This is a genomic window from Streptomyces sp. NPDC012794, assembly GCF_042901085.1.
Lineage (GTDB): Bacteria > Actinomycetota > Actinomycetes > Streptomycetales > Streptomycetaceae > Streptomyces.
In genome coordinates this window covers 13,254-126,029 of record NZ_JBIBCI010000003.1, presented here as the reverse complement: position 1 = coordinate 126,029, position 112,776 = coordinate 13,254, and the positions used below count along the sequence as shown (strand labels likewise).

Sequence of the window (112,776 nt, the reverse complement as noted above, 5' to 3'; positions counted from 1 at the left end):
TGCCCGACAGTTGCGCACGGGCGGCGGCCAGTATGGTGGACGGGCCGCCGAGCTGCCCGCGCACGGAATGACGGGCGGCGGAGCCAACCGGGAGAACCTGCCTTGAGTCGTGAAACCGACAGTTCGTCCCCCGGGCCCCAAGGGCACGGTGGAGCCGCCTACCCCTCGGGTACGCCGCCGTATGGAACCGGCCAGTATCCGTCCGTGCCACCCGGTCCCGGCGCCGCGACCGCCCCGGAGGAGAACCCTGTGACCTCGAACCCGTCCACGCCCGACACCGACGGGCCGAAGACAGAGACCCACCTGACGACCCGGATCCGCATCAACATCCCCGGTTCCCGGCCGATCCCGCCCGTGGTCGTACGCAAACCCGTCAAGGACGGCGGCCAGGACGCGTCCCCGGCCGCCGCCGGGCCGGACCGGGCCGAGACCCCGCGCACGCCCGAGCGCCGCCCCGCCGCGCAGGCACGGCCCGCGGCGCCGGCTCCCGCGCTCCCCACGGCCGCGGCCCCGGCCCGCGGGCAGTCCGCCCCCGCACCCGAGCCCGCCCCCGCGCCCGCAGAGGAGCCGGCCAGCGGCTGGTTCGCCCCGCGCAAGGCGGCGACGCCCCCGCCGGCGGCGACGCCCGCGCCCGAGGCGGCCCCCGCCCCCGCCCCTGCGCCCGGCGCTCCCGGCTCGCACGCGCCCGGTGCTCCCGGCGCGGGCTACGGCTCCGCCGCGCCCACCGGCACCGGTGCGGGCTTCGCGCCCCCGGCCGACCCCGGGCGCCCGCAGCCCCCGGCCGCGTACGGCAGCGGAGCCGGCTTCGCACCGGCCCCCGCCGTCGGCGGCCCCGGAGCCGGCGCGCCCCAGGGGTACGCCGGGTACGACAACGGCCCCGTCACGGAGGCCTTCCCCGCCTTCGCGGAGCCGGCCGGGCCGACCGGTGGACCCGCGCTGGGCACCGCACCCTTCGGCGCCGAGGAGACCCCGAGCTGGCCCGGCCCCGAGGTCTTCGCCGCCCCGGCCGCCGCGGCCCCCGCCCCCGCCCCCACCCCGGTCCCCGCGCCCGGCCCCGCCGCCCCGCCGCCCGGCCCGCAGCCACCGCGCCAGACCCGGCAGGCGCCCGCGCCGGCCGGCAAGTCCGGCAAGGGCACACCGGCCGGCAAGCCCGCCAAGAAGGGCCGCTCCAAGCTGGTCCTGCTGGGCGGCGGCATCGTCGTCCTCGCGGGCGTGGCCTACGGCGCCGGTCTGCTGATGAACCACTCCGACGTCCCCAAGGGCACCACCGTCCTCGGCGTCGACATCAGCGGCACCCGTGACGACGCCGTCGCCAAGCTCCAGACCGCCTTCGGCAAGCGCGCCGCCGCCCCGCTCCAGCTCAGCGTCGGCGGCAAGACGGTCGAGCTGAAGCCCGAGAAGGCCGGCCTGACCCTCGACAGCCAGACCACCGTCCGCAACGCCACCGGCAGCGACTACAACCCCGTGACCGTCATCGGCTCGCTCTTCGGGGTCGAACGCACGGCCACCGCCGTCATGCCGGTCGACGAGGAGAAGCTGCGGGTCTCCCTCCAGGAGCTGGCCGGCACCGCCGGATCGGCCTCCGAGGCCACCATCAAGTTCGAGACCGGCAAGGCCGTCGCCGTCCCCGGCAAGGCCGGCGACGGCCTCGACGTCGACGGCTCCGTCGACAAGGTCACCAAGGCCTTCCGGGAGCTCGTCGCCAACGGCAAGGCCCCCACCGTCGAACTCCCCGTCGCCAAGAAGGAACCCACGGTCACCCAGACCGAACTGGACCGGGCCATGAAGGAGTTCGCGGAACCCGCCATGTCCGGCAACGCCACGGTCAAGGCGGGCACCAAGTCCATCGCCTTCGGCGCCAAGTCCCTGCCGAAGATCCTCAGCATGTCGGCCGTGGACGGACGCCTCGTCGAGAAGTACGACCTGGAAGCCCTGAAGGCGACCTACGGGAACACCTTCGACGGCATCCTGATCACCCGGGGCACCGGCGCCAAGACTCCCGTGACCCCGCAGGACGTCGCGGGCGCCCTCGGCCGGGCCCTGATCGGCAAGACCCCCGCCGAGCGGACCGTCACCATCGACACCAACCCGAGCTGACCGGCCCGCCCGACCGGGCCCCCGCACGGCCCCCACGCGAAGCCCCCTCCCGCCCCGGGAAGGGGCTTCGCGGCCTTCCGGCACCCCGCCCGACCAGGCCCGTCACCTCCACCGCATGACATCCGTCATGCGGGAGTCACGACGGGCGACACTGCCGCGCCCACCCCCGTACGGGCGAACCTTGAGCCATGACGACGACAGCGGCACATCCCGCCGCCCCGGGCCCCGCGGGCGGATCCGGCGAGACCGGCATCGTGGTGAGCTTCCGGGACGTGACCAAGAGCTACGGCCGGGTCCGGGCGGTCGACGGCCTCTCCCTCACACTCCACCCGGGGGAGACCGTCGCGCTCCTCGGCCCCAACGGCGCGGGCAAGTCCTCCACCCTCGACCTCCTCCTCGGCTTGCGCCCCGCCGACTCCGGCACCGTCCGCCTCTTCGGCACCACCCCCCGCGAGGCCATCGCCGCCGGCCGGGTCGGCGTCATGCTCCAGAGCGGCGGCCTCATGGAGGACGTGACCGTACGCGAACTCGTGTCCCTCGGCTGCGCCCTGCACCCCCGCCCGTACCCGGTGGACGAGGTGCTCTCCCGCGCCGGCATCGAGGACATCGCCGGCCGCGTGGTCAACAAGCTCTCCGGCGGTCAGGAGCAGCGCGTGCGCTTCGCGCTCGCCACCTCCGGCCACCACGACCTGATCGTCCTCGACGAGCCGACCACCGGCATGGACGTCACCTCACGCCAGGCCTTCTGGGCCACCATGCGGGAACAGGCCGCCCAGGGCCGCACCGTCCTGTTCGCCACCCACTACCTGGAGGAGGCGGACGCGATCGCCGACCGCGTCCTGGTCCTCAACAAGGGCCGGCTCCTCGCCGACGGCACCGCCGCCGAGATCAAGGCCAGGGCCGGTGCCCGCAAGGTCGCCTTCGACCTCGACGGCGGGATCGACGAGAGGCTGCTGCGCGCGCTGCCCGGCCTGACCTCCTTCGACCTGACCGGCTCGACCGTACGGCTCCAGTCGCGCGACGCCGACGCCACCGTGCACGCCGTGTACACGCTGGGGCTCCGCCCCCGCAACCTGGAGGTCGCCGGCCTCGGCCTGGAACAGGCCTTCATCGCCCTCACCGAGGCCGAGGAGGCCACCCGATGACGCACTCGGTCAACACCGGCACCCTGCGGCTGGTCGAGCTGGAGATCTCCCGCGCCCTGCGCAACAAGAAGTACCTGTTCTTCACCGTCGTGTACCCGGCCGCGCTCTTCCTGATGCTCGGCGGCACCCTGGACGGCACGACGAAGGTCATGGGCACCGAACTGGCCATGCCCGCCTTCTACATGGTCGCCATGGCCTCCTTCGGTGCGCTGACCGCCGTCCTGATGGGCAACAGCGAGCGCATCGCCAGGGAACGGGAGAAGGGCTGGGTGCGCCAGCTGCGGCTGACCGCCCTGCCCGGACACGGCTACGTCCTCGCCAAGACCGCCAGCGCGGGCGTCCTGTCGCTGCCCTCCATCCTGGTCGTCTTCGCCGTCGCCGCGGCGGCCAAGGGCGTACGGTTCGACGCCTGGCAGTGGTTCGCCCTCACCGGTGCGATCTGGGCCGGCAGCCTGGTCTTCGCCGCCCTCGGCGTGGCCATCGGATACCTGGCGACCGGGGACAACGTCCGCCCCATCACCATGCTGTTCTACTTCGGCCTCTCCATCCTCGGCGGGCTGTGGATGCCCACCGCGAACTTCCCCGCGTGGCTCCGCGACATCTGCGAGTGGCTGCCGACCCACGCGTACGCCGGTCTCGGCCAGGCCATCGAGCTCGGGGGCGCGCCGCACGCCGAGGACGTGGCGATCCTCGCCGTGTACTTCGTACTGTTCACCGGTGCGGCCGCCTGGCTGTACCGCAAGGACTCGCTGAAGGCTTGAGGCAGTGACGCTGACACAGGAGGCCGACGGGCCGCACCGGATCGGCCGGGCACCGCAGACCACCACCCACAAGGTGGTGAAGAGCCTGTGGATCGGCATCTGGCTCTTCTACCTCAGCGCCCCCGTCACCGACCTGATCAGCGGCGGGCACGGCACCTGGGCCCGGCTGCTCGGCGGCCTGGGCCTGCTGGCCTTCACCTCCTGGTACCTGGTGCTGGTCTTCCGCACCGCCAGGTCGATGCCGGTGCCCAGGGTCCTGCTCTCCCTGGCGGTGCTCGCCGCGCAGGCCTCCGTGCTGTCGCTGACCCTGGGCCGCGAATGGCTGGTGCTCTTCGTGTACGTGTCCATCTCCTCCGGTGCCGCCCTGCCGGGGGAGGTCTCCCGCTGGACCGTGCCGGGCGCGACCGCCCTGCTGACGCTGGTGGCCTTCGCGGTGCCGGGCGGCACCCAGTACCTGGCCGGGCTGCTGATCCCGGCCCTGATGGGCGGCTTCGCGATGGTCGGGGTCCGGGCGATGATCCGGACGACCGTGGAACTGCGCGAGGCCCGTGCGACGGTGGCCCAGCTCGCGGCCAACGAGGAGCGCCTGCGGATGGCCCGGGACCTCCACGACCTGCTGGGCCACTCGCTGTCGCTGATCACGCTCAAGAGCGAGCTGGCCGGCCGGATGCTGCCCGGACAGCCCGAGCGGGCCGCCCAGCAGGTGGCGGACATCGAGCGGGTCAGCCGGCAGGCGCTGGTCGACGTACGGGAGGCCGTCAGCGGATACCGGCGGCCGACGCTGCCCGGCGAACTCGCCGGCGCGCGCACGGCGCTGGCCGCCGCGGGCGTGGCGGCGGACCTCCCGGCCGGCTTCGAGGACGTCCCGCTCCCGGACGAGGCGGAGTCCGCCCTGGCGTGGTCGCTGCGTGAGGCGGTGACGAACGTGGTCCGGCACAGCGGGGGCCGGCGGTGCACGGTCACCCTGACCACCCAGCAGACCCTGGCGGGCCCGGTCGTGGAGCTGACGGTGTCCGACGACGGCACGGGCGGCCCCGCCGTCCCCGGCAACGGCCTGACCGGCCTGACCGAACGTCTGGAGGCGGTCGGCGGCAGCCTGTCGGCGGGCCCGGCGGGCAGGACCGGCTTCCGCCTGCTGGCGCGGGTCCCCCTAGGATCCGGGTCATGAGCGAACCAGGCGCCGCCCCCATCCGGATCCTGCTGGCCGAGGACCAGTCGATGGTGCGGGAAGCCCTCGCGGCCCTCCTCGGGCTGGAGCCCGACATCGAGGTGCTGGCCCAGGCCGCCCGTGGCGACGATGTGCTGGAGGCGGCCCGGGCCCATGACGTGAACGTCGCGCTGCTGGACATCGAGATGCCGGGAATGACGGGCATCGAGGCGGCCGCGCAGCTGCGGGCCGCCCTCCCCGACCTCAAGATCGTCATCCTGACCACCTTCGGCCGCCCCGGCTACCTCCGGGGCGCGATGGAGGCGGGCGCCTCGGCATTCCTGGTCAAGGACGCCCCGGCGGCCCAGCTCGCCGACGCGGTACGCAGGGTCCTGAGGGGGGAGCGGGTCATTGACCCCACCCTCGCGGCGGCGGCCCTGGCGGAGGGGGCGAACCCGCTGACGGACCGCGAGCGGGAGGTCCTGCGGGCGGCGGAATCCGGCGCGACCAACGCCGAACTGGCGGCCGGCCTCGGCCTCTCCCAGGGCACGGTCCGCAACTACCTCTCGACGGCCATCCAGAAGCTCGCCGCCCGCAATCGCGCCGAAGCGGTCCGCGTGGCCCGGGAGAAGGGCTGGCTGTAGGCCTGTCCCGCTCCCACGCGCCACGGCCCGCGCGGCCTCCCGGCGCCGGCCCGGACGTCAGTTCAGCAGCGCGCGGGCGGCGACGGCCTCGCCGCGGATGCGGGCGGCGGTGGCGGCGTCCACCGCGTCCATGACCTCCGCGTACGCCTCCAGTTCGGCCGCGCCCTCGCGGAACGCGCCCCGTTCCACCAGCAGCCGCGCCCGCTCGTACCGCAGCGACGCCGGGTGGGAGGGCAGCAGCAGCGACAGGTCCAGGGCCCACAGCGCGACCCCCGACTGCTCCGGGCGGGAGGAGGCCCAGGCGCGGATGTTGTTCAGGATCCGCAGCACGATGTCCAGGGTCCGGGCCGGGGTCTTGGGGGAGGAGGCCAGCTCCGCCGGGCCCGCGCCCAGCGAGGCGCCGCCGGCGAAGGGGTCCACCACCACCGAGTCCTCCGGGTCCCCGAAGCCCACCACGAAGTGCCCCGGCAGCCCCAGCCCGTACACCGGCGCGCCCGCCCGCCGGGCCACCTCCAGCCACACCACCGAGAGCAGGATCGGCAGGCCCCGCCTGCGCCGCAGCACCTCGTGCAGGAGGGAGGACGACAGCCGGTCGTAGTCGTTCGGGGTGCCGTGGAAGCCCAGCCGGCCCCCCAGCAGCTCCGTCACCGCCGAGGCCCACGCCCGCGCGTCCCGCAGCCCGTACGGCAGCATCCCCGCGAGCCGGTCGAGCTCGATCTCGGCCTCGTCCATGGCCCGTTCGTCCAGCTCCGGGTCCGCCTCCGCGGCCAGCAGCAGGCACATCCGGGCCAGGTCGGGCCGCTCCGAGCGGGCCTCCTCCGCGAAGAGTTCCCGGGTGTTCACCGCGCCGCCCGGAAGTGGTGGTAGGCGTGGTGCGCGGCGAAGCCCATCCCGTCGTACAAGGCCCGCGCCGGCGGGTTGTCCGTCTCCACCTGCAGCCACGCCGCGGACGCGCCCTCCTCCAGGGCCCGCCGGGCCAGCGCCGTCATCACCGCCGTCGCGAGCCCCCGGCGCCGCTCCTCCGGAGCGACGGTGACGGCCGCGAAACCGGCCCAGCGGCCGTCCACCACGCACCGCCCGATGGCCCGGCCGCCGCCCAGGGAGGCGAACCACACCGACGGGCCCCCGACCAGCACCCGCCGGGCCGGCTCCGGGTCCCGGACCTTGCCGTAGCGCTCCAGCCACCGCTCGTCCGGCTCGCGCGTGAGCCGGACGTCCGCCACGTCCGCGTCGGCGTCGGCGACCGGGGCCAGCGCCCCGACGCGCACCTCCGCGGAGACCTCCTTCACCCAGCCGTGCCGCTCCAGCTCCGCGCAGAGCAGCTCCTGCGTCCCGGCGGCACCGGTCGCGGCCTGCACATACGCCGGAAGGTTGCGCTCCGCGTACCAGGCGGTCACCCGCGCGAGTGCTTCCCCGACGGGTATCCCGGGGTCGCCGAGCGCCAGCACGGAGTTGGCCCGCCGGGTGAACCCGGCGGCGGCCCGCAGCGTCCACTCGCCGAGCCGCTCGCTCTCCAGCGGCTGCCAGGCCCGCGCCGTGACCCGTGCCAGCTCCTCGAAGGAGGCGGCGGGACCCCTGCGGCGGGCCGGCGCCGGAGGCACCACCTTGCCCGCCACCAGCGACGATTCCGCGATGTGGACGGACACGCCGTCCTTGCGTGTGATCGTCAGCACACCCCCGGTCCAGGATGTGAGAACCCCGACCGCGTCCGCGAACGACGGGGTGGCGCTCCCCCCGTCCTCCACCCGTCGTACAGAGACTCGTTTACCCACGTCAGCGGGGGTAATACGGATCTCCAGCAGTCCACCGGCAGTGATTTCCACAGCTCTGTCCGCCCCTCCTGTTCGGATCGTGCCCGGGAACGGAGATACTAGGTGCGGGCATCGACGACGCCGCGCTCCCGCGCGAATGGAAAGCCCTACCGAGGAGGAACGAGAGCGTGACCTACGTCATCGCGGAGCCTTGTGTCGACGTCAAGGACAAGGCATGCATCGAAGAGTGCCCCGTCGACTGCATCTACGAGGGCCAGCGGTCCTTGTACATCCACCCGGACGAGTGCGTCGACTGCGGCGCGTGTGAGCCGGTCTGCCCGGTCGAGGCCATCTTCTACGAGGACGACACCCCGGAGGAGTGGAAGGACTACTACAAGGCGAACGTGGAGTTCTTCGACGAGCTCGGTTCGCCCGGTGGCGCCTCCAAGCTCGGCCTGATCGAGCGCGACCACCCCTTCGTCGCGGCGCTGCCCGCCGACATCAACGCCGGCGAGCACTGACCGTTCCACGGCAGACGCGCCTCTCGGTCCCGTACGGCCCCGTTGCCGCGCGGGACCGAGCCGTTTCCCCGTACGACACAGCCCCCGCAGCAGCCCAGAGAGAGCAGAGAGCACCGTGGCCGCAGTTTCCGACCGTCTTCCCGCCTTTCCCTGGGACAAGCTGGAGCCGTACAAGGCCACGGCGGCGGCCCACGCTGACGGCATCGTCGACCTGTCGGTCGGCACCCCCGTGGACCCGGTGCCCGACCTGATCCAGCGCGCCCTGGTCGCCGCCGCGGACTCCCCGGGCTACCCGACGGTGTGGGGGACGCCCGCGCTGCGCGACGCGATCACCGGCTGGCTCCGGGGCCGGCTCGGCGCGAGCGCCGCCGGACACCGCAACGTCCTGCCGGTGGTCGGCTCCAAGGAACTGGTGGCCTGGCTGCCGACCCAGCTGGGTCTCGGCGCCGGCGACAAGGTGGCCTACCCGCGGCTCGCGTACCCGACGTACGAGGTCGGCGCGCGGCTGTGCGGCGCCGAGGCCGTCGTGTACGACGACCCCATGGAGCTGGACCCCGCGGGCGTGAAGCTGCTGTGGCTCAACTCCCCGTCCAACCCCACCGGGAAGGTCATCCCGAAGGAGGACCTGGTCCGGATCGTCGCCTGGGCGCGCGAGCACGGCATCCTGATCTTCAGCGACGAGTGCTACCTGGAGCTGGGCTGGGAGGCCGAGCCCGTCTCCGTCCTCCACGACGACGTGTGCGGGGGGTCCTACGAGGGCCTCGTGGCGGTGCACTCCCTCTCCAAGCGGTCCAACCTGGCGGGCTACCGGGCCGCGTTCATCGCCGGTGACGCGGCCGTGCTCGGGGAGCTGCTGGAGATCCGCAAGCACGGCGGCATGATGACCCCCGCCCCGGTGCAGGCGGCCACGGTGGCGGCCCTCGGCGACGACGCCCACGTCGAGGAACAGCGCGCCCGCTACGCCGCCCGCCGCGAGGCACTGCGCACGGCCCTGGAGGCGCACGGCTTCCGCATCGAGCACAGCGAGGCCAGCCTCTACCTGTGGGCGACCCGTGACGAGCCCTGCTGGGACACCGTCGCGCACCTCGCCGGACTCGGCATCCTGGTCGCGCCGGGCGACTTCTACGGCGAGGCGGGCGCGAAGTTCGTCCGCGTCGCCTTCACGGCCACCGACGAACGGGTCGCGGCCGCGGTCAAGCGCCTCGGCTGAGCCGAGGGCTCGCGTACGACGCCCCGAGGGGGCCGGGAGCGGCTGCTCCCGGCCCCCTCGGGCGTTTCCGCGTCCAGCGGTTGGTTCAGCCGCCCAGCGGCAGGCCGCCCAGGGGCAGCTGGCCCACCGGCAGCTGGCCGGCGACCGGCAGGCCGCCCAGCGTCTGGCCGGCCGCGCCCGCGCCGCCGACGACCTCGGAGGCGGGACCGGCGACGGGGGCGGCGGCCGGGAGGGCCTCGGTGGCGGTGTGCGCGGCGTCGGTGGCCGCGCCGGTGTCGGGGGCGGTGAGCGTGTTCAGCTTCGGCAGGGACTCCAGGCCCACGGCGTCGGCCGCGCTGGCGGCGCCTGCCGCACCGACCACGGGAGCGGTACCGGCTGCGAGGAGAAGCGCGGCGCGGGCGATCCGACGGGTCAGGGGGAGGGTCATGATGCTCCTAAGCGGTAGCGGCTGAGTACGCCGTGTACAACCGCTCCGGGGGTGGGGGGAGTTGCGGACCAGCCGGGTAAAGGATCGGTAACGCATCGTTTAATCGGCTTCCGTGACAAGAGCACCGGACCCCCGCCGACCTGCGCTTCTGTCCGCCTTCCGGGGGTATGGCCCGAACGCGTGGACGCCCCTCCCGGGTGACGGCCCGTACGCCTGACCGTGCCGCCGGCGCGTCGTGCCGGGCCGCCCGCGCGCCGGGGGCGCACGCCGGCCGGGCCGGCCGCTGAGCGGCCGGCGAGCGGGCGGCCCGGGGTGCCGGCGGTCAGCGGGCCGTGGCGGGGGCCACGAAGATCCGTACCTCGCCCGGAGCCGCGTCGTGCGGGTCCCCGGCGCCGCCCTTGCGGCCGCCGCCGCCCTCACCCCGCCACGCCCCGCCGTCCCGGCCGGCCACCCACGAGGAGCCGTCGTACGAGACCCTGGCGATGCCCAGTTCCTTCGACCGGGCCACCGCCCAGTGGGCCATCGCCCGGCCCCGCCGCGCCTCCGCCGGGCCGCCGCCCTCCTTGAGCCGCAGCCCCACCTCGGGCTCCGGGACCGCCCCGCCCGGCGCCGACCGCCCCGCCGGAGCGCCCGCCCGGCCCGCACCCAGCGCGTCCCGCGCGGCGGGGCCGAAGGCCCGCGTCAGCTCCGCCCGCACCTTCTCCGGATCGCCCGCCGAGGGCGCCGGGCCCGAGCAGGCCAGGGAGGCCGGCACGCCGTTCTCGCCGAAGGCGGCCGTCAGCACCGCCGCGTCCGGCTCGTGCTTCGCGTACGCCTGCGGAAAACCGCTGAGCTGCACCTTCTGCGCGGCCACCGTCAGCGGCAGCCGGGTGTAGCCCTTGATCTCCGCGAGCCGGTCGTAGAAGATCCCCGCCGAGTACACCGGGTCCATGATCTGCTCCGGGGTGCCCCACCCCTGCGAGGGCCGCTGCTGGAAGAGCCCCAGCGAATCACGGTCGCCGTGGTCGAGGTTGCGCAGCGCCGACTCCTGCATCGCCGTCGCCAGCGCGATGGTCACCGCCCGGTCCGGGAGCCCCTTGGAGATCCCGACGGCGGCTATCGTCGCCGCGTTCGCCGCCTGCTCGTGGGTCATCTCGTACGTCTGGACGGTCCCCGCGCCCGCGGAGCCGGCCCCCGTCGCCGTGGCCGTGCAGTAGGAGGCGCCGTTGTTGGAGTCGCGCTGGACGGCGAAGTACCCGATCACCCCGAGCAGGACGACCAGGCCCACGGCCTTGCGGAACGGCCGGCGGGAACGGGAGCGGGAGCGATCGGTCTCGGACACGCGGCCCACCGTACTTGAGGCCGATTAACCGTCCACCGGCCGGACGCTCCCGCTTCCCGCCCATCCCGGGGCGTTAGGGTCAGTTCCATGTCCGAATCCGAGCTGGACCTCACCCTGGACGCTGCCGAGCTGACCGCCCGGCTCGTCGACATCCCCTCCGTGAGCGGCGACGAGAAGGTGCTCGCCGACCTCGTGGAAGAAGCGCTGCGCGCCCTCCCGCACCTCACCGTCGACCGCCTCGGCAACAACGTGGTGGCCCGTACGCACCTCGGCCGCGCCGAGCGCGTCGTCCTGGCCGGCCACCTCGACACCGTGCCGATCGCCGACAACGTCCCGTCCCGCCTGGACGAGAACGACGTGCTGTGGGGCTGCGGCACGACGGACATGAAGTCCGGGGTGGCCGTGCAGCTGAGGATCGCCGCGACGGTCCCCGAACCCAACCGCGACCTCACCTTCGTCTTCTACGACCAGGAGGAGGTCGCCGCCGACCTCAACGGCCTCGGCAAGGTCGCGGCCGCCCACCCCGACTGGCTGACCGGAGACTTCGCCGTACTGCTGGAACCCTCCAACGCCGAGGTCGAGGGCGGCTGCCAGGGCACCCTGCGGGTGCTGCTGCGCACCAAGGGCGAGCGCGCCCACTCCGCGCGCAGCTGGATGGGCTCCAACGCCATCCACACCGCGAGCCCGATCCTCGCCAAGCTGGCCGCGTACGAGCCCCGCAAGCCGGTCATCGACGGCCTGGAGTACCACGAGGGCCTCAACGCGGTCCGCATCGAGGGCGGCGTCGCCAACAACGTCATCCCGGACTCCTGCACCGTGACCGTGAACTTCCGCTACGCCCCCGACCGCAGCGAGGCCGACGCGCTGGCCCACGTACGGGAGGTCTTCGCGGACTGCGACATCGCCGAGTTCGTGGTCGACGACTCCTCCGGCGGCGCCCTGCCGGGCCTCTCCCACCCGGCCGCGGCGGCCTTCATGGAGGCGGTCGGCGGCCGGCCGATGCCCAAGTTCGGCTGGACGGACGTCTCCCGCTTCAGCGCGCTCGGCGTGCCGGCGGTCAACTACGGGCCGGGCGACGCGCTGCTGGCCCACAAGGTCGACGAACGCGTCGAGACGAAGGCGATCCTGCACTGCGAGGAACGACTCCGCGCCTGGCTGACCTCGTAAATTCCCCCTCCCGTCACTTTTGTGCGCCTAACCTGATCCAACGATCAGCTGGAGGGAGCACATCATGGGCAACCACGGCAGTGCCGAGGGGTCCGCTCGTCGGCCCGAGGAGCAGCAGCTCGGGCCGGTGCTGCGCAGACGCGGCCAGGTGCAGGCGGGCAGCACGACGGACCAGAGGCTGCTGGACTCGGCCGGACCCTCCGAGTGGGTGCACACCGATCCCTGGCGGGTCCTGCGCATCCAGTCGGAGTTCATCGAGGGCTTCGGCACCCTGGCGGAGCTGCCGCCCGCGATCAGCGTGTTCGGCTCGGCGCGCACGCCGGCGGACTCGCCGGAGTACGAGGCGGGCGTACGGATCGGCAGCGCGCTCGTCGAGGCCGGCTTCGCGGTGATCACCGGCGGCGGTCCGGGCGCCATGGAGGCCGCCAACAAGGGCGCCCGCGAGGCGAACGGCATCTCCGTCGGCCTGGGCATCGAGCTCCCCTTCGAGCAGGGGCTGAACCAGCACGTGGACCTCGGGCTGAACTTCCGGTACTTCTTCGTCCGCAAGACGATGTTCGTGAAGTACAGCCAGGGCTTCGTGGTGCTGCCGGGCGGGCTGGGCACCCTGGACGAGATGTTCGAGGCGCTGACCCTGGTGCAGACGCAGAAGATCACCAGGTTCCCCATCGTGCTCTTCGGCACGGAGTACTGGGGCGGTCTGGTCGACTGGCTGCGCAACACGGTCATCGCCCAGGGCAAGGCCTCGGAGAAGGACCTCTACCTCTTCCACGTCACCGACGACGTGGAAGAGGCCATCGCGCTGGTGACGAAGGAAGTCGGCAAGTAGGGACGGCGGGCCGCGCCGCCCCGGCGCCGCGGCCCGGCCTCCCCCAGGGGCGTCAGGCTGCCGACGGGGGGTCAGGCGAGTCCGCGGCGGGCGACGGCCGGCGGCCGGTGGCCCTGGATCGAGCGGACCATGTCGAGCACCTGCCGGGTCTCCGCGACCTCGTGGACGCGGTAGACCTGCGCGCCGAGCCAGGCCGAGACGGCGGTGGTCGCCAGGGTGCCCAGCAGGCGCTCCTTGACCGGCTTGTCGAGGGTCTCGCCGACGAAGTCCTTGTTGGACAGGGAGACCAGCACCGGCCAACCGGTTTCGGTCATCTCCGCGAGGCGGCGGGTGGCCTCCAGTGAATGCCGGGTGTTCTTCCCGAAGTCGTGCCCCGGGTCGATCATGATGGACTCCCGGGGCACCCCGAGGGCCTCGGCCCGCTCCGCGAGCCCGACCGTGACGCGCAGGATGTCCTCCATCACGTCCTCGTACGAGGTCCGGTGCGGCCGCGTGCGCGGCTCAACCCCGCCCGCGTGGGTGCAGACGATGCCCGCGCCGTAGCGCGCCGCGACCTCCGCCAGCCGGGGGTCCACCCCGCCCCACGCGTCGTTCAGCACGTCCGCGCCGGCCTCGCAGACCGCCTCGCCGACCTCGTGCCGCCAGGTGTCCACGCTGATCACCACGTCCGGGTGGCGGCGGCGCACCTCCGCCACGAAGCCGACCGTGCGCCGGGCCTCCTCCGCCGCGTCCACGTGCTCGCCGGGCCCCGCCTTGACCCCGCCGATGTCGATGATCGCCGCGCCCTCGGCGACGGCCCGCTCCACCCGCTCCAGGGCCGGCTCGTCGCGGAAGGTCGCGCCCTGGTCGTAGAAGGAGTCCGGGGTGCGGTTCACGATGGCCATGATCACCGGCTCGTGGGTGTCGAACTCGCGCGTGCCCAGTCGCAGCATCCTGCTCTTTCCTCCTTCGGCGACCCTCGCGCCTCGTCTGCGACCTTAACCTGGTGGCCGGAGTCTCTCAGGGGAGTTGATCGTGTTCTGGTTCTTGCTGATCGCGCTGGTCGTGGTCGTGGCCGCGGTCACCCTCGCGGTGGTCGGCGCGGGCGCGGAAGCCGTGCTGCCCGAGGCCGAGCCGGACCGGGTGGCCGACGCGCTCCCGGAGAGCCGGCCGGTCGTACGGGCGGACATCGACGCCCTGCGCCTGCCGGTCGCGCCGCGCGGCTACCGGATGGCCGAGGTGGACGACGTACTGGACCGGCTCGCGGCCGAGCTGGCCGAGCGGGACGCGCGGATCGCGGAGCTGACGGCGTCGCGCGCCCAGGCCCCGGCGGACCGGGTCGACCTCACGAAGGACGAGCGGTGAGCGGCGCCGGGCCGCTGGCGGGCCCGGACGGCGGTCTGCGCTGTCCGTGGGGGCTGTCCACGGAGGACTACGTCCGCTATCACGACACCGAATGGGGCAGGCCCGTCCACGGGGACGACGCGCTCTACGAGCGGCTGTGCCTGGAGGCCTTCCAGTCCGGGCTGTCGTGGCTGACGATCCTGCGCCGGCGCGAGGGCTTCCGCAAGGCGTTCTCGGACTTCCGGATCGCCGCGGTCGCGGCGTTCGGCCCGGCCGACGCGGAGCGGCTGATGGGCGACGAGGGGATCATCCGCAACCGGGCCAAGATCGAGGCCACCCTCGCCAACGCGAAGGTGCTGGCCGGCTGGGACGCGGGGGAGCTGGACCGGCTGATCTGGTCGCACGCCCCCGAGGAGCCGGGCCGGGCCCCGAGGAGCACCGCCGACGTGCCGGCGGTGACCCCGGAGTCCACGGCCCTGGCCAAGGCCCTCAAGAAGGCGGGCATCCGCTTCGTCGGGCCGACCACGGCCTACGCCCTGATGCAGGCGTGCGGCCTGGTCAACGACCACCTGGAGGGGTGCGTCTCCCGCGAGGGCTGAGGCGTCAGCGGCCGAGGTACCGAGGCGGCTGCTTCGAGAGGAAGGCCTCGACGGCGATGGAGTGGTCCTCCGAGGCGCCCGCCCGGGTCTGGAGGACGTCCTCGCGCTCCAGGGCCTCCGGGAGGGAGTGCGAGGCCCCGTAGGCCAGGGACTCCTTCAGGGCCGCGTAGGCCACCGTGGGGCCCGCGGCGAGGGCGCGGGCGACCGCCTCGGCCTCGGCGTGCAGGGACTCGGCGGGGACCAGACGGTTCGCGATGCCCAGGTCGTAGGCCTCCTGCGCCTTGACGGAGCGGGGGAAGAGCAGCAGGTCGCAGGCGCGGGAGGCGCCGATCAGGCGGGGCAGCGTCCAGGACACCCCGGAGTCGGCGGTCAGCGCGACCCCGGCGAAGGAGGTGTTGAAGGACGCCGTGTCCGCGACGACGCGGTAGTCGGCCGCGAGCGCGAAGCCGAAGCCGGCCCCCGCGGCGACGCCGTTGACCCCGGCCACGACGGGCTTGGGCATCTCCGTCAGGGCCCGCACGATCGGGTTGTAGTGCTCGGAGACGGTGCTCATCGTGAGCTTCGAGCCGCTCTCGCGGTCCGCCGCCAGGTTCCCGATGTGCTCCTTGAGGTCCTGGCCCACGCAGAAGGCCCGGTTCCCGGCGGCGGTGAGCAGCACCGCCCGTACGGCGGTGTCGGCGGCCGCCGCCCGGACGGCGTCGCGCAGGGCGACCTTGGCCTCCGTGTTCATGGCGTTCATCGCGTCGGGCCGGTTGATCGTGACGGTCGCGAGTCCGTCGGTGACTTCGTAGAGCACGCTGTCGGCCATGGTCGGGGGTCCCCCTTCGTCGCGGGCTTGGCTACCGGCCGGTACCGGCCGGTGCAAGGGCCAGCATGGCGGACGGGACCGGGGGTGGTCATGTGATGTGCGTCAAACAAAGCGGAGCCCCATCCCTGGGGGCAGCGGCGAAGTATCGCAGGCGGATCCCCGAAATGAGTGGTTTTGGCCGAGCGCGTTGCGCAAGCGTTCCCGTCCGATGTTGGTCATCGGGTCCTGACATGCGGGATAATGGCTGGGAAGCAATGTGTTCGATGCCGGGTACTAGGCGCCTGAACGGGGCCGTCGGCTGACGATGAGCTGGTTTCAGGAAGGGGAACGAGCATGGCGGCCATGAAGCCGCGGACGGGCGACGGCCCGCTCGAGGTCACCAAGGAGGGGCGAGGCATCGTCATGCGCGTACCGCTCGAAGGCGGTGGTCGGCTCGTCGTCGAGCTGACCCCGGACGAGGCGGACGCCCTGGGTGACGCCCTGAAGAAGGTCGTCGGCTGAGCCTCGGCACCACCAGATCTTGACACCGCCCCCGTCGCTCAGCGGCGGGGGCGGTGTTGCGTTCCCCCGGGCCGGTCCAGGGGCCGCCCGGTGCCCGCGGGGCGGTCGGAGGGTCAGCGGCGGACCGCGCAGAGGAGCCCGTCGCCCACCGGGAGCAGGGCCGCCTCCAGGGCCGGGCTCTCCCGGACGCTGCGCAGCAGCTCGCGCACCCGGATGACCTCCACCGGCTGCGCGGCGGAGTCGACGGTGCGCCCGTCGGCGAAGACCCCCTCGAAGCACACCAGCCCGCCCGGCCTCAGCAGACGCAACGATTCCGCGAGGTAGTCGAGGGACTCGGCCGGGTCGCCGTCGCAGAAGACCAGGTCGTACCCGCCGTCGGCGAGCCGGGGCAGGACGTCCAGGGCGCGGCCCGGGATGAAGCGGGCCCGGTTGCCCGCGAAGCCGGCGGCGCGGAAGGCCTGGCGGGCGAAGGCCTGCCGGTCGGCCTCCGGGTCCACGGTGGTCAGGACCCCGTCCGGCCGCATCCCGTGCAGCAGGTGGATCCCCGAGACGCCGGTGCCCGTACCGATCTCGGCGACGGCCTTGGCGTCGGCGGTGGCGGCGAGCAGACGCAGCGCGGCCCCGGTGCCCGGGGACACGGACCGCAGGCCCGCTTCCCTGGACCGGTCTCGGGCCCATCGCAGAGCGTCGTCCTCGGCGACGAACGCGTCGGCGAACGCCCAGCTCGTCTGCCGGTTGCCGCTAATGACCCTCTCCTGTCCCCATAGTTGGCGCAACGGTGACTGTATCCGCTGGCGTCGGGAACCCGCAGATGGGACCGGGCGTTGGGAGGGTGAGAGGCGGGATAGAGGGGACGGCTGTGGGCAGATCGGCGGTCCGGACCCCGAGGCTCGTGCAAAGTTAGTGCAAAAACGCTTATCCAGAGCTGACGGGAGGGGTGGCTATGGTAGGGGCTCCACTGGACACCACCAGAGCCGACAGGGGAGGTGCGGCTGCGCTTGTGGATCGTGGAGGCGTTCTGAGACGTCTCTTCTGGTCGGCGGGTGAGCCGAAATCCGTGACCTACACTGCTGACCGCTTCCACACCGCCCACACCGCGACCACCGCGACCTTCGCCGCCGATGCGGGCTCCCAGGCGTGGACCCCTCCCACCTGGGAGGAGATCGTCAGCACGCACAGCGCGCGGGTCTACCGCCTCGCCTACCGCCTGACGGGCAACCAACACGACGCCGAGGACCTGACCCAGGAAGTCTTCGTCCGCGTCTTCCGCTCGCTGTCCACGTACACGCCCGGCACCTTCGAGGGCTGGCTGCACCGCATCACCACCAACCTGTTCCTGGACATGGTGCGCCGCAAGCAGCGCATCCGCTTCGACGCGCTGGGCGACGACGCCGCCGAGCGGCTGCCGAGCCGTGAGCCGTCCCCCCAGCAGGTGCTCCACGACACCCACTTCGACGCCGACGTGCAGCAGGCGCTGGACACCCTCGCGCCCGAGTTCCGTGCCGCCGTGGTGCTCTGCGACATCGAGGGCCTGTCCTACGAGGAGATCGCCGCCACGCTCGGGGTGAAGCTCGGCACGGTCCGCAGCCGGATCCACCGGGGCCGCTCGCACCTGCGCAAGGCGCTCAAGCACCGCTCTCCCGAGGCCCGTGCCGAGCAGCGCGCGCTGGCGGGTGTGTCGGTGGGCGCGCCGGGTGCCGGCGGAGAGGGCGGACCCGAGTGAGCGGAGCCAGTCCCTCCCCCGCCGAACAGCACCTGGGCGACCGGCTCGCCGCCCTCGTGGACGGGGAGCTGAAGCACGACGCGCGCGAGCGGGTGCTGGCGCACCTGGCGACCTGCGCCAAGTGCAAGGCCGAGGCCGACGCGCAGCGCCGGCTGAAGACCCTGTTCGTGGAGAGCGCCCCGCCGCCGCTGTCCGCCGGGCTGCTGGCCCGGCTCCAGGGGCTGCCGGGAGCGGGCCCCGAGGGGCCCGCCGGGCCGGGCGGCGGACCGGGGGCTCCGCTCGTGCCCCCGCCTCCCGGTATCGACCCCTTCTCCGCGTTCGGGTACTCCGCCCCGGCCGCCCCGCGCGAGGGTTTCCGTATCCACGAGGTGGGCCGGCCCAGACGCCGCTTCGCCTTCGTGGCGGCGGGAGCCGTGTCGCTGGCCGCGCTCGCGCTCGGCGGCTCGCTGCCGCTGGACGGGCTGGAGCCGAAGGCCCGGGGCGAGGCACCCGCGACCCGGCCCGGACCCTCCGTGCCGCTGACCGACGCCTTCGTCCGTGACCGCGTCCCCACCCCCGTGGTGCCGACCGGCCCGGTGCCGGCGGGGCAGCTGCCCTCGGTGGCCCCCTCGGTCCCGGTGACGGCCGAGCCGGTGTCGCTCAGCCGCTGACCCGGGCCCCCCGGGGGGCCCCGGCACCTGGTTGAATCTGCGGCACACGCGCCGCCCCGCGGTGCGCCAGGCCCGCGGGGGAGTGCCCATGTCCGACAGTCAGCAGAACGGTCCGGCTCCGGCGTGGTGGAGCCGGCCCACGGACGCCCCGGAGCCCGGACCGCGGGCGGACCCCGCCGGGGCCCCGCCCGTTCCCGCCTCCGAGCCCGGTCCGGCCGCCGCTCCCGCGACCGGGCCCGGCCCCCGCTACGACCCCTGGGCCGCCGCCCCGCTCCAGGTCGTCGACCGCGGCGGGACGCGCCGCGCCCCCGGGCTGTGGACGCTGACCCTGCTCGGTACCGTCATCGCCCTCCTCGCGGGGTGCGCGGGCGGCTACCTCGGCATCCTCGCCGAGCGGCGCACCGCCACCCGGCTGGAGCTCCCGCAGGCCGCCGCCGACGACGACAAGGGCAGGGCCCCCGGCAGCGTGGCCGGCATCGCGGCCGCCGCACTGCCCGGCGTGGTCACCCTGCACGTCAGCGGGGGCGGCGGCAGCGGCACCGGAACCGGCTTCGTCCTCGACGGGCAGGGCCACATCCTGACGAACAACCACGTCGTCGCCGGCGCCCGGGACATCACGGTCACCTTCAGCACCGGTGAGAGCGTCCCCGCCGAGCCGGTCGGCCACGACAGCGGCTACGACCTGGCCGTGGTCAAGGTCAGCGGTGTCCGCGGCCTGCGCCCCCTGGCCCTCGGCAACTCCGAGAACGTCCGCGTCGGCGACCCGGTGGTGGCCATCGGCGCCCCCTTCGACCTCTCCAACACCGTCACCTCGGGCATCATCAGCGCCACCGGCCGCCCCATCACCGCGGGCGGCGGCAAGGGCGACGGCAGCGACATCAGCTACGTCGACGCCCTCCAGACCGACGCCCCCATCAACCCCGGCAACTCCGGCGGCCCCCTCCTCGACTCCCGCGCCCACGTGATCGGCATCAACAGCGCCATCCGCGGCGCCGACAAGGGCGAGGACGGCGACGACCCCACCCGCCAGAGCGGCAGCATCGGCCTCGGCTTCGCCATCCCCGTCAACCAGGGCAAGCGGGTCGCCGAGGAGCTCATCCGCACCGGCCGCGCCACCCACCCCGTCATCGGCGTCAACCTGGACATGGAGTACAAGGGCGACGGAGCCCGGGTCGACGCCAAGGGCGAGGACGGCAAGCCCTCCGTGGTGGCCGACGGGCCGGGCGCCCGCGCCGGGATCAGGCCCGGCGACGTGATCACCAAGGTGGACGGCGTACGCGTACACGGCGGCGACGAGCTGATCATCAAGATCAGGGCGCACCGGCCCGGCGACCGCCTCGGCCTGACCGTGCTGCGCGACGGCCGGGAGCGCACCCTGACCGTGGTCCTCGGCTCGGCGAGCGGCTCCTGAGACGCCCCCGGGGCGCTGGCGGGCGGCGCGGTCCACCACACGAATACCGGATGACGCCCGGGTGAATCCGCGAACGGTCCCGCACCGGCGTAGGGGTGCGCAAGAAACGCCGGGTACCGTTGACCGGGCCGGATGTGGAGAGAGCCGAGGAGCGGCAAGGTGTTCAACGACATAGGCGCACTCGAGCTGGTCACCATCGTGGTGCTCGCCATCCTCGTCTTCGGCCCGGACAAGCTGCCGAAGGTGATCCAGGACGTCTCGGGCTTCATCAGGAAGATCCGCGCGTTCTCGGACAGCGCCAAGCAGGACATCCGCTCCGAACTGGGCCCGGAGTTCAAGGACTTCGAGTTCGAGGACCTGAACCCGAAGACCTTCATCCGCAAGCAGCTCAACGAGAACGAGGACCTCCGGGAACTGCGCACCAGCTTCGACCTCCGCAAGGAACTGAACGAGGTCACCGACGCGGTCAACGGCCGCGAGGCCGACGAGCCCCGGGCCGCCGCCGCGCCGGCCGCCGGCACCGGCCCTGACCTGCTGAAGAAGCCCGCGCCCCCCGCCCAGGACGCGCGCACCCCCTTTGACGCCGACGCCACCTGAGCCGCGGCCTGCCCGTCGATCCGGGGCCGGATGGCTATCCTCCATCTGTCCGGACCCGGGCCGCCCGCGGAGGGGGGCACCCCAGCGCAGCGAGGGCCGTTCCGGACCCCACGGAACGAGAGGCCACTCATGGAGACGACGAGCAGTAGCCGCGTAGGCACGCAGCCCGCCGAAGCCCCCGAAGACGCACCGCCCGCGCTGACCGAGCCCGCGGAACACCCCGGCCAGGCCGCCCCCGGCCGGCCCCCCGAGGCCGCCGCACCAGTCCCGGCGGCCCGCCGGGCGGCGGCGGGCTACCTGAACGCGGCGTTCCCCTGGTACGGGCTGGACGGGGCCTTCACCGGCGCCCGCTGGCTCATGCAGGTCGGCACCGGAGCCGACGGCACCGTGGAGCACGGCTCCACCGGCCACGGCGACGAACCGTCCGCCCGCGGCGAGATCGCCACCGGCGAGAAGGACCGCTTCGCGGTGGTGGTCACGGTCGCCAGCAACCCCCTGCGCCGCAGCGGCGACGGCACCGGCGTCCTGGAGGCCACCTCGGTCTCCTCGGCGGCCTGGCTCGCCGGCTCGGGGCTGCTCGCCTACAGCTGGCCGCCGCAGATGGACCACACCCGGCGCGACGACTGGCTGGACCAGCAGACCGAGGCCGCCTGGGAACTCGCCGACGACCTCACCGGGCCGGACTGGTCGACGCTGTCGCTGCCGGTGGACGGCGAACCGACGCCGTTCCACTACCGCGAGTCGGAATTCGGGTGGGTGCTCGCCGGATCCACCCGGAACGGGGTCCACCTCGGGGCGTACGGGCGGGGGATGAGCGCCTACGGGCTGGGCTTCTGCGCGATCGCCGACCTCGGGGCGTACGAGTAGACCCGGCGCGCGGACCGGGTACGCGAAAGGGCACCGCCTTGCGGGCGGTGCCCTCGACGCGGGCCGGGCGCGACTCCGGCGACAGGCCTCAGAACTTGTTGCGCGGGGTGATCCCCAGGGACATGCCCGACAGGCCCCGCGCGCGGCCGCCCAGCTTGCCCGCGATCGTGCGCAGGGCCGCACCCGCCGGGGAGTCCGGGTCGGACAGGACGACCGGCTTGCCGTCGTCGCCGCCCTCGCGCAGCCGCACGTCGATCGGGATCGTGCCGAGCACGGGAACCGTCGAGCCGACCGTCCTCGTCAGACCGTCGGCGACCTTCTGACCGCCGCCCGAACCGAACACGTCCACCATCTCGTCGCAGTGCGGGCACGGCAGGCCCGACATGTTCTCGACGACGCCGACGATCTTCTGGTGCGTCTGCACCGCGATCGAACCCGCCCGCTCCGCGACCTCGGCGGCCGCCTGCTGCGGGGTCGTCACGACGAGGATCTCGGCGTTCGGCACCAGCTGCGCCACGGAGATCGCGATGTCGCCGGTGCCCGGCGGCAGGTCCAGCAGCAGCACGTCCAGGTCGCCCCAGAACACGTCCGCCAGGAACTGCTGGAGGGCTCGGTGCAGCATCGGGCCGCGCCACACCACGGGGGTGTTGCCCGGGGTGAACATGCCGATGGAGATGACCTTCACACCGTTGGCGGACGGCGGCATGATCATGTTCTCGACCTGGGTGGGCTTGCCCTCCACGCCGAGCATCCGCGGCACGCTGTGCCCGTAGATGTCGGCGTCGACCACGCCGACCTTCAGACCGTCGGCCGCCATCGCCGCGGCCAGATTGACCGTCACGGAGGACTTGCCCACGCCGCCCTTGCCGGAGGCGACCGCGTAGACACGGGTCAGCGAACCGGGCTTGGCGAAGGGCACCTCCCGCTCGGCGGTACCGCCGCGCAGCGTGGCCGCCAGCTCCTTGCGCTGCTCGTCGCTCATCACGTCCAGGGAGACGGCGACGGAGGTGACGCCCGCGACCTTCTCCACGGCCTCGGTCACGTTCTTCGTGATGGTCTCGCGCATGGGACAGCCCGACACCGTGAGGTAGACCGTGACGGCGACGGCGCCGCCCTCACCGATCTCCACCGATTTGACCATGCCGAGCTCGGTGATCGGCCGGTGGATCTCGGGGTCGTTGACCGTCGCCAGCGCGTCCAGGATCGCGTCCTGCTCCGGCACGGCGGCGGAGGGTGTCTCGGTAGCCATGTCCCCGATGGTACGGCTCGGCGGCAGGGCTCAGGTAAGCCGATCAGCGGTCGTCTTCGTCACTTTCCCCGGGGAATAGACGCCGCTCGTCCATCTCCTTGATCAGGTCCTGGAACTCCGACCTGATCCAGTCCCGGGTGGCGACCTCGCCCAGGCCCATCCGCAGCGCCGCGATCTCCCGCGTCAGGTACTCCGTGTCCGCGATGGAGCGCTCGTTCTGCTTGCGGTCCTGCTCCAGGTTGACCCGGTCCCGGTCGTCCTGCCGGTTCTGCGCGAGCAGGATCAGCGGGGCCGCGTACGAGGCCTGGAGGGACAGCATCAGCGTCAGGAAGATGAAGGGGTACTCGTCCCAGCGCATGTCCTTCGGCGCGAAGATGTTCCACAGCACCCACACCACGATGACCAGGGTCATCCAGACGATGAACCGGCCCGTGCCGAGGAACCGCGCCACCCGCTCCGACAGCCGCCCGAAGGCCTCCGGGTCGTACTCCGGCAGCAGCCTGCGGCGCGCCGCACGCGGCTGGTCGAGCCGTACGCGCGAACGCGTCAGCGCGCTCGCCCCGGCCGGCGCCGCGCTCCTCGCGCGTTCGCCGGAACGTTCCGTCCGATCCTGGCGCAACCGCTCCGCGGCCTCCTCCAGCCGCTCCGAGAGCCCCTCCCGGGCATGCTCGCGCCGCTCCCGGCGCCGCTCCCGCGCCGCATCGCCACGCCCGCGCTCAGTGCCCACGCAGGGCCTCCTCGGAGTGGAAGTCCGTCTCCCGCCAGTCGTCGGGCAGCAGGTGGTCCAGTACGTCGTCGACGGTGACCGCCCCCAGCAGGGAGCCGCTCTCGTCGACGACGGGCGCCGCGACCATGTTGTACGCGGCCAGGTAGCTCGTCACCGCCGGCAGCGAGGCGTCCGGGCGCAGCGGCGGCAGGTCCGCGTCCACGAGGGAGCTGACGAGGGTGAACGGGGGGTCGCGCAGCAGCCGCTGGAAGTGCACCGTCCCCAGGTACTTGCCCGTCGGCGTCTCGTCCGGCGGCCGGCAGACGTAGACCTGCGCCGCCAGCGCCGGCGACAGGTCCGACTTGCGCACGCGGGCCAGCGCGTCCGCGACCGTCGCGTCCGGGCGCAGCACGATCGGCTCGGTCGTCATCAGACCGCCCGCCGTGTTCTCCTCGTACGACAGCAGCCGGCGCACGTCGGCCGCGTCGTCCGGCTGCATCAGCGTCAGCAGCCGCTCCTTCTCCTCCTCCGGCAGCTCCGAGAGCAGGTCGGCCGCGTCGTCCGGATCCATGGCCTCCAGGACGTCGGCGGCGCGCTCCTCCTTCAGCTTGCCGAGGATCTCCACCTGGTCGTCCTCGGGCAGCTCCTCCAGGACGTCCGCGAGCCGGTCGTCGTCGAGCGCGTTGGCCACCTCGGCGCGCCGCTTCGGCGTCAGGTGGTGCAGGACGTTCGCCAGGTCCGCCGGACGCATCTGCTCGAAGGTCGCGACCAGGTTCTCGGCACCCTGGCCCTCCTCCTCCAGGGAGAAGCCGGTGACCGCCGACCACTCCACGGTCAGCGTCTCGCCGCGCCGGCGCAGCGCGCCGCCCTTGCCCTTGCGTACGAAGATCCGGTCGATCTCCCAGTCGCGGCGCGCCGGCAGCTGCTGGATGGCCACGTCCAGGACGGTGGCCTCCTCGCCCGTGGCGACCAGCGTCACCCGGCGGTCCAGCAGTTCGCCGAGGACCAGCCGCTCGGTGGGGCGCTGCTCGAAGCGCCGCATGTTGACGACACCGGTGGTGATGACCTGGCCGGACTCCACACCCGTCACCCGGGTCATCGGCAGGAAGATCCGGCGCCGGCTGAGCACCTCGACCACCAGGCCCAGCAGCCGGGGCGGGCGGCCGCCGACCCGCAGCATCGCGACGATGTCGCGGACACGGCCGACCTGGTCGCCGTTGGGGTCGAAGACGGGCACACCCGACAGATGCGAGACGAAGATCCGCGGGGCGCCTGCAGCCATCCGTGCGCCTCCTAGAGCGTCCATCAACAGTCGTGCCGAGCCTCAGGCTAGCCCGTGCCGGGGGAAGGCGTCCTGGTGGGGCCGCCCGGCCGGGGTCCCGCCGGGGTGTCCGGGGGCCCGGCGGGACCGCGCCCCGGGGCGGGTACGCTGCCTGCTGCCCGCAGACCCCCGACGAGAGGCACCCGCCCGTGACCGCCTACACCTCCGCCGTACGGTTGCGCCGGGCCGCCTTCATCGGTGCCCTGTGCGCGGGCCTCACCGTCGCCGGGACGGGCTGCGCGGAGAAGCCGGACCCGGACAAGGGGACGAACGGGGTCGGCAAGCTCGCCCCCGAAAAGATCGAGGGCCAGGCGAAGGCCGCCGCGACCGCCGCGAACTCGGTCCACCTCTCGGGCACCCTCGTCACCGGCGGCAAGACCTTCACCCTCGACATGCGGCTGAAGGCGGACGGCGGATCCGGCGAGGTGAAGTCGGCCGAGGACACCTTCCAGCTGCTGCGGGTCGGCGAGCAGCTGTACCTGAAGGCCAGCGCGGCCTTCTGGGGGAAATCCGACTCGGCGGGCAAGCTCGGCGACAAGTACGTGAAGGTGCCCGAAGGGGACCCCTCGTACAAGCAGTTCCGCGGCTTCACCGACATGCACGTCCTGCTGGACGGGCTGCTGGGTCTCCAGGGCAAGCTCAGCAAGGGCGCCTACACCACGGTCGGGCACACCCGCGCCGTCCCCGTCTCGGCGGACGCCGGCAAGGGCGGCAAGCTGTCGGTGTCCCTGGAGGGGACCCCGTACCCGCTGCTGATGGAGCGCGCGGGCGGCGCCGGCCGGGTGGAGCTCTCCGAGTGGGGCAAGCCCTTCCCGCTGGAGGCGCCCGCCCAGGACCAGACCGTGGACTACGGCAGCCAGCTGCCCACCACCAAGGACGGCAAGGGCACCGCCCCCACCGCCTCCCCGGCCCCCTCGAAGTCGGGCCAGGGCTCCGACCCCACCCGCTAGCGGGCGGCCCTCTTCCGCTTCAGCAGCAGCTTCGGCAGGCCCGCGGGCACCGGCCCGCGGGTGACGGCCGGGGAGCCCAGCGGCCGGGCGGCCAGCGAGCCGGCGGGCAGCCGGTCGGCCACCGCCACCGGCTCCAGGCGCAGCAGTCGGCACTCGCGCGCCCAGCGCCGCGTCATCTCCTCCGAGTCGGGCGCGTTCAGCCGCTTCCCCTTGAGCTCGGCGACGGCGGCCTCCCAGGACTCGCTGCCGGGTACGAGCTCCCGTACGGCCGCGGTCCAGGCCACGAGCCGGCCGCCCTTGTCCTTGCTGCGTACGGTCACCTCGGCCGAGGCGCCGTCGGTGAGCCCGGGGAACGGCTGCTCGCCGGGCCCGTCGCCGAGCACGTGCGCGGCGCCGTCCACCCAGGCGTGCCACAGGGCCCGGTCGGCACCGGTGCCGCGGACCCAGATCAGGCCGGACTTCTTGGAGGCCTCCTCGACGAGGGCCAGGTCGAGCGCGCTGAGAGTCATGCGCACAGGGTAGGCGGTGGCCACCCGGCCGGTGAGACCGGCGGCACCCGGAGTTCTACAGCCAGCCGTTGCGGCGCAGGGTCCGGTGGATGGCGAAGCAGCTGCCCACGATGGCGGCCATCACCAGGGGATAGCCGTAGCGCCAGCGCAGCTCCGGCATGTGCTCGAAGTTCATCCCGTACACGCCGCAGATCATCGTCGGCACGGCGATGATCGCCGCCCAGGAGGTGATCTTGCGCATGTCCTCGTTCTGCGCGACCGAGGCCTGGGCGAGGTTCGCCTGGAGGATGGAGTTCAGCAGCTCGTCGAAGCCGATGACCTGCTCGTGCACCCGCGCGAGGTGGTCGGCCACGTCCCGGAAGTACTTCTGGATGTCGGGGTCCACCAGCCGCATGGGCCGCTCGCTGAGCAGCTCCATCGGGCGCAGCAGCGGCGAGACCGCCCGCTTGAACTCCAGCACCTCGCGCTTGAGCTGGTAGATGCGGCCCGCGTCACCGCCCCGGGCGACCCCCTTGGCGGGAGCGGCGAAGACCGCGCTCTCCACCTCGTCGATGTCGTCCTGCACGGCCGCCGCGACCGCGATGTACCCGTCGACCACGTGGTCGGCGATGGAGTGCAGCACGGCCGAGGGGCCCCGCGAGAGCAGCTCCGGGTCGTCCTGGAGGCGGTGGCGCAGGCTCCGCAGGGAACCCTGCCCGCCGTGCCGGACGGTGATGACGAAGTCGGGGCCGGTGAAGCACATCACCTCACCCGTCTCCACCACCTCGCTGGTGGCGGTGAGTTCGGCGTGCTCCACGTAGTGGATGGTCTTGAAGACGGTGAAGAGGGTTTCGTCGTAGCGCTCCAGCTTCGGCCGCTGGTGGGCGTGCACCGCGTCCTCCACGGCGAGCGGGTGCAGGCCGAAGGTGGCGGCGATCCCGGCGAACTCGTCGTGGGTGGGCTCGTGCAGACCGATCCAGGCGAAGCCCCCGTCCTCACGCACCCGCCGCAGGGCCTCACGGGGCGTCAGGCAGTCCCCCTGCGCCCGCCGGCCGTCGCGGTAGACGGCGCAGTCGACCACCGCGCTGCTGGCGGAGGGGTCGCGGGTGGTGTCGTAGCCGGGCTGTACGGGGGTGGGCTTGCGCAGTGCCGGACGGACGGCGGCACGGAGGTAGGGCAGCATCGACATGGCAGGCTCCTTCTCGCGCACGGCTGCGGACCGTACGGGTGGGAGGCCCTCTGCGGACCGGGAGCGGGCAGCCGGGACCGACGGAGGGAAACAGGACGGGAGGACAAAGTTCTGCCGTCGCTCTTCTGCTGATCAGAAGATCAAAGGTGGCTGGAGCCGCCCTTGAAGGACGCCGAAGAGCGATTGGTACTGCACGATCGACTTCGGTCCATCGCAGCCCCACCTCCTCCGGCCGGTCCCCCGTGAGGGACGTCCTGTCGCCGGGGCCCTGAAACAACTCTTCTGAGTGCGGCCCCGACCAGCTGTCAACACTATCAGCCGACGGATGGTCAAGACCCGCCCTTTACCCGGCGGATACGAGTTCTATGCTCGCTGCATGGCAGAAATTCTGGCCCTCGTCGAAGCCCGGCTGCGCAGCACGCTCGGCGAACCCGACGCCCGCGCCTCCGTCACCTTCCTTGGCACCGACCGCATCGAGGTCCTCCGCTTCACCGGGGGCGACCTCGTCCGGTACGCGACCCTCGGCATGTCCGCCCACCCGATGTCCGACCCCACCGCCGTCGTCGCCGACCCGGAGCGCGGCCCGCGCGCCGAACTGGTACTGACCGTACGCGCGGGCCTCGCGCCCACCGACAAACTGCTGCGGCCGCTGGCGGTGCTGGCGGCCTCCCCGATGGTCGAGGGGCTGGTCGTGGCCCCCGGCGCCTCCCTCGACGTCGGCGAACCGCTGTGGGACGGGGCGCCGTTCAGCTCCGTCCTCGTCGCCGAGCCCGGCGGACTGGTCGAGGACCTGGAACTCGACGCGCCCATGGACCCCGTCCGCTTCCTCCCCCTCCTCCCCATGACGGCGAACGAGGCCGCCTGGAAGCGGGTGCACGGAGCCGCCGCGCTCCAGGAGCGCTGGCTCGCGCGCGGCACGGATCTGCGGGACCCTCTGCGTACGGCCGTCGCACTGGACTGAGCCCGGACGGGTGACCGCGTCTTGACGAGGCCCCGGGCGGGGAGGAGCGTGCTTCTTATGAGGGGCGAACCGAGTTGCCCGAAGTGCGGTGGCCGGGTCCGTGCGCCCGGCCTCTTCTCCGACTCGTGGCAGTGCGCGGTGCACGGCGCCGTCCACCCGCTACAGCCTGTGATCCCGCCCAGCGTCGAGGGGCTGGAGGTGGTCGTCAACCGGGCGAACGTGCCCGTGTGGATGCCGTGGCCGCTGCCGGTCGGCTGGCTGTTCACCGGCGTCGCGAGCGCGGGTGACGACCGCAGCGGCGGCCGCGCCACCGCCGTGGCCTGCACCGGCCCCGGGCCGCTCGGCGGCCTCGGGGAGCTGGTCCTGATCGCGGAGGAGCTGGGCGTCGGCCTCGGCTCCCGCTTCGCCGGCATCGACGCCCCCGACCCGGGGCCGTACATCGACGTGTCCTCCCCGCCGCACGCCAAGGTCGTCGCCGCCGGCCGGCCGACACCGCTGTGGCACCTCAACGGCGCCCCCGACGACCGCGCCGTCTTCGCGGGGGAGGCGCGCGGGCTGTGGCTGTGGGCCATCGTCTGGCCGGAGCAGACGGGCCTCCTGATGTACGACGAGCTGGTACTGACGGACCTCCGCGACGCGGGCTCGGAGGTCGAGCTCCTCCCGTGCGGCGCCCTGAGCCCCCGCATCCTGGGCTAGGGGCCGTACGCGCGCACGCGGCTTGCGGCGCGGGCCCGCTGTCCCCGCTCGGCCCCGGGGGGCGGGGTCCTGGCGGGGCGGTCTCAGGGCGGGTTGGGGGGTTCCCGTCAGTCCCATCGTCCTTCCGTGTCGTGCCGGCCCGTCAAGGGCGCTCACTTCGTTCGCGTCGCTACGCGATGGCCTTCGGCCACCCTTGACCGACCGACCCGCCCCGGAAAGCCGAAAGACTGCCGGGAACCCCCCGAAAGAACGGTCACGGGGCAGGGAGAGAGGAGCGGGTCCCTCAGCGATGAGGCGAGGGGCCGGGCATTGGCCATGTCCCGCATTCGGGCCCGCGCCCTGCCCAGCCAGGCCGGGGACCGGCTACCCGCACCACATGTCGATCAGGGCCTCATCCGGGACCGACGGACGCAACAGATCGCTACGCGCCCCTCTGGTCTCGGCGACTGGCGGCCGTCTGGGGCTGGTCAAAGGCGGGCTCGACGTTGCCCACGGCCGTGGTGAACTCACGACCGGAGGCGTTGCGGATATAGGCGAGCTCCATCCAGCGCTCGACACCGGTGTCCGAGACGTTCTCGTTGATCACCGCCATGAGGATGCCCTCGACGCCGGAGGCGATGTCGCGGACGCGGCGGCGCAGGAGCCCGTGGGGCACGTACTCATAGCACTCACTCATCGGACGCTCCCCCAAAAGTGGAGAGAAAGCGTTCCCAGCCGACTTGGGCACGGCGCAAGAGGTCCTCGCTGAGGTCTCCAACCTGGGTCGTTTGGCAAGGGCAGCGTTGCGTGGCAGCTTCAGACCGTTCCGCACTCACGGACATCAGGCTCATTACGGGTCCACCTCTCAGTTACGCGCCGAAGGCATCATCTCTAGAGATGTTGCAACCCAAGCCAATTCCGCCCGCCACGTCAATGCTTCTCTAGAGATGCTCGCCCGTAAGGCTGATACGTGCAGCGCCCCACCTGTGGCCCTAGGGTGTCTAGAGAAGAGAAGGAGTGATCGTTTCGATGAGCAGCCAGGGCGGCACTCGCCAGCCGAAGTACCAGCGGATTGCTGACGCGCTGAAGGCGGCGATCCGGTCCGGCGAGTACGGCCCGGGTGACCGTCTGCCGGGCGAGAACGACCTCATGGCCACCTACGATGTCGCGCGGATGACCGCACGCCAGGCTCTCGGCGTGCTCCAGAGCGAAGGCCTCGCGGAAGCGCGCAAGGGTGCCGGTGTCTTCGTCCGGGCTTTCAGGCCCCTGCGACGGCACGGCATCCAGCGGCTCGCGCAGGAGCAGTGGGGTTCGGGACGTTCCATCTGGTCGACGGACAGTGCGGATCGAGAACTCGTCGTCGATCAGGTCGAGGTGCACGAAGAGACGGCGAGTGACGCGATTGCCGCAGCTCTCGGCATTCCGGACGAGTCTCCGGTCTGGGTGCGCAGCCGCCGGTTCGTACTGGACGGCAAGCCGGTGCTCTTCGCGACGTCCCATTTGCCGTCAGACATCGTGGCCGCCTCTGCCATCACCCGGTCCGACACCGGGCCCGGTGGGACATACGCAAGGCTGGCCGAGCTGGGTCACGAGCCCGTTCACTTCCGTGAGGAGGTCCGATGCCGTATGCCTTCCGCCCATGAGGCCGAACGTCTCGCCCTCTCCCTGGGAACACCCGTCATCCAGATCGTCCGCACCGCGTTCGCCGGGGACGGCCGGGCCGTTGAGGTCAACGAAATGACTCTGGACTCCGCTTCCTACGTCCTGGAATACGACTTCGACGCCTAGTGCTTTCCGGGCGCCCGCGCCGACGACCGCCAGTCGCCAAGCCATGAGGAGCGCGTAGCGATCTGATGCGCCGACCGGTCCCGGATGCTGCGCTGTTCGTCATGTGGTGCGGGTATCAGCCCAGGGCGGTCGTCGGACGCTATGCCGGGAGGAGCGCGTAGCGATCTGTTGCGTCCGTCGGTCCCGGATGAGGCCCTGATCGACATGTGGTGCGGGTAGCCGGTCCCCGGCCTGGCTGGGCAGGGCGCGGGCCCGAATGCGGGACATGGCCAATGCCCGGCCCCTCGCCTCATCGCTGAGGGACCCGCTCCTCTCTCCCTGCCCCGTGACCGTTCTTTCGGGGGGTTCCCGGCAGTCTTTCGGCTTTCCGGGGCGGGTCGGTCGGTCAAGGGTGGCCGAAGGCCATCGCGTAGCGACGCGAACGAAGTGAGCGCCCTTGACGGGCCGGCACGACACGGAAGGACGATGGGACTGACGGGAACCCCCCAAACCGTCCCTGAGACCGCCCTGCTGGGACACCGCCCCCACCCCCCGCCCCATGGGGCCGTCTCCCACCGCGCGGGCGGTACCCTGGAGTGTCCCCCGTCCGCGTGAACCCTGGAGTCCGGCTGTGCGCATCGACCTGCACGCCCACTCCACGGCTTCCGACGGCACCGACACCCCCGCCGAGCTGATGCGCAACGCCGCCGCGGCCGGGCTGGACGTGGTCGCGCTGACCGACCACGACACCGTCGGGGGATACGCCGAGGCCATCGCCGCGCTGCCGGCCGGGCTGACGCTGGTCACCGGCGCCGAGCTGTCCTGCCGCCTCGACGGCGTCGGGATGCACATGCTGGCGTACCTCTTCGACCCCGACGAGCCCGAGCTCGCCCGCGAGCGGGAACTCGTACGGGACGACCGCACCCCCCGCGCCCAGTCCATGGTGGGCAAGCTCCAGGCGCTCGGGGTGGACGTCACCTGGGAACAGGTGGCCCGGATCGCCGGCGACGGCTCCGTGGGCCGGCCCCACATCGCCACCGCCATGGCCGAGCTGGGCGTCGTCCCCACCGTGTCCGACGCGTTCACCGCCGACTGGCTCGCCGACGGCGGCCGCGCGTACGCCGAGAAGCACGAGCTCGACCCCTTTGACGCCATCCGCCTGGTCAAGGCGGCCGGCGGGGTCACCGTCTTCGCGCACCCCGCCGCCGTCAAGCGCGGCGAGTGCGTGCCCGAGTCCGCGATAGCCGCCCTCGCGGCCGCGGGCCTGGACGGCATCGAGGTGGACCACATGGACCACGACACCGCCACCCGCGCCCGGCTGCGCGGACTGGCCGGGGACCTCGGTCTGCTGACGACCGGCTCCAGCGACTACCACGGCAGCCGCAAGACCTGTCGTCTCGGGGAGTACACCACCGACCCCGAGATCTACGGCGAGATCACGCGCCGCGCGGCGGGGGCCTTCCCGGTGCCCGGTGCCGGTGGAGACGCCCGCGCGTAAGCGCCGCGCCCACACCTCCCCTCCCGCTTTTCGGTAACACCCCTCACTGCAAGGCATCACTGTGTTTGATTTCGCCGTCTTCGGATCCCTTTTTCTCACGCTTTTTGTGATTATGGACCCCCCGGGGATCACGCCGATCTTCCTGGCCCTGACCTCCGGCCGTCCCGCGAAGGTCCAGCGCCGCATGGCCTGGCAGGCCGTCTGCGTGGCCTTCGGAGTCATCGCCGTCTTCGGCATCTGCGGCCAGCAGATCCTGGACTACCTGCACGTCTCCGTCCCGGCGCTGATGATCGCCGGTGGTCTGCTGCTCCTGCTGATCGCGCTCGACCTGCTCACCGGCAAGACGGACGAGCCCAAGCAGACCAAGGACGTCAACGTCGCGCTCGTCCCGCTGGGCATGCCGCTGCTGGCCGGTCCCGGTGCGATCGTCTCCGTCATCCTGGCCGTGCAGAAGGCCGACGGCGTGAGCGGCCAGGTCTCCGTCTGGGTGGCGATCGCCGCCATGCACGTCGTGCTGTGGCTGACCATGCGCTACTCGCTGGTGATCATCCGCGTCATCAAGGACGGCGGCGTCGTCCTCGTCACCCGGCTCGCCGGCATGATGCTGTCGGCCATCGCCGTCCAGCAGATCATCAACGGCGTACTCCAGGTCATCCGCGCGGCCTGACCGCCCCACGCATGCGAAACGCCCCCGCACCGGATCGGTGCGGGGGCGTTTCGAAAGCATCAGGAGGACGCACTCTCGGCCGGTCGGATCAGGATGCGCTGGCCGATGGAGGCCGCCTGCTGCACGATCCGGTTGACGGAGGCCGCGTCCACGACGGTGCTGTCCACGGCGGTTCCGTCGACATCGTCCAGGCGCAGAATCTCGAAGCGCACGGCTTCTCCCTTCGTCGGTGTTCTCCTTGCACAGGGGTCAACAGGTGCCGCGCGAGAAACATTCCCTACGCTAAGGAAATTTTTTCCCTACCTAACTACCGGGCGCTGGAGGATCGCCAGAAGTCCCCTAGAGCACCCGCCGTGACCTGCGGGTTCTCCGCGTTGGGGGAGTGCTCCGCGCCCTCGACCACCACACGGGAAGCAACCAGACGGACGGCCATGTCGTCCATCAGCGACACCGGCCAGGCGTAGTCGACCACCCCGGACAGGACCAGCTTGGGCAGCGGCACCGCCGCCAGCTCCGCCACCCGGTCGGGCTCCGAGATCAGCACCCGTCCCGTGGTGATCAGCTGCTCGGGAACCGTGCGCAGCCACCGTTCGCGCAGGAACGCCGCCAGCTCGGCGGAGTCGGGCTCGGTGTCCGGCGGATCCTGGGCGCGCATCGCCGCCCATACGGCCCCCATGTCCTCCCGCAGCTCCTCCAGTGCCATGACCAGCAGCTTCGTACGGGCCTGCTGCTCCTCCGCGATGGCGGCGGGCCCGCTGCTCAGCAGGGTGAGGGAGGCGAAGGGCGCGGCGTCGCGGAGCACCGCGGCGCGCGCGACGAGCCCGCCCAGGGAGTGGCCGACCAGGTGCAGCGGCTCTCCTCCCGGGCCCGCGCCCAGTGCGCGGGCCTGCGCCAGCACGTCCAGCGCCAGCTCCGGGAGCTCGTACGCGGCCTCGTCGCGCGGGCCGGGGCTCTCGTACTGGCCGCGCCCGTCCACGGCGACCACCCGGTATCCGGCGGCGGCGAGCGGCTCCAGCAGGGCGATGAAGTCCTCCTTGCTGCCCGTGAACCCGGGGACCAGCAGGGCCGTTCCGCGTACGGGCTCACCCGCCTCGTGGACGGCGAACTCGCCGCGGGCGGTGTGCAGGCGGTACGCGCGGGCGACCGGGGGCAGGGTAAGGCGCGGCGGCTTGCTCATGGCCCGAGGTTACCGGCCCGTAGTAGGCCCCGGTACGGCGACGGCCCCGGCCCCCTCGAAGGGGACCGGGGCCGTCGTACGGGCGTCTGCCCGGCCGGGTCAGCGGAACCGGCGGGTCGTCCTGACCGGCTCGACCGGCGGGGCCATCTGGAAGTCCGGCTCCGGAGCCGCGGCCACGGCCGCCTTCCGGGTCCGGGTCCGGCGCGGCGCGGGGGCGTCGGCGACGGCGCCCTTGACCACGTCGGGGATCGGGGTCGGCGCGGCCTTGCGCGTCGGCACCCGGCGCGGCTTGACCGGGGCCGCCTCGGCGGCCGGGGCCTCCACGGCGGGGGCCTCGGCGGCGACGGCGGCCTTGCGGGTCCGCGTCCGCTTCGGCTTGACCGGGGCCTCCTCGGCCACGGGAGCCTCCACGACGGGAGCCTCCACGACGGGGGCCTCCACGACGGGGGCCTCCACGGCGACGGCGGCCTTGCGGGTCCGCGTCCGCTTCGGCTTGACCGGGGCCTCCTCGGCCTCGGCCGGGGCCTCGGCCACGGGGGCCTCCACCACGGCCGGGGTCTCGACCACGACCGCGACCGGAGCCTCGGCGACGGCGGCCTCGGCCACCGCGGCGACGGCCGAAGCGCTCACCCGGGTCCGGCGGCGGCGCGGCCGGCGCGGCTCGTCGGCGGCGGCAACCTCGGCGGCCGGGGCCTCGGCCACTGCGGCGGACTCGACGCCCGCCTCCGCGTCCAGCTCGGCACCGCCACGGGTCCGGCGGCGCTGACGCGGCGTCCGGGTACGCGGCGGACGCTCCTCGGTCACCACGGCGGCGGCGGCAGCGCCGCGGCCCCCACGGCCGCCACGCCCGCCGGTCTCGCCCAGGTCCTCGAGGTCCTCGGCCTTCAGGCCGGCCCGCGTGCGCTCGGCGCGCGGCAGGATGCCCTTGGTGCCGGCCGGGATGTTCAGCTGCTCGTACAGGTGCGGGGACGTGGAGTACGTCTCGACCGGGTCGTTGAAGTCCAGCTCCAGCGCCTTGTTGATCAGCTGCCAGCGCGGGATGTCGTCCCAGTCGACCAGGGTGACGGCGATGCCCTTGTTGCCCGCGCGGCCGGTGCGGCCCACGCGGTGCAGGAAGGTCTTCTCGTCCTCCGGCGTCTGGTAGTTGATGACGTGCGTCACGCCCTCGACGTCGATGCCGCGCGCGGCGACGTCGGTGCACACCAGCACGTCGACCTTGCCGTTGCGGAACGCGCGCAGCGCCTGCTCGCGGGCGCCCTGGCCCAGGTCGCCGTGGACGGCGCCCGAGGCGAAGCCGCGCTTCTCCAGCTGCTCGGCGATGTCGGCCGCCGTGCGCTTGGTACGGCAGAAGATCATGGCCAGGCCACGGCCCTCGGCCTGGAGGATGCGGGAGACGAGCTCCGGCTTGTCCATGTTGTGCGCACGGAAGACGTGCTGCGTGATGTTGGCGACGGTCACGCCCTCGCCCTCGGGCGAGGTGGCGCGGATGTGCGTCGGCTGCGACATGTACCGGCGGGCCAGGCCGATGACCGCGCCCGGCATGGTCGCCGAGAACAGCATGGTCTGGCGCTTCGCGGGCAGCAGGTTCATGATCTTCTCGACGTCGGGCAGGAAGCCCAGGTCGAGCATCTCGTCGGCCTCGTCCAGGACGAGCGCCTTGACGTGCGAGAGGTCGAGCTTCTTCTGCCCCGCCAGGTCCAGCAGGCGGCCCGGGGTGCCGACGATCACGTCGACGCCCTTCTTGAGCGCCTCGACCTGGGGCTCGTACGCGCGGCCGCCGTATATGGCGAGGACGCGGACGTTGCGGACCTTGCCCGCGGTGAGCAGGTCGTTGGTGACCTGGGTGCACAGCTCGCGGGTGGGAACCACCACGAGGGCCTGGGGAGCGTCGGTCAGCTGGTCGGGCCTGGCCCGGCCGACCTCGACGTCCGCGGGGACGACGACCCGCTCCAGCAGCGGAAGGCCGAAACCGAGCGTCTTGCCGGTTCCGGTCTTCGCCTGGCCGATGACGTCCGAGCCGGAGAGGGCGACGGGGAGGGTCATCTCCTGGATGGGGAAGGGGGACACGATGCCGACGGCTTCGAGGGCCTCGGCCGTCTCGGGGAAGATCCCGAGGTCACGGAAAGTAGTCAGGGTGCTGCCTCTTCTGTGAGACGCGGCGCGAGGCGGCGAGGGGGTCTTACCGTGCCGGGCCTGCAGTACTGCGCCCACGTTCGGGCGAGCCGTACAAAGCTGCGCGGGACCACTGGCCTTCGCTCAAGCGCTTCTGCCGCTGAGGGGGCCCCTCGTGCGGGCCGGTACGCATGGGCGCACCACCACGCTGAGGGCGGTCGGGTGGAGCCGATCGGGCCACCGACCGGGCATCCTCATTCGGATGGCCCGCCGAGTATCCGGCAGGCGCATTACCACTGTACCCCGGAATCGCGCAGGTGTGTCGGGTGAATTCACCACGTAGGCGTGTTTACACGGAGCGGCAGTGCGCGGCAGTGGTGACTTGTGCGCCCTTTAGGCGGGCTATTGTGCGGAGCATGTCGACCGTAGAAAACGCATCTCCCGCCGACGACAACACCCCTGGGGCCCAGGGAATCGCCGCCCAGGACTGGGCGACGGCCTCCGCCTCCCCCCAGTACCGGGCCGCCGTCGTGGACCTGCTCGGCGCGCTGGCGTACGGGGAGCTCGCGGCCTTCGAGCGCCTCGCGGAGGACGCGAAGCTCGCCCCCACCCTCGGCGACAAGGCCGAGCTGGCGAAGATGGCCTCCGCCGAATTCCACCACTTCGAGCGGCTGCGCGACCGCCTCGCGGCCATCGACGCCGAGCCGACCGCCGCGATGGAGCCCTTCGCCAAGGGCGTGGACGACTTCCACCGCCAGACCGCCCCCTCCGACTGGCTGGAGGGCCTGGTCAAGGCGTACGTCGGCGACTCGATCGCCAGTGACTTCTACCGCGAGGTCGCCAACCACCTCGACTCCGACACCCGCGCCCTGGTCGTCGGCGTCCTCGACGACACCGGCCACGGCGGCTTCGCCGTCGAGAAGGTCCGCGCCGCCATCGAGGCCGACCCGCGCTGCGGCGGGCGGCTCGCGCTGTGGGCCCGCCGGCTGATGGGCGAAGCCCTCTCGCAGGCGCAGCGCGTGGTCGCCGAGCGCGACGCGCTGTCCACCATGCTGGTCGGCGGCGTCGACGGGATGGCGGCCGGCTTCGACCTGGCGGCCGTCGGCGAGATGTTCACCCGGATCACCAAGGCGCACACCAAGCGCATGGCCGCCCTGGGCCTCGCGGCCTGACGGTCCCGGGAAGCCTCCCGGCACGCGCCGCGCTCCACCGGGACGCGAGCTCTGCTCAGCCCCCCGACGAGAGCGAAAACGGAGCGCGCCGGGGGGCCCGCCGGGAGCCGGCGGCGGGACGCAGCAGCAGGGAGAGCACGACGGCGGACACGCCGACGCCCCCCAGCAGGGTCGCGAACAGGGTGTTGTGCCCCGGGCCCAGCGACATGTGCGTCAGATACGCCCCGAAAAGGGCACCGACCACCCCGCTGACCAGGACCGTTCTCGTGGAGGGCAGTCGCTGCGCGAGGACCCGCGAGGCGGCGCCGGACAGTGCGAGGCCCAGCAGACCTGAGCCGAGCGCCTCCATCAGCAGCATCTGGTCACTCCCATGCGTCGGGGCAAACGGGTCTCTGCGCTCCCTACCCGAAGCGGAAGAAAGGGAAACGGCCCGGCGGAACCATCCGCCGGGCCGTTTCCTTCGTCCTCGGTGCCTCGAAGAGCGTCAGAGCGCCCCGAAACCGACCTTGCGCACGCTCGGCTCGCCCAGGTCGACGTACGACAGGCGGTCGGACGGCACGAGGACCTTGCGGCCCTTGACGTCGGTCAGGCTCAGCAGCGGCGCCGTACCGGACAGCGCGGCGGCCACGATGGCCTCCAGCTCCTCGGCGCTCAGGTCGCTCTCCAGCACGATCTCCCGGGGTGCGTGCTGCACGCCGATCTTGACCTCCACGGCTTTGTCCCTCCGACGGTCCGGTTCGCGCGATCAGCCGCGCCGTACCCGGTCCACATTAGCCCGGAGAGGGGACACGATCGGCTCGCGGCGGACACGCTGGCAGCGAACAACCGCCGGTCAGGCCTCCGTGCCGTGCAGCGGGAAACCGGCGATACCGCGCCACGCCAGCGAGGTCAGCAGGCCCACCGCCGTCTCACGGGCGACCGGGCTCTCACTGGAGAGCCAGTACCGGGCGACGACCTGCGAGACCCCGCCCAGGCCCACCGCCAGCAGCATCGACTCGTCCTTCGACAGGCCCGTGTCCTCGGCGATGACGTCCGAGATGGCCTCCGCGCACTGGAGCGAGACCCGGTCGACCCGCTCGCGCACCGCCGGCTCGTTCGTCAGGTCCGACTCGAACACCAGCCGGAACGCGCCCCCCTCGTCCTCGACGTACGCGAAGTAGGCGTCCATCGTCGCCGCCACGCGCAGCTTGTTGTCACTGGTCGACGCCAGCGCCCCGCGCACGGCCTGCAGCAGGCTCTCGCAGTGCTGGTCCAGCAGGGCCAGGTACAGGTCGAGCTTCCCGGGGAAGTGCTGGTAGAGCACCGGCTTGCTGACGCCGGCGCGCTCGGCGATGTCATCCATCGCGGCCGCGTGGTAGCCCTGCGCGACGAAAACCTCCTGGGCCGCGCCCAGCAGCTGGTTGCGCCGGGCCCGGCGCGGCAGTCGCGTGCCCCGCGGACGCGCTGCCTCGGTCTGCTCGATGGCTGTCACGCCGCCTCCCACTTTCTCTAAGAACACAGTGCGCTCTGCGCCGCGCCGCCATCGTACTTTTCGGTAACCGGATCTGGTGGGTTCAAGCCGAGTTTTCTCGCGGTACGGACCGCTCGGACACACACCTGACACGCTGGTCAGCGCCCGTCGGAGTACGGGGTCAGCGGTAGTCCTCCTCGTCCAGCGGGACCACCCGGGCCTGCTCGGCGGCGTCCGCCACCGGCGCCTCGTCCGGATCCAGGCCGACGAGCGGATCGTCCTCCTGCGGCTGGATCTCGGTGTGCTGCTCGGCGGCGTCCGCTTCCGGCGCCTCGGTACCGAGGTCGTCCCGCAACTCTTCCCGGAAGGTGTCCGGCTCCGCAGGGTCCACAGTCATTCCGCTCCCCTCGCCTTCGCTCGTCATCCCACTACGAGACTAGGAGGATCGGCAGTCCGCCGCCAGACGGTCCTGTGACCGCGAACACAAGCGAACGCAAGGGGCCGGGCGTGATCGTCTCGTAACATTGGCCCATGTCTTCGACCGAGCCGCCGGGCGTACGGTCCACCACCGGACCGGCCTCCCAGGCGGGTGCCGTCCGGGTGGCCGACGGGGAGCAGCTGCGCACCGTCGCGCTGCCGGGCCTGGAAATGAACGTACGTTTCCGGCCGCCGCAGCGGGCGGGCCTGCCGCCCGCGCTCTTCGTTCACGGGCTCGGCGGTTCCTCCCAGAACTGGTCGGCCCTCATGGAGCAGCTGGCCGCGAGCGTCGACGGCGAGGCCGTGGACCTGCCCGGATTCGGCTGGTCCCCGCCGCCCGCCGACCGGGACTACTCGGTGACCGCGCTCGCCCGCGCCGTCATCCGCCACCTCGACGCCGCCGGGCGCGGGCCGGTGCACCTCTTCGGCAACTCCCTCGGCGGGGCGGTCTCCACCCGCGTCGCGGCCGTCCGCCCCGACCTGGTGCGCACCCTGACGCTCGTCTCGCCCGCGCTGCCGGAGCTGCGCGTGCAGAGGGCGGCCGTGCCCACCGCCCTGCTCGCCCTCCCGGGCGTCGCCGCGCTCTTCGGCCGGCTCACGCACGGGATGACGGCCGAACAGCGCACCCGGGGAGTGACGGCCCTCTGTTACGGAGACCCCTCACGGGTGACGGCGGAGGGCTTCCGCGCCGCCGTCGAGGAGATGGAGCGGCGCATGGCGCTGCCCTACTTCTGGGACGCGATGACCCGCTCCTCGCGGGGGATCGTCGACGCGTACACCCTCGGCGGGCAACACGGACTGTGGCGCCAGGCGCAGCGCGTGCTCGCGCCGGCCCTGCTCGTCTACGGTGGGCGGGACCAACTGGTCTCGTACCGTATGGCGCGCAGGGCCGCCGCGTCCTTCCGCGGCTCGCGGCTGCTGTGCCTGCCCGAGGCCGGGCACGTGGCGATGATGGAGTACCCCGAGGTGGTCGCGGCGGCCTTCCGGGACCTGCTGCGTGACACCGCCGAGCGGGTATCCGACCGAAGTACCGAAGACGGCAAGGGCTGAGGACGTGGGACGACATAGTCGCAAGGCCTCCGCCCCGGTCCGTCCGCCCGCGGAGCCCGGGCAGCCGACGGCGGCGTACGAGCCGCAGGGATACGCGGCCGGCCGCCACGCCGCCGGCCCCCACCCGGACGGGCTGTACACCCCCGAGCCGTACGAACCCGAGGCCCCCGCGCACCGGCCGTACGCCCACGATCCGTACGAGCCGGCGCCCCACGAGGCCCGTGCGCGCGGGCAGTACGCGCACGAGCCCGCGCCCCACACCGGCGCTCCCGGCGGCGCGCACGGGGACGCCGAGCCCACCGTGGTCCACCAGGGGTACGCGCCCCACGCCCGCCCCGCGCCCCGTGGTGCGCGCCCCGGCGGTCACCCCGAGCAGCGCGAAGGCGGCGCCGGCCGGGCCCCCGGGGCGGGTGCCGTCCACGGCGACCGGTTCGGCGCCCCCCGGGCCGCGACCGCCGCGACCGCACCCGCGCCCGCTCCGGCGGCGGGCCGGCCCGCGCCGGGGTCCGCCCCGCGCGACCCCCTCGGCTCGACCGGCTCCCACCGCCGGGTGCCCGGGCCCCGCACGCCCGCAGCGCCCGCCGCCGCCGCGAGCGGCCGTGGCGCGAAGATCCGTACGTACACCGGAATGGCCGCGGCGGCCGTCACCACCGTGCTCGCCGTCGTCGTCGCCGGACAGGTCGCCGCCGAGGGCGACTCCGACGCCGCCGCCACCCGCGCCGCCGGGGACGACGCGCTCCCGCGCACCCAGAGCGACCGCTCGCCGGCCTCCCGCTCCGACGGCCGCCCCACCCCGTCCGTCCCGCCCGCCCCGGCCGCGCAGCCGCCCACGTACGAGGAGCGGATGGCGCGGCAGCTGCCCATCGACGCCAAGCTCGCCGGCCCGGGGACCTTCGACACCGTGCCCGGCGTCGACAAGGCCCCGGGCAAGGGGAAGCGGGTGCGCTACCGGGTCGACGTGGAACAGGGCCTCGGCATGGACGCGCAGTTGTTCGCCGACGCCGTGCAGCGCACCCTCAACGACCCGCGCAGCTGGGCCCACGACGGTGCGATGACCTTCGAGCGGGTGCCGGGCGGCGAGGCCGAGTTCGTGATCACCCTGGCCAGCCCGGGGACCACCGGCGTCTGGTGCGCGAAATCCGGTCTGGACACCACCGTCGACAACGTCTCCTGCGACTCCGCCGCCACCGAGCGCGTGATGATCAACGCCTTCCGGTGGGGCCAGGGTTCGCAGACCTACGGCCCCGACCAGATGCTCGCCTACCGGCAGATGCTCATCAACCACGAAGTCGGACACCGGCTCGGCCACGGACACGTCAGCTGTCAGACCCCGGGCGCGCTCGCGCCGATCATGCAGCAGCAGACGAAGTCCCTGACCATCGACAACATCCCCTGCAAGGCCAACCCCTGGGTGTACCCCGGCAACTGACCGGGCCCGCGGCCCCGGACCGGGCCCGCGGTACCGAACGCCGGGTGGCCTTCGCGCAACGCCCTTCCTAGCGTCCTCGAACGCGAACCGTACGGGAAAGTTACGACTCTTCACCCCTTCCGGTGGCGCGACGGACAACCGTCCGCCGCGCCACCGGCGCATCCGCTTGAGTTTCCCGCGGCGGGTCGCCGGACCGACGGCGACCGCCTGGAACGGGAGATCGGGGGTGCCACTCGTGCGGATCGGACTGGTCACGGAAGGTGGTTATCCGTATGCGGCGGGAGAGGCCAGGCTCTGGTGCGACCGGCTCGTGCGCGGACTGCCGCAGCACGAGTTCGAGCTCTACGCGCTGAGCCGCACCGCCGGCCAGGAGGAACGCGGCCGGGTCACGCTCCCGCCGCACGTCACCCGCGTGCGCACCGCCCCGCTGTGGGCCCCCGCCGACGACGGGCGGACGTACTCCCGCCGCGAGCGGCGGCGCTTCGCGGAGGGCCTCGCGGAGCTGGTCCGGGGGATCTGCGAGGACGGGCCCGAGGCCTTCGCCGCCGGACTGTACGGTCTCGCCGAACTCGCCGGTGAACAGGGCGGGATGTACGCGGCCCTGCGCTCCGAGACCGCCGTGCGGGTGGTGGAGGCCGGCTGCCGCGCCCGGGGCGCGAGCCGCGCCGTGCGGACGGCGGCGGTCCCCGACCTGCTCCAGTTCGTCGACGAACTGGAGCGCGCGCTGCGCCCGTTGTCCCTCGACTGGTACGAGGACGAGGGCCTCGGCCGGGCCGACGTGTGCCACGCCGCCGCCGGCGGGGTGGCGGCCGTCCCCGGACTGCTGGCCAAACGCTTCTTCGGAGTCCCGCTGCTGGTCACCGAGTACGGCGTCCAGCTCCGCGCCCACTATCTGGAACAGCGCGAGGAGACCCGGCCCGCCGTACGGGCCCTGCTGGCCGCCTTCCACATCCGCCTCGCCGGGGAGATCTACGCCCGCGCCGACCTGCTCACCCCCGGCAACGCGCACGCCCGCCGCTGGCAGGAGCGCTGCGGGGCGTCCCGGGAGCGGCTGCGGACGGTCTACCCGGGCATGGAGGCGGACCGATTCGCCACCGTCGGCGAGGACCCCGGCCGCGGGGACCCGGACACCCTGGTGTGGGTCGGGCGGGTCGAGCCGGCCAAGGACCTGATCGCCCTGCTGCACGCCTTCGCGGAGGTCCGCCGGGCCGCACCCCACAGCCGGCTGCGGATCTTCGCCTCGGCGGCCGCCCCCGGATACCTGGCCGACTGCCGCTCGCTGGCCGCGCAGCTCTTCCCCGACGAGGCCGCGGACGCGCGCACGGTGGGGGAGAGCCCCGTCACCTTCGAGGAGATCGGCGGCCCGGAGGCGCCCACGCCCGCCGACGCGTACGGGGCCGGGCGGATCGTGCTGCTGTCCTCGGTCATCGAGGGCTTCCCCATCACCCTGGCCGAGGCCATGTTCTGCGGCCGGGCCACCGTCTCCACCGACGTCGGAGCCGTCCGCGAGGTCATCGGCGGCACCGGGCTGGTCGTCCCCCCGCGCAACCCCCGCGCCCTGGCCGAGGCCTGCCTCGCACTGCTGGAGGACCCCGAGCGGGCCCAGCGGCTGGGCGCCGCGGCGCGGGCGAGGGCGCTGGAACTCTTCACCGTCGAGCAGAACGTGGAGGCCTTCCGCGAGAGCTACCTGCGGCTGCTGGCCACCGGCTCGGCGCGGCCCGAGGGCGAGGTGCCGTTCGACTGTCCGGCGGAGGCGCGCGTGCCGGGGCCGTGGGTCGCCCGCCCGGCCGAAACGGGACTGGGTTCGGAGGCGATGGCATGACGACCTCGGACCTCGCGGGCGCGGCGGCGCCGCCGCCCGGGGCCCTGCCCGCGGACCCCGCCCCGGCTCCCGCCGGCGCGGCCGGTCCGCACGCGGCCGGTCCGCACGGGGCCGGTCCGGCCGCGGCCGCCACCCGGGCCGGGGCCGCCGGGGATGCGGCCGCCGGGCCGGAGAAGGCCCGCCGCAGGCCGGGCGGGGACCCCGTCAAGGCACTGCTGCACCGGCACCGGGAGCTCTGCGAGCGGGCCGTCGACCCGCTGGAGATCGCCGCCGGACTGGAGGCGCACGGCCTCACCGACCGCACCGCCGCACGGTTCCGGCACCGGGACGTCTTCACCCTCGCCGAGGAGCTGTACGCGCGGACCCCGCGCGGCGAGGCCCCCGGCCCCGCGCCCGCGCAGCCCCCGGCCACCGCCCGGGCCGTACGCGGCTTCGGGTACGCCCTGCTGCCCGGTGCCCTCGCCCTCGGCGCGGCCGCCACCGGGACCCCGGGGGCCGGACCCCTCGCGGCGCTCGTCACCGCCGCCGCGCTGGTGTGGCCCGGGCGCAGCGCCCGGGGCCGCTTCCCCCGCGCCGTCCACCTGCTGGCGGCGGCCGCCGTCGGCTGGGCCGTCCACCGGCACGGCCCCGCCCTCGGCGCGGCCCTCGCGCTGGCCGTCGCCCCCGGACACCTCGCCGCGGTCCTCTACGCCGCCCGGGCGCGCCGCCGGCTCGCCGGGAGCCGGGCCCTGGAGGACTTCGCCGCCGGGGCGCGGCCGCTGCTCGCCGGGACCCTCCTGCTGTTCGCCGCGGCCGCCACGGGGGCGGCCGCGCTCACCGGGGCCGCCCCGGGGACGGCCGTACCGCTCGCGGTGCTGCTGTTCCTGGCCCGGCTGCTGCTCCGGCACGGCGCCCGCCGCCCCCCGGTGGCCGCGGCCCTGGCGCTCGCCCTGGTCCCGGCCCCGGCGGCGGTCGCCGCCGCCGCGGCGGGACTCCTCGTACACGCCTTCCTCGCGCTGTCCCGTGCCTCCGCACACGCGCGTCACCGACCCCAGCGACACCAAGGAGAAACAGGATGACCGGCCAGCCAATCGACCAAGGGGTTGCGCGATGAGGGTGCTGCTGATCGGAGCCAACGGATACCTCGGGCGCTACGTCGCGGACCGGCTGCTCGCCGACCCCGCCGTACAGCTCACCGCGCTCGGCCGCGGCGACGACGCCGACGTCCGCTTCGACCTCGCCACCGGCAGCCCCGGCGCGCTCACCCGGTTCCTGGACGCCGTCCACCCGGGCGTCGTCATCAACTGCGCGGGCGCCACCCGCGGCGGTGCCCGGGAACTGACCCGGCACAACACCGTCGCCGTCGCCACCATCTGCGAGTCCCTGCGCCGCAGCGGCTGCGGGGCCCGCCTCGTCCAGCTCGGCTGCGCCGCAGAGTACGGGCCCAGCCAGCCCGGCTCCTCCACGGCCGAGGACGCGGTCCCGAGACCCGGCGGGCCGTACGGCGTCAGCAAACTCGCCGCCACCGAGCTGGTCCTGGGCTCGGGACTGGACGCCGTCGTCCTGCGGGTCTTCTCGCCCGTCGGGCCGGGCACCCCGGCCGGCTCCCCGCTCGGCCGGCTCGCCGAGGCGATGCGGCGGGCCATGCAGTCCGGGGACGGCGAGCTCAAGCTGAGCGGCCTCGGGGTGCAGCGCGACTTCGTCGACGTACGGGACGTCGCGCGGGCGGTGCACGCCGCGTCCCTGTCCGCCGCCCAGGGCGTCGTGAACATCGGCACCGGCCGCGCGGTGCGGCTGCGCGACGCCGCGGCCGTCCTCGCCCGGGTCGCCGGCTACGGCGGCGCCCTGCACGAGCTGGACGTACCGCACGGCGACGGCCGGCACGGGCACGGCGGCCGGCCCCCGGGCCTGTCCGCCATCGGCTCCCCCCGCTCCGAGGCCACGCCCGAGCAGCTCGCCGCGGCCCCCCAGGCGTACCCCTACCCCGACGGCTGCGGCGCCTGGCAGCAGGCCGACGTCCGCACCGCCCGCGACCGGCTCGGCTGGCGGCCCCGGATCAACCTGGAGGAGTCCCTCGCGGACATCTGGATGGAGGCGGCGTGCCGCATCTGACCACCCCGCCCGGGTCCACGGCGACGGCCGCGACCGAGGCCGGCCGGCTCGGCCTGGGCATCCCCGGCTACGCGCACCCGCTGGTCGCCCCGGTGGAGTGGGCCGAGCTGACCCGCCCCGGAACCCCCCTGCACTGGGCGGTGCTCAACGTCGCGGCCGGCCCCGGCGGCCGGCCCGACCCGCACTGCACGGAGGCGGCCGCGAAGCTGCGGGCCGCGGGCCGAACCGTCCTCGGGCACCTCGCCGTACGGAACGGCTCCCGCTCCTTCGGGGAGCTGCTCTCCGACGCGCACCGGTTCCGCGACTGGTACGGCGTCAGCGGCTTCTACCTGGCCGGCGCCCCCGCCGACCGGGCGGAGCTGCCCGCCGTCCGCCGGGTGACCGACGCGCTGAGGGGGCTCGGAGAGGGCATGCGGATCGTGCTGGGGCACGGAACGCACCCCTACGAGGGCTACGTGGAGGCCGCCGACCAGCTGGTCACCTACTCCGGGGCCTGGGCCGACTACCGCTGGTCGCAGGTGGCGGAGTGGACCGCCGACCATCCGCCGGAGCGGTTCTGCCACCTCGTCCACGGGGTGCCGCGCACGCACCTGGAGGAGGCCATGCGGATCGCCCGCTGGCAGGGAGCGGGCACCGTCTGGTTCACCGACCGGCGCGGCGCGGCCGACCGAGACCCCTGGGCCTCCATGCCCGCGTACTGGGACGAAATCGTCTCGCGGATCGGGACGGGTGTCTTGGAATGAAGACGGGCGTGGCACTGTTACGGGATAGAACAACCCTTAAATGCTCCCCGCGTCCGCGGGGATGACCCTGGAGTCCCCGTGTCGCTGCCACCCCTGGTTGAGCCAGCCGCTGAGCTCACCGTTGACGAGGTCCGTCGGTACTCGCGTCACCTGATCATCCCCGACGTCGGGATGGACGGGCAGAAGCGCCTGAAGAACGCCAAGGTGCTCGCCGTGGGTGCCGGCGGTCTCGGCTCGCCCGCCCTGATGTACCTGGCCGCGGCCGGTGTCGGCACGCTGGGCATCGTGGAGTTCGACGAGGTCGACGAGTCGAACCTGCAGCGCCAGATCATCCACAGCCAGGCGGACATCGGCCGTTCCAAGGCCGAGTCCGCCCGCGACAGCGTGCTGGGCATCAACCCGTACGTGAACGTGGTCCTGCACGAAGAGCGGCTCGAAGCCGACAACGTGATGGAGATCTTCAGCCAGTACGACCTCATCGTCGACGGCACGGACAACTTCGCCACGCGCTACCTGGTCAACGACGCCTGCGTGCTGCTGAACAAGCCGTACGTGTGGGGTTCGATCTACCGCTTCGACGGCCAGGCCTCCGTCTTCTGGTCCGAGCACGGCCCCTGCTACCGCTGCCTGTACCCGGAGCCCCCGCCGCCGGGCATGGTCCCGAGCTGCGCCGAGGGCGGCGTACTGGGCGTGCTCTGCGCGTCCATCGGCTCGATCCAGGTCACCGAGGCCATCAAGGTCCTCACCGGCGTCGGCGAGCCGCTCGTCGGCCGCCTGATGATCTACGACGCCCTGGAGATGCAGTACCGCCAGGTCAAGGTCCGCAAGGACCCCGACTGCGCGGTCTGCGGTCCGAACCCGACCGTCACCGAGCTCATCGACTACGAGGCCTTCTGCGGCGTCGTGTCGGAGGAGGCCCAGGAGGCCGCCGCGGGCTCCACGATCACTCCCAAGCAGCTCAAGGAGTGGATCGACGCGGACGAGAAGATCGAGATCATCGACGTCCGTGAGAAGAACGAGTACGAGATCGTCTCCATCCCCGGCGCGAAGCTGATCCCCAAGGGCGAGTTCCTGATGGGCACCGCCCTCCAGGACCTTCCGCAGGACAAGCGGATCGTCTTGCACTGCAAGACGGGTGTCCGCAGTGCGGAAGTCCTCGCGGTGCTGAAGTCCGCGGGCTTCTCCGACGCGGTGCACGTCGGCGGCGGCGTCATCGGCTGGGTCCACCAGATCGAGCCCGAGAAGCCGGTCTACTAGCACCGGTCCACCGGTCTTCCCGGCAGTGTCCCGGAAAGGGGCCGTACCCGCCCGGCGGGTACGGCCCCTTCCTCATGCCGCCGCGCAGACGGTGCCCGCGCCCGGCACCTTCCCGTCCAGCAGGTACGCGTTCACCGCGCCCTGGACGCACTTGTCGCCGCTGTTGTACGCGCCGTGCCCCTCGCCCTTGTACGTCAGCTCCACTCCCACCCCCTTGCCGAGCCGCTCGGCCATCGTGCGCGCGCCCTCGTACGGGGTCGCCGGGTCACCGGTGTTGCCGATCACCAGGATCGGCGCGGAACCGGGGGCGGAGACGTCCGGGGTCCGCCAGGCCCCGGGCACCGGCCAGTCGGTGCAGCTCAGCAGGGCCCAGCCGAGGAAGTCGCCGAAGACGGGCGAGGCCGAACGGAACCTCGGCAGCCGGGCCTTGGTCTCCTCCAGGGTGTAGCGCTCCTTGGAGTCGGCGCAGTTGATGGCGGTGTTGGCCGCGCCAATGTTGCTGTAACGGCCGTTCTGGTCACGGCCGTTGAGCGCGTCGGACAGGGCCATCAGCAACTGTCCCTGGCCGCCTTCGGCCTCGTCCAGCCCCTGTTCCAGCAGCGGCCACAACTCCTTGGAGTACAGGGCCTGGGCGATGCCGTTGGTCGCCTGGGACTCGGTGAGCCGCCGGCCGCCGATGCCGGGGATCGGCCTGGCGCCCAGGTCCTTCTGCAGCTTGATGACGTTCGCCTCGATCTCCTTGGCGGTGCTGCCCTGGATCCGGCACTGGTCGCCGCGGTCCACACAGTCCTGGGCGAAGTTGCCGAGGGCCAGCTGGAAGCCCTTCGCCTGGCCGAGCGCGCCCTGTTCGGCGTCCTTGCTGGGGTCCACGACGGCGTCGAAGACGGCCCGGCCGACGTTCTTCGGGAAGAGGTGGGCGTAGACCCCGCCGAGTTCGGTGCCGTAGGAGATCCCGAAGTAGTTCAGTTTCCGGTCGCCGAGGGCCTGGCGGATCCGGTCCAGGTCGCGGGCGGCGTTCTCGGTGCCCACGTACGGGAGCACCTTGCCGGACTTGGCCCGGCAGGCCTCCTGGTAGGTGCGGATGCCTTCGACGTAGGCCTTCTCCTCCTGCGGGGTGTCGGGGGAGGAGTCCTGCGCGTAGTAGGCGTCCAGCTGCCTGTCGTCCTCGCAGCGGACGGGAGCGCTGCCGCCGACCCCGCGCGGGTCGAAGCTCACCAGGTCGTACCGGGCGCGCAGGGCCTCGTACTCCTTGGCGGCGCCCGGCAGCGTGGCGATCCCGGACCCGCCGGGCCCGCCGAAGTTGAACACCAGTGAGCCGAGCCGCTCGGCCTGGCGGCGGGCCTTCGCGCGGATCAGGGCGATGGGGATGGTCTCGCCCTCCGGCTCGGCGTAGTCGAGCGGTACGTCGAGCGTGGCGCACTGCCAGTCCCGGCCTGGTGCCGGCCCGCTGCCCTGGGCGGCCGTGGGGGCGTTGCACTCGCCCCAGGAGAGGGGCTTGACCGGCTCGGCGGCGCCGGACCCGGTTCTCCGGCCGCCGCTGCCGTCTCCGTCGGAACAGGCGCCGGTCGTGAGCAGCGTGGCGGCGAGGGCGGCGGCGGTGGTGGCCCGGAGGACGTTTCTCGGCATGCCCCCATCCTGTGGGCGCACCCCGCCCCCCGCCCGCGCGCTGACCCGTCCGGGGGACGGGACGGCGGCCGTGACTCGCGGGCGGCCGGGCCGGGCCGTGGCCTGCCGGGCCCCAGCATGGCGGTGGCGGTGAAGGACGCCGTGGCCGGGGTGGCGGTTCGGGTGTGGCGGTGGCCGGTGGGCAGGAGCGTGGCTGGTGGCGGCGGAGGACAGGGTGGCGAAGGAGGGCGGCCGTGGCCTGACGGGGGGCTCGGGACGCACGGGCCCGGGCCGTGGCCCGCCGGGGCCGGAGCGTGGCTGGTGGCGGCGAAGGGCGTCGCGGCGGGGCGGCGGTGCTGTTCGCCGACGCCGCCGAACGGGCCCGCGTGCCGGCGACCGGGAGGTCGCGGGGTGACAGAACCCGCCGTACAGGCCGCCTTCGAGCTCATGCCCCTCGTCGGCTCCCGGCGTACGCGCCCCGCCTACGGGGCGCCCGCTGGACCTCGCGCCACCGCGCGGGAGGCGCGGGGTCCGGGGCGGAGCCCCGGGGAACGGGCGAAGGGCGGGGAGGGGCAGGCCCCGCGCAGCGGCCGCGTACACGGCCCGCCCCCGCCCCGCCACCCGCGGAGCCAGGCCGTCTCTTCCGGATCTTGCTCCCCCGGCTACCGCTGGGAGGTGCCCCCAGACCCGCCACGCCTGGCACGGCACCTCGCCGCGTCGTCGGCACAGCCGAGTACGTCCAGTACGCGCGCTGTGCCTCCGCATTGCGAGGCACCGCACCAGACGCCGCGGGCTTGACCGGCAAGACCCGAAAGAGACGACCTAGATCGCTTCCTTGCGGGTCAGGAAGTTGAACGACAGCCACCCCGGCAGCACCGGCAGCCAGAAGGTCATCAGACGGAACAGCAGCACCGCCGAGATCGCGACCTCCTTCTCCAGCCCCGCCGCGATCAGACCCAGCGTCAGGGTGGTCTCCACCGCCCCGATGCCGCCCGGCGTCGGCGCCGCCGAGCCGAGCGCGTTGCCCGCCAGGAACACCACCGCGATGCTCGCGTAGCTGATGGCCTCCCCGCCCCCGAAAGCGCGGATCGAGGCGTCCAGGCACATCACGAAGCAGCCGGTCAGCAGCAGCATGCCGCCGATGCCGGTCATCAGCTTCTGCGGCCGCTGGAGCACGTCCAGCATGCGCGGCACCACGCCCGCGAACAGCGCCCGCACCCGTGTCACCACGAACTTCCGCAGGAACGGCACCGCCGTGACGACCAGCACCAGCACCGCCACCGTCAGCAGGCCCGCGATGACCGTCCTCGACGGGGTCATCTCGGGGGTCTTCTCCGTGCCCGTCAGGTAGCCGAAGGCCAGCAGCAGCAGGATGTGGCTGGCCAGCCCGAAGAGCTGCGAAGCGCCGACGCTCGCCACCGCCAGCCCCGGCCGGACGCCCGCCCGTTGCAGGAACCGGGTGTTCAGCGCGACACCGCCCACCGCCGCCGGGGCGACCAGCTTCACGAACGACCCCGCGACCTGCGCGACCACCGTCCGCAGGAAGGACACCCGTTCCGGGACGAAGCCCAGCAGGCTCATCGCCGCCGCGAAGTACGTCAGCGCCGAGAAGGCGAGCGCCGCCCCGACCCAGCCCCACTGCGCCTGGCCGACGATGGTCGCGAAGTCCACGTGCGCCAGCTGCGTGAGCAGGAAGTACGCGCCGAAGGCACCCGCGATGAAGGAGACCAGCGTGCGCGGCCGGATCCGCTCCAGCCGGGCCGGCTCCACCGGCGCCTGCGGGCGGATCAGCAGCACCTGCCGACGGATCTGGCTGAGAAGGTCCTCCTCCCGCGCCCCCTCCAGCGCGTCGTCCAGCGCCCTCTTCTCGGCCTTGCGGTCGGCGGCCGGGCTGGGGGCCGCCGGTGCGGCGCCGTCGCCCGCCTCGCGCGCGGCCTTCGCCGCCCGCGAGGACTCCAGTACGGCTTCCCGCTGCCGGTCGGCCCGCTCCCGGGCCAGCTTGCGCAGGGTCGCCCGGGTGGACCGGCTCAGCGCGATCGGCTGGAGCAGCGGCAGGCAGTCCGCCACCGCGTCCGGACCTAGCACCGACACCGCCGAGGCCACCGACCGCTCCGCGCCGATCCGCAGGCCGAGCGTGGTCAGCAGCTGCGCGATGTCCATCCGCAGCACCAGGTCACCGGCCGCGATCTCACCGCCCCGCAGGTCCGTGAGGATCACCTTGCCGGAACGATCCACCACCAGCGCGTCCCCCGTGAGCCGGCGGTGCGCGATCCGGCGCGACTGCAGGGCCCGTACCTGCTCCCACGCGTTGCGGATCAGCTCGTCGGTGATCTCCTCGTCGGCGAGGGCGTCCAGGTTGCGGCCGCCCAGGTGCTCGTAGACGAGCATCACGGCGTCCGGGCCCAGCTCGGAGGTGGCGATCAGCTTCGGCGCGTTCGCACCGGCCGCGATGGCGGCGTACGCGAGCAGGGCCTCCTGCTCCAGCGCCTGCCGCAGGGACTGGATGCTGCGCCGGGTGGTGATCCCGCGCAGGGTCATCCGCCGCCAGACCCGGTAGAAGAAGCCCTGCGCCTGCTGTTCGCGGTCCACGACGGTGACGTCCAGCGGAGGGCCGTCCTCCAGCGTGACGTGGTACCGGCGGCCACGGTCGCCGATCTCCGTGCCGTCCCCGTCCGGGGCCTCCGCGCGCATCGCGCTGACCGGCTGGAAGCCGACGCGGCGCAGCCCGGCGAGGAGGTTCTGCCCGGTGGGCCGGACGTTCGGCGAGCCGACCGCGTACAGGGTTCCGTACGCCACGCTCCAGCCGATCAGCACCGTCAGGATGATCGAGAACGGTGTGGTGTACCCGCTGACCAGCATCGCGAAGGCGTCCAGCAGCAGGACCACCCACAGCGCGACCCGCCAGCGCGGCCGCCGGGTCATCCCGACGGCGGTCATGTACGCGATCACGGGCGCGAGGTACCCGTGCACCGGGTCCGTGGAGGCGCCGGGCGTGCCCGTGGCACGGGTGAGGGCGTCCTGGATGGTCCCGGGCGCGCCCTGGGACACCCACAGGTCGGTGGCCAGGGTCACCCCGTGCGCGAGGACGGCCGCGAGGACGCCGTCGGCGATGCGCAGCCCGTCGCGTTTGATCAGCCGCTCGATGGCGAAGGCCACCGGTACGAGGAGCACGGCGATGCTGGACACCAGCCCCGCGACCTTGATCAGCAGGTCCGGCGCCTGGCCGGTGCCCTGCGTGATGTCCTGCTCCAGGCCCGCGGTGGTGCCGTGGGCGAAGGCGGCGATGCCGAGCACGACGGCGATGCCGAGGATCCCGGCGAGCAGACGGACCAGGTCGGAGGGCCGGTGCACGCGGGCGGCGAGCAGCGGCTCGTCCACCTCGACGCGGTCGGCCGCCGTCGGCGTGTGGCCGGGCGGGTCGTCGGGGTGCGCCTCGTCCGGGCGCGCGTCATCGCCCCTCGCCGCGCCGTCCGGAGGGCTCACAACCCGCTCCTTCGCCGTCACATCCGTCTCTTCTTGATCACGTATCACCAGTCACCGCCCGGAAGATGGTGGCACGGACCGGCGGCCGAGCGGGGCAGCAGGGTGCGCGCCGGTACGGAAGGAAGGCTTCCACCGAGCCGCCCGGAACATCCGGCACCATGTGCCGAATGAGCGAAGAGCTGCCCGCCTACGCGGAGCGGGTACTGGAGGTCGCCGAGCGGATTCCGCCCGGCCGGGTGATGACGTACGGGGACGTCGCCGAGTGGCTCGGCGAGGGCGGACCGCGCCAAGTCGGGCGTGTCATGGCCCTGTACGGAGGAGCCGTGCCCTGGTGGCGCGTGGTGCGGGCGGACGGCGTACCCCTGCCCGGCAGCGAGCGGCGCGCCCTCGGGCACTACCGGTCCGAGGGCACCCCGCTGCGCGAGACCGCCTCCGGCGAGCCGCGGCTGGCGATGCGCAGGGCGCGCTGGGACGGGCACGAGGAGGGGCGCGGAGGCGACGAGGCTCACACCTGACAGCTTCCGGCATACGAGACGCGGACGGAGGGTCGAAGGCCCGTACGGAGGACGGGGCCGCAGGCCTCCCGGGCGACGCCCGGCCCCGGCGGGACGGACTGCGGGGGCCGCCGCGGTTGGCGTAGCGTTGCCTCTTCGGCGTACGCGGCCGGGGACCTCCCGACCACCGCGGCCGCCGGCCAGACCGCAGCGACCGCAGACCCACCAGGACCGGCACCCCACGTGATCACCTCTTCTCCCGGCCGCTCGGAGCGGCGTACGCGGACACCCGACGCGTACCGCCTGGTGCGGACCGGGCCGCGGCAGGTGGCCGTCCCTGTGCTGGACGCAGCGCAGCGCGCGGTGGTTGATCACACCCGCGGACCGCTTCTGGTGCTCGCCGGACCGGGCACCGGCAAGACCACCACCCTCGTCGAGGCGGCCGCCGCCCGGGTCGAGGCCGGCACCGACCCCGCCCGCGTCCTGATCCTCACCTTCAGCCGGAAGGCGGCCGTGGAGCTGCGCGACCGCGCCGCCCTGCGGCTCGGCGGCGCCCGCGCCCCGCAGGCCACCACCTTCCACTCCTTCTGCTACGGCCTGGTCCGCGCCCACCAGGACCACGAGCTGTTCGCGGACCCGCTGCGGCTGCTGTCCGGCCCGGAGCAGGACGTGATGGTCCGCACCCTGCTGGAGGGCCAGCGGCGGCTGCGGTCCATCCGCTGGCCGGACGACCTGCGGGCCGCGCTCACCACCCGCGGGTTCGCCGACGAGGTCCGCGCCGTCCTCGCCCGCGCCCGCGAGCTCGGCCTGGGCCCCGAGGCCCTCGCCACCTTCGCCGAGCGCATCGGGCGCCCCGACTGGAAGGCGGCCGCCGCCTTCCTCTCCGAGTACCTCGACGTACTCGACCTCCAGGGCTCCCTGGACTACGCGGAACTCCTCCACCGCGCCGTCCTCCTGGCCGAGGGCACCCCGTCGCTGTCCTCCGCGTACGACGTGATCTACGTGGACGAGTACCAGGACACCGACGCCTCCCAGCTGCGGCTGCTGCGCGCGCTGAACGGCCCCGCCGGGACGCTGGTGGCCTTCGGCGACCCGGACCAGTCGATCTACGCCTTCCGGGGCGCCGACATCAACAACGTCCTCGACTTCGACTCGGCCTTCCCCGGCGCGCGGGTCCGGGCGCTGACCGTCGGCCGCCGCTCGGGCTCCGCCCTGCTGGCCGCCACCCGCCTCCTCACCACCCGCATGCCGCTGCCGCGCCTGCCCGCCGCCGCGGTCCGGGCCCACCGCGACCTCGCGCCCGCCCGGGAAGGCGGCCGGGTCGAGGTGTACACCTACCCGACGGCGGGCGCCGAGCTCGACAACATCGCCGACATCCTGCGCCGGGCCCACCTGGAGGACGGCGTGCCCTGGCGGGACATGGCCGTCCTGGTCCGCGCGGGCGGCCGCACCCTCCCGGCGATGCGCCGCGCCCTGATCGCGGCGGGAGTCCCCGCGGAGACCGACGCGGCGTCCACCCCCCTGCGCCACGAACCCGCCGTGGCCCCCCTCCTGACGGCCCTCCGCCTCACCGCCACGGCGGCGGCGGGACCGCTGCCGCCGGACGAGCGGGAGGACCCGGCGGACCCGGCCGGCCCCTCCGCGCCGCTGCCGCTCGACGGCCGGGACGCCCCGGAGGACCCGGCGGGCTCGCCCGCGACGCCGCTCGACGGCCCGGGGCGCCCGGCGGGCCAGGCGGCTGCGCCGGTGCCGCTCGACGGCGGGGAGGCTGCGGTGGACGCGGCAGCCGCCCCCGCCCCGCTGCTGCCGCTTGACGGCCCGGAGGACCCGGCGGGCCAGGCGGCTGCGCCGGTGTCGCTGGCGCTCGACGGCCGGGACGCCCCGGCGGCCCCGGCCGGCCCGGTTGGCCCCGCCGCCGGCGGAGGCGAAGGATGGGTCGGGGTCGAGGGGGCCCTCGCGCTGCTCACCTCGCCGCTCGGCGGGATGGACGCCGCCGACCTGCGCCGGCTCGGGCGGGCGCTGCGCGACGAGGAGCGGGCCGCCGGGGTCGCCGTACCCGCGCCCTCCGACGTGCTGCTGGCCCGCGCCCTCGCCGAGCCCGAGCGGCTCACCGCCCACGACCCCGCCTACGCCCGCGGAGCGCAGCGCCTCGGCCTGCTGCTGCGCAAGACCCGCGAGCTGCTCCAGGGCGGCGGCACCGCCGAGGAGGCCCTGTGGGCCCTCTGGGACGGCACCCCCTGGCCGCAGCGCCTCGAACGCCGGGCCCGCCGCGGCGGCACCGCCGGCCGCAACGCCGACCGCGACCTCGACGCGGTCTGCGCCCTCTTCGACAACGCCGCCCGCGCGGAGGAACGTACCGGCGGCCGCGGCGCGCTCAACTTCCTCGAGCAGCTGGAGGCCGAGGACATCGCCGCCGACACCCTCACCGGGCGCGCCGTACGCACCGACGCCGTACGCCTCATGACCGCGCACCGCTCCAAGGGCCTGGAGTGGGGGCTCGTCGTCGTCGCCGGGGTGCAGGAAGGGCTCTGGCCCGACCTGCGCCGCCGCGGTTCCCTCCTGGAGGCCGACCGGATCGGACGCGACGGCCTCGCCGAACCCCTCACCCCCGGCGCCCTCCTCGCCGAGGAACGGCGGCTCTTCTACGTCGCCGCCACCCGCGCCCGCCACCGGCTCGTGGTCACCGCCGTCAAGGCCCCCGCCGAGGACGGCGACCAGCCCTCCCGCTTCCTCACCGAACTCGGGGTCACCCCCAAGGACGTCACCGGCCGCCCCCGCCGCCCCCTCGCCGTCCCCGCCCTCGTCGCCGAGCTCCGCGCCACCACCGTCGACCCCGAGGCCTCGCCCGCACTGCGCGACGCCGCCGCCCGCCGCCTGGCCCGCCTCGCCGCGCTCACCGACGACGACGACCGCCCGCTGGTCCCCGCCGCGCACCCGCAGCGCTGGTGGGGCCTGTACGAGCCGACCCGCGCGCCCGCCCCGCTCCGCGACCGGGACCGGCCCGTCGCCCTCTCCGGCAGCGCGCTTGAGCAGCTCGCCAACACCTGCTCCCTCCAGTGGTTCCTGGGCCGCGAGGTCAAGGCCGACGCCCCCTCCACCGCCGCCCAGGGCTTCGGCAACGTCGTCCACGTCCTCGCCGACGAGGTCGCCTCCGGCCGCACCCCCGCCGACCTCGCCGTCCTCATGGAACGCCTCGACTCCGTCTGGGACGCCCTCGCGTTCGACGCCCCCTGGAAGTCCCGCCAGGAGAAGGACAACGCCCGCGCCGCCCTCGAACGCTTCCTGCGCTGGCACACCACCGACCGCGGCGGCCGCACCGCCGTCGCCACCGAGCACGACTTCGACGTCACCCTCGACGCCGGCGAGTACGCCGTACGGATCCGCGGCTCCATGGACCGCGTCGAGGCCGACCCGCAGGGCCGCGCGTACGTCGTCGACTTCAAGACCGGCAAGGGCGCCCCGACCAAGGAAGAGGTCGCCCGCCACCCGCAGCTCGCCGTCTACCAGCTGGCCGTCCGCCAGGGAGCCGTCGACGAGGTCTTCGACGGCCGCCGCCCCGAACCGGGCGGCGCCGAACTCGTCCAGCTGCGCCAGGGCGCCGCGAAGCGCGACGGCGGCGACGCGGTCCCGAAGATCCAGGCGCAGGAGCCGCTGTCCGGCGGCAGCTCCGGCGCATGGGTCGGCGACCTGCTGGCCACCGCCGCCGGACGGGTCCTCGACGAACGCTTCGCCCCCGCCACCGGCGAGCACTGCACCCGCTGCGCCTTCCGCAGCGCCTGCAGCGCCCTGCCCGAGGGCCGCCAGACCGTGGAATGAGACGGCGGCGGGGAGTGTCGGCGGCTGCGGCTAGCCTTTTGAGGTGACCGCGTACGTGTCCGGGCGCGCCCCCGTCCTCGACGATCCCGAGCAGCTCAAGGAGCTCCTCGGGATCCCCTTCACGCCCGAACAGCTGGCCTGCGTCACCGCCCCCGCCGCCCCCCAGGTGATCGTCGCGGGCGCCGGCTCCGGCAAGACCACCGTCATGGCCGCCCGAGTCGTCTGGCTGGTGGGCACCGGCACCGTCGCCCCCGAACAGGTCCTCGGCCTGACCTTCACCAACAAGGCCGCCGGGGAACTGGCCGAGCGCGTGCGCAAGGCCCTCACCCGGGCCGGCATCACCGACCCCGACCCTTCCCCGGCCGACGTCGAGGCCGGGACGGCCGGCGGTGAGCCCCGCATCTCCACCTACCACGCCTTCGCCGGGCAGCTCCTCAAGGACCACGGCCTGCGCATCGGCCTCGAGCCCAGCGCCCGCCTCCTCGCCGACGCCACCCGCTTCCAGCTCGCCGCGAAGGTGCTCCGTGAAGCCCCCGGCCCCTACCCGTCCCTCACCAAGTCCGTGCCCGACCTGGTCAGCGACCTCCTCGCGCTCGACGCGGAACTCTCCGAACACCTCGTCGAGCCGGCCGCGCTGCGCGCGTACGACACCGCCCTGCTCGACGGGCTCGCCGGCGCCAAGCTCACCAACGACGACCTGCGCAAGGTCCCCGAAGCGGTACGCGGCCGCCTGGAGCTGCTCGAACTGGTCTCCCGCTACCGCGCCGCCAAACGCTCCCGCGACCTCTTCGACTTCGGCGACCAGATCGCCCTCTCCGCGCGGCTCGCCACCACCCGCCCGGAGGTCGGAGCCCTGCTGCGCGAGGAGTTCCGGGTGGTCCTCCTCGACGAGTACCAGGACACCTCCGTCGCCCAGCGGCTGCTGCTGTCCGGCCTCTTCGGCGCGGGCACCGGGCACGCCGTGACCGCCGTCGGCGACCCCTGCCAGGCCATCTACGGCTGGCGCGGCGCGTCCGTCGCCAACCTCGACGACTTCCCCGAGCACTTCCCGCACGCCGACGGCCGCCCCGCGACCCGCCTCTCCCTCAGCGAGAACCGCCGCAGCGGCGGCCGCCTCCTCGCCCTGGCCAACGGCCTCGCCGCCCCGCTGCGCGTCCTCCACGAGGGCGTCGAGGCGCTGCGCCCCGGCCCCGGCGCCGAGCACGACGGCGTGGTCCGCTGCGCCCTGCTCAACACCCACGCCGAGGAGCTGGAGTGGCTCGGCGACTCCGTCGCCCACCTGGTGCGCACGGGCACCGAGCCGGGCGAGATCGCGGTGCTGTGCCGCTCCGCCGCCGACTTCGCCCGCATCCAGGCGGTCCTGGTCGCCCGGGACGTCCCGGTGGAGGTCGTGGGCCTGTCCGGCCTGCTGCACCTCCCGGAAGTGGCCGACCTCGTCTCCGTCTGCGAGGTGCTCCAGGACCCCGGGGCCAACGCCGCCCTGGTACGCCTGCTCATCGGCCCCCGCTGGCGCATCGGCGCCCGCGACCTGGCCCTGCTCGGACGCCTGGCCCGGCAGCTGGTGGCCCGGCCCGGCGCCGACCGGGGCCCCGACGGCCGGCTCGCCGCGGCGGTCGAGGGCGTCGACCCGGCGGAGGTCGTCTCCCTGGCCGACGCGCTGGAGACCTTCCTCGACGGCGGCGCCGCCGAGGACCTGCCCTTCTCCGCCGCCGCCCGGGTCCGCTTCGCCCACCTCGCCCAAGAGCTGCGGGACCTGCGGCGCGCCCTCGCCGACCCCCTGATGGACGTCCTGCACCGGGTCCTGGCCACGACCGGCCTCGACGTGGAGCTGTCCGCATCCCCGCACGCCCTGGCCGCGCGCCGGCGCGAGACGCTCTCCGGCTTCCTCGACGTCGCGGCCGGCTTCGCCGCGCTGGACGGCGAGGCGACCCTGCTGGCGTTCCTCGGCTTCCTGCGCACGGCCGCGCAGTACGAGAAGGGCCTCGACCACGCGCTGCCCGGCGGGGAGAACACGGTCAAGGTGCTGACGGCCCACAAGTCCAAGGGCCTGGAGTGGGACGTGGTGGTCGTCCCCGGCCTCTGCGCGGGCTCCTTCCCGAAGGAGAAGGCCCCCGAGGCCTGGACCTCGTACCCGAAGGTCCTCCCGTACGCCCTGCGCGGCGACGCCCCGACCCTGCCCGGGGACCCGGAGTGGACCGCGGCGGGACTGAAGTCCTTCAAGGCGTCCCTGAAGGCCCACAAGCAGACGGAAGAACTCCGCCTCGGCTACGTGACCTTCACCCGCCCCCGTTCCCTCCTGCTCGCCTCGGGCCACTGGTGGGGTCCCACCCAGAAGCGCCGCCGGGGCCCTTCCGCCTTCCTCCAGGCCCTCCACGACCACTGCGCGGCCGGCTTCGGCGAGATCGAAGCCTGGGCGGACGAACCGGCCCCCGACGCCGAGAACCCGGCCCTGGCGGCCGACGCCGACGCCGGCCACACCTGGCCCCTGCCCCTGGACCCGGCCTCCCTGGCCCTGCGCCGCGAGGCGGCCGCCCTGGTCGAGGCCCACCTCGCCGCCCCCCGCCCCCAGGCCCCGGCCGAGGAAGACCCCTACCTCTGGCCCCCGCACTGCGAGGACCCGTCCTACGACGACGAACCCCCGCCCGACGAGCCCGCGCCCGCCGCCTCCGCCGAGGACGACCTGTGGGCCGGCGAAGCGGTACCGGCGGACCCATGGGCTCCGCCGGGGCCCGCCGGCCCGCCGGAGGACCTCTGGGCCGGCGAAGCCGTCCGGCCCGCCCCCGCCGCCGGCCCCGGCCACCGGGGCGGCGAGGCCGTCGTCCCCCGGCAGGCGGGCCCGGCCCTCCCCTACCCGCACGCGGGCGGCCCGCGGCATGCCGCCGGCGATCAGCTGACCCCCGAGGAAGCCCGGACGGTGGCCTCCTGGGACCGTGACCTCGACGCCCTCGAGGGCGAGCTCCGCCGCGCCCGCGCAGCCGTACGGGACGTCGAGCTGCCCTCCGCCCTGTCCGCGAGCCAGCTCCTGCGCCTCGCCGCCGACGAGCAGGGCTTCGTACGCGATCTCGCCCGCCCCATGCCCAAGCCGCCGCAGCCCGCGGCCCGCCAGGGCACCCGTTTCCACGCCTGGGTCGAGTCCCGCTTCGAGGAACTGCCCCTGCCGCTCCTCGACGACCTCCTCGACCCCGCGACCGACCTCCCCGGCTCCGGCCAGGAGGTCGCGGACGAGGCCGACCTCGCCGCCCTCAAGGCCGCCTTCGAGCGCAGCGAGTACGCCGAGCGCACCCCGTACCGGATGGAGGCCCCGGTCCAGCTCACCCTCGCGGGCCGGGTGATCCGCGGCCGGATCGACGCCGTGTACCGCAATCCGGACGGCTCGTACGAGGTGGTCGACTGGAAGACGGGCCGCACCACCCAGGCCGACCCGCTCCAGCTCGCCGTGTACCGCCTGGCCTGGGCCGAAGCCACCGGCACCCCCCTCGACCGGGTCTCGGCCGCCTTCCTGCACGTCCGCAGCGGCCGGGTGATCCGCCCCCGCGGCCTCCCCGGCCGGGAGCGTCTTGAGCGGATCCTCCAAGGCGAATCGGGCGCGGACGGTGCCCACGAGGCGGACGGTTAGGCTCGTGGCCATGAGCGAAACCCCGGACAGCGTCGTCCGCACGTACATCGAGGCCCACCGCGCCGCCTTCCTCGACGACCTCGCCGAGTGGCTCCGCATCCCCTCCGTCTCGGCCCAGCCCGAGCACGCGGACGACGTACGCCGCAGCGCCGACTGGCTCGCCGCGAAGCTCAAGGAGACCGGCTTCCCCGTCAGCGAGGTCTGGGAGACCGCCGGCGCCCCCGCCGTGTTCGCCCACTGGCCGGCCGCCGACCCCGCCGCCCCCACCGTCCTCGTGTACGGGCACCACGACGTCCAGCCCGCCGCCCTCGCCGACGGCTGGCACACCGAGCCCTTCGAGCCGGTCGTCAAGGACGGCCGGATGTACGCGCGGGGCGCGGCCGACGACAAGGGCCAGGTGTTCTTCCACACGCTCGGCCTGCGCGCCCACCTCGCGGCGACCGGCGCGGGGGCCCCCGCCGTGCACCTCAAGCTGCTCATCGAGGGCGAGGAGGAGTCCGGCTCCCCGCACTTCCGCGCCCTCGTCGAGGACCGCGCCGCCGCACTCGCCGCCGACGTCGTGATCGTGTCCGACACCGGCATGTGGTCCGAGACCACCCCCACCGTCTGCACCGGCATGCGCGGCGTCGCCGATTGCGAGATCGACTTCCACGGCCCCGACCAGGACATCCACTCGGGCGCCTTCGGCGGGGCCGTGCCCAACCCGGCCACCGTCGCCGCCCGCGTTGTCGCGGCGCTGCACGACGAGGACGGGCGGGTCACGATCCCCGGCTTCTACGACGGCATCGCCGAGCTGACCGAGGCCGAGCGCCGGCTGATCTCCGAGCTGCCCTTCGACGAGGCCGAGTGGCTCCGTACGGCCAAGTCCCACGCCACCGCGGGCGAGGCCGGCTACTCCACCCTGGAGCGGGTCTGGGCCCGCCCGACCGCCGAGGTCAACGGCATCGGCGGCGGCTACCAGGGCCCCGGCGGCAAGACCATCGTGCCCGCCTCCGCCCACCTGAAGCTGTCGTTCCGCCTGGTCTCCGGGCAGGACCCGTACGAGGTCGAGGCGGCCGTCCGGGACTGGGTCGCGGCCCGGGTGCCCGACGGCATCCGGCACAGCATCACCTTCGGCGCACCCACCCGTCCCTGCCTCACCCCGCTGGACCACCCCGCGCTGCGCTCCGTGGTCCGCGCCATGGGCCGCGCCTTCGGGCAGCAGGTCCGCTTCACCCGCGAGGGCGGCTCCGGGCCGGCGGCCGACCTCCAGGACGTACTGGGCGCCCCGGTGCTGTTCCTGGGGATCTCCGTACCCTCCGACGGCTGGCACTCGCCGAACGAGAAGGTCGAGCTCGACCTGCTCCTCAAGGGCGTGGAGACCACCGCCTACCTGTGGGGCGACCTCGCCGCGAACTGGTCGCCGCGGACCGCCACCGCCGCCACCACCTGACAACCGTTCCGTACGCCTGCCTTGTCCCACCACCGGGGGAGTTGGAAGTACCAGTGAGCACCCATACCGAGCGCCCTCTCTCGCTCACCGCGCCCAGCGGGATCGACCGCGCCGCGCACCACCGCCTCGACGAGGCGTGGCTCGCCGCGGCCTGGAGCCACCCGACGACCCGCGTCTTCGTCGTCTCCGGCGGCCAGGTGCTGATCGACGACACCCCCGAGGGCGGGACGGGCATCGTGATGACCCCCGCCTTCGAGGCCCCGGTCACCGAGACGCACCGGTACTTCCTGGGCACCGACGAGGAGGGCGTACGGTACTTCGCGCTGCAGAAGGACTCCCTGCCGGGCCGCATGGACCAGTCGGCCCGCCCGGCCGGGCTCCGCGAGGCCGGGCTGCTGCTGAACCCGCGCGACGCCGGGCTGATGGTGCACGCGGTGGCGCTGGAGAACTGGCAGCGCATGCACCGCTTCTGCTCCCGCTGCGGCGAGCGCACCGTCGTCGCCGCGGCCGGCCACATCCGCCGCTGCCCCGGCTGCGGTGCCGAGCACTACCCGCGCACCGACCCGGCCGTGATCATGCTGGTCACCGACGAGCACGACCGCGCCCTGCTGGGCCGCCAGGTGCACTGGCCGGAGGGCCGCTTCTCCACGCTGGCCGGCTTCGTGGAGCCGGGCGAGTCGATCGAGCAGTCGGTGATCCGCGAGGTGTGGGAGGAGGCGGGGGTGCGCATCGGCGCGGTCGAGTACGTCGCCAGCCAGCCCTGGCCGTTCCCGTACAGCCTGATGCTGGGCTTCAACGCCCGCGCCGTCAGCTCGGAGATCACGGTCGACGGCGAGGAGATCCAGGAGGCCCGCTGGTTCTCCCGCGAGGACTACCGCGCCGCGATCGAGGCCGGCGAGGTCCTGCCCCCGTCGGGCATCTCCATCGCGGCCCGCCTGGTCGAGCTCTGGTACGGCCAGCCGCTTCCCAAGGGACCGGCCACCGTCTGAGGCCTCCGTCCGAATACGCAGACGGCCCCCGCCGGGGGCGGGGGCCGTTCCTGGGAGCGGGCGGGTCAGACGGCGAGGGCCTGCTTGACCTGGGCCAGGCTCGGGTTCGTCATGACGGACTCGTTGCCGGCGGAGGACTTCACGAGCACGGTCGGAACCGTCTGGTTGCCGTTGTTGGCCTTCTCCACGAACGCGGCGGACTCCGGGTCGAGCTCGATGTTGATCTCGTTGTACGCGATGCCTTCCCGGTCCAGCTGCGTCTTCAGCCGACGGCAGTAGCCGCACCAGGTGGTGCTGTACATCGTGACGGTGCCCGTGTCCTGCATGCTCGCTCCTCTGTGAGGTCTCGGTGGATCGCGATGCCGGTCGATCCGAGCCGGATGATCCGAGGAGTCGAACGTCCCGCCCCGCCGCGCCATTCCCGCCCCGGCGACCGGTGTGACCGATCCGACTGCCGGTGTGAGCGATCCGCCTGCCGGCCGGTCCGCTCCCGGGATACCCGCCGGTCCGGCGGTTCCCACCGGTATGACGGACCCCGCGGCCCTGTGGACAGGTTTCCCGTCCGACCCACCGGACCTGGCAGCATGGCGGGGTGACAGCAGCAACGCACTCCTCATCCGTACCGGCCGGCGGCGGCGCGCCCGACGTCGACGCCGACGCCGTGCTCCAGGGCCTCGACCCTGAGCAGCGCGAGGTCGCCACGACCCTGCGCGGTCCGGTGTGCGTGCTGGCCGGCGCCGGTACCGGCAAGACCCGCGCGATCACCCACCGCATCGCCTACGGGGTCCGCTCGGGCCAGCTCATGCCGGCCAGCGTGCTGGCCGTCACCTTCACCAACCGCGCCGCCGGGGAGATGCGCGGCCGGCTGCGCGCCCTCGGCGCGGGCGGGGTCCAGGCCCGCACCTTCCACTCCGCCGCCCTGCGCCAGCTCCAGTACTTCTGGCCCCGGGCGATCGGCGGGGAGGTGCCCCGGCTCCTGGAACGCAAGATCCAGTTCGTGGCCGAGGCCGGCGCGCGCTGCCGGGTCCGCCTCGACCGCAACGAGCTGCGCGACGTCACCGGCGAGATCGAGTGGGCCAAGGTCACCCAGACCGTGCCCGCCGACTACCCGGCCGCCGCCCTCAAGGCGGGCCGCGAGGCCCCCCGCGACATGGCGGAGATCGCACAGATCTACGGCACGTACGAGCAGCTCAAGCGGGACCGCGGCATGATCGACTTCGAGGACGTGCTGCTCCTCACCGTCGGCATCCTCCAGGACCGCCACGACATCGCCGAGCAGATCCGCACCCAGTACCAGCACTTCGTGGTGGACGAGTACCAGGACGTCAGCCCGCTCCAGCAGCGCCTGCTGGAGCTGTGGCTCGGCGACCGCGACAGCCTCTGCGTCGTCGGCGACGCCAGCCAGACGATCTACTCCTTCACCGGCGCGACCCCCGACCACCTGCTGAACTTCCGCACCCGCTACCCGCAGGCCACCGTGGTCAAGCTGGTCCGCGACTACCGCTCCACCCCCCAGGTGGTCCACCTCGCCAACGGTCTGCTGAACCAGGCCCGCGGCCGGGCCTCCGAACACCGGCTGGAGCTCGTCTCCCAGCGCGAACCCGGCCCCGACCCGGTCTACGCCGAGTACCCCGACGAGCCCGCCGAGGCCGAGGGCGTGGCCCGCCGCATCCGCGACCTGATCGCGGCCGGGGTCCCGGCCGGCGAGATCGCCGTCCTCTACCGCATCAACGCCCAGTCCGAGGTGTACGAGCAGGCCCTCGCCGACGCCGGCGTCCCGTACCAGCTGCGCGGGGCGGAGCGCTTCTTCGAGCGCGCCGAGGTGCAGAAGGCGGTCCTCGCGCTGCGCGGTGCCGCCCGCTCCGCGGGCAACGACCCGCTGCTGGACGACGTCGTCGAGCTGGGTGCCCAGGTCCGGGCCGTGCTCAGCTCCACCGGCTGGACCGCCGAGCCGCCCGCCGGCTCCGGCGCGGTGCGCGACCAGTGGGAATCGGTGGCCGCGCTGGTCCGTCTCGCCGAGGACTTCGCCCGCAGCCGCCCGGGCGCCGGGCTGGCCGAGCTCACCGTCGAGCTGGACGAGCGCAAGGCCGCGCAGCACGCGCCGACCGTCCAGGGCGTCACCCTCGCCTCGCTGCACGCCGCGAAGGGCCTGGAGTGGGACGCCGTGTTCCTGGCCGGCCTCACCGACGGCATGATGCCGATCACATACGCCAAGACCGACGAACAGGTCGAGGAGGAGCGCCGGCTGCTGTACGTCGGCGTCACCCGGGCCCGGCTCCACCTGACCCTCTCCTGGGCCCTCTCCCGGGCTCCCGGCGGCCGGTCCTCCCGTCGCCCCAGCCGTTTCCTGAACGGGCTGCGGCCGGGCTCCGCGGCTCCCGTGAGCCGGCCGGGCGCCCCGGCCGAGGGCGCACCGCGCAAGCGCGGCCGCCGGGGGCCGGTGCTGTGCCGGGTCTGCGGCAGGACGCTGACGGAGGCAGGGGACATCAAGCTGATGCGCTGCGGGGACTGCCCGTCGGACATGGACGAGGGCCTCTACGAGCGGCTGCGGGAGTGGCGCGCCGGCCAGTCGAAGCTCCAGGGAATGCCCGCGTACTGCGTGTTCACGGACAAAACCCTCATGGCGATCGCGGAGGCGGCACCCTCCGAGCCCGGAGAGCTCGCGATGATCTCCGGAGTGGGCGGCCGCAAGCTCGAGCGCTACGGCGCCGATGTCCTGGCCATCTGTACTGGTCAGGAGCCTGAGGGCGGGGATCCTGACGACGCGTAGAAACTCGTCGGAAAAATAGTTTGCACATGCCCGTCGCAGCCCCATAGGTTCTTAGCAACGGAAACGGTGGCTTCTCCGAAGCCCTGGATCCGTGCTGTACTTATCCGAATACATGGGACAGGCCCCCGGGCCCGGTCCCCGAGACGCCGAGAGGAGGCGAGACCAGTGGCCAGCTTCATGACCTTCACCAAAATGACCGATCGCTCGGTCGACGCTTCCTGCCTGCTCGGTTCCGTCTCCCTCCGGGGCACCGGTCTGTCCGCGATTTCCGCTGACATCCCCGCCCTGCTGGCGACCCTTCCGGTCAGCGAGCGCAATGAGCGACCGACCAAGGCACTGGTGGCAGTAGCGGAAGCCCCGCAGGCGCACGGCGCCTATGGCTTCGCGGCCGCGGCCGGTGCCGCCAGTGCCGGATTCAAGACGCAGACGAAGCAGCAGCACCACCTGATGTGGGCCTTCCGTGGGCTCGAACCCTGGAGTGATCCAGCCTGATCGCATGATCAGGCCGGCGCCTTCAGGGCCGCGGAACCCCACCCGGGATCCGCGGCCCTTCTGTTTGTCCCCGAACGGGGACGACGGAGCGAAGGGGCCTCGGGACTGGCAGGACCAGCCGCCACCCGGCCGACCGGCCGGAACGACTAGCCGAACAAGACGAGGAAGAAAACACCGTGCAACTCGAAGCGCACGCCCCGTCCGTACCGCAGACCCAAACGATCTCCCCGCCCGCAGTCCCGGAGGACTCCACCTTGACCCCCCTCACCGCGCTCACCGCGCTCGACGACGCGATCGAGAACCTCGGCGTGCCCGTCCCCTGCCGCACCTTCGACCCCGAGGTCTTCTTCGCCGAGTCCCCGGCCGACGTCGAGTACGCCAAGTCCCTCTGCGGCACCTGCCCGCTGGTCGAGGCCTGCCTCGCCGGCGCCAAGGAGCGCCGCGAGCCCTGGGGCGTCTGGGGCGGAGAGCTCTTCGTCCAGGGCGTGGTCGTGGCCCGCAAGCGGCCCCGCGGCCGCCCGCGCAAGAACCCGGTCGCAGCGGCATGACCGCCACCGGAACCATCGACCGCCCCCTCACGCACGACCCCCTGAAGCAGGCCCCCATGTCCCCCTACGCCACCACGAGCGAGCAGCCGCACGGCTCCGCCACCGCAGACTTCATCACCGCCGGTGCGATCACCTCGCGCCAGAACAGGACCCGCGAAATGCAACTCATCCCAGAAGCCCTGGCCCGTGCCCATATGGACGACCGCATGCGCGAGGTGGACGCCGAGCGTCACGCCCTGCGCCTGGTCGCCGCACGGCGCATGCAGCGAAAGGCCGAGCGCGTCTCCATGCGCGCCCGGCGCGCGCTGGCCATGGCCGTCATGCACTGAGCACGCGACGAGCCCCACGGGGCTCGGAAGCGGCTTGAAGGCGACTCGAACGCCGCCGGATCCGACTGAACGCGGCCGGCGGCGGCAGCACCCGGGGGGACCGGTCCGAACGGACCGGTCCCCCCGGTGCGTTGCGGGGCCCCGCACGACCCGGCGGGGATATCGTCTGGTGGTGGACCAGCCGACCCCCCACCCCACCCCGCCCGGGCCCGGGGCCCAGCCCGTCGTCTGCGCGCGCTGCGGTGCCCGCTCCCCGGAAGGCGCCCCGCCGCCACCCACCTGGACGTGCTCGGTGGAGAACGGGACCAGACAGTACTTCTGCGTCGACTGCGCGCGCGCCAACCTCAGGGCGATCGAGGGTCGGCTCGACTCCTCCTGGTGGTGACTCCCGCCTGGTGCCGGCCGGTGCCCTCCCTGCCGCGGCCCGGCCCCGCACCGGCCGGCTTGGGGCCGGTCAGTCCTCGGGCAGGAACCCCGGCAGCCAGGACTCCAGTTCGTCGCGCAGCCGCACCGTCGCCCCCAGCTGGCACAGGACGCCGATGGTGCTCAGCGACACCCGGTGGATCAGCAGGTAGGACGGCGGCAGGTTGATCTGCCGCCCCAACTGGTGGGCGGGGGAGCGCGGATCGGCGATCCGCGCCGCCTGCCCGCGCAGCCACGGCCGGGTGAAGGTGAACTCCTCGGCCTCGGCGGGCTCGATGATGGGCTTGAGGTAGTCGAGCACCGCGTCCGGGTCCAGTTCGACGCTCTCCCTGACGAACCCCTCCGCGCGCAGGTGCCCGTAGACCCCCTCGGCGTCCCCGTCCAGAGTCATCCGCAGGGACCGGCCGATCGGCTTGGGCCAGCCGCCCGGCAGCCGGTCCACCGTGCCGAAGTCCAGCACGCCCAGCCGCATCCGGCCGTCCGCCCCCGTTATCAGCCGGAAGTTCCCCGGGTGCGGATCGGCGTGCAGCAGCCCGGTGCGCGCGGGCCCCGAGAAGAGGAACCGGGCCAGCAACTGCCCTGCGCGGTCACGCTCCTCCTGTGTCCCGTCGGCTATCACCTCCGACAGCGGGGTGCCCTCCATCCACTCGGTCACCAGCACCTGGTCGCCCTGGTGCACGACGTCCGGGACCACCACGTCCCCGTCATCGTCGAAGGCGTCGGCGTGGGTGCGCTGGGCCTCGGCCTCCAGCTCGTAGTCCAGCTCCTCCGCGACCCGGTCGCGCAACTCGGTGATCAGCGGCTTGATGTCCATGCCCGGCACCAGCGGACCCAGCAGACCGGCGAACCGGCCCAGCTGCTTGAGGTCCGACAGCAGCGCCTCACCGGCCCCCGGGTACTGGACCTTGACCGCCACCTGCCGCCCGTCGTGCCACACCGCCCGGTGCACCTGCCCGATCGAGGCGGCCGCGGAAGGCTTGTCCTCGAACTCCTCGAATAGCTCCCGCCAGTCGGCGCCGAGCCGCTCCGCCAACACCTGGTGCACCCGCTCCGCCGGCAGCGGCGGAGCCGCCTCCTGGAGCTTCGTCAGGGCGGCCCGGTAGGGCCCGGCGACCTCCTCGGGAAGCGCCGACTCGAAGACCGAAAGGGCCTGCCCGACCTTCATCGCGCCCCCCTTCAGCTCCCCGAGGGTGCGGAACAACTGCTCGGCGGTGCGCTGCTGGAGCTCGCGCGCCACGATCTCGGCGGACTTGCCGCCGATCCGCTTGCCCAGCCCCCACGTTGCCCGGCCGGCGATGCCGAGCGGTAGCGCGGCCAGCTTGACGGTGCGCGTGACCGCCTTCCGGGGAAGATCAGACATGAGTCCCTCCAGTTCCCAGACCGCTCTGCCGCAAGCGGCGGTTCGAGGCGCGGCGTGGCCCCCGTCGCATCCTGCCATGACCCTCCGGGCGCCCGGACCGGGGCACCTGCCCCGGGTCCGGCGGGAGTCCGGCGGCTCACGACCGCACCGCCCCGGAGTCCGCTCCCGCGGGCTCCGCCGCCACCCCGCCCGGGAGCCCCGCCGCCACCGGCTCCGCCGCCGCGCAGGGGCAGTCCGGATGCGGGCGCAGCGCGGAGCGCGCCCAGTGCAGTGCGGGCAGGGCGGCCTCCCAGCGGGCGGCCGTCGAAGCGGGCAGCTGCCCGTCGAGGAAGGCCAGGGCGTGCGCCGCGGCCAGGCCGGCCACCGCCGTCGACAGCCCCAGGTCACAGGCCGCCGTCCCGCGGCGGCGGTGTGCCGAGCGCCACTGGACCAGCATCCGGGGCCAGGCCGGATCCCGGTCGACGCGGTCGCGCTCCATGCACCCCGCGCAGGCCGTGGATCCGGGCAGCACCAGGGGCCCGACCAGCCCCGTCCCCTCCAGCACCCCCGCGTACAGGTGCGGGGTGCCCGTCGCCACCCAGTCGGCGGCCGTCGCCGGATCTGGGGCCCAGGCCTGGAGCCCGTCCCGGGGCGCGACCACCACCAGGGCCAGCTCCGGCCCCGGGCCCTCGGGATCCCCCGCACGCGGAACCCGACCCGGCGCCGACTCCCGCACCAGCACCCCCGCGGCTTCGGCCCGCGGCCTGCCCACGCTTCCCGGATCCAGGCCGCCCGGGGCCACGTCGGCCGCTTCCGCCCGGCCCCCGTCGAGCACCTCGACCCGGCCCACCCCGGCCCCCGCCAGTACGGAGGCGATCACCGCTCCCACCCGGCCGCTCCCGCGCACCTGGACCCGTAACGCTCTGCGCGCCGCGACCCCCAGCAGGTCACCGCCCGGCTCCCGGTGCACCAGCGAGAGCGAGGCCAGATCGGGCCCCAGCCGCTCCAGCGCCTCCGGCCTGCGCCGCACGGCCTGCGCCCGGGGCCCGCCGGCGGTGAGGTCGTCGAGCAGCCCGGCCCCGGCGAGGTGCCGGACCAGCCCGTCCACCTGCCCCTCCGGCAGCCCCATCCCGGCGCCCTCGGTCCGCAGCAGCTCCATGCTGCGCGTCCCGTCGATGCGGTCGATGAGCGACCCGGTGGCCGTGTCCAGCGGTCCGAGCACCACCGCGTGGGCGGGCGTCACCCCGAACTGCACCGTCTGCAGATCCCTCCACGCCCGCGCCAGCGCCGGCTTCACCTTCGGATACATCGCGGCCTCCCCGTTCACCGATTTCCCGATTCCCACTGACGCGGCCGGTTCTCCCGTGTTGCTCCGCGTCTTCGCCACGATGCCCGAGCGCCGGACCGGGTGCCGGAGTTTGTCCACAGGCAAGGGGTATTGGGTATATAAGACGAAGAAAGGGCGTACGTGCGTCCCCGCCGCGAACCGATCGTGCTCGAACCGCGGACGCGCGGGACTTCCGCCACGGCGACCGGGTACGGTCGAGGCGTGCCAGCCGACCCGCCGCAGAGCGCCGTCGAAGTCCGCCGGAGCGCGCGCCGCCGCAGGACCGTGTCCGCCTACCGCGAGGGCGAGCGGACGGTCGTCCTGATCCCCGCCCGGATGTCCGAGGCGGAGGAACGGCGCTGGGTGGGCGTCATGCTGGACAAGCTCGCCGCCCAGGAGAGCAGGCGCACCCTCGGCGACGCGGAACTGATCGCGCGCGCCGAGCGTCTGTCCGAGCAGTACTTCAGCGGCCGCGCGCGGCCCCGCTCGGTCCGCTGGGTCACCAACCAGAACACCCGCTGGGGCTCCTGCACCCCCGCCGAGGGCAGCATCCGGCTGTCCCACCGGATCCAGGGGATGCCGGAGTACGTCGTCGACTACGTGCTGCTGCACGAGCTGGCGCACCTGCTGGTGCCCGGACACGGCCCCCGCTTCTGGCAGCTGCTGGAGGCGTATCCGAGGACCGAGCGGGCCCGCGGATTCCTCGAAGGAGTGGCCGCGGCGGAGCGCATGCCCCGCGTCCCGGCCGCCCGCGAGGAATGATCTTCCGTCGCGGAAGGCGGTGTGTACCGGGTCGGTACCGGGTCGGTGCCGGCTTGGCCGGATGTCGGCAGGAGCCGTTAGCCTGAGCGGCACACATCGAGCGGTGAGCAAGCCGCACCCACGGCGGTCGCGGTCCTCACGGCGTTCGCAGTACACGCAGCATTGACAGACAGCACTGACAGCACCAACAGCACTCACGCATTCAACCGGGCAGCGCGCAGCAGGCGGCGCACGCAGTCGGAGTCGGGATGGGGGACGGTCGGACACATGGCCAGGGAATTCCAACGCGGCCACAAGGCCAAGATCAGTGATCTGACGGCGGGCACCGATCTGTACGTGGGCGTCCAGATCGCCGGACCCGGACTCGCCTTCGACATCAGCTGCTTCGGCCTCGACGCCGACGAGCGCCTGTCGGACGACCGCTACTTCGTCTTCTACAACCAGCCGAAGTCGCCCGAGGAGTCGATCCAGCAGCTCGGCCCGCAGGCTGGGGACACCGAGTCCTTCCGGGTGACCCTCGACCACGTGCCCGCGTCGATCCACAAGCTGTCCTTCAGCGCCACCCTCGACGGCCCCGGACAGATGTCGCAGATCGGACCCGGTTACATCCGGATCGTGGCCGGCGGCGAGGAAGTCGTCCGGTACTCCTTCACCGGTGCGGAGTTCAGCACCGAGCGCGCCCTGATGATCGGCGATTTCTACCGCAAGGACGTATGGCGCTTCGCCGCCGTCGGCCAGGGCTTCGACGGCGGGCTCGCCGCGCTGCTGCAGCACTTCGGCGGCGAGGTCGCGGAGGAGGAGGCGCAGCCCGAGCCGCAGGCCCCGGCCCAGCCGCAGCCCGCCGCGCCCGGATTCGCCCCGCCCCCGCAGGCCGCCGCCCCCGTCCCGCAGGCCCCGGCCCCGTCCTTCGGCGCCCCGGTCCAGCAGCCGCCCGTCCCCGCCCCGTTCGCCCCGCCGCAGCAGCAGCCCCCGGCCCAGCAGCCCCCGCAGCAGCAGCCCCCGGCCCCCGCGCCCGTGCACGCGGCCCCCACCATGGTCGCCCCGCTCGGCGCTCCCGCCCCGGCGGCCCCGTACGGCCAGCCGCCCCACCCGCCGCAGCAGCCCGGCCAGCCCCCGTACGGCCAGCAGCCGCAGCCCTCGTACGGCGGCCAGCTCCCGCCGCAGGCCCCGGCGCCCGCGCCCTACGGCCAGCAGCCGCAGCCCTCGTACGGCCAGATCCCGGGCCAGCAGCCGGGCGCCCCGCAGGCCCCCTACGGCCAGCAGCCGCCGTACGGCCAGCAGGCCTCCTACGGCCACGCCCCGCAGGCCGCCGCGGCCGGCCCCGGCCTCGCCGCCGCCCTCCAGCCGTACAAGGAGGCCCCCACCGGCGCCCGCTGGACCCCGCAGAACCAGCAGCTCATGCGGGTGGACCTCGCGATGGGCGGTCAGGCCGTCCTCGCCCGCCAGGGCAGCATGGTCCTGTACCAGGGCAAGGTCGACTTCAGCTACAAGGGCGCGGGCTTCGCCGGCCGCATCGTCGGCAACGCCACCGGCCAGGAGATGCAGCTGATGCGCTGCACCGGCCGAGGCCAGGTCTTCCTCGCCGAGAACGGCGCCCACCTGCACGCCATCGAGCTCCAGGGCGACGGCATCTGCGTCTCCGCCGAGAGCGTCCTCGCCTTCGACGAGTCGCTCCAGCACGAGGTCCGCCGCATCGAGGGCCACGGCATCCCCGGCGGCGCCCTGTTCACCATGCTGTTCCAGGGCACCGGCACGGTCATCGTCAAGACGCACGGCGTGCCCGTCGTCCTGCCCGTGACCCCCACCACCTTCGCGGACAGCAACGCCATCGTCGCCTGGTCGGCCGCCTCACAGGTGATCATTTCCAGCCAGGTCCGGCTGCGCCGCAACGCCTACCCGGGCCACAGCGGGGAGACCGTGAACCTGCAGTTCCGCGGCGCCCCCGGCAACTTCATCGTCGTCCAGCCGTACGAGGTCTGAGGGAGCCCCACATGAACGCCATGAACGCAATGAACCAGCAGCTCGCGGGCTACGCCCCGACCCCCGTCACGGCCCGCATGGAGAACCACGGCCGCGCCATGCTCAAGGTCGCCATGCAGAGCGGCCAGGACCTCTTCGCCCGCACCGGATCGATGGTCGCCTACGAGGGCTTCGTCCAGTACGAGCCCAACCCGCCCGCCGTCCGCCAGATGGCCTCCCAGTGGCTGACCGGCGAGGGCGCGCCCCTGATGAAGTGCACCGGCGACGGCCTCCTCTACCTCGCCGACTACGGCGCCGACGTCGTCTGCATCAACCTCAACAACGAAGCCCTCTCCGTCAACGGCACCAACCTCCTCGCCTTCGACGCCCACCTCCAGTGGGGCGTCGAGCGGGTCAAGGGCATGGCCAAGTTCGCCGGCCAGGGCCTGTTCAACGTCCAGGTAGCCGGCACCGGCTGGGTCGCCGTCACCTCCCGCGGCACGCCGATCGTGGTCGACTGCGGCCGCGGCGATGACGAGACGTACGTCGACCCGGACGCGCTCGTCGCCTGGTCCCCGAACCTCAAGGTCAAGGGGAAGCGCAGCTTCAAGGCCTCGTCGATGATCGGCCGGGGCAGCGGGGAGGCCTACCAGATGGCCTTCTCCGGCCAGGGCATCGTCGTCGTACAGCCCAGCGAGGACAGCACCGACCGGCTCCGGACCCGGGGCTGAGGGGGAGCGGACACATCATGCAGAGCTCACTTTTCGGCCACGCCGAACAGCAGTCCCAGGACCGCTACACCGTCCAGAACCCCCAGCTCCTGAGGGTCACCCTGACCGGCTCCGACGACGTCCTCGCCCGCAAGGGCGCCATGGTCGCCTACCAGGGGATCATCGACTTCGACGGCGAGTACCAGAGCGGCAACCAGCGCGGCGCCCGCCGCCGCACCGGCGAGGGCCTCGACCTGATGCGCTGCTCCGGCCAGGGCACCGTCTACTTCGCCAACCTCGCCCAGTACGTCCACGTCGTCGACGTCGACCACGACGGCCTCACCGTCGACAGCGCCTACGTCCTCGCCATGGACTCCACGCTGCACACCGAGGTCATCGCCGTCGACAGCCAGTACGGGATCTCCGGCACCGGCAAGTACCAGCTCAACATCTCCGGCCGCGGCAAGGTCGCCCTGATGACCTCCGGGCAGCCGCTGATGATGCAGGTCACCCCGGACAAGTACGTCAACGCCGACGCCGACGCGATCGTCGCCTGGTCCACCTCGCTGCGCGTGCAGATGCAGGCCCAGACCCACTCCACCGGCGTGTGGCGGCGCCGCGGCAACACCGGCGAGGGCTGGGAGCTCAGCTTCCTCGGCACCGGCTTCGCCCTGGTACAGCCCAGCGAGGTGCTGCCCCCGCAGAACGCCCAGCTCGGACAGGGCGTCGCCGCCCAGTACGGCGTGGGCCAGAACGGCGCGCACGCCCAGAACCAGAACAACGCCTGGAACTGACCCGGCCGGCCCGGCGCAGGGGGCGGACCCGTACGGATCCGCCCCCTGCGCACACCGTCACGCGCCGAGCCGCGCCCGGGTCGCCTCCAGCAGCCGCACCACCGAGGTGTCGGCCACCGCCGCCACCTCCGCGTACGGGAACCAACGCAGGTCGAGCGACTCGTCGCTGATCTCCGCCTCCGCGCCGGCCGGAGCCAGCACCGCGTACTGCACGTCCAGGTGCCAGTTGCACGGCGCCGGGATCGGGTGCCGGTCCAGGCGGACCGGCCCGCCCGCCACCAGGGTCAGCCCCGAGACGATGCCCGACTCCTCCACGGCCTCGCGCATCGCCGCACCGGCGAGGGTGGTGTCGCCGGGCTCGCAGTGCCCGCCCATCTGGAGCCACATGCCGAGCTTCTTGTGCAGGGTCAGCAGCACACGGCCGCCGACGGGGTCGACGACCAGCGCGCTGCCCGTGACGTGCCCGGCCGTGCAGGGCTTGTAGACCCCGTCCGGGTGGGCGGCCAGGTGCTCCAGGTAGACCCCGCGCAGCTCGTCCTGCAGCGCGTCCTGGCCCTCGTACCCCTTCAGGACCAGGACGGCGTCCTCGTACAGGCTCACTTGTCGCCGTCGCCCTCGTCGTCACGCCGCTCGGCGGCCTCGCCGAGCATCTTGTCGATCTCGGAGAAGTCCAGCTGCTCGCGGTGCACGAACCCGTCCGGGTCGTCCAGGTCGGACGCCGTCGGCAGCATGTCCGGGTGCTCCCACAGCCCGTCGCGGCCGTCCACGCCGCGCGCGTCGGTGAGCGAGGCCCACAGCCGCGAGGCGTCGCGCAGCCGCCGCGGACGCAGCTCCAGCCCGATCAGCGTCGCGAAGGTCTGCTCCGCCGGACCGCCCGAGGCACGCCGCCGGCGCATGGTCTCGCGCATCGCGTCGGCCGAGGTCAGCCGGGGCTTGGCCGCCTCGTGCACGACCGCGTCCACCCAGCCCTCGACCAGCGCGAGCGCCGTCTCCAGGCGGGCCAGGGCGGCCTTCTGCTCGGGGGTGTCCTGCGGCTGGAACATCCCGCCCTGCAGGGCCTCCTGGAGCTGCTCCGGGTTCGTCGGGTCGAGCTGGCCGACCACGTCCTCCAGCTTGGAGGTGTCCACCTTGATGCCCCGCGCGTACCCCTCGACCGCCCCGAACAGGTGCGAGCGCAGCCACGGCACGTGCGCGAACAGGCGGGCGTGCGCCGCCTCGCGCAGCGCCAGGTAGAGCCGTACCTCGTCCGAGGGGACTCCCAGGTCCTTGCCGAAGGCCTCGATGTTCAGCGGCAGCAGCGCCGCCCGCCCGGCCGGGCCCAGCGGCAGCCCGATGTCGGTGGAGCCGACGACCTCGCCCGCGAGGGTGCCCACGGCCTGACCGATCTGCTGGCCGAACATGGCCCCGCCCATGGAGCGCATCATCCCGAGCAGCGGGCCCGCCATGGCCTGCATCTCCTCGGGCAGCACGCTGCCCATGGCCGCGCCGACGCGCTCGGCGACCGGGTCCACGAGCTCCTTCCACACCGGGAGGGTCGCCTCGACCCACTCGGCGCGGCTCCACGCGACGGCCGCGTTGGCGCCCGACGGCAGGGAGGTCGCACCGTCCAGCCACAGATCGGCCAGGCGCACGGCCTCCTGGACCGCGGACTTCTCCGCGACGCCGACGCTCACGTCCTTGACGCCGTCCGCGGTGCCCTGAGCCACGGTCTGGCGGGCGATGTCCTTGGCCATGTCCCAGTTGACCGGTCCGCCCTCGTAGCTCAGCATCTGGCCGAGCTGCCGGAAGGCGGCACCGAGGTCGTTCGGGTTCATCGAGCCGAACATCGCGGCGAACGGATTCTCCGCACCGCCGGGGAAGCCGCCGGGCAAGCCGCCCGGGCCGAACCCGAACGGATCGGCGGGACCGCCCTGGCCGCCCTGGCCGCCCTTCTTGCCCTTGTCGCCGTCCTCCGGCTCCTCCGGCGGAAGGCCGAATCCGAATGGGGTGTCGCTCACGGGTTTCCTCGGCTCGTAGGGCCGCCGGCGGGAGCCGGCGGGCGATGGTCCGACAACACCACCCAGCGTAGACACCACTCCCGCTTCCGGGCTCGGTGCTCCGCCCGGTCCTGGGCTGCGGCAGGATGGACATCACCTGGTGGGTACGCGTCACGGCGCGTCCCCACTGAAGACAACCGCTGGAGACGCCCGGTGAGTTCCCCAGATCCGCAGGCTCGCGCGCCGCACGACGCCGAAATCCGCCCTGAGCACGACGACAGCGCCCCCGGCGTTCGCCAGCCGCGAAACCAGGCCGGCCCCCGCAGGCACAGCCCGGTGATCGCGGTGACCGGCGCCGCCTCGGGCGTCGGAGCCGCCCTGGTGAGCCGCCTCGCCGCATCCGACGAGGTCAAGCAGGTCGTCGCCATCGACGAGCGGCGCGGGGACTGCGCCGCCGCCCAGTGGCACGTCCTGGACGTACGGGACCCCGCGATCGCCGAGAAGCTGCGCGGCGCCGACGTGGTCGTCCACCTCGCGCTCGACCTCGACCTGGAGACCGACCCGGCGGCGCGCACCGCGTACAACGTGCGCGGGACCCAGACCGTGCTCACGGCCGCGGCCGCCGCCGGCGTCCACCGGGTCGTGCTGTGCACCTCCGCCATGGTCTACGGAGCCCTGCCCGACAACGACATCCCGCTCTCGGAGGACTCCGAGCTGCGCGCCACCGCCGAGGCCACCGGCGTCGGCGACCTGCTGGAGATCGAGCGCCTCGGCCGCCGGGCGCCCCGCGCGCACCCGGGGCTGAACGTGACCGTCCTGCGCCCGGCGGTCCTCGTCGGCGGCACCGACACCGCCCTGACCCGGTACTTCGAGTCGCCCCGCCTGCTCGTGGTGGCCGGATCCCGCCCCACGTGGCAGTTCTGCCACGTGGAGGACCTGGTCAGCGCCCTGGAGTACGCGGCGCTGGAGAAGGTCGAGGGCGAGCTGGCCGTCGGGTGCGAGGGCTGGCTGGAGCAGGAGGAGGTCGAGGAGCTGAGCGGGATCCGCCGCATGGAGCTGCCCTCCGCCGTCGCCCTGGGCGCCGCCGCCCGGCTCCACCGGATCGGCCTCACCCCCTCCCCGGCCGGCGACCTCGCGTACACGATGCACCCGTGGGTGGTCAGCGTCAGCGGGCTGCACGCCGCGGGCTGGCGGCCCCGCTGGACCAACGAGGAGGTGCTGGCCGAGCTGCTCCAGGAGGTGGCGGGCCGGCACACCGTCGTGGGCCGCCGCCTGGGCCGCAAGGACGCCGCCACGGCCGCCGGTGCCGCCGGTGCGACGGTGGCCCTGCTCGGTGCCGCAGCCGCCGTACGTCGCGCCCGGCGCCGCCGCGGACTCTGAGCCGGGGGGCGCGGCCCCGGACCGGTCCGGGGCCGGTTTCCTGTAGGAGGCTCCCAACCGGGGCGCCGGGCCCCGGGCGAAACGGCTATTCCACCGGGTCCGCGGCTAGGGCACGATGGGGAACATGGCACCGCACTTCGACCACCCCGGCGAGCAGGCCGCTCAGGACCCCGTCCGGCTGCTCGAGATCCGTGAGACCCCGCTCTCCATCGACGAGGTCTTCCAGGCCGTCGGCGACGACGCCACGGGCGGCACCACCCTCTTCGTGGGGACGGTGCGCAACCACGACGGCGGTGCCGACGTCGACTCCCTCGGCTACTCGTGCCACCCGACGGCGGAGGCCGAGATGCGCCGCATCGCGGACCGTGTCGTGGCGAAGTACCCGGTCCGCGCGCTGGCGGCCGTGCACCGCATCGGCGACCTGGCCGTGGGCGACCTGGCCGTGGTCGTGGCCGTCTCCTGCCCGCACCGGGGCGAGGCCTTCGAGGCCTGCCGCATGCTGATCGACGATCTCAAGCACGAGGTGCCGATCTGGAAGCACCAGACCTTCGCGGACGGCACCGAGGAGTGGGTCGGCGCCTGCTGAGGCCGGGGGCCGGGCGCCGGGCCCGTTCCGGCGGGGAGTAGCGTCACCCCCCGTTCGGCCGCGCAACACGCCCTCGATTTGCGTAACCCCCCTCCGGGCACGAGCGTTGAAGCCACAACGACACGCACTTTCGGGGCAGGGAGGCACCTTCATGGCATCACTGGTGTGGCTGCTGATTCCGCTGTTCGCCGCGATCGGAGCGGCGATATGGGGCAGCTGGGCGGCCCGGGACCGCACCCAGGGGGACATATCCGAGCTGGCCGGCTACGCCAGGTTCCGCGAAGCCATGGACAGGGCCGACCAGGCCAGGACGAACGAAAAGGCGCACTCCGGTTCCGACGCCGTCTGACGCGTCCCGTGAGCCCCTTTCCCGTCCCCACGGGCCCCGCCCCCGCCCGTCCCGCACGCCCCCGACCAGGGCCCCGCTGAGAATCCGGCGAGGGTTCCGCCCGTGGGCCCCGTACGGACCGGCCCCACGGGCCGCCCCGGCGGGCCGTCCCGTACTGTCGATCCATGCCACGCCGCACCGCGACGATGCTCGCTTCCTTCCTCGTGCTGTTCGCGCTGCTCTGCGCGGGCGTCTTCATCAAGGTCCCGTACTCCGAGATGAGCCCGGGCCCGACCGTGAACACATTGGGCGACTCGCGCGGCGAGCCGGTGCTCAACATCTCGGGGCGCAAGACGTACCCGACCAGCGGCCACCTGAACATGACCACGGTCCGCGTCACCGGCGCCGACTACGACATGAACCTGCTGGAAGCGGTGTACGGCTGGATGGCCGACGACAACATCGTCGTACCGCACGAGAACCTCTACCCAAACGGCAAGACGGACAAGGAATCCACGCAGGAGAACGCCGAGGAGTTCAGCCAGTCGCAGGAGAGCGCCAAGGTGGCCGCCCTCAAGCAGCTCGGCATCCCGGTCACCGCCCGCGTCGTCGTCTCCACCGTCGTCAAGGACAGCCCCTCCGAGGGCAAGCTGCACGCCGGGGACGTGATCAGGGAGGTGGACGGCGCCGCGGTGACCGCCCCGGGGGACGTCGCCAAGCTGGTGACCAAGCACAAGCCCGGAGAGCCGGTCGAGTTCACCATCGTGCCCGCCGCCGAGGCGGCCGAGGCCGAGAAGGCGGGCCGCGAGCCCACCGGCACGTCGAAGGTGACCATCACCGCGGGCAAGGCGGAGGACGACGGCCACGCCATCGTCGGCATCCGGGCCGGAACCGACCACACCTTCCCGTTCTCGATCGACATCAAGCTCGCCGACGTCGGCGGCCCGAGCGCCGGCCTGATGTTCGCCCTCGGGATCGTCGACAAGCTCACCCCCGAGGACCTCACGGGCGGCCGGTTCGTCGCGGGCACCGGCACCATCGACGACGAGGGCAAGGTCGGCCCCATCGGCGGCATCCAGATGAAGACCATCGGCGCCCGCAAGGCCGGGGCCGAGTACTTCCTGACCCCGGCCGAGAACTGCGCCTCCGCCGCCCGGCACACGCCCGAGGGGCTCACCCTGGTGAAGGTCTCCACCATCGGCGACGCCACCACGTCCCTGGAGAAGATCCGCAAGGGGGACACGGCCGCACTGCCGAAGTGCACCGCGTCCTGACCGTGCGCCGCCCCCGCCCCCGCCCCGACACGGCCTAGGCGAAGGTCGCCGCCAGAGCGTCGGCCAGGCCCGGCACCAGGCTCGCGCCGGTCAGCACCTCGCTGGAGGAGTCCTTCTCCCTCAGCCGTACGGCCGACTCGCGCGACCCGTCGCGCAGGACGCCCACCGTCAGGCGCACCTCCTGCCGCTCGGGGTGCGCGGCGACCCACTTGGCCAGCTGCTTGTCGTTGAGCCCCTCCGGTACGGCGGCCTCGGCGGACGGCGGGAGCATCAGCCGTTCCACCGTCAGGGCGCACCCGACGACCGCGTCGGGCCAGGCGATGGTGCCCAGGAACTTGTCCAGCGGGGTCCCGGCCGGCACCTCGTCCTGCTCGATCGGGGTCAGCTGGTTCTTCCCGGTGTCGTCCTGGTCCTGGCCGAGCTGACCGGCGAGGCGGGGTTCCTGCCGGCGCAGCCGGGCCGTGTCGACCAGGGCGAACAGCCGGGCCGGCTTGTCCCAGCCGAGGGTGGAGGCGTACTCGTCGATCTCGAGGACGGCGCGGGTCAGCGGGCCGGCCGCCATGGGGGTGCCGGGGGAGGGCGAAAGGTTGGACATGGACAACATCCTGCCTCCTTTCCCCCCGATACCGGGAACTGACTAAAGGCTCAGTAAGTTGCAGGGGTGGGCCCTACGATCGTGGGCCCAGGACCAGACACAGCGACTTTCGAGGTGCGCACCTTGGCTTTCCAGATGCCGGACCGCGGCGGAGGCCCCTCCGGGCCACGGATGAGAGTCGGCCGCCCCTCCCGGCGTGCCCGGACTCTTCTGACGACATTGGGCGTCCTAGCCGTCCTGGCCATGGCGTTCATCATGTTCGCCGGGTTCTGGACGGACTGGCTCTGGTTCCGCTCCGTCAAGTACTCCTCCGTCTTCACCACCACCCTGTGGACCAAGGTCGGCCTCTTCGCCGTCTTCGGTCTGCTGATGGCGGGTGCCGTCGGGCTGAACATCTGGCTGGCGTACCGGCTGCGGCCGCCGCTCAGCGCGATGTCGATGGAGCAGCAGAGCCTCGACCGCTACCGGATGAGCGTCGCCCCGTACAAGAGGTGGCTGCTCCTGGCCGTCGCGGCGATCGTCGGGCTGATCGCGGGCGCCTCGGCGGCGGGCCAGTGGAAGACCTGGCTGATGTACGTCAACGGGGTGCCCTTCGGCCACAAGGACCCCCAGTTCCACCTGGACGTGTCGTTCTACACCTTCGACCTGCCCTGGTACCGCTTCCTGCTCGGCTTCGGCTTCGCCGCGGTCGTGCTCTCGGTGATCGCCGCCGTCGTCGTGCACTACCTGTACGGCGGACTGCGCGTGACCAGCCCGGGCGCCCGGGCCACCGCCGCCGCGACCGGGCACCTGTCGGTGCTGCTCGGCCTCTTCGTCACCTTCAAGGCCGTCGCGTACTGGCTCGACCGGTACGGCCTCGCCGTGAAGTCCAGCGACTTCAAGGCCGCCGACAACTGGGCCGGCCTGCGCTACGTCGACGCCAACGCCTACCTGCCGGCGAAGACGATTCTCGTCGCCATCGCCGCCATCTGCGCGGTGCTGTTCTTCGCCACCCTGTGGCGGCGCACCTGGCAGCTGCCGGTGATCGGCTTCGGCCTGATGGTGCTCTCGGCGATCCTGATCGGCGGGCTGTACCCGGCGATCGTGCAGAAGTTCCAGGTCCAGCCGAACGAGCAGGCCAAGGAATCCCCGTACGTCGAGAAGAACATCAAGGCCACGCGCGACGCCTACGGGATCGACGAGGCCGACGTCAAGGACTACCCGGGCGTCCCGCAGACCGAGGACCGCACCACGCTGCGGTCGGTGGCGGACACCACCGCCAGCCTGCGCCTCCTCGACCCGAACATCGTCTCGCCGGCCTTCCAGCAGCTCCAGCAGGTCAAGGGCTACTACGGCTTCCCGTCCACGCTGGCGGTCGACCGGTACGCGGGCCAGGACACGGTCATCGGGCTGCGCGAGCTGAACATCGGCGGCATCCCGAAGAACAACTGGATCAACGACCACTTCAAGTACACGCACGGCTACGGCGTGGTCGCGGCCAAGGGCACCACCGTCAAGGACGGCGCCCCCGACTTCACGCAGTCCGACCTGCCCTCCAAGGGGATGTTCGGCACGGACTTCGAGCAGCGCATCTACTACGGCGAGCAGACGAAGCAGTACTCGATCGTCGGCGGTCCGCAGAAGGAGCTCGACTACTCGGACGACAAGGGCGAGAAGGAGACCAGCTACCGGGGCGACTCCGGGGTCAACCTGGACAACCCGGTCAACCGGGCCGCCTACGCGCTCGCGTTCAGCGAGCCGCAGATCCTGTACTCCGGGGCCATCGGCGAGGGCTCGCGGATCCTGTACAACCGCACGCCCAAGGACCGCGTCGAGGCCGTCGCCCCCTGGCTGACCATCGACGGGGCCCCGTACCCGGCTGTCATCGAGGGCCGGATCAAGTGGATCGTCGACGCCTACACGACGACGAACGGCTACCCGTACGCCTCGCGCACCACGCTGGGCCAGAGCACCGCGGACTCGTTGACCAACAGCCAGCGCGCGGTGGTCGCCCAGGAGAACCAGGTCAACTACATCCGCAACTCGGTGAAGGCGACCGTCGACGCGTACGACGGCACGGTGGACCTGTACCAGTGGGACACCAAGGACCCGGTCCTGAAGACCTGGATGAAGGCCTTCCCCGGTACGGTGAAGCCCAAGGGCGAGATCTCCAAGCCGCTCATGGACCACCTGCGCTACCCGCAGGACCTGTTCAAGGTCCAGCGCGAGCTGCTGACCCGGTACCACGTCACGGACCCGCAGACCTTCCTCAGCGGCAGTGAGGCGTGGGCCGTCCCGGACGACCCGACGACCAAGGCCGGCACGGCGGTCCCGCCGTACTACCTGTCGATGAAGATGCCGGGCCAGCCGGAGAAGGACCAGGTCTTCTCGCTCACGACGACCTTCACGCCGAACGAGCGGCCCAACCTCAGCGCCTTCATGGCGGTGAACGCCGATCCCGGGACCCGGGACTACGGCAAGATCCGAATCCTGAAGATGCCGACCAGCAAGCCGCCGGACGGCCCTGGCCAGGTCCAGAGCAAGTTCCAGTCGGAGCCCAAGATCGCCGAGTCGATCCGGCTGCTGCGCGGCGGTGACTCGGAGATCGAGTACGGCAACCTGCTCGCGGTCCCGATGGACGGCGGAATGCTCTACGTGGAGCCGGTGTACGTGCGCAGCTCCGGGCTGAAGTACCCGCTGCTGCGCAAGGTGCTGGTGACCTACGGCGGCCAGACGGCCTTCGAGGACACCCTGGAGAAGGCGCTGAACGTGGTCTTCGGAGCCGAGGCCCCGACCACGCCCACCACGCCGACCCCGCCCACCACGCCGACGAACCCGAACACCCCGCCGACCGCGCAGGACCCCACGGTCAAGGCGGCCCTCGCCGACGCCCAGAAGGCCGTCGAGGAGGCCGACAAGGCCATGAAGGCGGGCGACTGGGCCGCGTACGGCAAGGCGCAGAGCGACCTCCAGGCGGCGCTGAAGCGGGCGATCGACGCGGAGGCGAAGCTGACGGCGCCCAAGCCGGGCGGCTAGGCGGTGCGCGAAAGCCGGTAATGGCTCCGTCCCGCGTCGTGATACTGTGGTTTCACCGACGCGGGGTGGAGCAGCTCGGTAGCTCGCTGGGCTCATAACCCAGAGGTCGCAGGTTCAAATCCTGTCCCCGCTACTGATGACGAAGGCCCGGATCCAATGGGATCCGGGCCTTCGTCATGCCCGGACCGCCCGTCGGGTACGACCGGCCGAAAGGGCCGCAGGGAGACACGGGGTCACTGGGGCGGGTGAGTTGGGGCGGGAACGTGTTTGACTTGTCTCTCTGTGGGCATGTCGACAAAACGCTGTAGTGACCTCACTGGCTGCGACATACCAGGTGTACGCGGGTAGCAGGTGATGCGACGATGGGATTTATGGGGGACAGGTCAACTCTGCTGGAGACAGGGCGGTTTGTGAGGGCGGAGGCCGAGCCGGGCGTGGGAACGGGCGAGGCCGCTCCGACTGTTAACGCGCAGACCGCACTGACCGATGCGGATTTCGCGGCAGAAGCCTTCGGCGACGCCGAGGGCGCCACCGACGCCGAGCTGGAGGCCCGCCACCGAGTGGCCGCCGACAAGGGCGACCCGGGCGCCATGAGCGTGCTCGGTGCCCTGCTGCTGCGCCGCGGCGACCTGGCCGGGGCGGAGCCCTACCTGCGCGGAGCCACCGCCGCGGGCGACCGCGCCGCCGCCAACAACCTCGGCGTCCTGCTCCTCCAGCGCGGTTACCCCGACGAGGCCGCCGGCTGGTGGCGGGTCGCCGCCGTCGCCGGGTCCGCCCCCGCCGCGCACGCCCTGGGCCGCCACTACCGCGAGCGCGGGGACGAGCCCGCCGCCGAGTACTGGCTGCGCCAGGCGGCGGAGTCCGGACACGCCCTGGGCGCGTACGCCCTGGCCGACCTGCTGGAGCACCGCGGGGACAAGGGCATCGAGCGCTGGTTCCGGGCCGCCGCCGAACAGGGACACCGCGAGGCCGCGTACCGCCTGGCCCGTCACCTGCGCAAGGGCGACCCCGCCGAGGCCGAGCAGTGGTACCGCCAGGCCGCCGCGCGCGGACACCGGCGCGCCGGGCTGCACCTGGGCGCCCTGCTGGAAGCCCGCGGCGAGCTGAAGGAGGCCGGCCGCTGGTACTTGAGCTCCGCCAAGCAGGGCGAGGCCCGTGCCGCGTGCGCCCTCGGCTTCCTGCTGCGCGACGCCGGTGACGAGGACAGCGCGGCCGCGTGGTGGCACCGGGCCGCCCAGGACGGCGACGGCAACGCGGCGAACGCCCTGGGCGCGCTGCACGCCGCCCGGGGCGAGACCCAGACCGCCGAGAAGTGGTACCGGGCGGCGATGGACGCCGGCGACCAGAACGGCGCCTACAACCTCGCCCTGCTCTGCGCCGCGCAGGAGCGGACCGCGCAGGCCGAGCAGTGGTACCGCCGGGCGGCGTACGCAGGGCACCGCGAGGCGGCCAACGCGCTGGCGATCATGCTGCTCCAGGCCGGTGACGCGGCCGGCGCCGAGCCGTGGTTCTCCAAGGCGGCGGAGGCCGGCAGCGTCGACGCCGCCTTCAACCTCGGGATCCTCTTCGCCAGCCGGGACGAGGACCGCGCCGCCCTGAAGTGGTACGAGCGGGCCGCCGCCGCCGGGCACACCGACGCGGCGCTCCAGGTCGGGATCGCCCTGGTGCGCGACGGCGAGGAGCGGGCCGCCGAGCGGCACCTGCGGTGCGCGGCGGGCGGCGGCAGCGCCGAGGCGGCCTTCCGGCTGGCCTCCCTGCTGGAGTCGCTGGCCCCGCCGCCGGAGCCGGTGGCCCTCGGCGAGCCCGCGGGCGGCGCCGCCCGCACCGAGAGCGAGGAGTGGTACGCCCGCGCCGCCGAGCAGGGCCACCGGCGGGCACAGGTGCGGGTCGGGATGCTGGCCGCCGCCCGGGGCGACCTCGCGGTGGCCGCGCGGTGGTACCGGGAGGCGGCGGAGGCCGGCTCGCGCAACGGCGCCTTCAACCTCGGGCTGCTGCTGGCCCGCGAGGGCAACGAGCCCGAGGCGGCCCTGTGGTGGACCCGCGCGGCGGTCGCCGGGCACGGCCGGGCGGCCCTGCGGCTCGGGCTGCTCGCGGCCCGGCACGGGGACCTCGCCGAGGGGCAGAAGTGGTGCGTACGGGCCATGGAGCTGGGTCCGGCCGAGGTGTCCGAGCGCGCCGCCCGGCTGCGTGACGCCCTGGCCGAGGAGCTCTCCGCCTAGGGCCGTCTCTTCCGTATCTTGCTCCCCCAGCTACCGCTGGGAGGTGCCCCCAGACCCGCGGCGTCTGGCACGGCACCTCCGCGCGACTGATTTGCATCTGCCGGGTGGCTTCCCGTAGAGTCAGGTTTACCGACGCGGGGTGGAGCAGCTCGGTAGCTCGCTGGGCTCATAACCCAGAGGTCGCAGGTTCAAATCCTGTCCCCGCTACTGAAGGCCCGAGGCCCGGATCCTATGGATCCGGGCCTCGAGTCGTTTCCGAACGCGAAACGGGAACGCGCCCCGGGGGTGAGGGAACGCGAAGAGGCCACGCGATAGGGCCGGGGGTTCCTGGCCCCCGGCCCTATCGCGCGTCCGTCAGGCGCCCGCGCAGTTCGGGCACACCCCGCGGTACGTCACCTCGACCGCCGAGACCACGAAGCCGAAGCGCTCGCCGTCGGGCAGGTCGGCCAGCGGGTCGCCCGCCGGGTGGACGTCGCGGATGGCGCCGCACTGGGCGCAGACCAGGTGGTGGTGAGGGCGGTGGGCGTTCGGGTCGTACCGCTTGGCCCGCCGGTCCGTCGAGACTTCCAGCACCTCGCCGAGCGAAACGAGCTCGCCCAAGGTGTTGTAGACCGTCGCTCGAGAAATCTCGGGCAGTTTGGTCACAGCGCGTGCGTGCACCTCGTCTGCCGTCAGGTGAACGTGGTCACCGTCGAGCACCTCGGCCACGACGCGGCGCTGGGCCGTCATGCGCCAGCCGCGTCCGCGAAGTCGTTCCAGCAGGTCACTCATGCCCCCCAGCCTAACAGCGGGGATTCGGTACAGATGCCGAACTAGTATGGACTTGGATGTTTACTTGACTTAGACAAAGTCCATTGTAGGATCGGTTACGGCAAACGCCGAGGACAGGACATGCAGGAATGACGCAGGAGGCGCACGTGACGCAGGGACCGCTCACCACGGAGGCCGGGGCTCCGGTCGCCGACAACCAGAACAGCGAGACGGCCGGCGTCGGTGGCCCCGTTCTGGTCCAGGACCAGCTCCTGCTGGAGAAGCTCGCGCACTTCAACCGCGAGCGCATCCCGGAGCGCGTGGTGCACGCCCGTGGCGCCGGCGCCTACGGCACCTTCACGGTGACGGCGGACGTCACCCGGTACACCCGTGCCAAGTTCCTCTCCGAGGTCGGCAAGAAGACCGAAACGTTCCTGCGCTTCTCCACCGTCGCGGACAGCCTCGGCGGCGCCGACGCGCGCCGTGACCCGCGCGGCTGGGCGCTGAAGTTCTACACCGAAGAGGGCAACTACGACCTCGTCGGCAACAACACGCCGGTCTTCTTCATCCGGGACGCCATCAAGTTCCCCGACTTCATCCACACCCAGAAGCGCGACCCCTACACCGGCTCGCAGGAGGCGGACAACGTCTGGGACTTCTGGGGCCTGTCGCCCGAGTCGACGCACCAGGTGACCTGGCTGTTCGGTGACCGGGGCATACCGGCGTCCTACCGCCACATGAACGGCTACGGCTCGCACACGTTCCAGTGGAACAACGAGGCCGGCGAGGTCTTCTGGGTCAAGTACCACTTCAAGACCGACCAGGGAATCAAGAACCTCACCCAGGCCGAGGCCAACCGGCTCGCCGGCGAGGACCCGGACTCGCACCAGCGCGACCTGCGCGAGTCCATCGAGCGCGGCGACTTCCCGAGCTGGACCGTGCAGGTCCAGATCATGCCGGCGGCCGAGGCCGAGAGCTACCGCTTCAACCCGTTCGACCTCACCAAGGTGTGGCCGCACGCCGACTACCCGCCGATCGAGATCGGCAAGCTGGAGCTCAACCGCAACCCGGAGAACATCTTCGCCGAGGTCGAGCAGTCCATCTTCTCCCCGGCGCACTTCGTCCCCGGCATCGGTCCCTCCCCCGACAAGATGCTCCAGGGCCGTCTCTTCGCGTACGGCGACGCCCACCGCTACCGCGTCGGCATCAACGCCGACCACCTGCCGGTGAACCGGCCGCACGCCACCGAGGCGCGCACCAACTCCCGTGACGGCTACCTGTACGACGGCCGCCACAAGGGCGCCAAGAACTACGAGCCGAACAGCTTCGGCGGCCCCTTCCAGACCGACCGGCCGCTGTGGCAGTCCACTCCCGTCACCGGCGGCACGGGCAACCACGCCACCCCCTCGCACGCCGAGGACGACGACTTCGTCCAGGCCGGCGACCTCTACCGCCTCTTCTCCGAGGACGAGAAGTCCCGTCTGATCGACAACCTGTCCGGTTTCATCGCCAAGGTCTCCCGTGACGACATCATCGAGCGCGCGATCGACAACTTCCGCCGGGCGGACGAGGACTTCGGCAAGCGGCTCGAAGCCGCGGTCCAGGCCCTGCGCGGCTGACCCGGGCCGCTTGCCGTAGCGGGACGGCGGGCCGGAACCCCTTCGCCGGGGTTCCGGCCCGCCGCCGTCCGTCGTGCCGGGCGGTTACGCGGGCACGGCCCGGCGGGCCGGTACCCAGCAGCGGATGACGTCGCGGACGGAGACGATGCCGACCGGGCCGCCGTCCTCCAGCACGATCAGGTGCCGGAACCCGCCGTGGGCCATGGCCTCGGCGGCCTCCTGCACGGTGGCCTCGGGGGTGCAGAAGACGACGTTGTTCGTGGTGTGGGCGCCCACCGACTCCCGGTCGGGGTCGTGGCCGGCGCCGATCGAGTTCAGTATGTCGCGCTCGGTCAGGATGCCGATGCCGCTGTGGTCGGGGTCGAGGACGACGGCCGCGCCGACGCGCCGGCCGGACATCAGGCAGGCCGCCTGGCGGAGGGAGTGGGCGGGTCCGAGGGTGAGGATCACGGTGCTCATGGCGTCGCGGACGAGCATGAAGGGAGCCACCTCCTGGGGTGAACCCCCGCCCGGGTGGGTGCGGCGGGTGAAGGGCCTCGCCTTAGAGAAGGCATTCACAAGCGCACAAGCGGGGGGATCCTCAGAGTCCCACGCACACGGAAAGTCATCAAGGGGGTGCGCACGGCGCGCACGGGCGCCGCGCCCGGCCGTTTTTCAGGCCGCCCGGTTGAGGTACCCCAGCATCTCCTCGTGCAGCAGGCCGTTCGACGCCGCGGCATTGCCGCCGTGCACCCCGTCCACCCCGTCCAGGCTGGTGAAGCGGCCCCCCGCCTCCTGGACCACGACCGCGATGGCCGCCATGTCCCACAGGTTCAGCTCCGGCTCGGCGCACAGGTCCAGCGAGCCCTCCGCGACCATCATGTACGGCCAGAAGTCGCCGTACGCCCGCGTACGCCAGCACGCGCGGGTCAGGTCCAGGAAGCCCGGCAGCCGGCCCTGCTCCTCCCAGCCGCTCAGCGAGGAGTACGCGAACGAGGCGTCGCCCAGGGAGGCCACCCCCGAGACGGAGATCGGCCCGGGCTCGCCCAGCGCGCCGCCCGCGAAGGCGCCCCCGCCCTGCGAGGCCCACCAGCGGCGGCCCAGCGCCGGGGCCGAGACCACGCCGACGACCGGACGGAACACCCCGTTCCCGGCGTCCTCCATGAGGGAGATCAGCGTCGCCCAGACGGGGACGCCGCGCACGTAGTTCTTCGTACCGTCGATCGGGTCCACGACCCAGCGGCGCGGGCCCCCGCCCATCAGCCCGTACTCCTCGCCCAGGATCGCGTCCTCGGGCCGCGCGGCCAGGATCCCCGCCCGGACGACCTCCTCGGCGGCCTTGTCGGCCTCGCTCACCGGGGTCATGTCCGGCTTGGTCTCGACCTGGAGGTCGAGGGCGCGGAAACGGCGCATCGTGGCGGCGTCCGCGGCGTCGGCGAGTTCGAGGGCGAGGCGCAGGTCATCGGCATACGTGGACATGCCCGAACAGTATCGACACGCGCCGGGCCCGGCGAACGAGGTCCACAGTGCGGCCGGGACGCGCCCTTGACGGGATCTGGCGGCCCGTCAACTCTGGTGGCTGGAGCCCGGCCGGTGAACTAGCGGGGAGGTGGCGATGCCGACGGCCCGAGAGTCCCTGCTGCAAGCGGCCGAGACCGCGCTCGCCTCCCGGCCCTGGCCGGCCGTACGGATGGTCGAGGTCGCGGCCGCCGCCGGGGTGTCGCGCCAGACCCTCTACAACGAGTTCGGCGGCAAGGCGGGCCTGGGCCGCGCCCTCGTGCGCCGCGCTGCCGACTGGTACCTGGACGGGGTGGAGCGGGCGCTGGCCGCGCCGGACGCCCGCGGCTCCGCCGAGCGGCTCGCCGCCGTCGCCGAGTGGACCGTACGGGCGGCCCGCGCCCGGGTCCTCGTACGGGCCCTGCTGACCGGTTCCTGGGGGCCGGGGCTGCCGACGCCGCCCCCCGCCGGGAGCCGGCAGGCGTTCGGTCCGGGGGAGCTGACCCGGGCGGCCCGTGACCGGGCCGCCGCCGCGCTGCCGCAGGAACCGCCCCGCCGCTGCGAGCTCGCCGTACGCCTCGCGCTGTCCTACGTGGTCGCGCCGGGGACGCCGGACCAGGACCCGGCGGCGGTGGAACTGCTGCGGCTGCTCAGTGCGCCGAACCGGAGAGCTGGAGGCCGATGACCCCGATGATCACCAGCGTGATCGAGACGAGCTTGAGGGTGGAGACCAGGTCGCCGAGGAAGACCATGCCGTAGATGGCCGTCCCGGCCGCCCCGATGCCCGTCCACACCGCGTACGCCGGTCCCACGTCCAGCTTCTTCAGCGCGAGGGTCAGCAGCCCGAAACTGCCCAGCGCGAAGCACGCGAAGGCGATCGTCGGCCACAGCCGGGTGAACCCGTGCGACAGCTTGAGGCACACCGCGAAACCCGTCTCCAGGATCCCGGCGACCACGACCAGCAGCCACGCCATGGCGTACGCCTCCCCGCATCAGGTGACCCGGCGTCACGTGATGCGATTATGCATTCACCGGACGGGGGCGGCGGCAAACCCCACCGGACGGTCAACCTGCCGCCGGTCCGCCCTCAGTCGCCCTCGCGGCGCTCGCGGGTCTGGAGCAGCCGCCGCAGCGAGTACAGCCGCGCCGGGTCCGCGTGGCCCTCCTCCACCCAACGGTCCAGCGCGCAGTCCGGCTCGTCGTGACCGCACGCGCGCGGGCACTCCTCGGTCCCCGGCACCAGGTCGGGGAAGGCCAGCACCACCCGGGACGGGTCGACGTGGTGCAGGCCGAAGGAGCGCACGCCCGGGGTGTCGATGACCCAGCCGTCGCCGGATGGCAGCGGCAGCGCGAGCGCCGAGGTGGTGGTGTGCCGGCCGCGGCCGGTGACGGCGTTGACATGACCGGTGGCCCGCTGGCGGCCCTCGGCGACCAGCGAGTTGACCAGGGTGGTCTTGCCGACGCCGGAGTGGCCGACGAAGGCGGTGATCCGGCCCTCCAGGAGCTCGCGCACCCGCTCGGCCGCGCCGCCCGTCTCCAGTTCCTCGCGGTTGGTGACCACGTACTTCAGGCCGAAGGTCGAGTAGACCTCCAGGATCTTGTCCGCCGAGGTCAGGTCGGACTTCGTCAGCACCAGCAGCGGCTCCAGCCCGGCGTCGTACGCGGCCACCAGACAGCGGTCGATCATCCGGGGCCGGGGCTCCGGGTCGGCCAGCGCCGTGACGATGGCCAGCTGGTCGGCGTTGGCGACGACCACCCGCTCGTACGGGTCGTCGTCGTCCGCGGTGCGCCGCAGGACGGACTTGCGCTCCTGGATCCGCACGATCCGCGCGAGGGTGTCCTTCTTGCCGGACAGGTCACCGACGAGCGACACCCGGTCGCCGACCACCGCCGCCTTGCGTCCCAGTTCACGGGCCTTCATGGCGGTGACCTTGCGGTCCTCGACCAGGCAGGTCAGCCGGCCGCGGTCCACGGTGAGGACGAAGCCGTCGGCCGCGTCCTCGTGCTTGGGCCGGATGCTGGTCCTGGCCCGGTTGCCCTTGGGGTTCGGGCGCTGGCGGATGTCGTCCTCGTCGGTGTGCTTGCCGTACCTGCGCATGACGGGCCCCTACGCTCCCGCTCCCGTCGTTCCCGCGAGCATGTCTTTCCACATCCTGGGGAAGTCCGGCAGGGTCTTCGCGGTCGTCGCCACGTTCTCGATCTCCACGCCCGCCACGGCCAGGCCGATCACCGCTCCCGCGGTGGCCATGCGGTGGTCGTCGTAGGTGTGGAACACGCCGCCGTGCAGCGTGCGCGGGCGGATGCGCAGGCCGTCCTCGGTCTCCGTGACGTCGCCGCCGAGACCGTTGATCTCCGCGGTCAGCGCCGCCAGCCGGTCCGTCTCGTGCAGCCGCAGGTGAGCCACCCCGCGCAGGACCGACTCCGAGTCGGCCAGGGCCGCGACGGCCGCGATGCCCGGGGTCAGCTCGCCGACCTCGCTCAGGTCCACGTCGATGCCGTGGATCTTGCCGGTGCCGGTGAAGACCAGACCGGCCTCGGTCAGCTCGCAGGAGCCGCCCATCGCGGTGAAGATCTCGCGCAGCGCGTCACCGGGCTGCGTGGTGCGCGCGGGCCAGTCCGGGATGGTGACCGTACCGCCGGTGATCAGCGCCGCGGCCATGAAGGGCTGGGCGTTGGAGAGGTCGGGCTCGACGACCATGTCCCGGCCGAGCAGCGCGCCGGGCGTCACCCGCCACACGTCCTTCTCACCGCCGGCCTCCGGGGTGTCGACCTGGGCGCCCGCCGCGCGCAGCATGTCCACGGTCATCCGGATGTGCGGCATGGACGGCAGCTTGCCGCCCACGTGCCGGACCTCCACGCCCTGGTTGAAGCGCGGCGCCGACAGCAGCAGCGCGGAGACGAACTGGGAGGAGTTGGAGGCGTCGATCTCGACCGTGCCGCCCTCCAGGGCCCCGCCGCCCTGGACGGTCATGGGCAGTGCGCCCCGGCCGTCGTCGTCGATCCGGGCGCCGAGGGTGCGCAGGGCCGTGATGACCTGGCCGAGCGGCCGCTCGTAAGCGCGCGGGTCGCCGTCGAAGCGGATGTCGCCGTCGGCCAGGGTGGCCACGGGCGGCAGGAAGCGCATGACGGTGCCCGCGTTGCCGACGTCGACGGTGGCCGGGCCGTGCAGGGCGGCCGGGATGATCCGCCAGGCCTCGCCGCTGTCGCCGTCGGCGGAGCTGGAGGAGACGGTCTCCTCGATGCCGACGCCCAGCGCCCGCAGGGCGTCCGACATCAGCTGGGAGTCGCGCGAGCGCAGCGGGCGGCGCACCCAGCCCGGCTCGGCCGCGAGGGCGGCGAGCACGAGTGCGCGGTTGGTGACCGATTTGGACCCCGGCACGGTGACGGTGGCGTGGACGGCCCCGTCCGCGAACGGAGCGGGCCAGAGGTCGGGAAGCGCGGGGGTGTCGGTCATGGCCCTTACTTTAGTGGCTCCCCACGGCCCCGGACCTGGATCGCTGCCCCGTCTCAGAGGGCGAGCAGCCAGCGCCCTCCGCCGATGAGGCAGCACAGGGTGACCGTGTGGAACAGGAGCAGCCAGGCGACGGGGTGCACGTGCGTGAGCCGGCCCAGCTGGTCGGCGTCGGACTCCGGCGCCCCGCCGCCGCGGCGCTGGGCCTGGAGCTCGAACACCGGCCGCACCGCACCGAGCAGAGCGAACCACACCACCGCGTACGCGAACGCCGCCTGCACCGCTTCGGGGGCCTTCCACGACACCAGCAGGAAGGCCCCGCCGGTCAGGACGACCGTCAGCAGCCCGTACGCGTTGCGGATCATCACCAGCATCACCAGCAGCAGCGCGGTCGCCACCCACAGCAGCAGCGTGATCCGGTGCGCCGCCAGCAGGGCCGCGCCGCCCAGGCCCAGCAGCGCGGGCGCCGTGTAGCCGGCGGCGAGCATCAGGACCATGCCGATCCCGGTCGGCTTGCCCCAGCTGAGGGTGAGCCCGCTGGTGTCGGAGTGCAGCCGTATCCCGGTGAGCCGGCGCCCGGTCAGCAGGGCGAGCAGCCCGTGGCCGCCCTCGTGCGCGATGGTGATCGCGTTGCGGGAGAGCAGCCACACCGGCCGCGGCGCGACGACGGCGAGCGCGGCCAGTCCCGTCGCCACCACCAGCCACCACGGGGGCGAGGTCTGTATTCCGGTGAGCCGGTCCCAGAGGCCGGCCGTCGTGCTGCTGTCCATGGAGTGGCGGACTCCTTGCGGTCGGGTATCGGTGCCATGGCAGTGTGTCAGCCATGTGCGGAAGGTTTGCGGCGAGTCGGACGCCCCTGGAACTGGCGGGGATATTCGGGATCGAGCGGTGGGAGCCGAGCGAGACCCTGGCCCCCGACTGGAACGTGGCGCCGACGAAGGAGGTCCACGTCGTCCTGGACCGTCCCCTGAAGGACGCGCGGGACCCGCGTCCGGTTCGCCAGCTGCGGGTGGTGAAGTGGGGCCTGGTCCCGTCCTGGGCGCAGAACCCGGAGGGCGCGGCCCGGATGATCAACGCCCGGTCCGAGACCCTGCACGAGAAGCCCTCCTTCCGCCGCGCCTTCGCGCAGCGCCGCTGCATCGTCCCCGCCGACGGGTACTACGAGTGGGTCACCGCGCACGACGAGCGGCAGCTGGAGGTCGAGGGGAAGAAGAAGCGGGCCCGCAAGCAGCCCTACTTCGTGCTCCCCGCCGACGGCTCGGTCTTCGCGATGGCCGGGATCTACGAGTTCTGGCGCGACGCGGCCCTGCCCCCCGACCACCCCCGGGCCTGGTGGGCCACCTGCTCGGTGATCACCGCCGAGGCCGAGACGGCACCGCTGGGGGTGCCGCCCGCCGAGGGACCGCGCTCGCTCTCCGAGATCCACCCCCGCATGCCGCTGATGCTGACCCCGGACCGCTGGGACGCCTGGCTGGATCCCGCCCGCACCGACGAGAACGGCCTGCGGGAGCTGCTGGCGGCCCCGCCCGGCGGGCTGATGCGGGCGTACCCGGTGGCCACGGCCGTGAGCAACGTACGCAACAACGGGCCCGAACTCCTCGCGGAGCTGGAGGCGCCGGAGGAGGCCACCCTGTTCTAGGCGGTGTCGTCAGCGCCCCGCCCGGCCCGGCGCTCCCGCCACGACACGCCCCCGTGTCCCATCGGCGGGGGCGGCCGCTCCCGCCCGGCAGGATGGGCCCATGAGCACGCGTACCGAGAGTGTCGCCACCCCGGCCGGCGAGGCCCGGATCACCTGGCACACCGCCCGCGCCGCCCGGCTGGTGCTGGCCCTGGGCCACGGCGCGGGCGGCGGCATCGAGGCCCGCGACCTCCAGGCCCTGGCCGCCGCCCTCCCCGCCCGGGGCGTCACCGTGGCCCTGGTCGAGCAGCCCTGGCGGGTCGCCGGGAAGAAGGTCGCCGCCGCGCCCAAGGTGCTGGACGAGGGCTGGCGGGCCCTGTGGCCCGCCCTGGAGCGGCCCGGGCTGCCCGTGGTGGCCGGCGGGCGCAGCGCGGGGGCCCGGGTGGCGTGCCGCACCGCCGCCGGGCTGGGCGCGGCCGGTGTGCTGGCGCTGGCCTTCCCGCTGCACCCGCCCGGCAAGCCGGAGAAGTCCCGCGCCGAGGAGCTGCTGGGCGCCGGACGGCCGACGCTGGTGGTGCAGGGCGGCCGGGACCCCTTCGGGCGGCCGCAGGAGTTCCCGCCGCCGGGCGCGGGGGACCCGTACGAGCTGGTGGAGGTGGCCTCCGGCGACCACGGTTTCGCCGTGCCTAAGAAGGGCGGCCCGACGCAGGAGGAGGCCCTGGAAGTGATCACCGGCGCGGTGGCCCCGTGGCTCGCCCGGCTCATCGGCTGAGCCCCGTTTCCCGGCTCGGGGGAGCCCGGCTCCGGCCGGGACCTGACAGATTCCGGGGTGACCCCGCTCACCCGGCCCCGGCGGACCCCGCCGGGCGCCGGAAACCCTTGGCGCACCAGGGAATGCCCTGCCCGGGCCGCCTGTTGTGGGGAGTGTCGGAACGCAGGGGAAAGACGTCGGAGGAGAGGGAGCGCATGACCCAGGTCATCAGCCAGAACCGTCCGCAGGCCGCTGACCTGGACTGGACGGTGCTGCCCGCCCCCAAGCGCGGCTCGCTTCGGGCGGCGGAGGGCCGGGATGGTCGACTATTCTCCGATTCGAGCGGATCCGCTTTCGGAGCCGCCACGCTGTCGGAGGAGGTGGGTCCTGTCGCTGGGACCGACGAAGGCCAGGCACAGGAGACGACCGCGGAGCGCAACGCGCGCTTCGAGCGGGACGCCCTCGGCTACCTCGACCAGATGTACTCCGCCGCGCTGCGCATGACGCGCAACCCGGCCGACGCCGAGGACCTGGTCCAGGAGACCTACGCGAAGGCGTACGCGTCCTTCCACCAGTTCCGCGAGGGCACCAACCTCAAGGCGTGGCTCTACCGCATCCTCACCAACACGTTCATCAACTCCTACCGCAAGAAGCAGCGCGAGCCGCAGCGCAGTGCCGCCGAGGAGATCGAGGACTGGCAGCTCGCGCGCGCCGAGTCGCACATGTCGACCGGTTTGCGTTCCGCCGAGTCGCAGGCGCTCGACCACCTGCCCGATTCGGACGTGAAGGAAGCGCTCCAGGCCATTCCGGAGGAGTTCCGCATCGCGGTCTATCTTGCCGACGTAGAGGGCTTTGCGTACAAGGAGATCGCGGACATCATGGGTACACCCATCGGTACGGTCATGTCGCGGCTGCACCGTGGGCGCCGTCAACTCCGCGGAATGCTGGAGGACTATGCCCGTGAGCGCGGGCTGGTTCCCGCCGGCGCGGGAGAGTCGAACGACCTGAAAGGCTCGGGCTCATGAGCTGCGGAGAGCCGCACGAGACGGAGTGCGCCGAGGTCCTGGACCATCTGTACGAGTTCCTGGACCACGAGATGCCCGACAGTGACTGCACGAAGTTCGAGACGCACTTCGGCGAATGCAATCCCTGTCTGGAGAAGTACGGCCTGGAACAGGCCGTGAAGAAGCTGGTCAAGCGCTGCTGCGGATCGGACGACGTGCCGACCGACCTCCGCTCCAAGGTCATGGGACGGATCGAACTGATCCGCTCGGGTCAGGCCGTGCCCGAAGGCGACATCACCGCCGGACCCGCGACCGGCTGAACGGCCGGCGTCGTTCCGCTGAACCTCCGCCCCCGGAACTCCACTTCGTTCACTCGAAGGTGCTAATCCGGGGGCGCCCGTACGGTGCAATACGAAAATGGGCCCCCGCTCGGTTCGGGGGCCGCCCTATTCTCCCCTCGCGGTACCGCTCGTGTCCGGTACCCGGATTCCCGGCCCCTGGGGGAGGAGAGCGCCATGCGGGTACTGCCCCCGGCGGCGCGCGCCTGCGTCCTGGCCGCCGTTCTCGCCGCCGCGGCATGCGCCGCCCCCGCCCTCCTCGCGCCGGCCTCGACGCCCTGGCCCGCCGTGGCCCTGCTGGCCCTCCTCTCCCTCGGCTGCGAGGGGACGCGGGCCCTGCCCGTCCTGGGCCGCCGGGTCCCCGAGGGCATCGGCTCCTTCCTCCCGGTGGTGATGGCCGCCGTCTTCCTGCTCCCGCCCCCGGCCGCCGCGCTCGTCGCCCTGCCGGGCGGACTCGCCCAGAGCGTCGTCCAGCGGCCCGCCAGGGTGCGCCGGATCTGGCACGCCGCACAGCAGGCGACGGCCGCCTGGGCGGCCGGGCAGGCCTACGGGCTCCTCGGCGGACCGCAGGCCCTCACCGGCCGGGGCGGCGGCGCGGGACCGCCCGGGGACGCCGGACCCACCGCCTGGGTGGTGGCCGACTTCCCGTACGTGCTGCTCCCCGCGGCCGTCGCGGCCGTCGTCTTCTGCCTGGTGCTCACCGCCCTCGACGGGGCCGTCCTGGCCGCCGCCGAACACCGGCCCGCCGCCACCGCCTGGCGCGGCACCGCCGCCTCCCTGGCCCAGTACGGCGCGCACGGGCTGGCCGGACTGATGATGGCCGTCATGTGGCGCAGCCCGTACGGGGTGCCGGCCGCGCTGCTCGTCCTGCTGCCGATGTACATCTCCTGCTGGGTCTTCGCCCAGTACCAGCGCGAGAGCGCCGCGCACCGGGCCACGATCCGCGCCCTCGTCCAGGCCGTCGACATCAAGGACCGCTACACGCGCGGGCACAGCGAACGGGTCGGCCAGGCCTCCGCCATGATCGCCCGCGAGCTGGGCATGGGCGACGACCGCCTGGAGGTGGTCCGGATCGCCGGGATCCTGCACGACGTCGGCAAGCTGGGCGTGCCGACCCGGCTGCTGCGCAAGGACGGGCCGCTGACCCCGGAGGAGCGCAGGATCATCGAGCTGCACCCCGAGTACGGACACGAGATGGTGCGGGGCATCGGATTCCTCGGGGAGGCCCGGTCCGCGATCCTGCACCACCACGAGCGGGTCGACGGCCGCGGGTACCCGTACGGGCTGAGCGGGGACCAGATCCCGGTCCTGGCCCGCGTGGTGGCGGTGGCCGACTCCTTCGACGCGATGACCTCCACCCGCTCCTACAGCCGGGCCCGGCCGGTCGAGACCGCCCTGGCGGAGCTGGAGCGCTGCGCGGGCGCGCAGTTCGACCCGGCGATGGTGCGGGCCCTGGCCGCCGCCATCGGCCGGCACGGCTGGCACCCCGTCGTCACCTCGGACGTGGACCTCCAGGTCATCCCCGCCGCACCCGGCCCGCCACCGCCGGGGCCCGGCGGGGCGCCGGCCGGCGGTGCGGCGGCCGGGGATCCGCGGGCCGCCGATCCGGCCGGGCGGGCCGGGGGCGGCCGGTGAGGGCCCTCGCCGTCTGGGCGGTACGCGCCGCCGCCGGGCTGCTCGCGGCCGCCGGGCTGGGCCACACCCTGTGGACCGGCGTCGTCGAGCCCGGCACCGCCCTCGCCTTCGGCACGCTGGTCGCCCTCGGCGAACTCGCCCGGCGCGACCCCCGCCCGGCCTCCGCGGGCCCCTCCACCGAAGGCGCCGGTCCCGCCGGGCCCCGCCAGCCCGCACCGCTCGGCTCCGCCGGAGCCCTCGCCTACGCCCTGCTCGGACAGAACGCCGGACACCCCACCCACCACGGGGTGCTCCAGACCGTCGCCGTCGTCGTCGCGGCCGCCCTCGCCGGGATCGTCCCGCACGTAGCCCGGGGCCACGGCCCGGCCCTGGACCACGTCGCCCGCCGGGTCCTCACCGTCGCCTTCGCCGCCGCCTGCTTCCAGCCGCTCCACCACTCCGGGCAGCTCGGCGACCACCTGGGGCAGGGCCCGTACCTCGTCCTGTTCCTGCTGCTCCTGCTGGGCCTCACCGCCCTGTGCGACGCCGTGCTCGCCGCCGTCCCGGCCGGGGCCCGCACCGGCTGGCCGTACGGGCCCCTGCTCCGCGACGAGCTGCGCGCCCTGCCCGGCACCGGCTCGGCGATCTGCGCCACCGGGGTCGTGATGGCCCTCGGCGTGGCCGTGGCGGGCCTGTGGGCCCTCCCGGTCTTCTGCGTGCCGCTGCTGCTGACCCAGATGTCCCTCCACCGGATCACCGCCGTCCGCACCACCTACCGCCAGACCATCACCTCCCTGGCCCGGGCCACCGAGATCGCCGGGTACACCGCCCCCGGGCACGCCCGCCGGGTCGCCGCCCTGAGCCGCGAGGTCGGCCGCGAGCTGGGCCTGTCGGAACGGGAGCTCACCGTGCTGGAGTACGCCGCGCTGATGCACGACATCGGCCAGCTCTCGCTCGTCGACCCGGTCCCCGCCGGAGCCACCGAGGACCTGCCCGCCGCCGAAGCCCGCCGGATCGCCGAGCTGGGCGGTGAGGTGGCGCGCCAGACCGGGGTGCCGGCCGAGGTCGCGGTGATCGTGGAACGCCAGGCGGATCCGTACCGCGAGCAGCCCTTCGCCGCCCGGATCGTGCGCGCGGTCAACGCGTACGACGACCTCGCGGGCGGGAGCCGTCACCCGGGCGGCTCACTGGCCGCACTCGAACAGCTGCGCCTGGGCACCGGGCGCGACTACCAGCCGGAGGTCGTGGAGTCCTTGGCGAGGGTTCTGGCCAGGGGAGGACGCGGCAGGGTCGTAGCCGTTCCACCGGGGTAACCCATGGGTAATGAGCGGCTGTCCGAGCGGGCATGGTTGGATGCAGTAGGAGTGTCCGTGAGGGTGTGCGCAAGGCTGCACCTGTCCCCCAGCCACCGCTGGGGGTGCCCCCAAGCAGGCGGGAATCGTGAGGATCTTCGGGAAGGTACGGCATCGGCCCTCCGCTTCGTGGCGGCAGGCCACCGACCGCGCGTTCACGCTGATCGGCGACGGTCGGTACGAGGACGCGGGCGCGCTGCTGACCAGGGCTGCGGACCTGGAGCCCTGGCTGTCCGAGTCCTGGTTCAACCTGGCCCTGCTGCACAAGTTCCGGCACGACTGGGAGCAGGCCAGAGCGGCGGGGCTGCGCGCGGTGGCCCTGCTCGACCGGGAGACCGGCGCCCCGGACTGGTGGAACGTGGGGATCGCCGCGACCGCGCTCCAGGACTGGCCGCTGGCCCGCCGGGCCTGGCAGGCGTACGGCCTGAAGGTGCCCGGCGACCCGCACAGCACGGCGGGGACGGGCGAGCCGGTGGGCATGGAGCTCGGCAGCGCCGCCGTCCGGCTGTCCCCCGAGGGCGAGGCCGAGGTCGTGTGGGGCCGCAGGCTGGATCCAGCCCGCATGGAGGTCCTGTCCATCCCGCTGCCCTCCTCCGGGCGGCGCTGGGGCGAGGTCGTCCTGCACGACGGGGTGCCGCACGGCGAGCGGGTCACCGCGGCCGGCCCCTCGTACCCGGTCTTCGACGAGATCGAGCTGTGGGCCCCCTCGCCGGTGCCGACCTGGGTGGTGCTGCTGGAGGCGGCCACCGAGGCCGACCGTGACGCGCTGGAGCAGCTGGCCTCGGACGCCGGCTTCGCCGCCGAGGACTGGTCCTCCTCGGTGCGGCTGCTGTGCCGGACCTGTTCGGAGAGCGAGATGCCGAGCGGCGAGGACAACGGCGACCACCTGGACCCGCACGACCACAGCGAACCGGGCCACCCCGGCCCGCTCGGCCACCGCACGGCCGGATCCGGCTCCCTGTGGGTGCCCGAGCGCGAATGCGGCATCGCGGCGCCGGCGGGCCTGGTGCGCGGGCTGCTCGACGGCTGGGTCGCCGACAGTCCGGACAGCCGGGAGTGGCGGGATCTCGAAGAAGTCTGCTGACCCAGGGCCGTAGGCTGTACGGGCACACCACGGACTTGAGGGAAGGCGTACGGCGGACATGGCGCAGCAGGAGAACCAGGTGACCCCGATCGACGACGAGGGCTACGTCGTGGACACCGAGGACTGTGAGGCGCGCGAGCTCGCCTACCGCGAGCGCGGTACGTCCCGCCCGATCACGGTGGTCGGCAACCCGGTGCTGCACCGCGAGTGCAAGGACGTCACGGAGTTCGGCGACGAGCTGGCGCAGCTGATCGACGACATGTTCGCCAGCCAGAAGACCGCCGAGGGCGTGGGCCTGGCCGCCAACCAGATCGGCGTCGACGCCAAGGTCTTCGTGTACGACTGCCCGGACGACGACGGCGTGCGCCACACCGGTGTCGTGGTCAACCCGAAGCTCGTCGAGCAGCCGGCCGGCTCCCGCGTCCTGGACGACTCGAACGAGGGCTGCCTGTCGGTCCCGACCGCGTACGCCTCCCTGGCCCGCCCGGACTACGCCGAGGTCACCGGCCAGGACGCCCAGGGCAACCCCATCAAGGTCCGCGGCACGGGCTACTTCGCGCGCTGCCTCCAGCACGAGACCGACCACCTGTACGGGTACCTGTACATCGACCGCCTCTCGAAGCGCGACCGCAAGGACGCGCTGCGCCAGATGGCGGAGAACACCCCGCGCTACGAGATCGTCCCGAACGACTGATCCCGGCCGCGCGCCGCACACGGACGAAGGCCCCGCTCCGGAACCGGAGGCGGGGCCTTCGTGTGTGGGGGGTGCGGGGCGCGGCCGGCGTGACCGGATGACATCACCGTCGGCGGACCACGGCCAGACCTGCGCCGCCGGAATGTCAAGTCATGGTCGATAACCGGCCGTTGGGCTGTGGTCAGGCCGCGGTGCGGGGCCCCCGGAAGGTGCGGCGGAAGGTGTTCGGGGTGGTGCCCAGGGTCCGCAGGAAGTGGTGACGCAGGGCCGCCGCCGTCCCGAAGCCGCTGCGGCCCGCGATGGCGTCCACCGTGTCGTCCGTGGCCTCCAGCAACTCCTGCGCCAGCAGCACCCGCTGGCGCAGCACCCACTGGTAGGGGGTGGTCCCCGTCTCCTGGAGGAAGCGCCGGGCGAAGGTCCGGGGTGACATCCGGGCCCGCTCCGCCAGCCGCTCGACGGTGATCTCCTCGTCCAGGTGGCGGGCCATCCACCCGATCACCTCGCCGACCGTGTCGCAGGCGGTGCGGGGGAGCGGCCGCTGGATGAACTGGGCCTGGCCGCCGTCCCGGTGGGGCGGTACGACCATCCGCCGGGCGATGGTGTTGGCCACCTCGGCCCCGTGCTCCTGGCGGACCACGTGCAGGCAGGCGTCGATGCCCGAGGCGGTGCCGGCGGCGGTGATCACCGCGCCCTCGTCCACGTAGAGCACGTCCGGGTCGACCCGGGCCGCCGGGAAGCGGCGCATCAGCGCCGGGGCGTGCAGCCAGTGGGTGGTGCAGCGCCGCCCGTCCAGCAACCCGGCCGCACCGAGCATGAAGGCGCCGCTGCACACGCTGAGCACCCGCGCCCCCCGGTCCACGGCCCGGCGCAGGGCGTCGAGGAGGGGCTCGGGGTAGTCCCGTACCGGCGCCCGCCGGTCGGCGGGCAGGCAGATCAGATCGGCCTCCTCCAGCCGCTCCAGCCCGTGCGCCGGTGCGATGGTGAAACCGACGTCCGCCATGGTCAGCGGCCCTTCCTCGGCCGCGCACACCGCGAAGTCGTACACGGGCAGCCCCTGCTCGCTCCGGTCGATCCCGAAGACCTCGCAGAAGATCCCGAACTCGAAGGGCGCCACTCCGTCGACGAAGGCCACCGCCACGTTCTTCAGCATGGTCCCAGTGTGGCAGTAATTCGCTCTTCCATGACAGTCCTGCCACTGTCCGGTTCCGGCGGTACCGACGATCTTTGAGTCATGAACACGTTCCTCGACTACCTCACCGTCCTCGCCGTGGCCGCCCTGCTCCTCGCCCCCGCCCTGTACGGGGCCCTGCACGAGCGCCGCACCGACCGCCAGCTCACCGCGGCGGCCCACCCGGAGCCGGCGCCGCGCCGGACGGCGGCCGGTCCCCGCCGGGCCGGAACCCGGTCCGCCGCGTGGCGCCGGGGCCGCGTGGCGCACTGACCGCCCCGCGCAGGGCAAGACCGCGCAGGCGACCGCCAAGCCGACCCGCAAGAAGGAGCGGCTGACGCCCGAGCCCGGACGCGGAACGGCCCCGCCCGTGAACCGCGGGCGGGGCCGAAGCGGGCTGCGACCGCGGCCTAGAAGTCCTCGTCCAGGTCGACGGTGCCCTCGACCGCGACCTGGTAGGCCGACGGGCGGCGCTCGAAGAAGTTCGTCAGCTCCTGGACACCCTGGAGCTCCATGAAGGAGAACGGGTTCTGCGAGCCGTACACCGGCGGGAAGCCGAGGCGGACCAGGCGCTGGTCGGCGACGCACTCCAGGTACTCGCGCATCGACTCGGTGTTCATGCCCGGCAGGCCGTCACCGCACAGGTCCCGGCCGAACTGCAGCTCCGCCTCGACGGCCTCCTTCAGCATGTCGGTGACCTGCTGCTGGAGGGCGTCGTCGAAGAGCTCCGGCTCCTCCTTGCGGACGGTGTCCACGACCTCGAAGGCGAAGTTCATGTGCATGGTCTCGTCACGGAAGACCCAGTTGGTGCCCGTCGCCAGACCGTGCAGCAGGCCGCGCGAGCGGAACCAGTACACGTACGCGAAGGCGCCGTAGAAGAACAGGCCCTCGATGCACGCGGCGAAGCAGATCAGGTTCAGCAGGAAACGGCGCCGGTCGGCGGCCGTCTCCAGCCGGTCGATCTTCTCGACCGAGTCCATCCACTTGAAGCAGAACTGCGCCTTCTCACGGATGGAGGGGATGTTCTCCACCGCGTCGAAGGCCGCCGCGCGGTCGTCGGGGTCGGGCAGGTAGGTGTCGAGCAGCGTCAGGTAGAACTGGACGTGCACGGCCTCCTCGAACAGCTGGCGCGACAGGTACAGGCGCGCCTCCGGGGAGTTGATGTGCTTGTACAGCGTCAGCACCAGGTTGTTCGCGACGATCGAGTCGCCCGTCGCGAAGAACGCCACCAGACGGCCGATCATGTGCTGCTCGGACGGCGTCAGCTTCGCGAGGTCCGCGACGTCGGAGTGGAGGTCGACCTCCTCCACCGTCCAGGTGTTCTTGATCGCGTCGCGGTAGCGCTCGTAGAAGTCCGGGTAGCGCATCGGACGCAGGGTCAGCTCGAAGCCCGGGTCGAGAAGGTTCTTCTGGTCGTTGGAGCTCATTACTGGCAGGCCTCGCAGGACTCGGGGTTCTCAAGGGAGCAGGCCAGCGCCTCGGCGTCGAGGGCCTGCGGGAGGGGCGTGGCGGCGGCGGCCGGGACGGCGGCGGCGCCGGACGCGGCGCGGGCGATCTTCGTCGCCGGGCGGGAGCGCAGGTAGTACGTGGTCTTCAGGCCCTGCTTCCAGGCGTACGCGTACATCGAGCTGAGCTTGCCGATGGTGGGCGTCTCCAGGAACAGGTTGAGCGACTGGCTCTGGTCCAGGTACGGGGTACGGGCCGCCGCCATGTCGATCAGGCCGCGCTGCGGGATCTCCCACGCCGTGCGGTACAGCTCGCGGATCTCCGCCGGGATCCAGCCGAAGCCCTGGACGGAACCGGAGGAGTCGCGCAGCGCCTCGCGGGTCTGCGCGTCCCACACCCCGAGCTCCTTGAGGTCCTCCACCAGGTAGGCATTGACCTGGAGGAACTCACCGCTGAGGGTCTCGCGCTTGAAGAGGTTGGAGACCTGCGGCTCGATGCACTCGTACACGCCCGCGATCGAGGCGATGGTGGCCGTCGGGGCGATGGCGAGGAGCAGCGAGTTGCGCATGCCGGTCTTCGCGATCCGGGCGCGCAGGGCGTCCCAGCGCTCGGGCCAGGTGGGCTCGACGTCGTAGTGGTCGGGGTGCAGGACGCCCTGGGCGGTACGGGTCTCGGCCCAGGCCGGGAGCGGGCCGCTGCGCTCGGCGAGGTCGCAGGAGGCCTCGTACGCGGCCAGCATGATCCGCTCGGAGATCCGCGTGGAGAGGGCCTTCGCCTCGGCGGAGTCGAAGGGCAGGCGCAGCTTGAAGAAGACGTCCTGGAGGCCCATGGCGCCCAGGCCCACCGGACGCCACCTGGCGTTGGACCGGCCGGCCTGCTCGGTCGGGTAGAAGTTGATGTCGACGACGCGGTCGAGGAAGGTCACGGCCGTGCGGACGGTCTCGTCCAGGCGCTCCCAGTCCATCCGGCCGTCGGCGACGAACGCACCGAGGTTGACCGAGCCGAGGTTGCAGACGGCGGTCTCGCCGTCGTTGGTGACCTCGATGATCTCGGTGCAGAGGTTGGAGGAGTGGACGACGGTGCCGGGCAGCGCGGTCTGGTTCGCGGTCCGGTTCGAGGCGTCCTTGAAGGTCATCCAGCCCTGGCCGGTCTGCGCGAGCGTGCGCATCATGCGGCCGTACAGGTCGCGGGCCGGCATGGTCTTCTTCGCGAGGCCCGCCGCCTCCGCCTTGAGGTAGGCGGCGTCGAACTCGTCGCCGTACAGGTCCACCAGCTCGGGGACGTCGGCCGGGGAGAACAGCGACCAGTCGGCGTCGGCGTTCACGCGGCGCATGAACTCGTCCGGGATCCAGTGCGCGAGGTTGAGGTTGTGCGTGCGGCGCTGGTCCTCGCCGGTGTTGTCGCGCAGTTCCAGGAACTCCTCGATGTCCGCGTGCCAGGTCTCCAGGTAGACGGCCGCGGCGCCCTTGCGGCGCCCGCCCTGGTTCACGGCGGCGACGGAGGCGTCGAGGGTCTTCAGGAACGGCACGATGCCGTTGGAGTGGCCGTTGGTGCCGCGGATCAGCGAACCGCGGGCGCGGATGCGGGAGTACGAGAGGCCGATGCCGCCGGCGTGCTTGGAGAGGCGGGCCACCTGGTGGTAGCGGTCGTAGATCGAGTCCAGCTCGTCCAGCGGGGAGTCCAGCAGGTAGCAGGAGGACATCTGCGGGTGTCGGGTGCCGGAGTTGAAGAGCGTGGGGGAGGACGGCAGGTAGTCGAGGCGGCTCATCAGCCGGTAGAGCGAGGCCACTTCCTCGACGGCCTGGACGCTCTCGTCCTCGGCGAGACCGCAGGCCACGCGCAGCATGAAGTACTGCGGGGTCTCGATCACCTGGCGGGTGTGCGGGTGCCGCAGCAGGTAGCGGCTGTGCAGGGTGCGCAGGCCGAAGAAGCCGAAGCGGTCGTCCGCACCGTCGGCGAGCGCGTGCTCGACCAGCGCGTTCAGCCGGCCGGCGTGGGCGGCGACGAAATCGGCGGTCCGGTCGGCGATCAGGCCCTCGCGGTGGCCGACGGCGACGGACTCGGCGAAGGAGGTGGCGCCCTGGCCGGCGGCCTCGTCGGCCACGGCCAGCGTCAGCAGGCGGGCGGCGAGGCGGGAGTAGGCCGGGTCCTCGGAGATCAGGCCCGCCGCGGCCTCGGTGGCCAGCCCGCGCAGCTCGGCCTCGTCGGCCGCGGAGCTGCGTCCGCGCAGCGCGGCGGCGGCGACCCGGCCCGGGTCGGTGTCGGGGAGGTCGGCGGTCAGCTCGGTGAGAGTACGCAGCAGCGCGGCCCCCGGGCCTTCGGTGGTGTCGCCAGAAACGGACTCGGCGCGCGGTGCGGAAGGCGCGATGGTCACGGCGGGAGCTCTCCCTCGCTCGGCCCGGTCGTCGGCGGATCGGGGCAGGGGGAGGCGCGTGCGGGCGCGACGGAATCGCGTACTCACCGCATGGCGTCCACCGGCCCAACCGCGAAGCCCGGACGTGTCGGCACCCGGTTCGGTCGACCCGGGCGCACTGTCGGCAGGTCCTCGGACTTGTCATACCGTTGCGGGACAGTTCCGGATTCACACCGGATTCCCCTGCGGCGACAGCGAGGATGAGCATACATGTGGGGGGCCACCGATGCGCGACCCCCCACATGTTGTGTCGGTGCGGCTACAGCTCCAGACGGTAGGTCAGCAGCGTCAGGGCCGGGAACGGCGACCAGTCGAGCTCCGGAGTGCGGACGAAACCCATGCGCTCGTAGATCCGCCGGGCGCCCGGCATGGCCGGCTGCGTGGACAGCACCAGAGCCGTGAGCCCCAGGGCCCGGGCCCGCTCGGCGCAGGCCCGTACGAGGGCCTCCCCGACCCCCTGCCAGCGCGCCTCGGGAGCCACCGCGAGCATCCGGAACTCCGCCTCCTGCGGGCCGGCCACGTCCGCGAGCCGGCTCCCGGGTGCGGCGAACGTCACGCCGCCGAGCAGCCGGCCGTCCCGCACGGCGACCAGCACCTCGCCTTCGCCGGCCCGCCCGGCCACGTCGCGCAGCGCGTTCAGGTAGGTGTCGTCCTCGTTCAGGTCGAGCAGTCCGTCCCCGGTGTAGGCCGCGCCGGTGATCTCGCCCAGCCGCTCGTACTCGTCCGCCCTCGCGGTTCTGATGTCGAAGTCCATGCCCCCGAGTGTGCGCCACGCCTGCCGGCTGCCCGGCGCCGTCGTCGCGGGAGGTGCGCCGGACGCGCCGAAGGGCCCCGCCGTCCCGGTGCGGGACGGCGGGGCCCTTTCGCGGGCACGAGTGCCCTCAGCAGCAGCGGAAGCCCTCCCGGGGGTCCGCCTCGCGGGCGTCGGTACGGGCCCGCTCGAAGGCGCGCCGGGTCATGACCTCGGCGTCCGGGTCGTGCGTGCGGGCGTGCGCGACGTAGCGGTCGTACGCGGCCTCGCCGGAGAACTCCCGTACGAAGAACCGGGCCTTCGCCAGCGCCCCGCGCACCCGGCTCACGCGACCGGTTCCTTGGCCGGGCTGCCGCGCCCGTCGAGGCCGGCGGCCGCGAGCTCGGCCTTCTCCTCGGCCGTGGCGATGAGCCCGGCCGGGGCGATGATCTTCGACTCGGTCCACGGCACCTCGGAGAGGCGGACGGACTCGGGGTGGGCGATGGCCTTGAGGCAGGTCCGGGCCGCGTCCGCCAGCACGATGATGATCAGGACCGCGAACAGCGCCGACAGGACCCCGTCGACCGTCGCGTTGGTGACCACGGTGTGCATGTCGTCCATGTTCTTGGCGGGCGGGAGCACCTTCCCGGCGTCGATGCCGGTCTGGTACTTGTCGCGCTGCGCGAAGAAGCCGACCTTCACGTCGTCGGAGAAGACCTTCTGGTAGCTCGCCGTGAGCGTGACGGCCACGTCCCAGGCCAGCGGAACGGCCGTGACCCAGGCCCACTTGAGCCGCCCGGACTTGACCAGCAGCGTGGTGCAGACGGCCAGCGCGACCGCCGCGAGCAGCTGGTTCGCGATGCCGAACAGCGGGAAGAGCTGGTTGATGCCGCCCAGCGGGTCCTTCACGCCGACCCACAGGAAGTAGCCCCAGCCGCCGACCACGACGGCGCTCGCGAGCCACACGCCCGGCTTCCAGCTGACGTTCCGGAAGGACTTGTGGACGTTGCCGAGGGTGTCCTGGAGCATGAACCGGCCGACGCGGGTGCCCGCGTCGACGGTGGTCAGGATGAAAAGGGCCTCGAACATGATGGCGAAGTGGTACCAGAAGGCCTTCATCGCGGTGCCGCCGACCACCGCCGAGAAGATCTCCGACATGCCGAGCGCGAAGGTCGGCGCACCGCCCGTACGGGACAGCAGGCTGGCCTCCTCCACGTCCTTCGCGGCCTGCGCGAGGGCCTCCGGGCTGATGGCGAAGCCGAGGCCGGTCACCGCCTCCGAGGCGCTCTGGACGGTGGTGCCGACCACGCCGCCGGGGGAGTTGACCGCGAAGAACAGGCCGGGCTCGATGATGCACGCCGCGATCACCGCCATGACGGCGACGAAGGACTCGGTGAGCATGGCGCCGTAGCCGATGATCCGGACCTGGGTCTCCTTCTGGATCATCTTCGGGGTGGTGCCCGAGGCGACCAGCGAGTGGAATCCGGACAGGGCCCCGCAGGCGATGGTGATGAAGACGAAGGGGAACATCGCCCCGGCGAAGACCGGGCCGTCGCCGCGCGAGGCGAACTCGGTGACCGAGGGCATCTTCAGCGTCGGCATCGCGAGGACCACGCCGATCGCCATCAGCGCGATGGTGCCGACCTTCATGAAGGTGGACAGGTAGTCGCGGGGCGCGAGCAGCAGCCACACCGGCAGCACCGAGGCGACGAAGCCGTACACGACCATCCAGATGACCAGCGTCTCCTTCTCCAGGGTGAAGGTGTCAGCCCAGGAGGACTCGGCGACCCAGCCGCCGGCGACGATCGCGAGCAGCAGCAGCGCGACGCCGATGAAGGAGACTTCGGTGACCCGGCCCGGGCGCAGGACGCGCAGGTAGACGCCCATGAAGAGGGCGATCGGGATGGTCATGCCGATGGAGAAGACGCCCCAGGGGGAGTGCGCCAGCGCGTTGACGATGACCAGCGCGAGCACCGCCAGCAGGATGACCATGATGACGAACACGGCAATCAGGGCGGCGGCCCCGCCGACGGGGCCGATCTCGTCCCGGGCCATCTGGCCGAGCGAACGGCCGTCGCGCCGGGTGGAGAAGAACAGGGTCACCATGTCCTGGACGGCGCCGGCGAAGATGACGCCCGCGACGATCCAGATGGTGCCCGGCAGGTAGCCCATCTGCGCGGCGAGGACCGGGCCGACCAGGGGCCCGGCGCCGGCGACGGCGGCGAAGTGGTGGCCGAAGAGCACGCGCCGGTCTGTGGGATGGAAGTCGACACCGTTGTCGAGGCGTTCGGCGGGAGTGGCCCGCGTCTTGTCGACCTTCAGTACGCGGTCGGCGATGAAGCGCGCGTAGAAGCGGTAGGCGATGGCGTACGAGCCCAGCGCGGCGGCGAGCAGCCAGGCGGCGGAGATCTCCTCACCCCGGGAGAGCGCCAGTACGCCCCACCCGAGGGCGCCGACGAGGGCCACTCCCACCCAGATCGCCACGGACCGGGGAGAGGGCCTCCCCGAGGGCGAGGGCGAATCCGTGCCGGGGCGTGGACCCGCCGCTCCTCCCGCTGTCGGAGCCCCGTCCGTACCTGTTGCATCCGGTTCCGGCATGATCCTCGTCCCCTCGTTGATCATCTGCGTGAGCGCAGGGAATCTACGGGGGTCCCACCCATGGATGTAAGCCCCCGTCCGCATAGCGGTACGAGCGTCCACCCCAGGTGGAAGGGCAGTCAACCAGTGATCACGTGGCAGGTCGCCGGAGACGGGCAACGAACTTGTAACGGTCGCCGCGATATACCGATCGCACCCATTCGACCGGTTCTCCGTCGGCGTCGAGGGAGTGCCGGGAGAGCATCAGCATCGGCAGGCCCACGTCCGTGCCGAGCAGTCCCGCCTCGCGCGGGGTCGCCAGGGAGGTCTCGATGGTCTCCTCGGCCTCCGCGAGACGGACGTCGTACACCTCCGCGAGGGCGGTGTAGAGCGAGGTGTACTTGGCGAGGGAACGGCGCAGCGCCGGGAAGCGCTTGGCCGACAGGTGCGTGGTCTCGATGGCCATCGGCTCGCCGCTCGCCAGGCGCAGCCGCTCGATGCGCAGCACGCGTCCGCCGGTGGTGATCTTCAGCAGGCCCGCGAGGGTGTCGTCGGCGGTGACGTACCCGATGTCCAGGAGCTGCGAGGTGGGTTCCAGGCCCTGGGCGCGCATGTCCTCGGTGTAGGAGGAGAGTTGGAGCGGCTGTGAGACCTTGGGCTTGGCGACGAAGGTGCCCTTGCCCTGGATGCGTTCCAGCCGCCCCTCGACGACGAGCTCCTGCAGGGCCTGCCGGACGGTGGTGCGGGAGGTGTCGAACTCGGCCGCGAGCGTGCGTTCCGGCGGCACCGGGGTGCCGGGGGGGAGCGTTTCGGTCATGTCGAGCAAGTGCCGCTTGAGTCGGTAGTACTTGGGCACGCGCGCCGTTCGAGTGGCCGGCGCGCCTTCCGGCTCCGTGGTCGCCCCTTCGGTGGCCATCGCCGCCCGCCTTCCCGACTCCAGTTTCGCTGCCGTCACCGGCTCCTCCGATATGTGCGGTCACATGGTGACACGGGTGGGAGGGCAGGCCTCCTCCCCGCCCCGAGGTGTCGGTCCGATAACGGACCGAGCACCCGCTCATTAGACCCTTGACACCCCTAAAGGTCTAGGCCAAGCTCCCGGTACTGGTCTAAACCAATGTGGATCAGATCCCGGCCCCACGGCAGTACTTGGTACGTACGTCACCGCGGCGGGCGAGGGAAGGTGCAGCAGCATCCCTGAGGAGGGTGGCGTGAAGCGCAAGCTCATTGCGGCGGTCGGTGTCGTGGGCATGATGGTCGGAGTCGCGGCGTGCGGCAATGGCGGCGACGACAAGCCGAACGCCGACGCGTCGGGTGGCGCCAAGGAGATCACCGTCTGGGTGATGGACGGCTCCGCACCCAAGGCGTGGATCGAGCAGGTCAACAAGGAGTTCTCGGCCAAGCACCCCGGTGTCACGGTCAAGGTCGAGGAGCAGAAGTGGACGGGCATCCAGGAGAAGGTCACCACGGCCCTCTCCGAGAACACCCCTCCGGACGTCCTTGAGCTCGGCAACACCCAGACCGCCGGCTACGCGGTCACCGGCGGCCTCGCCGACCTGACGAAGGACAAGGCCAAGCTCGGCGCCGACGCCTGGCAGAAGAGCATGCTCGCCTCCGCCGAGGTCGACGGCAAGCTGTACTCCGCCCCCTGGTACGCCGCCAGCCGCGTCGTCGTCTACGACAAGAAGGCCTACGAGAAGGCCGGCGTCACCCCGCCCAAGACCCGCGACGAGTGGATCGCCGGCCTGGAGAAGCTGAAGGCGGCCGACCCCTCCGCGCAGCCGATCTACCTCCCCGGCCAGAGCTGGTACATCCTCGCCGGCTTCATCTGGGACGAGGGCGGCGACCTCGCCGTCAAGGACGGCGCCAAGTGGAAGGGCCAGCTGGGCACCCCGCAGGCCGCCTCCGCGATGGACTTCTACAAGAAGCTCCAGTCCTTCTCCACCGCCCCCAAGGACAAGGACGAGGCCACCCCGCAGCAGTCCACCGACATCGTCCCCAAGGGCGGCGTCTCCTCCTGGATCGGCCTCGGCTGGGAGGCCGGCGGTGCCGAGAAGGCCCTGAAGGACGCGGGCAAGGAAGCCGACTTCGGCTACTTCCCGATCCCCGGCAAGACGGCCGACAAGTCCGGCACCGTCTTCCTCGGCGGCTCGAACCTCGCCGTGGCCGAGCGCTCCAAGAACAAGGAGCTCGCCAAGGAGTGGCTGGCCCTCGCCACCGGCAAGGACCAGATGACCAAGTACGCCGCCGAGGTCAAGGGCGCGCTGCTGCCGAACCAGGTCGGCGCGAACTTCACCCCGGCCGCCGGCTCCTTCGCCGAGGCCATGGCCAAGGCCGGCCTCAACGGCAAGATCACCCCGGTGACCGCGGGCTGGGCCAACGTCGAGACCGAGCCGAACCCGATCAAGGAGTTCATGACCAAGGTCCTGAAGGGCGAGGACGCCGCCAAGGCGGGCGCGGACGCGGACAAGGAAATCGCGAACCGCATCAACAAGTAACAACGGCCCCACCCGGCAGTACCCGCACAGCCCAGCAGTGTGAACGCACCGGGGGGGGGGGGGGGGGGGGCGCCCCCCCCCCCCCCCCCCCCCCCCGCCCGGGGCGCACCCGCCCCCCCCCCCCCCCCCGCCCCCCCCCCACCCCCCCCCCCCCCCGCCGCGCCCCGCCCCCCCCCCCCCCCCCC

General features: G+C 73.1%; 105 protein-coding genes, 2 tRNA genes and 1 riboswitch. Of the genes, 65 read left to right on the top strand and 42 right to left on the bottom strand.

Annotated features, from left to right (window positions below; genetic code table 11):
• Positions 1-249: 249 nt before the first annotated feature.
• The 5 genes from ACFY7H_RS06635 to ACFY7H_RS06615 all read left to right on the top strand — a co-directional run bounded on the left by ACFY7H_RS06635 (position 250) and on the right by ACFY7H_RS06615 (position 5,794).
• Entirely contained in the window at positions 250-2,097 is a 1,848-nt protein-coding gene (locus ACFY7H_RS06635) for a hypothetical protein (RefSeq protein ID WP_388934058.1), read from the top strand.
• A gap of 188 nt (positions 2,098-2,285) precedes the next feature.
• Positions 2,286-3,242, top strand: a complete 957-nt coding sequence (locus ACFY7H_RS06630) for an ABC transporter ATP-binding protein (RefSeq protein ID WP_388934055.1) — start codon at positions 2,286-2,288, stop codon at positions 3,240-3,242.
• The gene (locus ACFY7H_RS06625) at positions 3,239-4,003 is read left to right on the top strand and encodes an ABC transporter permease (protein ID WP_388934052.1); all 765 of its coding nucleotides are present in this window, start codon (positions 3,239-3,241) and stop codon (positions 4,001-4,003) included. The genes ACFY7H_RS06630 and ACFY7H_RS06625 overlap by 4 nt, the downstream gene beginning before the upstream one ends.
• A 4-nt stretch (positions 4,004-4,007) precedes the next feature.
• Entirely contained in the window at positions 4,008-5,171 is a 1,164-nt protein-coding gene (locus ACFY7H_RS06620; RefSeq protein WP_388934049.1) for a sensor histidine kinase, read from the top strand.
• Positions 5,168-5,794 carry a response regulator gene (locus tag ACFY7H_RS06615; RefSeq protein ID WP_388934046.1) on the top strand — a complete coding sequence of 209 codons (627 nt, stop codon included), beginning with the start codon at positions 5,168-5,170 and terminating at the stop codon, positions 5,792-5,794. Before ACFY7H_RS06620 ends, ACFY7H_RS06615 begins: the two co-directional genes overlap by 4 nt.
• 57 nt (positions 5,795-5,851) lie before the next feature.
• Here ACFY7H_RS06615 and ACFY7H_RS06610 read toward each other — a convergent pair whose 3' ends face one another.
• Positions 5,852-6,637, bottom strand: coding sequence for a tetratricopeptide repeat protein (locus ACFY7H_RS06610; RefSeq protein ID WP_388934043.1), 786 nt, complete (start codon positions 6,635-6,637; stop codon positions 5,852-5,854).
• On the bottom strand, positions 6,634-7,617 hold the full coding sequence (locus tag ACFY7H_RS06605) for a GNAT family N-acetyltransferase (protein ID WP_388934041.1): 984 nt from the start codon (positions 7,615-7,617) through the stop codon (positions 6,634-6,636). Before ACFY7H_RS06605 ends, ACFY7H_RS06610 begins: the two co-directional genes overlap by 4 nt.
• 116 nt (positions 7,618-7,733) lie before the next feature.
• Between ACFY7H_RS06605 and fdxA the strand changes: the two genes are divergently transcribed.
• Together fdxA and dapC are read left to right on the top strand one after the other, a co-directional pair.
• Positions 7,734-8,066 (top strand): ferredoxin, encoded by a 333-nt coding sequence (fdxA, locus tag ACFY7H_RS06600; protein ID WP_007266339.1) that lies wholly within the window; start codon positions 7,734-7,736, stop codon positions 8,064-8,066.
• A 115-nt stretch (positions 8,067-8,181) separates the two neighbouring features.
• On the top strand, positions 8,182-9,276 hold the full coding sequence (dapC, locus tag ACFY7H_RS06595) for a succinyldiaminopimelate transaminase (RefSeq protein WP_388934037.1): 1,095 nt from the start codon (positions 8,182-8,184) through the stop codon (positions 9,274-9,276).
• A gap of 85 nt (positions 9,277-9,361) precedes the next feature.
• Here the strand turns inward: dapC and ACFY7H_RS06590 are convergent, their stop codons facing one another.
• Together ACFY7H_RS06590 and ACFY7H_RS06585 are read right to left on the bottom strand one after the other, a co-directional pair.
• A complete protein-coding gene (locus ACFY7H_RS06590; RefSeq protein ID WP_388934033.1) occupies positions 9,362-9,703 on the bottom strand; it encodes an ATP-binding protein in 342 nt (113 codons plus the stop codon).
• Positions 9,704-10,025: 322 nt separating this feature from the next.
• Positions 10,026-11,024, bottom strand: coding sequence for a hypothetical protein (locus tag ACFY7H_RS06585; RefSeq protein ID WP_388934030.1), 999 nt, complete (start codon positions 11,022-11,024; stop codon positions 10,026-10,028).
• 87 nt (positions 11,025-11,111) lie between these two features.
• On the opposite strand from ACFY7H_RS06585, the gene dapE reads away from it, so the two are divergent.
• A complete protein-coding gene (gene dapE / locus ACFY7H_RS06580; RefSeq protein WP_388934027.1) occupies positions 11,112-12,191 on the top strand; it encodes a succinyl-diaminopimelate desuccinylase in 1,080 nt (359 codons plus the stop codon).
• A gap of 64 nt (positions 12,192-12,255) precedes the next feature.
• Positions 12,256-13,020: a TIGR00730 family Rossman fold protein gene (locus ACFY7H_RS06575; RefSeq protein WP_388934025.1), complete on the top strand. Its 765-nt coding sequence runs from the start codon at positions 12,256-12,258 to the stop codon at positions 13,018-13,020.
• A 71-nt stretch (positions 13,021-13,091) separates the two neighbouring features.
• On the opposite strand, the gene folP is transcribed toward ACFY7H_RS06575, so the two are convergent.
• Positions 13,092-13,952: a dihydropteroate synthase gene (gene folP, locus ACFY7H_RS06570; protein ID WP_388934023.1), complete on the bottom strand. Its 861-nt coding sequence runs from the start codon at positions 13,950-13,952 to the stop codon at positions 13,092-13,094.
• A 76-nt stretch (positions 13,953-14,028) separates the two neighbouring features.
• Here folP and ACFY7H_RS06565 point away from each other — a divergent pair, with 76 nt between their 5' ends.
• On the top strand, positions 14,029-14,364 hold the full coding sequence (locus tag ACFY7H_RS06565; protein ID WP_388934021.1) for a DivIVA domain-containing protein: 336 nt from the start codon (positions 14,029-14,031) through the stop codon (positions 14,362-14,364).
• A complete protein-coding gene (locus ACFY7H_RS06560) occupies positions 14,361-14,942 on the top strand; it encodes a DNA-3-methyladenine glycosylase I (RefSeq protein ID WP_388934019.1) in 582 nt (193 codons plus the stop codon). Before ACFY7H_RS06565 ends, ACFY7H_RS06560 begins: the two co-directional genes overlap by 4 nt.
• A gap of 4 nt (positions 14,943-14,946) precedes the next feature.
• Here ACFY7H_RS06560 and ACFY7H_RS06555 read toward each other — a convergent pair whose 3' ends face one another.
• On the bottom strand, positions 14,947-15,750 hold the full coding sequence (locus ACFY7H_RS06555) for an enoyl-CoA hydratase/isomerase family protein (protein WP_388934016.1): 804 nt from the start codon (positions 15,748-15,750) through the stop codon (positions 14,947-14,949).
• A 333-nt stretch (positions 15,751-16,083) separates the two neighbouring features.
• Between ACFY7H_RS06555 and ACFY7H_RS06550 the strand changes: the two genes are divergently transcribed.
• The gene (locus tag ACFY7H_RS06550; RefSeq protein ID WP_003966491.1) at positions 16,084-16,251 is read left to right on the top strand and encodes a DUF3117 domain-containing protein; all 168 of its coding nucleotides are present in this window, start codon (positions 16,084-16,086) and stop codon (positions 16,249-16,251) included.
• A gap of 113 nt (positions 16,252-16,364) precedes the next feature.
• Here the strand turns inward: ACFY7H_RS06550 and ACFY7H_RS06545 are convergent, their stop codons facing one another.
• Positions 16,365-17,027, bottom strand: a complete 663-nt coding sequence (locus ACFY7H_RS06545) for an O-methyltransferase (RefSeq protein ID WP_388934014.1) — start codon at positions 17,025-17,027, stop codon at positions 16,365-16,367.
• Positions 17,028-17,194: 167 nt separating this feature from the next.
• Between ACFY7H_RS06545 and sigE the strand changes: the two genes are divergently transcribed.
• From sigE to ACFY7H_RS06520, 5 genes are all read left to right on the top strand, one after another.
• Complete coding sequence (gene sigE, locus ACFY7H_RS06540) at positions 17,195-17,974, top strand: RNA polymerase sigma factor SigE (RefSeq protein ID WP_388934011.1); 780 nt, start codon at positions 17,195-17,197, stop codon at positions 17,972-17,974.
• On the top strand, positions 17,971-18,624 hold the full coding sequence (locus ACFY7H_RS06535; RefSeq protein WP_388934008.1) for a zf-HC2 domain-containing protein: 654 nt from the start codon (positions 17,971-17,973) through the stop codon (positions 18,622-18,624). The genes sigE and ACFY7H_RS06535 overlap by 4 nt, the downstream gene beginning before the upstream one ends.
• Before the next feature lie 88 nt (positions 18,625-18,712).
• On the top strand, positions 18,713-20,035 hold the full coding sequence (locus ACFY7H_RS06530; protein WP_388934006.1) for a trypsin-like peptidase domain-containing protein: 1,323 nt from the start codon (positions 18,713-18,715) through the stop codon (positions 20,033-20,035).
• 159 nt (positions 20,036-20,194) lie between these two features.
• Positions 20,195-20,632 (top strand): sec-independent translocase, encoded by a 438-nt coding sequence (locus ACFY7H_RS06525; RefSeq protein ID WP_388934004.1) that lies wholly within the window; start codon positions 20,195-20,197, stop codon positions 20,630-20,632.
• A 129-nt stretch (positions 20,633-20,761) separates the two neighbouring features.
• Positions 20,762-21,499 carry a hypothetical protein gene (locus ACFY7H_RS06520; protein ID WP_388934001.1) on the top strand — a complete coding sequence of 246 codons (738 nt, stop codon included), beginning with the start codon at positions 20,762-20,764 and terminating at the stop codon, positions 21,497-21,499.
• 88 nt (positions 21,500-21,587) lie between these two features.
• Here the strand turns inward: ACFY7H_RS06520 and ACFY7H_RS06515 are convergent, their stop codons facing one another.
• The 3 genes from ACFY7H_RS06515 to ACFY7H_RS06505 form a co-directional block, all read right to left on the bottom strand.
• Complete coding sequence (locus tag ACFY7H_RS06515; protein WP_388933998.1) at positions 21,588-22,748, bottom strand: Mrp/NBP35 family ATP-binding protein; 1,161 nt, start codon at positions 22,746-22,748, stop codon at positions 21,588-21,590.
• A 43-nt stretch (positions 22,749-22,791) separates the two neighbouring features.
• The gene (locus tag ACFY7H_RS06510) at positions 22,792-23,367 is read right to left on the bottom strand and encodes a DUF1003 domain-containing protein (protein WP_388934980.1); all 576 of its coding nucleotides are present in this window, start codon (positions 23,365-23,367) and stop codon (positions 22,792-22,794) included.
• 97 nt (positions 23,368-23,464) lie between these two features.
• On the bottom strand, positions 23,465-24,736 hold the full coding sequence (locus ACFY7H_RS06505) for a magnesium transporter MgtE N-terminal domain-containing protein (RefSeq protein ID WP_388933996.1): 1,272 nt from the start codon (positions 24,734-24,736) through the stop codon (positions 23,465-23,467).
• 188 nt (positions 24,737-24,924) lie between these two features.
• On the opposite strand from ACFY7H_RS06505, the gene ACFY7H_RS06500 reads away from it, so the two are divergent.
• Positions 24,925-25,725 carry a hypothetical protein gene (locus ACFY7H_RS06500; RefSeq protein ID WP_388933993.1) on the top strand — a complete coding sequence of 267 codons (801 nt, stop codon included), beginning with the start codon at positions 24,925-24,927 and terminating at the stop codon, positions 25,723-25,725.
• Here the strand turns inward: ACFY7H_RS06500 and ACFY7H_RS06495 are convergent.
• Together ACFY7H_RS06495 and ACFY7H_RS06490 are read right to left on the bottom strand one after the other, a co-directional pair.
• Positions 25,722-26,234 carry a hypothetical protein gene (locus ACFY7H_RS06495; RefSeq protein ID WP_388933991.1) on the bottom strand — a complete coding sequence of 171 codons (513 nt, stop codon included), beginning with the start codon at positions 26,232-26,234 and terminating at the stop codon, positions 25,722-25,724. The genes ACFY7H_RS06500 and ACFY7H_RS06495 overlap by 4 nt on opposite strands.
• Positions 26,235-26,289: 55 nt before the next feature.
• Positions 26,290-27,402: a magnesium and cobalt transport protein CorA gene (locus ACFY7H_RS06490; protein WP_388933988.1), complete on the bottom strand. Its 1,113-nt coding sequence runs from the start codon at positions 27,400-27,402 to the stop codon at positions 26,290-26,292.
• Between the two features lie 376 nt (positions 27,403-27,778).
• Between ACFY7H_RS06490 and ACFY7H_RS06485 the strand changes: the two genes are divergently transcribed.
• A complete protein-coding gene (locus ACFY7H_RS06485; RefSeq protein ID WP_388933985.1) occupies positions 27,779-28,363 on the top strand; it encodes a suppressor of fused domain protein in 585 nt (194 codons plus the stop codon).
• A gap of 57 nt (positions 28,364-28,420) precedes the next feature.
• A complete protein-coding gene (locus ACFY7H_RS06480) occupies positions 28,421-29,059 on the top strand; it encodes a DUF6758 family protein (RefSeq protein WP_388933982.1) in 639 nt (212 codons plus the stop codon).
• Positions 29,060-29,480: 421 nt separating this feature from the next.
• Here ACFY7H_RS06480 and ACFY7H_RS06475 read toward each other — a convergent pair whose 3' ends face one another.
• Positions 29,481-29,735, bottom strand: a complete 255-nt coding sequence (locus ACFY7H_RS06475; RefSeq protein ID WP_388933980.1) for a hypothetical protein — start codon at positions 29,733-29,735, stop codon at positions 29,481-29,483.
• A gap of 332 nt (positions 29,736-30,067) precedes the next feature.
• Here ACFY7H_RS06475 and ACFY7H_RS06470 point away from each other — a divergent pair, with 332 nt between their 5' ends.
• From ACFY7H_RS06470 to ACFY7H_RS06460, 3 genes are all read left to right on the top strand, one after another.
• Positions 30,068-30,826 (top strand): GntR family transcriptional regulator, encoded by a 759-nt coding sequence (locus tag ACFY7H_RS06470; RefSeq protein WP_388933977.1) that lies wholly within the window; start codon positions 30,068-30,070, stop codon positions 30,824-30,826.
• A gap of 610 nt (positions 30,827-31,436) precedes the next feature.
• Positions 31,437-32,303 (top strand): PHP domain-containing protein, encoded by an 867-nt coding sequence (locus ACFY7H_RS06465; RefSeq protein WP_388933974.1) that lies wholly within the window; start codon positions 31,437-31,439, stop codon positions 32,301-32,303.
• A 61-nt stretch (positions 32,304-32,364) separates the two neighbouring features.
• Positions 32,365-32,970, top strand: coding sequence for a MarC family protein (locus tag ACFY7H_RS06460; RefSeq protein WP_388933972.1), 606 nt, complete (start codon positions 32,365-32,367; stop codon positions 32,968-32,970).
• Between the two features lie 59 nt (positions 32,971-33,029).
• Here ACFY7H_RS06460 and ACFY7H_RS06455 read toward each other — a convergent pair whose 3' ends face one another.
• The 3 genes from ACFY7H_RS06455 to ACFY7H_RS06445 form a co-directional block, all read right to left on the bottom strand.
• Positions 33,030-33,182, bottom strand: coding sequence for a hypothetical protein (locus ACFY7H_RS06455; protein WP_183067205.1), 153 nt, complete (start codon positions 33,180-33,182; stop codon positions 33,030-33,032).
• 95 nt (positions 33,183-33,277) lie between these two features.
• Positions 33,278-34,147, bottom strand: coding sequence for an alpha/beta fold hydrolase (locus ACFY7H_RS06450; protein ID WP_388933967.1), 870 nt, complete (start codon positions 34,145-34,147; stop codon positions 33,278-33,280).
• Positions 34,148-34,246: 99 nt separating this feature from the next.
• Positions 34,247-36,358 carry a DEAD/DEAH box helicase gene (locus ACFY7H_RS06445; RefSeq protein ID WP_388933964.1) on the bottom strand — a complete coding sequence of 704 codons (2,112 nt, stop codon included), beginning with the start codon at positions 36,356-36,358 and terminating at the stop codon, positions 34,247-34,249.
• Positions 36,359-36,675: 317 nt separating this feature from the next.
• Between ACFY7H_RS06445 and ACFY7H_RS06440 the strand changes: the two genes are divergently transcribed.
• The gene (locus tag ACFY7H_RS06440; protein WP_388933963.1) at positions 36,676-37,431 is read left to right on the top strand and encodes a ferritin-like fold-containing protein; all 756 of its coding nucleotides are present in this window, start codon (positions 36,676-36,678) and stop codon (positions 37,429-37,431) included.
• A 55-nt stretch (positions 37,432-37,486) separates the two neighbouring features.
• On the opposite strand, the gene ACFY7H_RS06435 is transcribed toward ACFY7H_RS06440, so the two are convergent.
• From ACFY7H_RS06435 to ACFY7H_RS06420, 4 genes are all read right to left on the bottom strand, one after another.
• Complete coding sequence (locus ACFY7H_RS06435; RefSeq protein WP_388933961.1) at positions 37,487-37,789, bottom strand: hypothetical protein; 303 nt, start codon at positions 37,787-37,789, stop codon at positions 37,487-37,489.
• A gap of 126 nt (positions 37,790-37,915) precedes the next feature.
• Complete coding sequence (locus tag ACFY7H_RS06430) at positions 37,916-38,143, bottom strand: DUF3107 domain-containing protein (protein ID WP_362467386.1); 228 nt, start codon at positions 38,141-38,143, stop codon at positions 37,916-37,918.
• A 120-nt stretch (positions 38,144-38,263) separates the two neighbouring features.
• A complete protein-coding gene (locus tag ACFY7H_RS06425; RefSeq protein ID WP_388933957.1) occupies positions 38,264-38,902 on the bottom strand; it encodes a TetR/AcrR family transcriptional regulator in 639 nt (212 codons plus the stop codon).
• A 160-nt stretch (positions 38,903-39,062) separates the two neighbouring features.
• Positions 39,063-39,278: a hypothetical protein gene (locus ACFY7H_RS06420; protein ID WP_388933954.1), complete on the bottom strand. Its 216-nt coding sequence runs from the start codon at positions 39,276-39,278 to the stop codon at positions 39,063-39,065.
• A 134-nt stretch (positions 39,279-39,412) separates the two neighbouring features.
• Between ACFY7H_RS06420 and ACFY7H_RS06415 the strand changes: the two genes are divergently transcribed.
• From ACFY7H_RS06415 to moeZ, 7 genes are all read left to right on the top strand, one after another.
• On the top strand, positions 39,413-40,408 hold the full coding sequence (locus ACFY7H_RS06415) for an alpha/beta fold hydrolase (RefSeq protein WP_388933951.1): 996 nt from the start codon (positions 39,413-39,415) through the stop codon (positions 40,406-40,408).
• 4 nt (positions 40,409-40,412) lie between these two features.
• Positions 40,413-41,837: a DUF3152 domain-containing protein gene (locus tag ACFY7H_RS06410; protein ID WP_388933949.1), complete on the top strand. Its 1,425-nt coding sequence runs from the start codon at positions 40,413-40,415 to the stop codon at positions 41,835-41,837.
• 235 nt (positions 41,838-42,072) lie between these two features.
• Positions 42,073-43,659, top strand: a complete 1,587-nt coding sequence (locus ACFY7H_RS06405) for a DUF3492 domain-containing protein (RefSeq protein WP_388933946.1) — start codon at positions 42,073-42,075, stop codon at positions 43,657-43,659.
• Positions 43,656-44,717, top strand: a complete 1,062-nt coding sequence (locus ACFY7H_RS06400; RefSeq protein WP_388933942.1) for a hypothetical protein — start codon at positions 43,656-43,658, stop codon at positions 44,715-44,717. Before ACFY7H_RS06405 ends, ACFY7H_RS06400 begins: the two co-directional genes overlap by 4 nt.
• Positions 44,718-44,748: 31 nt before the next feature.
• Complete coding sequence (locus ACFY7H_RS06395; RefSeq protein WP_388933939.1) at positions 44,749-45,750, top strand: NAD-dependent epimerase/dehydratase; 1,002 nt, start codon at positions 44,749-44,751, stop codon at positions 45,748-45,750.
• Positions 45,738-46,493, top strand: coding sequence for a spherulation-specific family 4 protein (locus ACFY7H_RS06390; protein ID WP_388933937.1), 756 nt, complete (start codon positions 45,738-45,740; stop codon positions 46,491-46,493). The genes ACFY7H_RS06395 and ACFY7H_RS06390 overlap by 13 nt, the downstream gene beginning before the upstream one ends.
• 78 nt (positions 46,494-46,571) lie before the next feature.
• Positions 46,572-47,750, top strand: a complete 1,179-nt coding sequence (gene moeZ / locus ACFY7H_RS06385) for an adenylyltransferase/sulfurtransferase MoeZ (RefSeq protein WP_388933935.1) — start codon at positions 46,572-46,574, stop codon at positions 47,748-47,750.
• 72 nt (positions 47,751-47,822) lie between these two features.
• Here moeZ and ACFY7H_RS06380 read toward each other — a convergent pair whose 3' ends face one another.
• Both ACFY7H_RS06380 and ACFY7H_RS06375 read right to left on the bottom strand, forming a co-directional pair.
• The gene (locus tag ACFY7H_RS06380; RefSeq protein ID WP_388933932.1) at positions 47,823-49,376 is read right to left on the bottom strand and encodes an alpha/beta hydrolase; all 1,554 of its coding nucleotides are present in this window, start codon (positions 49,374-49,376) and stop codon (positions 47,823-47,825) included.
• An 801-nt stretch (positions 49,377-50,177) separates the two neighbouring features.
• The gene (locus ACFY7H_RS06375; protein ID WP_388933930.1) at positions 50,178-52,886 is read right to left on the bottom strand and encodes a YbhN family protein; all 2,709 of its coding nucleotides are present in this window, start codon (positions 52,884-52,886) and stop codon (positions 50,178-50,180) included.
• Positions 52,887-53,005: 119 nt separating this feature from the next.
• Here ACFY7H_RS06375 and ACFY7H_RS06370 point away from each other — a divergent pair, with 119 nt between their 5' ends.
• The 5 genes from ACFY7H_RS06370 (at position 53,006) to nudC (ending at position 63,185) form a co-directional block, all read left to right on the top strand.
• On the top strand, positions 53,006-53,353 hold the full coding sequence (locus ACFY7H_RS06370; RefSeq protein WP_388933927.1) for an MGMT family protein: 348 nt from the start codon (positions 53,006-53,008) through the stop codon (positions 53,351-53,353).
• A gap of 222 nt (positions 53,354-53,575) precedes the next feature.
• Positions 53,576-57,148: an ATP-dependent helicase gene (locus tag ACFY7H_RS06365; protein ID WP_388933925.1), complete on the top strand. Its 3,573-nt coding sequence runs from the start codon at positions 53,576-53,578 to the stop codon at positions 57,146-57,148.
• A 43-nt stretch (positions 57,149-57,191) separates the two neighbouring features.
• Positions 57,192-60,764, top strand: coding sequence for a UvrD-helicase domain-containing protein (locus ACFY7H_RS06360; RefSeq protein WP_388933923.1), 3,573 nt, complete (start codon positions 57,192-57,194; stop codon positions 60,762-60,764).
• A 10-nt stretch (positions 60,765-60,774) separates the two neighbouring features.
• Positions 60,775-62,196 carry a dipeptidase gene (locus ACFY7H_RS06355; protein ID WP_388933921.1) on the top strand — a complete coding sequence of 474 codons (1,422 nt, stop codon included), beginning with the start codon at positions 60,775-60,777 and terminating at the stop codon, positions 62,194-62,196.
• A 41-nt stretch (positions 62,197-62,237) separates the two neighbouring features.
• Positions 62,238-63,185, top strand: a complete 948-nt coding sequence (gene nudC, locus ACFY7H_RS06350) for an NAD(+) diphosphatase (RefSeq protein ID WP_388933919.1) — start codon at positions 62,238-62,240, stop codon at positions 63,183-63,185.
• Between the two features lie 65 nt (positions 63,186-63,250).
• Here nudC and ACFY7H_RS06345 read toward each other — a convergent pair whose 3' ends face one another.
• Positions 63,251-63,511: a mycoredoxin gene (locus ACFY7H_RS06345; protein ID WP_388933917.1), complete on the bottom strand. Its 261-nt coding sequence runs from the start codon at positions 63,509-63,511 to the stop codon at positions 63,251-63,253.
• 266 nt (positions 63,512-63,777) lie between these two features.
• On the opposite strand from ACFY7H_RS06345, the gene ACFY7H_RS06340 reads away from it, so the two are divergent.
• The 5 genes from ACFY7H_RS06340 to ACFY7H_RS06320 all read left to right on the top strand — a co-directional run bounded on the left by ACFY7H_RS06340 (position 63,778) and on the right by ACFY7H_RS06320 (position 67,709).
• Complete coding sequence (locus tag ACFY7H_RS06340; RefSeq protein ID WP_388933915.1) at positions 63,778-65,955, top strand: ATP-dependent DNA helicase UvrD2; 2,178 nt, start codon at positions 63,778-63,780, stop codon at positions 65,953-65,955.
• A 165-nt stretch (positions 65,956-66,120) separates the two neighbouring features.
• Positions 66,121-66,447, top strand: coding sequence for a hypothetical protein (locus tag ACFY7H_RS06335; RefSeq protein WP_388933913.1), 327 nt, complete (start codon positions 66,121-66,123; stop codon positions 66,445-66,447).
• Positions 66,448-66,623: 176 nt separating this feature from the next.
• A complete protein-coding gene (locus tag ACFY7H_RS06330; protein WP_356874535.1) occupies positions 66,624-66,995 on the top strand; it encodes a WhiB family transcriptional regulator in 372 nt (123 codons plus the stop codon).
• Positions 66,992-67,324, top strand: coding sequence for a hypothetical protein (locus ACFY7H_RS06325; protein ID WP_388933910.1), 333 nt, complete (start codon positions 66,992-66,994; stop codon positions 67,322-67,324). The genes ACFY7H_RS06330 and ACFY7H_RS06325 overlap by 4 nt, the downstream gene beginning before the upstream one ends.
• A 172-nt stretch (positions 67,325-67,496) precedes the next feature.
• Positions 67,497-67,709 carry a hypothetical protein gene (locus tag ACFY7H_RS06320; RefSeq protein WP_388933908.1) on the top strand — a complete coding sequence of 71 codons (213 nt, stop codon included), beginning with the start codon at positions 67,497-67,499 and terminating at the stop codon, positions 67,707-67,709.
• A gap of 69 nt (positions 67,710-67,778) precedes the next feature.
• Here ACFY7H_RS06320 and ACFY7H_RS06315 read toward each other — a convergent pair whose 3' ends face one another.
• Both ACFY7H_RS06315 and ACFY7H_RS06310 read right to left on the bottom strand, forming a co-directional pair.
• Positions 67,779-69,107, bottom strand: coding sequence for an ABC1 kinase family protein (locus ACFY7H_RS06315; RefSeq protein WP_388933905.1), 1,329 nt, complete (start codon positions 69,105-69,107; stop codon positions 67,779-67,781).
• Between the two features lie 136 nt (positions 69,108-69,243).
• A complete protein-coding gene (locus ACFY7H_RS06310) occupies positions 69,244-70,395 on the bottom strand; it encodes a ThiF family adenylyltransferase (protein WP_388933902.1) in 1,152 nt (383 codons plus the stop codon).
• A gap of 240 nt (positions 70,396-70,635) precedes the next feature.
• Between ACFY7H_RS06310 and ACFY7H_RS06305 the strand changes: the two genes are divergently transcribed.
• The 4 genes from ACFY7H_RS06305 to ACFY7H_RS06290 all read left to right on the top strand — a co-directional run bounded on the left by ACFY7H_RS06305 (position 70,636) and on the right by ACFY7H_RS06290 (position 74,638).
• Complete coding sequence (locus ACFY7H_RS06305; protein WP_388933900.1) at positions 70,636-71,175, top strand: M48 family metallopeptidase; 540 nt, start codon at positions 70,636-70,638, stop codon at positions 71,173-71,175.
• Between the two features lie 267 nt (positions 71,176-71,442).
• On the top strand, positions 71,443-73,155 hold the full coding sequence (locus ACFY7H_RS06300; protein ID WP_388933897.1) for a TerD family protein: 1,713 nt from the start codon (positions 71,443-71,445) through the stop codon (positions 73,153-73,155).
• A gap of 29 nt (positions 73,156-73,184) precedes the next feature.
• Entirely contained in the window at positions 73,185-73,865 is a 681-nt protein-coding gene (locus ACFY7H_RS06295) for an AIM24 family protein (RefSeq protein WP_388934977.1), read from the top strand.
• A gap of 17 nt (positions 73,866-73,882) precedes the next feature.
• Positions 73,883-74,638 (top strand): AIM24 family protein, encoded by a 756-nt coding sequence (locus tag ACFY7H_RS06290; protein WP_388933895.1) that lies wholly within the window; start codon positions 73,883-73,885, stop codon positions 74,636-74,638.
• 57 nt (positions 74,639-74,695) lie between these two features.
• Here the strand turns inward: ACFY7H_RS06290 and ACFY7H_RS06285 are convergent, their stop codons facing one another.
• Together ACFY7H_RS06285 and ACFY7H_RS06280 are read right to left on the bottom strand one after the other, a co-directional pair.
• Positions 74,696-75,238 (bottom strand): NUDIX hydrolase, encoded by a 543-nt coding sequence (locus tag ACFY7H_RS06285; RefSeq protein ID WP_388933892.1) that lies wholly within the window; start codon positions 75,236-75,238, stop codon positions 74,696-74,698.
• Positions 75,235-76,635: a zinc-dependent metalloprotease gene (locus ACFY7H_RS06280; RefSeq protein WP_388933889.1), complete on the bottom strand. Its 1,401-nt coding sequence runs from the start codon at positions 76,633-76,635 to the stop codon at positions 75,235-75,237. Before ACFY7H_RS06280 ends, ACFY7H_RS06285 begins: the two co-directional genes overlap by 4 nt.
• A 237-nt stretch (positions 76,636-76,872) precedes the next feature.
• Here ACFY7H_RS06280 and ACFY7H_RS06275 point away from each other — a divergent pair, with 237 nt between their 5' ends.
• The 4 genes from ACFY7H_RS06275 to ACFY7H_RS06260 all read left to right on the top strand — a co-directional run bounded on the left by ACFY7H_RS06275 (position 76,873) and on the right by ACFY7H_RS06260 (position 80,182).
• A complete protein-coding gene (locus ACFY7H_RS06275; RefSeq protein ID WP_388934975.1) occupies positions 76,873-77,994 on the top strand; it encodes an SDR family oxidoreductase in 1,122 nt (373 codons plus the stop codon).
• A gap of 124 nt (positions 77,995-78,118) precedes the next feature.
• Positions 78,119-78,580 (top strand): molybdenum cofactor biosynthesis protein MoaE, encoded by a 462-nt coding sequence (locus ACFY7H_RS06270; RefSeq protein WP_388933886.1) that lies wholly within the window; start codon positions 78,119-78,121, stop codon positions 78,578-78,580.
• Positions 78,581-78,731: 151 nt separating this feature from the next.
• Positions 78,732-78,929, top strand: coding sequence for a hypothetical protein (locus ACFY7H_RS06265; RefSeq protein WP_388933885.1), 198 nt, complete (start codon positions 78,732-78,734; stop codon positions 78,927-78,929).
• 164 nt (positions 78,930-79,093) lie between these two features.
• Positions 79,094-80,182 (top strand): PDZ domain-containing protein, encoded by a 1,089-nt coding sequence (locus ACFY7H_RS06260; protein ID WP_388933883.1) that lies wholly within the window; start codon positions 79,094-79,096, stop codon positions 80,180-80,182.
• Between the two features lie 34 nt (positions 80,183-80,216).
• On the opposite strand, the gene ACFY7H_RS06255 is transcribed toward ACFY7H_RS06260, so the two are convergent.
• Positions 80,217-80,777: a PPA1309 family protein gene (locus ACFY7H_RS06255; RefSeq protein WP_388933880.1), complete on the bottom strand. Its 561-nt coding sequence runs from the start codon at positions 80,775-80,777 to the stop codon at positions 80,217-80,219.
• Between the two features lie 114 nt (positions 80,778-80,891).
• Here ACFY7H_RS06255 and ACFY7H_RS06250 point away from each other — a divergent pair, with 114 nt between their 5' ends.
• The 4 genes from ACFY7H_RS06250 (at position 80,892) to ACFY7H_RS06235 (ending at position 86,218) form a co-directional block, all read left to right on the top strand.
• Complete coding sequence (locus tag ACFY7H_RS06250) at positions 80,892-83,792, top strand: UPF0182 family protein (RefSeq protein ID WP_388933877.1); 2,901 nt, start codon at positions 80,892-80,894, stop codon at positions 83,790-83,792.
• A 59-nt stretch (positions 83,793-83,851) separates the two neighbouring features.
• Positions 83,852-83,925 (top strand) — tRNA-Met (locus ACFY7H_RS06245).
• Between the two features lie 229 nt (positions 83,926-84,154).
• On the top strand, positions 84,155-86,011 hold the full coding sequence (locus ACFY7H_RS06240; RefSeq protein WP_388933874.1) for a sel1 repeat family protein: 1,857 nt from the start codon (positions 84,155-84,157) through the stop codon (positions 86,009-86,011).
• Positions 86,012-86,144: 133 nt separating this feature from the next.
• Positions 86,145-86,218, top strand: a tRNA-Met gene (locus ACFY7H_RS06235).
• A gap of 147 nt (positions 86,219-86,365) precedes the next feature.
• Here the strand turns inward: ACFY7H_RS06235 and ACFY7H_RS06230 are convergent.
• Positions 86,366-86,782, bottom strand: a complete 417-nt coding sequence (locus ACFY7H_RS06230) for a Fur family transcriptional regulator (RefSeq protein WP_388933871.1) — start codon at positions 86,780-86,782, stop codon at positions 86,366-86,368.
• Between the two features lie 128 nt (positions 86,783-86,910).
• Here ACFY7H_RS06230 and ACFY7H_RS06225 point away from each other — a divergent pair, with 128 nt between their 5' ends.
• Positions 86,911-88,380, top strand: coding sequence for a catalase (locus ACFY7H_RS06225; protein ID WP_388933868.1), 1,470 nt, complete (start codon positions 86,911-86,913; stop codon positions 88,378-88,380).
• 84 nt (positions 88,381-88,464) lie between these two features.
• Here the strand turns inward: ACFY7H_RS06225 and ACFY7H_RS06220 are convergent, their stop codons facing one another.
• Positions 88,465-88,857 (bottom strand): cyclic nucleotide-binding/CBS domain-containing protein, encoded by a 393-nt coding sequence (locus ACFY7H_RS06220; protein ID WP_388933866.1) that lies wholly within the window; start codon positions 88,855-88,857, stop codon positions 88,465-88,467.
• 177 nt (positions 88,858-89,034) lie between these two features.
• Positions 89,035-89,838, bottom strand: coding sequence for a histidinol-phosphatase (hisN, locus tag ACFY7H_RS06215; protein ID WP_388933863.1), 804 nt, complete (start codon positions 89,836-89,838; stop codon positions 89,035-89,037).
• 136 nt (positions 89,839-89,974) lie between these two features.
• Here hisN and ACFY7H_RS06210 point away from each other — a divergent pair, with 136 nt between their 5' ends.
• On the top strand, positions 89,975-90,541 hold the full coding sequence (locus ACFY7H_RS06210) for a TetR/AcrR family transcriptional regulator (protein WP_388933860.1): 567 nt from the start codon (positions 89,975-89,977) through the stop codon (positions 90,539-90,541).
• Here the strand turns inward: ACFY7H_RS06210 and ACFY7H_RS06205 are convergent.
• From ACFY7H_RS06205 to ACFY7H_RS06190, 4 genes are all read right to left on the bottom strand, one after another.
• Positions 90,507-90,830 (bottom strand): DMT family transporter, encoded by a 324-nt coding sequence (locus ACFY7H_RS06205; protein ID WP_388933858.1) that lies wholly within the window; start codon positions 90,828-90,830, stop codon positions 90,507-90,509. The genes ACFY7H_RS06210 and ACFY7H_RS06205 overlap by 35 nt on opposite strands.
• A gap of 113 nt (positions 90,831-90,943) precedes the next feature.
• Entirely contained in the window at positions 90,944-91,954 is a 1,011-nt protein-coding gene (gene rsgA, locus ACFY7H_RS06200; protein WP_388933855.1) for a ribosome small subunit-dependent GTPase A, read from the bottom strand.
• A 9-nt stretch (positions 91,955-91,963) separates the two neighbouring features.
• Positions 91,964-93,310 carry a 3-phosphoshikimate 1-carboxyvinyltransferase gene (gene aroA / locus ACFY7H_RS06195; protein WP_388933852.1) on the bottom strand — a complete coding sequence of 449 codons (1,347 nt, stop codon included), beginning with the start codon at positions 93,308-93,310 and terminating at the stop codon, positions 91,964-91,966.
• A gap of 53 nt (positions 93,311-93,363) precedes the next feature.
• A complete protein-coding gene (locus ACFY7H_RS06190; protein ID WP_388933850.1) occupies positions 93,364-94,077 on the bottom strand; it encodes a M50 family metallopeptidase in 714 nt (237 codons plus the stop codon).
• A gap of 53 nt (positions 94,078-94,130) precedes the next feature.
• Between ACFY7H_RS06190 and ACFY7H_RS06185 the strand changes: the two genes are divergently transcribed.
• The 8 genes from ACFY7H_RS06185 (at position 94,131) to def (ending at position 101,762) form a co-directional block, all read left to right on the top strand.
• Positions 94,131-94,946, top strand: coding sequence for an SOS response-associated peptidase (locus ACFY7H_RS06185; protein ID WP_388933846.1), 816 nt, complete (start codon positions 94,131-94,133; stop codon positions 94,944-94,946).
• Between the two features lie 100 nt (positions 94,947-95,046).
• Complete coding sequence (locus ACFY7H_RS06180; protein ID WP_388933844.1) at positions 95,047-95,697, top strand: alpha/beta family hydrolase; 651 nt, start codon at positions 95,047-95,049, stop codon at positions 95,695-95,697.
• Positions 95,698-96,056: 359 nt separating this feature from the next.
• Entirely contained in the window at positions 96,057-96,701 is a 645-nt protein-coding gene (locus ACFY7H_RS06175) for a sigma-70 family RNA polymerase sigma factor (protein WP_007266438.1), read from the top strand.
• Positions 96,698-97,000 carry a mycothiol system anti-sigma-R factor gene (gene rsrA / locus ACFY7H_RS06170; protein WP_388933841.1) on the top strand — a complete coding sequence of 101 codons (303 nt, stop codon included), beginning with the start codon at positions 96,698-96,700 and terminating at the stop codon, positions 96,998-97,000. The genes ACFY7H_RS06175 and rsrA overlap by 4 nt, the downstream gene beginning before the upstream one ends.
• Before the next feature lie 195 nt (positions 97,001-97,195).
• Complete coding sequence (locus tag ACFY7H_RS06165; RefSeq protein WP_388933838.1) at positions 97,196-98,653, top strand: HD-GYP domain-containing protein; 1,458 nt, start codon at positions 97,196-97,198, stop codon at positions 98,651-98,653.
• Positions 98,650-99,945 carry an HD-GYP domain-containing protein gene (locus ACFY7H_RS06160; protein WP_388933835.1) on the top strand — a complete coding sequence of 432 codons (1,296 nt, stop codon included), beginning with the start codon at positions 98,650-98,652 and terminating at the stop codon, positions 99,943-99,945. The genes ACFY7H_RS06165 and ACFY7H_RS06160 overlap by 4 nt, the downstream gene beginning before the upstream one ends.
• Before the next feature lie 127 nt (positions 99,946-100,072).
• Positions 100,073-101,068: a tetratricopeptide repeat protein gene (locus ACFY7H_RS06155; RefSeq protein ID WP_388933832.1), complete on the top strand. Its 996-nt coding sequence runs from the start codon at positions 100,073-100,075 to the stop codon at positions 101,066-101,068.
• Positions 101,069-101,126: 58 nt separating this feature from the next.
• A complete protein-coding gene (gene def / locus ACFY7H_RS06150) occupies positions 101,127-101,762 on the top strand; it encodes a peptide deformylase (RefSeq protein WP_388933829.1) in 636 nt (211 codons plus the stop codon).
• Positions 101,763-101,943: 181 nt separating this feature from the next.
• Here def and ACFY7H_RS06145 read toward each other — a convergent pair whose 3' ends face one another.
• A complete protein-coding gene (locus ACFY7H_RS06145) occupies positions 101,944-102,912 on the bottom strand; it encodes a helix-turn-helix domain-containing protein (RefSeq protein WP_388933827.1) in 969 nt (322 codons plus the stop codon).
• Positions 102,913-102,993: 81 nt separating this feature from the next.
• Between ACFY7H_RS06145 and ACFY7H_RS06140 the strand changes: the two genes are divergently transcribed.
• Complete coding sequence (locus ACFY7H_RS06140; protein ID WP_388933824.1) at positions 102,994-103,203, top strand: hypothetical protein; 210 nt, start codon at positions 102,994-102,996, stop codon at positions 103,201-103,203.
• A gap of 137 nt (positions 103,204-103,340) precedes the next feature.
• Here the strand turns inward: ACFY7H_RS06140 and ACFY7H_RS06135 are convergent, their stop codons facing one another.
• From ACFY7H_RS06135 to ACFY7H_RS06110, 6 genes are all read right to left on the bottom strand, one after another.
• Complete coding sequence (locus ACFY7H_RS06135; RefSeq protein ID WP_388933821.1) at positions 103,341-104,357, bottom strand: ribonucleotide-diphosphate reductase subunit beta; 1,017 nt, start codon at positions 104,355-104,357, stop codon at positions 103,341-103,343.
• Entirely contained in the window at positions 104,357-106,750 is a 2,394-nt protein-coding gene (locus ACFY7H_RS06130) for a ribonucleoside-diphosphate reductase subunit alpha (protein ID WP_388933819.1), read from the bottom strand. Before ACFY7H_RS06130 ends, ACFY7H_RS06135 begins: the two co-directional genes overlap by 1 nt.
• 144 nt (positions 106,751-106,894) lie before the next feature.
• Positions 106,895-107,032: riboswitch (cobalamin riboswitch) on the bottom strand.
• A gap of 16 nt (positions 107,033-107,048) precedes the next feature.
• Complete coding sequence (locus ACFY7H_RS06125; RefSeq protein ID WP_388933817.1) at positions 107,049-107,543, bottom strand: GNAT family N-acetyltransferase; 495 nt, start codon at positions 107,541-107,543, stop codon at positions 107,049-107,051.
• Positions 107,544-107,670: 127 nt separating this feature from the next.
• Positions 107,671-107,868: a YbdD/YjiX family protein gene (locus ACFY7H_RS06120; protein ID WP_388933813.1), complete on the bottom strand. Its 198-nt coding sequence runs from the start codon at positions 107,866-107,868 to the stop codon at positions 107,671-107,673.
• Entirely contained in the window at positions 107,865-110,117 is a 2,253-nt protein-coding gene (locus ACFY7H_RS06115) for a carbon starvation CstA family protein (protein ID WP_388934971.1), read from the bottom strand. Before ACFY7H_RS06115 ends, ACFY7H_RS06120 begins: the two co-directional genes overlap by 4 nt.
• Before the next feature lie 130 nt (positions 110,118-110,247).
• Positions 110,248-111,012, bottom strand: coding sequence for a GntR family transcriptional regulator (locus ACFY7H_RS06110; protein ID WP_388934967.1), 765 nt, complete (start codon positions 111,010-111,012; stop codon positions 110,248-110,250).
• A gap of 292 nt (positions 111,013-111,304) precedes the next feature.
• On the opposite strand from ACFY7H_RS06110, the gene ACFY7H_RS06105 reads away from it, so the two are divergent.
• A complete protein-coding gene (locus ACFY7H_RS06105) occupies positions 111,305-112,591 on the top strand; it encodes an extracellular solute-binding protein (protein WP_388933811.1) in 1,287 nt (428 codons plus the stop codon).
• Positions 112,592-112,776 lie beyond the last annotated feature (185 nt).

Bases quoted from the DNA above. Each gene is read 5' to 3' on its own strand.
- ACFY7H_RS06630 (WP_388934055.1), top strand. From the start codon at position 2,286: ATGACGACGACAGCGGCACATCCCGCCGCCCCGGGCCCCGCGGGCGGA.
- ACFY7H_RS06625 (WP_388934052.1), top strand. From the start codon at position 3,239: ATGACGCACTCGGTCAACACCGGCACCCTGCGGCTGGTCGAGCTGGAG.
- ACFY7H_RS06615 (WP_388934046.1), top strand. From the start codon at position 5,168: ATGAGCGAACCAGGCGCCGCCCCCATCCGGATCCTGCTGGCCGAGGAC.
- ACFY7H_RS06590 (WP_388934033.1), bottom strand. From the start codon at position 9,703: ATGACCCTCCCCCTGACCCGTCGGATCGCCCGCGCCGCGCTTCTCCTC.
- dapE (WP_388934027.1), top strand. From the start codon at position 11,112: ATGTCCGAATCCGAGCTGGACCTCACCCTGGACGCTGCCGAGCTGACC.
- ACFY7H_RS06575 (WP_388934025.1), top strand. From the start codon at position 12,256: ATGGGCAACCACGGCAGTGCCGAGGGGTCCGCTCGTCGGCCCGAGGAG.
- folP (WP_388934023.1), bottom strand. From the start codon at position 13,952: ATGCTGCGACTGGGCACGCGCGAGTTCGACACCCACGAGCCGGTGATC.
- ACFY7H_RS06555 (WP_388934016.1), bottom strand. From the start codon at position 15,750: ATGGCCGACAGCGTGCTCTACGAAGTCACCGACGGACTCGCGACCGTC.
- ACFY7H_RS06550 (WP_003966491.1), top strand. From the start codon at position 16,084: ATGGCGGCCATGAAGCCGCGGACGGGCGACGGCCCGCTCGAGGTCACC.
- sigE (WP_388934011.1), top strand. From the start codon at position 17,195: ATGGTAGGGGCTCCACTGGACACCACCAGAGCCGACAGGGGAGGTGCG.
- ACFY7H_RS06530 (WP_388934006.1), top strand. From the start codon at position 18,713: ATGTCCGACAGTCAGCAGAACGGTCCGGCTCCGGCGTGGTGGAGCCGG.
- ACFY7H_RS06520 (WP_388934001.1), top strand. From the start codon at position 20,762: ATGGAGACGACGAGCAGTAGCCGCGTAGGCACGCAGCCCGCCGAAGCC.
- ACFY7H_RS06515 (WP_388933998.1), bottom strand. From the start codon at position 22,748: ATGGCTACCGAGACACCCTCCGCCGCCGTGCCGGAGCAGGACGCGATC.
- ACFY7H_RS06505 (WP_388933996.1), bottom strand. From the start codon at position 24,736: ATGGCTGCAGGCGCCCCGCGGATCTTCGTCTCGCATCTGTCGGGTGTG.
- ACFY7H_RS06495 (WP_388933991.1), bottom strand. From the start codon at position 26,234: ATGACTCTCAGCGCGCTCGACCTGGCCCTCGTCGAGGAGGCCTCCAAG.
- ACFY7H_RS06490 (WP_388933988.1), bottom strand. From the start codon at position 27,402: ATGTCGATGCTGCCCTACCTCCGTGCCGCCGTCCGTCCGGCACTGCGC.
- ACFY7H_RS06485 (WP_388933985.1), top strand. From the start codon at position 27,779: ATGGCAGAAATTCTGGCCCTCGTCGAAGCCCGGCTGCGCAGCACGCTC.
- ACFY7H_RS06480 (WP_388933982.1), top strand. From the start codon at position 28,421: ATGAGGGGCGAACCGAGTTGCCCGAAGTGCGGTGGCCGGGTCCGTGCG.
- ACFY7H_RS06475 (WP_388933980.1), bottom strand. From the start codon at position 29,735: ATGAGTGAGTGCTATGAGTACGTGCCCCACGGGCTCCTGCGCCGCCGC.
- ACFY7H_RS06470 (WP_388933977.1), top strand. From the start codon at position 30,068: ATGAGCAGCCAGGGCGGCACTCGCCAGCCGAAGTACCAGCGGATTGCT.
- ACFY7H_RS06450 (WP_388933967.1), bottom strand. From the start codon at position 34,147: ATGAGCAAGCCGCCGCGCCTTACCCTGCCCCCGGTCGCCCGCGCGTAC.
- ACFY7H_RS06440 (WP_388933963.1), top strand. From the start codon at position 36,676: ATGTCGACCGTAGAAAACGCATCTCCCGCCGACGACAACACCCCTGGG.
- ACFY7H_RS06435 (WP_388933961.1), bottom strand. From the start codon at position 37,789: ATGCTGCTGATGGAGGCGCTCGGCTCAGGTCTGCTGGGCCTCGCACTG.
- ACFY7H_RS06420 (WP_388933954.1), bottom strand. From the start codon at position 39,278: ATGACTGTGGACCCTGCGGAGCCGGACACCTTCCGGGAAGAGTTGCGG.
- ACFY7H_RS06415 (WP_388933951.1), top strand. From the start codon at position 39,413: ATGTCTTCGACCGAGCCGCCGGGCGTACGGTCCACCACCGGACCGGCC.
- ACFY7H_RS06400 (WP_388933942.1), top strand. From the start codon at position 43,656: ATGACGACCTCGGACCTCGCGGGCGCGGCGGCGCCGCCGCCCGGGGCC.
- ACFY7H_RS06395 (WP_388933939.1), top strand. From the start codon at position 44,749: ATGAGGGTGCTGCTGATCGGAGCCAACGGATACCTCGGGCGCTACGTC.
- ACFY7H_RS06380 (WP_388933932.1), bottom strand. From the start codon at position 49,376: ATGCCGAGAAACGTCCTCCGGGCCACCACCGCCGCCGCCCTCGCCGCC.
- ACFY7H_RS06370 (WP_388933927.1), top strand. From the start codon at position 53,006: ATGAGCGAAGAGCTGCCCGCCTACGCGGAGCGGGTACTGGAGGTCGCC.
- ACFY7H_RS06355 (WP_388933921.1), top strand. From the start codon at position 60,775: ATGAGCGAAACCCCGGACAGCGTCGTCCGCACGTACATCGAGGCCCAC.
- ACFY7H_RS06345 (WP_388933917.1), bottom strand. From the start codon at position 63,511: ATGCAGGACACGGGCACCGTCACGATGTACAGCACCACCTGGTGCGGC.
- ACFY7H_RS06325 (WP_388933910.1), top strand. From the start codon at position 66,992: ATGACCGCCACCGGAACCATCGACCGCCCCCTCACGCACGACCCCCTG.
- ACFY7H_RS06315 (WP_388933905.1), bottom strand. From the start codon at position 69,107: ATGTCTGATCTTCCCCGGAAGGCGGTCACGCGCACCGTCAAGCTGGCC.
- ACFY7H_RS06310 (WP_388933902.1), bottom strand. From the start codon at position 70,395: ATGTATCCGAAGGTGAAGCCGGCGCTGGCGCGGGCGTGGAGGGATCTG.
- ACFY7H_RS06300 (WP_388933897.1), top strand. From the start codon at position 71,443: ATGGCCAGGGAATTCCAACGCGGCCACAAGGCCAAGATCAGTGATCTG.
- ACFY7H_RS06295 (WP_388934977.1), top strand. From the start codon at position 73,185: ATGAACCAGCAGCTCGCGGGCTACGCCCCGACCCCCGTCACGGCCCGC.
- ACFY7H_RS06290 (WP_388933895.1), top strand. From the start codon at position 73,883: ATGCAGAGCTCACTTTTCGGCCACGCCGAACAGCAGTCCCAGGACCGC.
- ACFY7H_RS06270 (WP_388933886.1), top strand. From the start codon at position 78,119: ATGGCACCGCACTTCGACCACCCCGGCGAGCAGGCCGCTCAGGACCCC.
- ACFY7H_RS06265 (WP_388933885.1), top strand. From the start codon at position 78,732: ATGGCATCACTGGTGTGGCTGCTGATTCCGCTGTTCGCCGCGATCGGA.
- ACFY7H_RS06260 (WP_388933883.1), top strand. From the start codon at position 79,094: ATGCCACGCCGCACCGCGACGATGCTCGCTTCCTTCCTCGTGCTGTTC.
- ACFY7H_RS06255 (WP_388933880.1), bottom strand. From the start codon at position 80,777: ATGTCCAACCTTTCGCCCTCCCCCGGCACCCCCATGGCGGCCGGCCCG.
- ACFY7H_RS06240 (WP_388933874.1), top strand. From the start codon at position 84,155: ATGGGATTTATGGGGGACAGGTCAACTCTGCTGGAGACAGGGCGGTTT.
- ACFY7H_RS06230 (WP_388933871.1), bottom strand. From the start codon at position 86,782: ATGAGTGACCTGCTGGAACGACTTCGCGGACGCGGCTGGCGCATGACG.
- ACFY7H_RS06225 (WP_388933868.1), top strand. From the start codon at position 86,911: ATGACGCAGGAGGCGCACGTGACGCAGGGACCGCTCACCACGGAGGCC.
- ACFY7H_RS06220 (WP_388933866.1), bottom strand. From the start codon at position 88,857: ATGCTCGTCCGCGACGCCATGAGCACCGTGATCCTCACCCTCGGACCC.
- hisN (WP_388933863.1), bottom strand. From the start codon at position 89,838: ATGTCCACGTATGCCGATGACCTGCGCCTCGCCCTCGAACTCGCCGAC.
- ACFY7H_RS06210 (WP_388933860.1), top strand. From the start codon at position 89,975: ATGCCGACGGCCCGAGAGTCCCTGCTGCAAGCGGCCGAGACCGCGCTC.
- ACFY7H_RS06205 (WP_388933858.1), bottom strand. From the start codon at position 90,830: ATGGCGTGGCTGCTGGTCGTGGTCGCCGGGATCCTGGAGACGGGTTTC.
- rsgA (WP_388933855.1), bottom strand. From the start codon at position 91,954: ATGCGCAGGTACGGCAAGCACACCGACGAGGACGACATCCGCCAGCGC.
- aroA (WP_388933852.1), bottom strand. From the start codon at position 93,310: ATGACCGACACCCCCGCGCTTCCCGACCTCTGGCCCGCTCCGTTCGCG.
- ACFY7H_RS06190 (WP_388933850.1), bottom strand. From the start codon at position 94,077: ATGGACAGCAGCACGACGGCCGGCCTCTGGGACCGGCTCACCGGAATA.
- ACFY7H_RS06185 (WP_388933846.1), top strand. From the start codon at position 94,131: ATGTGCGGAAGGTTTGCGGCGAGTCGGACGCCCCTGGAACTGGCGGGG.
- ACFY7H_RS06180 (WP_388933844.1), top strand. From the start codon at position 95,047: ATGAGCACGCGTACCGAGAGTGTCGCCACCCCGGCCGGCGAGGCCCGG.
- rsrA (WP_388933841.1), top strand. From the start codon at position 96,698: ATGAGCTGCGGAGAGCCGCACGAGACGGAGTGCGCCGAGGTCCTGGAC.
- ACFY7H_RS06165 (WP_388933838.1), top strand. From the start codon at position 97,196: ATGCGGGTACTGCCCCCGGCGGCGCGCGCCTGCGTCCTGGCCGCCGTT.
- def (WP_388933829.1), top strand. From the start codon at position 101,127: ATGGCGCAGCAGGAGAACCAGGTGACCCCGATCGACGACGAGGGCTAC.
- ACFY7H_RS06145 (WP_388933827.1), bottom strand. From the start codon at position 102,912: ATGCTGAAGAACGTGGCGGTGGCCTTCGTCGACGGAGTGGCGCCCTTC.
- ACFY7H_RS06140 (WP_388933824.1), top strand. From the start codon at position 102,994: ATGAACACGTTCCTCGACTACCTCACCGTCCTCGCCGTGGCCGCCCTG.
- ACFY7H_RS06135 (WP_388933821.1), bottom strand. From the start codon at position 104,357: ATGAGCTCCAACGACCAGAAGAACCTTCTCGACCCGGGCTTCGAGCTG.
- ACFY7H_RS06125 (WP_388933817.1), bottom strand. From the start codon at position 107,543: ATGGACTTCGACATCAGAACCGCGAGGGCGGACGAGTACGAGCGGCTG.
- ACFY7H_RS06115 (WP_388934971.1), bottom strand. From the start codon at position 110,117: ATGCCGGAACCGGATGCAACAGGTACGGACGGGGCTCCGACAGCGGGA.
- ACFY7H_RS06110 (WP_388934967.1), bottom strand. From the start codon at position 111,012: ATGGCCACCGAAGGGGCGACCACGGAGCCGGAAGGCGCGCCGGCCACT.